Origin of the sequence: Streptomyces sp. MI02-7b, assembly GCF_033793585.1 — a bacterium.
Taxonomy (GTDB): Bacteria; Actinomycetota; Actinomycetes; order Streptomycetales; family Streptomycetaceae; genus Actinacidiphila.
This window is the reverse complement of record NZ_JARAWX010000022.1, coordinates 1-112,016: the sequence shown is the minus strand read 5'-3', so window position 1 is coordinate 112,016 and position 112,016 is coordinate 1. Positions and strand designations below refer to the sequence as shown.

Genomic DNA, 112,016 nt, shown 5'->3' with positions numbered 1-112,016 from the left:
ACGAGAAAGCCGGACGCTCTCCGGTCGACCGGGGCTGCGGCGCCGCACCGAGAAGGACGGCAGCGCCGTGGACTTCTGCCTCTACCTCGCCGCGACTCTGGTCACGCCCCGCATGCGCATCCGCCGATCGACCAGCCGCTACCGCTGGAACGGCCGACCCACGACCCGACGCCTCAAGTGATCCATTTGCCGGTCGGTCTTAGGCGGTCGAAGTAGGGCGCTGGCGGGCGGTTCCGCGATGGGTGAAGGATGGCCGGCATCCGTCACCTTTCCTATACGATCCGAATGGACGTCACCATGCAGCAGCGGTGCGACCGATGTCAACAGGTTCGCAAAGACGCAAGAAAGATCCTCACGTCACGATGGACGACGAAGCGATGGTCGCGAGGAGCCGTGGGGCCATGACGGGCGGAACGCCGCCGGGAAAGTCGTGGCCGGCTTGCCGACGAGGTGTACGTCACGCTGCTCGGACAGCTGATGTCGCTACGGATCGAACCTGGCTCCCGCGTCACGATCGACGTCCTGGCGCGGGAGCCGGGGGTCTCGCAGACGCCGATCCGAGACGCTCTGAACCGGATGGAGGCCGAGGGCCTGGTCGTGCGCGTGCCTCATGCCGGCTATCACATTCCCCCCAAATCACCCGCCAGCGATTCGAGGACATGCTTGAGCTCCGCCTGCTCCTCGAGCCGGCAGCGGCGCGCAGATCCGCCGAACGCGCATCCTTGCAGCAGGTGGCCGGTCTGCGACCCCATGGCCGAGCACGAAGAAGTTGTGGCCGCGATCGCCGCGCGTGACCCCGACGCCGCCGCCTACGCCATGCGTCGGCACATCCTGCTGTCCGGCGAGCGGTTCCGGCGATTGCTCGACGCGGCCAAGGGCTCGGACGGAATGGTGTAAAGGCTTGACGGGCGGACTGGGCCGAGGAATGCTCACACAATCGGATCGGATCGGATCTGCCTCATCCGCCTCAGATACGAGGAGAAGCAGGTGCCCAGAGCGCTGCTCCTGACCGGCGACGCCGCCGAGGAGCTCGACACCATGTATCCCTACTATCGCGTGCAGGAGGGCGGCTGGGACGTTGACGTCTCGTCACGGACGATGCGCGACGTTCAGCTGGTCATCCACGAGTTCGACCCCAACTCCGACGCCTACGTGGAGAAGAACGGCCGCAAGCTCCCGGTCGACGTGCCCTGGGCCGAGGTCGACGTCGAACGCTATGACGCCCTCATCATCCCTGGGGGGCGTGCCCCCGAGTGGATCCGGGTCGACGCCGACGTCAGGCGCATCACCGAGCACTTCTTCGCGCGCAACCTCCCGATCGCGCTGGTGTGCCACGGCGCGCAGGTGCCGGCCGTGTACGGGCTGCTGAAGGGCCGGAAGACAGCGTGCTTCCCCCCCATCACCGGCGACATGGAGAACGCGGGCGCCACGGTCATCGACGCTCCCGACGTCGTGGACGGCAACCTCGTCTCCTGCCGGGGATGGCCCGACATGCCGCAATTCGGCAGGGCGATGATGGAACTCTTCTCCAAATCCATCAACTCCGCACCGGCATGACCACACCTGGCCTGCCCCAGTGACGGCACTTCGGACCATCACAGTCGACGGCTCGCCCGTCCACGTCATGGAGAGCGGCACCGGGCCCGCGGTGCTGATGCTGCACGGCTCCGGACCCGGTACGACCGGATCGGGCGCCTGGGCAACGACGGCACAGGCGCTGGGCACGTCCTGGCGCCTGGTGGCTCCTGACCAGGCGGGGTTCGGCCGTACACCAATCCCGGCGGGCACCAGGGGTGGGCTCCGGCTGTGGACGGAGCAGGCCGCGGGCCTGATGGATGCTCTCGGGATCGAGCACTACGCCGTGGTGGGCCACTCCATGGGCGGTGCCGTGGCACTGGCGTTGGCGGCCGCGCGTCCCCAGCAGGTCACCCGTGTCGTGGCGGTCTCGACGATGGGCGCCCCCGGGGCGCCGCTGTCCGCCGAGCTCGATGCGGTCTGGGCCGCCCCCGCCGGCCCGCTCGGGGCACGAGACATGTTGAGTCGCCTCGTCCTCGACCAAGCGCTCGTGACCGAGTCGGCCGTCGCTGCCCGTGCAGCTGCGATGCGAGTGGGGGCGGCCGCGTTCGCGTCGTTGTTTCCTCCGCCTAGGGCACGTTGGGCCGACGAGCTCACCCTCTCGGCGCAAACGCTGGCAGGAATCCGCGCGCCCGTGCTGCTCGTCCACGGCGCCGAGGACCGAGTCACCCCGCTCGGAACGGCAGCCCTGCCCCTGCTCGAACACCTGGCCGATGTCCGTCTGCACGTGCTCGGCCGATGCGGGCACGTGCCGGCGCTCGAGCACCCGCACGACTTCAGGCGACTCCTGTCCTGCTTCCTCGGCCGGGAACGGGACTGTAAAACTAACGGCGGATCCGATGATCAAGGCGCCAGATGACCGAGACCGCCGTTGAGTCCGTCAAGCAGACCACCGAACCGGATGCGCTGGGAAGGCAATGGATCCGGCGCAGCGGCGGGCGGGCTGTCCCGACTGGACTCAGTGAGTGCCGGGGCGGCTTCCTCGAGGGCGGTGGCTTCCGGGGAGCGGGACACGGGTGTGGTACAGGCGGTGAGTTGCGCTCACCACCCGGACGGCAGATGCGTCGGGATCGGTGAGTCTTCGCGGCCGCAACTGACCCTCAACGCTCAGGGGCGTCACGTCACCGCCCAGCGCCCACAACGCCTGCTCCGAACCGGGCGGGCGATACACCAGATCCACCCCGGTGCGCCTCACCGCGCGAGCCAAGGCTCCAGCCCGCCGCGCAGGGCCCGGCGGGTCACCGGCCACCAGTCGGTCGACGCAGCCTGGTCGTCAAAACGAGGCATCCGACTTGTCTCAGGCGCTCATCCGGCAGCAGAAACGAGACCGGGAGCTGGTGTGCCGGCGTGGCCCGCTCCGTTCACGAACGAAGCGGCCCCCAGCCGAAAAATGGGGCCGCTGCTGGTCTATTTTCACCGGCAGACGCGCCGACAACTCGGAACCACGAGCGCGGGGGCCCGCCGGGGTGGCAGAGTTCCTTGGACGGACCGTCGAGGGCAGGGGCACGGACGACATGCGCGGGTACGACCAGACCCTGGCGACCCGGCTCGCGCGGCGCGCGGTGGAGGCCGTCGCGCCGGAGGAGCTGCCGCAGTTCGCCATGACGGCGGAGGCCTTCCACCGCGCTCCCCCGTCGTCGTGGTTTGTCGCCCCGGGCCGCGATGAGCCGCTGGGACTCGGGCTGGAGACGGTTGCGACGCTGCTCAGCGCCACGGCGCTCACGGCATCGGTCCACGTGCTTGACCACCTGGCCCAGCAGGCCTCCGAGCGGGCCGCGGAGTCCGTGGGGCGGCGGGTGTGGTTCAGGTTGGGACGGCGGCGGGCTGCGGCCACGCGACCCACAGTGACGGCCGAGCCGCCGTCCGCCGCGCAGTTGACCGAAGTGCGACGGATCGCCAGGCAGACGGCCCTGCGGCTGCAGGTGCCGCAGGAGCAAGCCCGGGCGATCGCCGACGCCATCGTGGCGGAGCTGGCCACCATCCCCGCCGGGCCGGCCGGGCCGCCCGGGAGCCCGGAGGGATCCACGCCGTGACCGCGGGGGTCCCCGCCGGCCGGGCAGGGCGGGAGCGCGACCCGTTCGGCCTCCCCTCGGGCACCACCGCGCGTTTCGTGCTGCTGATCACGGCTGTGACGACGGCGTCGGCGACCCTGGTCAACAGCGTGTCATCGACGGTCCTCACCTCGGTCGAGCCGCGGCAGATGCTGGCCTACTACCAATGCGCGACCCGCGCGACACAGGACGCGGCCCGCGCGCGCAGCGCGCATCCGGGCAGTGGCGCCTCGGCCTTCGTCTTCGACTGCCACGATCCGCGGGCGGGCACGGCGTGGGCGGTCACCGCCACAGCGACCGCTCTCCTGCTGCTGAGCGTCGGATGTGTCTACGTCTGCCTGCCGGCGTGGCGGAGCCGCCGGCGCGGCTACCGGGAGCTGACCGGTGTGCCGGAGCTGTCGGCGTATCTGGAGGAGCTCACGAGGACGACAGGGCTGTACCCCCGGGTCACGTTTCTGGCCGAACCCCTCGAACCCAGCATCGACGCCCTCGCGTTCGGACGCGCGAGGCGGCGGCAAGTGGTGCTGAGCGGCGGGCTGATGGCGCTGTTCGCGCGAGACCGGGACGCGTTCCGGTCGGTGGTGCTGCACGAACTCGCCCACATCCGCAACCGGGACCTCGACGTGGCCTTCCTCACCCTCATCGTGTGGCGGATGAGCGGACCGCCCCTGTTGTCCTTCGCCGTTCTCGCCGTGCCGGGCAGCCTAGCCGTCCTCGCCGTACCGGGCAGCCTAGTCGCCGGTCCAGAGCTAGCTGCTGCCAACCTCACCCACGCCGTCCGCATCGGCCTGCTGGCGGTACTGGCCGCCTTCCTCAAGAACTCGGTGCTGCGCAGCCGGGAGTTGCACGCGGACGCGCGGGTGCGGAGCTGGGAGGGATCCGCGGACTCACTGCTGCGGTTGTTCCGCAGCTACGGCCTGCCGTCCGCGCCGCGTTCCAGTTGGCGCTCCGCGCTGCTGCGGGTCCATCCGACGGCGGCGCAGCGCGAGGGGGCGCTGAGGGATGAACGTCTTTTGGACCGGGCTGGCTTCTGGGACTTCTGCGCGGTGGGGGCCACGGCGGCGTTCCTCTACGACTTCTTGGAGCTGGGGCCCATTGGGGGCGGCAGCCAGACCGGTACGGGCACCGAGGCGCTGGCCACCGCGCTGGCGTCCGCGCTCCTGGTCGGGGCGACGGGCACCGCGCTGTGGCGGGGGTCGGCCGGGGCCGCCGGAACGGTCGATCCGGCGCGGATCAGGAACGCGGGCCTCGGCCTCGCGCTGGGTGCGGGAGTCTTACACCTGCTGTCGCCGACCGGGGCCTCCAGCGCGGCCATGCTCGGCGGAAGGGGGGTGACGCTGATCATCCCGTACGCGGCGCTGGTGGGTCTGTCCGGGCTGGCCACAGCGGGGTGGCTGGCGGCGGTGGCCCGTTCCTGGACCGCTTTGCCGGACCGCTGGCGCCGTCCACGGCTGATGGCCGCCGCGGTACTGGGTGCGTCGGCCGCGGGCCTGGCCCCCGCGTTCGACTATCTGATGCAGCTGCCGCCCCTGACGCTGTATGCGGCGTCATTCCTGTTCCCGGACACCCCCGGGGCGCTGGTCTTCGTCTCGGACTTCGTCACCTTGTCCGTCGGCGTCGCAGCGTCCGCCCTGACGCCCCTGACGGTGGCAGCGGTGCTGATCCCGATCGCCGGACAGTACGTCGCGGGGCGTGCGGCACGGGGGCGACCGGCCACCGGCTTCGGACCTCTGCAGCCGACGGCCGGCCCCCTGGTCCGGCTGGGCGTTCCCGTCGGCCTTGCCGCGGCCGGTATGGGCGTCCTCATGGCGCTGCTCGGGGTCTTCTCCTTCTGGGGCATGATCCTGGTGATCTGCGCCGCCCAGATCGCGGCGGCTCTGTGGGCGACCCGGGACTACGCCCCGTTGCCTGTCGTCCGGGGTCTGCTCGCGGCCTACGGGTCGGGGGCGCTGGCGCTGCTCGGCTGGTTCCTGCTGATGAAGATGTTCGGGAGCTGTGCGCTCGGGGCCGGCACTTGCGCGGCCCTGCCCAGCCCGGAGGACATCTTTCTTGGGCTCACGCTGCCGTCGCCGGGGGCGTTGGCAGCGTGCGCGGTCCACGCGGGGCTGCGCACGCTGGGGCCGCGTCCAGCTGGCCAGTCACCGCGGGGCGGGGGCCGGCGAGGGCCGGGCAGGGCCGCGATGACGCGGAAGGCCACGGCCTTCCCGGGCTGGTGACCCAGCGGGCCCAGTGCGACGCGTAGGAGTGGGTGTGCCGGGCGCGGCAAGGACGAGCGAGCTCTGCTCTTCTCCCCTGAGCGGCGCCCTCCTGCTTCACGATCTTCCTGAACTCCACGGTGGCAGCTGTGGCCGCCTGCTGCGGCGGGCGCCGACCCGCGACCCCGAGCCCGGCGCCCCACCTCGCAGGTGACGACGCGGCGGTGTAGCCGCCCAGGCCGTCGGTGCTGGATGTGGGGATCTCGCCGGTACGCCCGTCGGCGATCGACCACGGGTCTTGGTCTTCCTGCCCCACCCCTCCACGATCCGGTGTGCGGGCGCCTCGCCCTTGGTGAGCAGCTCAAGACGGGTCGTCTCGTCGGCGAGCCGGAGCAGCGTGCGGACGAAGTTGCGGACCGTGTCAGCGAGTTGTGCCTGGTTGCTCATCGTCTCTTCCTTGGACTGTGCGCCCGTTTGCGAGGGCACCCCCGGCGGGAGTCCTCCGGCAACAACAATTGATGACCGGTGCATCCGGGAGGGTGTTCAGTCCTGGTTGAGGCTGTTGCGGGCGGTTCGTGCGGAGCCATTACTCGATTCCACTATGGCCCGCGGCTCACAATCCACTTCCGAGGCAAAGGTTTATCCAATTCCGGAGTGACATGGTTTCCTCACATTCCGCCACGTGGCTGAAAAATGCCCAATTCCACTTAACGCCAAAGCCTTTCAAGGCACACGGGGCGTGTGTACTGTGCCGTCCGGCAACAACGGCAGTCTCCATTCCTCGACCAGGAGGTCAGATGAAGAGCACGGTTGCGCGTATCTGGCGTTCGGCCCGCATTGCCGCGGCCTTGGCGGTGGTCGCCGGCGCGGCGCCCATCGTGATGAGTACAGCAGCTCACGCCGCCACCTACGACGGTCAGACAGCCAGCAGCACCAGTTGCTGGAACGACCGGCGAATCGTCGCATCCACCTATCTCTATGCGGGCTCATACAATTCCGGCGCCATCATCGACCTGTACTACAGCCCGTCATGCCGTACTACCTGGGCCCGTATCGAGCACGGCACAATCGCGGCCCCCGGCGACAATGTCGGCGGTATCGCCCAGATCATCCGGAACAGCGATGGCCGCACCTACACGTGCCACGTGACCAGCAGCAGCGGCACGTGCTACACGGCGATGGTCAATGACGCGAACGTGACCTCGTACGCATACGGCATCGAGGACGGTGGCGCCTTCTATGCTACCGGGCGGACGTCGAACTACTGAAAGACCGGGTGCGGTCGCGATCAGGAAGTGATATCGGTCCTGCTCGCAGGCAACTGCCGTACGCCGTACCCGTCCATCTGAGCGGCCCTTGAGGACCGCACTTAGCCGTCGACCCACCCTGCCGCCCATGTGCGCGGCGGGGGCGGCGGTACGTGCCCAGCAAGGGGCCCGACTGCGCCGCGGTCGGGCCCCTTGTATGCGTCGGCTCTCTTCGCCGCCCTGCCGTTCACCGTGTCGGCCGGACGCCGGATCATGCCAGGACGAGTCCGAGCAGGCGGTGCGACTTCCGTGGGCGCGGGCCGCCGCCCGGACTTTCGGCAGGGGCGCCGCCGGTACAAGCCACCCTGGAATCGCGGGCAAAGACCGAATCCGCACCCCGAGGCGGTCGTACCGCTCCAGCAGCATCGCCGGCTCGGTCTTCGGCGTCGCCCCCGCCGCCGAAGTACCGGAAGACGGACGTCATGGACCGCCGTTCTGGACGCCGTCGGGCTTGGACCGGCCAACGACGCCACCGCGGTGACCGCCGTCCAACTGCGCGACGTCGCCACGCGGCTCCGGCAGCCCGGCCGACGCAAGCCTGGCGACCCGGACATGCTCATCGTCGTGGACTCCGGCCACGACGTCACCCACCTCGCCCACGTCCTGTCGGACCTGCCCATCGAGCTGGTCGGCCGATTGCGCTCGGACCGTGTCATGCTCCGCGACGCCGGCCCGCGCCGCTCTGGCCCACGCGGGGGCCAGCCAGCCCCCGAACACGGTGGTGTCCTCACCTTCGCCACGCCGAGACCTGGCACACACGCGCCCAGCCCACGGACACCGTCAGCACCCGCCTATGGCACCGCAGAAACTCTGACCCGGGACCGGATGCACCCCCGCCTGCAGGCCCGCGGCCCTGTCCCGACCACTGCGGTGAACTCCGGCTGATTCACGGCACGTTGATCCGCGTCAAGGTGGGAGACGATACGGGTGATCGTCTTGGGAGTCGCGCCAGCACGTCGCCTTGAGCACCTTCGCCGGCCTGCGCCTGCGTGATGCCCCAGGCGCCTTCCGCCAGAGCAGGGGCGCCTGCCGGTGCTTCCGCGTAGAGACCCTCCATCTGCCCGCGCAGCACCGCAACCTCGTGCTCCAGCAGCCCGACCGCCTCCTGCAGACTGCTGCGCCAGTGCTCGGTCCTCCAGCCGGCGTTCTTCCAGCAGGGCCTGCTGGGGTTGGCCGGCGCGGGAGGCTGTGTACTCACTCTCGCTGTGGATCATCAACTCCATCGACTGGATTTCATGGACGGCGACCGGTGCATGGCCACCGTCGCTTGGACTGCCACTGCGGCGGCAGCGGGATCGCGTCCGGCATCAGCGCAGGCACCGAGCCGGCGCCCGTGGCGGGCAGCACATCGCGCACAGCAGCCCGCTCATCTTCTGTGCGCACCGCACGGACAGCCAGGACTTCCAGGCCGCGCTTCCCTGGACTGATGCAGACGTCGTACGAACACCCGGTCCTCCACGACGTTGCGCCGAACACCATGACTGGCGGCACCGACGACTTCGAGGTCGCGGGTCGCCCTGTGGGCGGTCCCGGTCGCCGCGGGAAGCGAGACGGAGATCGCCGGGACGCTTACGGCCGGCAGGACAGAGCCCGGTGGAGCGCTTGACATGAGATTGGTGTAGATACAACATTGAAGAGGTGAGTACCTCGGTCGACGAAATTGTGCAGGACTGCCTGGCGGTGCGCATCCGGTTGATAGGCCGGATGGTCACCAGTCTCTACGACGGCGCCCTCGAGCGTCACGGGGTGACGATTGCCCAGGTCAACCTGCTGGCCGCCCTCGGGAAGGTGGGCCCGTGCCCGCCGGCCAGGCTCGGCGAAGTGCTCCAGCTGGAGAGGTCCACGGTCAGCCGGAATCTGCGCCTGTTGGTGAACCAGGGCTGGATCGAGCCCTCGGCGTCCGACGCGAAGGGCATGCGCGAAGTCGCGCTGACGGATGCAGGCCGGACCAAGATCGAGTCCGTGATGCCCGAGTGGCGGCAGGCCCAGCAACACGCTGCCCAGCTTCTGGGGGCGGGCGCGACGACGGTTCGAGAGATCGCGAGCGAGATGGGCTACCCGCCGGACGTATAGCGGTCACAGGGGTAGTGCGAGGGCTGCCCCGCGTGTCGATGTTGCATATACAACGAGAGAGGACTGTCATGGGTGTCTCATTTGCGAGCAGGGTTGTGCTGATCACGGGTGCTTCTCGGGGGATCGGCAGAGCCGTTGCGCTGGCGTTCGCCCGGGAAAGGGCGCTGCTGGTCCTTGCGGCCCGCTCGGCGGAGCGGCTTGCCCAGGTCGAGGGCGAAGTTCGCGCTCTGGGGGCAGAAGCACTGTCGGTACCGACGGACGTGACCTCCCCCGACGAGGTAAGGGCCCTGGTGAACGCCGCGGTGAGCCGGTTCGGACGGATCGACGTGCTGGTGAACAACGCCGGGATCGGCAAGGTGGGCTGCGTCGAGTCGGAGACGTTCGAAGACAACGTCCGACAAACGATGCGGGCGAGCCTCTTCGGGATGATCAACGTAACGCAGCGCGTGCTTCCGGTGCTTCGGCGGCAGGGTTCAGGGGCGATCGTGAACATGTCGTCCGTCATGGGACGCAAGGCGTTCGCCCGATTCGGCTCGTACGCAATCGTGATGCACGGCGTTTCTGCCTTCTCGGACAACCTCCGCCAGGAGGTGGCCGACGGCGGCATCCGCGTATCGGTGATCTATCCGGCGCTCACCGCAACCGACCTGCTGCGGGAGGCGAACGAAGCGGAGATGCCGCCCCCGTTCCGGCACATGACGCCGCTGTCGGCGGACGCTGTGGCGCGCGCGGTGGTGGCCGCAGTGGCGAAAGGGAAGCGACGTGTCGTGCTGCCGCGCATGGCGAACATGCTGCTGCTCGGCGAGGCGCTGTCGCCTCGCATCGGCGACCTGATCGCAACCGCTCTGACGAAGCAGCGAATCGCCAGGCTCTTCAGGATGAGCAACGGGAAGACGTACCACGAAACGATCGCGGGATACCCCGGCTGACGAGGCGCCGCCAGTACACAGCACGTACGTCGTAAGGCCGCTGCTGCACACCGCCAGAAATACTCATCAAAAATCCAACGACGTACTACTGACGCAAGACACTAGTGCATCGACCAGGGCGGCCCCATCCGGGATCGGTGCGGATGGGGATGGAGATGGGGCCGCCACTTCCAGGATGCATCCAGGGAAGGCATTGGCCATCGCGGCATACCAGGGCACACGCACGGCGCGTGCCCCTTCAGCAGACGCGGCGCCCCGGGGAACGAGCCCCGCGCTGTCACTCACTTCTGTTCTTTTGTGCGGCCCTGTTCCCAGGAACACGCCCCGGTGACCGGGACGGGCCTGCGTGCGCATATCTCCTGGACAGCCCGTGCTGGCGGGTCGGCCTGCGTACGAGGCGCCTGCGGCTTCTCCGAGTGCTGGGGGTTCCACCTTCGTCGAAAGGCTTTGCACGTGGCCGCTTGACCGGAAGGAAGTGGTGGGCCGCCTTGGGCGGCTCACCGTGCCCGCTGGTGTGACTATGGTTTGATGCCGACTCCGACCCAGAGGCTGACTTCGGCGTCCGTGAACTGTCGGGGGGCAACGTTGTTGGCGGCGGGCCGCCAGCGGTGACCGACCGTGATTCCGGGATCGAGGAGGTCGAGCCCGTCGAAGAAGCGGGCGACGTCTTTCTGGGTGCGGAACTGCACGGGGGTGCCGGCGTTGGTGTAGATGGCGGTGACCTTCTCCCAGGTAGGCGGGTCGAAGTCGGGCGTGCAGTGGCTCAGAGCCAAAGCGCTGCCTGAGGGCAAGGCCTCCAGCAGGCGCGCCACGATTCCGTAGGGGTCCTGGGCGTCGGTGACGAAGTGCATGAGGGCATTCATGGACAGCGCCACCGGTCGGCCCAGATCCAGCACGGCCGCCAGTTCGGGGGCGTCCAGGAGGTCCTCGGGACGGTTGATGTCCGCCTCTATGTACGTGGTGCGACCCTGCGGCGTGCTGCGCATCAAACGCTCGGCGTACTTCAGGACGAGGGGGTCGTTGTCGGCGTACACCACCCTGGCCTCGGGAACGGCGGCCTGAGCGACCTGGTGCAGGTTCGGTTCGGTGGGGATGCCGGTGCCGATGTCGAGCCATTGGCGGATGCCGTGCTCCACCGCGAGGACCTGGGTCGCCCTGTGCATGAAAGCGCGGTTCTCCCGTGCGCAGGTGAAGATGCCCGGGTACACGGTGGCCACGGTCTCGGCCGCCTGCTTGTCGACTTCGAAGTGGTCCTTCCCGCCCAGGTAGTAGTCGTACATGCGGGCGGAGTGCGGCCTGCTGGTGTCCAGGTCCCGCGCAGCGTGGGAGTTGCTCATCCTGTCCCCTTGTCGTGGTGAGCGTGGTGGTTCAGCCGACCGTCAGGTGGTCGGCGAGGCCGTTCTTGACCCCCGCGATGAACGCGGTGATCTCTTCGGGTGTGTAGATCAATGCCGGACCGGTGGGGTCGGTCGACTGCCGCACCGCCACTCGGCCGTCATCGAGTCGCTTGGTCTCCACGCACTGGCCGCCGTTGGGGCCGCTCCACGGGCACTCCCAGCCCTTCTCGCCGAGGTCCGTTGCGGGCATGCCGTTGTAGACGCGATCGTCTGTGATGGTCATGAATACTCCTTGCGCATACGGTTCAACAGGGCCCTGCTGTTCTCGGAGGAGGTCAGCAGGGACATCCGGTTGTGCGCCTCGAGGTGGGCCGCGACGTCGGAGCGCTGATCGAGATACATGGAGGCGGAGAGGATCTCGCTGTAGACGATGTCCGGCAGCTCCGGCTCCTCGAAGCGGAAGTATGTGAAGGGCGCACATGCCCCGACGTGGGCGCCGGCGGCGAACGGAACGATGTCGAGGCTGACATGCGCCAGCGCCGAGGCCTCCAGCAGCCGGTCGATCTGATCCCGCATCACATCGGGGCCGCCGACGACCCGATGCAGGACGGCTTCCTCCATCACCACCCACAGCGTGGGAGCGTCGGATCGGTCCAGCAGGCTCTGACGCCGCAGACGCAGGTCGACACGGCGGGCCAGGTCTTCCTCGGTGCCGTTGGGAAACCCCGCCCGCAAGATGGCCCGCGCGTAGGCCTGTGTCTGCAACAGCCCGGTGACATAGTGCGGCTCGTAGGTGCGCAGTGTCCGCGCGCCTGTCTCCAGACTCACGTAAGCGGTGAACCACGACGGCAGCACATCGCGATAGGCGTGCCACCATCCCGGCTCGTTCGCACGCTCGGCCATCGCGATGAATTCAGCGATCTCGTCCTGCCCCGCCCCGTAGGTCTCGAGCAGCTTCTCGACGTAAAGAATCCTCAGGCCGACCTCGGCCTTCTCCAGCCGACGGATGGTCAGCGGCTTTACGCGCAGGGCCTGTGCGGCATCATCCAGGGAGACCCCCGCGCCACGCCGCAAATCCTGTAGGCGCTTGCCCAGGATCATGCGGAGAACGGTGGGTGCACTGGTGGCTGCGCCCGAACGCGCATCGCTCACGGACTACCTCCTGAAGGTCAGTCATCGACCCCATTCTGACAGCGACTTGGGTAGCACGCCAGACCGATACGGCCGATCTGAAATTATCAGGTGTTCGGTTGCAGCGTGAACGGGCCTGCGGGCATAGTTACTCCTGAGCGACACAGGCGAACGCGAACGTGGGGAGCAACACGCGTGCGTGCTAGCCGACTTGGCGTGCCTTGGCGACGGGGGGCGCGGGCCTGCCGAGACACTCTCATCGTGCACGTTTCCCATGGAAGGCGACCGCCGTGGCCCCCCACACGACTCCCTCACCCCGGTCCTTAGCGGCGTCCTTCCCGCACCTGGCCCACTGGTTGGAGCTGCCGGCGGAGCGCGCGAGCGTGAAGGTCGCCCGTCACGCGATGGGCGAGCGGCTGACCTTGTGGGGTGTGCCGAGCGAGACGCGCGCGGATGCCGTGCTGATCCTCTCCGAGCTGGCCACCAACGCCGTCGTTCACACGCTCAGCACCCGGATCCTGTGCGGCATCACCCTTGCCGCGGGCCGGCGCCTGCGTATCGAGGCGCACGACCACGACCGTGGACACCTCAGCCCGCCCGCGTGCACCCCGGGCCCCGAGGACGAGAACGGCCGGGGGCTCATGCTCGTACGGCAGATCTCGGAGAAGTGGGGCGTCACCCGGTCCGTGCGCACCGGAGGCAACGCAGTGTGGGCGACACTTCTCACTTCTCCTTGAGGCGATCCACTCCGCTTCGCCCGGCGCCGGTCGGCGACACCTCCGGCACCCCGACCGCATCCGCGACCGGCCATCAGCTCCCCCGAACAAGGGCCGCCGGCTGCACCGCCCGCCAGGCCACCAGCGCGCGAGCGAAGGGGCCGCCATCGCCGTAGGTGTCGGTGTCGGTATCGGTCGTTTACGAGCCGGTCTTCGTCCCAATGCCGTGGGCGAGAAGACTCTGAGCGGTGTCCGCGATGGTGTCCTCGATGGGCCGCGCTCGCCACCCGAGAAGCTTCTCCGCCTTGGCGCTTGTGGCGTCGAGGTCCCGGCCGAGCTGATGCCTGAGCAGTCGCAGTTCCGGGTTCACCATGCCCAGTGCGCGCGCAACCCAGACGGGCAGTTCACGGGTCGGGGCTTTCGCGGCCCGCTCACCGAGGCGGTCATGCAGAATGCGTGCGATGTCGATGACGCGCAGGCTGTGTCCGGCGATCGCCAGGAAGCGTTCGCCGGCGGCTGCCGGATCGGTCATCGCGCGAAGGTGCAGATCCACGACGTCACGCACGTCGACGAAGCCCATCCCGAAGGGAGGGCACGCAGGAACTTGTCCCTCGAGCATTCTGCGGACCAGCCGCAGGGACGGCGGGTCGTCCAGTCCGAGCAGGGGCCCAAGAACCCCGACGGGATGAACCGCTGCCAGTTCCAGGCCACCGCCTTCGTCCTGGATGAACTGCCATGCGGCGCGTTCGGCGAGTGTCTTCGACCGCTGGTAGGGCGGGATGTCGCTGTCGACGTTGGTCCAGTCCTCCTCCGTGAACGGGGTCGAGCGCGGGGGGTGCCCGATCCCGATGGCGCCGAAGGCACTGGTCAGGACGACTCGGCGCACGCCTGCGTCGCGGGCGGCGCGCAGCACCCTCAGAACGCCCTCGCGCGCCGGGACCACCAGGCCGTCGTCGTTGACCGGGGTGTGGCGCAGGGTCGGCGAGGCGACGTGGAGGACGAACTCGCAGCCGGTGACGGCAGCGTCCCAGCCGTCGGACTGTTCGAGATCGGCGCGTACGACCATGAGACGGTCGTCGCCAGACAGTGTGGCCGTGTGCAGCAAGGAGCGCAGCGCCGGTTCACGCCGCAGGTCGCGGACCGTGGTGCGGACGGCGTGCCCGGCATCCAGCAGGGCCCGGATGCACCAGCTTCCGATGTACCCGGTTCCTCCGGTGACCAGTACTTGTGCCATGTGCCTCTCCTCAACTCTCGATTCGTGCGGCAAAAAGGGGTGTCGGCGGGCGCGGCGCCGGTGTCGAAGAAGTTGATTCCCATCTCCACCACGTGCCGGATCAGCGGTCGCGCGTCCCGCTCACCCATCGGCCGGACGGAGGCCCGACGTCGGGCTCGTCGTAGGCCATCGCACCGATCGCGATCGGTGCTACGTCCACGCAAGTCGGGCCGAGCTTGCTGTCCTGCATGACGCCCCCCTAAAGTAAGTGGAGAGCTTCTCCGGATACTGTAATGGAGAGGTTCTCCACTTAGCAAGTGAGGTCTCATGGTCCGTGCAGACGCCCGCGAGAACCGGGCTCGCATCCTCGCGGCCGCCCGCGAGGCACTCGCCGAGGACGGTCGCGCCTCGATGAACCAGGTCGCTCAGCGCGCCGGGGTCGGCGCCGGCACTCTGTACCGCAACTTCCCCACACGCGAGGCACTGGTCCTGGCCGTCTATCAGGACGAGGTGAGGCGTATCGCCGGCACCGTCCCCGACCTGCTGGCCCGGATGCCGCCACTTGAAGCGCTCCGTCACTGGACGACCGACCTCGTCGAGGCCATGCGCACAAAGCACGGCCTCGGCGACATCCTCAGCCCGGATGCGCAACAGGCGATCAGCGAGCAGAGCTACGGGCCGGTCATCGCCGCGCTCACAGAACTCCTCGACGCCGGTAAAAGAGATGGCAGTATCCGCCCGGATGCCGACCCAGGAGACTTCCTCCATCTCACCGGAGCGTTGCGGCGCGCCGCGACCAGCCCTCAGGACCGGGCACCCCACATGCTCGCTCTGATCCTCGATGGACTCCGCCCGCACCGATGAGCGGCGCGCACGCGACAGGGCCGCGCCACGGGCAATGGTGAAAAGCCGGCCACTCAACCTGTTGAAGTGCCCAGCTGGCTGCGGCGGTGGACTCCTGCGTCCAGACATCCCTATGGGGTGGCAGGGACGCGTGACTCACGCCCCGCATTCCACGCGCCCTCGCCACGGACGGCGATGTCGCGAAAAGGCTGCCGGTCGGCATGGGCCACGACCAGCACCCCGGCAGATGAGAACTCGGCATGCTCCGCCCCGGCAGGCAAAGCCCTCTCTGCTGGCCGCCGCGCTCTGGGTCCGTCGCCCGTTCGTAGACTGGTCGGCGCCCCACCAGCGACGCCCAGGAGGTCCCCCATGCGTCCTGATCGTTTCGAGACGTTCGCCATCGACACGGTCCGCCAGGCCGGACACCCGCTCGTCAGCAAGGTCCTCACGCTCAAGGAGGCCGGGGAGGGCAGGCAACCGTACGGCCTCGAGGTCCAGTTCACGACGGGGACAGCGCTGCGGTGGCAGATCATCGCGGAGTCCGCGCCGGGCGACAAGTACGACCAGCCGGAGGTGCCGGTCGAAGGCGAGGCGCCGATGGCGCCGCTCGGCGAGGTCGACCTGGCGGCGAAGCCGGACCGGGTATCAGGGGAGGCGTGGCTTGCACACCTGCTCTCGGCGGCCGGCTCGAAGGAGCTGGCGTCGATCGAGGAGTGGTCGAAGCGGGAGGAGACCAAGGCGGGGCACCACGGGATGACGCTGCGGTTCCACTCCGGGGCGAAGGTGTACGTCCGGGCGGTCTGACAGGACAAGGCCCCCGCCGCGTGCCGGTGCGGCAGGGGCCAACCCATGGCGATGAGGGCGGCGGGTTCCGTTATACCGCCCCCTGCACCTGCCCAGTGTGACCTGGTGATGAGGATGGTCGAAAACGGCCAGGGATGCTGCTCGCCTCAGTTCGTCTGGCGTTCAACGAAGTGGGGATTAATGGGGAGCGACCAGCATCAGCGCCAGGGCCCGGCAACCGAAGGTTGCCGGGCCCTGGCGGTCTGTAGGGGCTAATGCCGTATCTGGACGGGATCACCGGGGTGGGAGCTGGGCGTGAGAAGATCGCGGCCGTGACCATCCAGCTTCATGACCTCGACGGCGAACACTCGCTGACGTTGGACGTCGGTGGCCTGCCTGCCGACGCGGCACGAGCCGAACGGGTACTTCTGGGAAGGTCTCGTGCAGTTTGCCTGTCCGGACATTGCTAAGCGCCTCGACTTCGACAGCGAGGCCGGCATGTTCTGTGCGGTCGGGACTCCGAGTGATCTCGCGCAACTCAAGACGGCCCTTCAGTCCGTCATCACAAGCTCCGACGCGGTCCGCGACATCATCGCCCGGGCGGAGACCTCGGGCTTCGAGTTCGACGATTAGCCAACCGGGCAGGGCCCCGACCTCCTCGACACCGTCTGTCCCCAGCTCGACGTGTGAGCCGGGGACAGACGTAGGGCCTGCTCAGGGAGTCCTCCGCAGAGGGACGACGTCGGTGCGGTGATGGGGCATGGTCGGCCGGGCGGCCTCCGGGGTGGCCAGTAGCGCGACGATGGTGATCGGTTGTTGGCAGTGCGGGCAGTTCCGGGTCGCGGTCGGCTCCAGGGGGTCGCGGACCGGCGCCTGCTGCCGCGTGCTTGTCCGGGCGGGTGGCGGCGGTGGGGGCAGCTCGATCCGGGCTGGCAGCGCGGGCGGCGCCGACTGGGCGAGGCGTCGGTCCCGTTCCTCGTTGAGGGCCTGGTCACGGACGCGTTCGGCTTCCTGGCGGCAGGCCATCGAGCAGTAGACGGTTCGGACGGTCTTTGGTGCTTGGAAGGGGTTGTCGCAAACCGGGCAGAGGCGAGCCTCCTTCTGTTCCTCGCTGCGACGGAACTCGACCAGGCACTCGGCCGAGCAGAACTTCCTCTTCCGGCTCAGGTCGGTGTTGAACTCCTTGTCGCACTGCGGGCAGACCCGTTGCTTGGGCAGGTGCGCGCAACCCTTCTCGCGGCAGACCGGTGAACAGTATTTGCGGCGGCTGGCCGCCGAGTCGACTGTGAAGCTGGCGCCGCACTCGGGGCAGGTCCGGTCCAACTCGCCTGCGGGGCTGATGGGTTCAAAAGACACGGGCGTTCACTCCCTGGCGAAGCGTCTCGGCGCGGGACTGGTGGTGGCGGAGCCGGTAGGACGGGCCGTCGATGCCGACGACGGTGGCCCGGTGCAGGAGCCGGTCCAGCATCGCCGCCGCGACCGTCGCGTCCCCGAATGCCGAGGCCCAATCAGCAATGCCGACGTTGGTACTCAAGATCGTCGAGGACTTCAGATACCTCTGGTTGATCACCTGGAACAGCGCCGAGGCGCCGTCCTCGGGCAACGGGAGGTAGCCCAGCTCGTCCACGATCAAAAGCCTGGGACCTGCGAAGAAGTTCATGCACGACTTCCAGCGGCCCTCCAGTGCCGCCTTGTGGCAGCGGGCCGCGAGCTCCGCCGCGGTGGTGAAGTAGACCCGGTGGCCGGCGTCGACCGCAGCCCGGCCGAGTGCGACCGACAGCATCGTCTTGCCGACGCCGGGCGGGCCGACGAACAACGCGTTCGACGCGTCGTCCAGGAACCGCAGGGTGGCCAGGTCGCGGATCAGCTTCTCGTCGACGCCGGGCTGGGCGGAGAAGTCGAAGTCCGCCAGCGTCCAGGGCTCAGGCAGGCAGGCGAACCGCTCCCTCGCGGCCAGCGTGCGGGCCTCGGTGGCCTCGACCTCGATCTCCAGCAGCCGCTCCAGCGCGGCCGTCATGGACAAGTTCTCGCCGCGGGCCTGGTCCAGCACCCGCGGCGCCGACGGCGCGCATGCAGGTGGTGCAGTAGTCCTCGGGGGTAACGCCTGGTGTGTGCAGCGCCTTTTCGCTCAAGGCCTGTCCGCACAGAGTGTTGCCGTTGCAGTCGACGGCATGCCACAACTGCCGGGTCCCTATCTCGGTTGCTACGTGTTCGGGGCTCATGTGGTACATCGGCCACCTCCCGCTCGAACGCGGATGCGGTTCAGGGCCATGAGACCAAAACGGTGGCGGGGCGGCGACTCCTATCGGCCGAACGGGTGTACGCCGGGAGCCGCTCGTGTCGGTGGCCAAAGGACGGTGCACGTCACGGCAACGGCCACGCCGCGGCAACAGGATGCGCTCAGCGGAAGTCCACGGGCGTAGGCGTCGGTCCCGAAGGAGGGTTCAGGATCCGGTACTGCCGGTTAGAAGTTGCGGCCCTGGAAGGTCCGTACGCCCTATACCTGGAGCCGGAGTCCGGCAGCACGTGGACGCGGCTTCCTCCCAATGATCCGTAGCTCTACAGAGGTCGGCCATCAGCGGTCAGACAGGCTGCGGGGAAGCCCATGGGGGCCGGGCCGTCCCCACGATGTCGTCGCCGTTACCGGACGGTCCATCCGCGCAGCGTCACGGCGATCTCCTTGACGGTGACCAGGCCGGCTTCCGCGTCGCGGACGAGAGCCGCGGCGTCTTTGGGCGGGTAGTCCAGGCGGTGGCCCTGCAAGGCCAGAAACCCGACGGTACTGACCCATGCGAACTGCAGGTTCGAGTGCTCCAGGCAGGGGATCCGCGCGAGTTCATGCATGAGCGCGGCCGCTTTGAGGTGGTCCGAGCCGTAGCAGTCTTGGTCCATGGCGCTGGAGTGGACACGGGCGACCGCGGCGTAGAGCACGCCCAGTTCGTGCACCTGTGGGTCGCCGTCGATCTGCTCGGCGGCGTGCAGCAGGAACGGCACGTCGATGCTGTGGATCACGCGGCGTTCCCGTGGCCCGCCTCGGCACGGTCCAGCTCGGCCAGGCGGCGCTCTGCGGCCAGCGCGGCCGCGTGCCGGTCGGTGTCGGGTTGGTCGTCGCCGAGCTCGGCGAAGGCCTCGCGGGTGTACTCCGAGGCTTGCCGGGCAGCGTCCAGGAAGATCTTCTCGACTGCCGTGGCGCGCTCGTAGGCGGCCGAAAGCACATACTCCTGCATGCTCACCCCGGCGGCCTTCGCGGCCCCGGCGATGGCGTCGTACTGCTCCGGGGTGGGGAACCTGAGGCTCATGGCCTTCTTCTCGGCCTTCTCGGATGCGCTCATGGTGGCAACGGTAGCACTGGTGTCATTCCCGTAGGGAGGGGATTCGGCGGGCCGGACAGCACGCGAGGCTGCGGCTCCCGGACACAGTGCAGGACCACCGGGGCGGGCTCGGGGTCGACCGGAGCGGGCGGCGCCGGGCTCGACAGCCGCAGTAACCGGCTCGGGACCCTCGCCGGTGCCGTCCTCGCCGCGGATCTGCGGGACCGCCTCGATCTCCGGACATGGCGGCCCCTCCTCGCAGGCGTGGGCATGATCGCCGCGAAGGTGCCGCATCTGCTGGGTGCGCCGTGACTCCTCGTCGAGATAGCCGACGCGGCCGATGTCGTGCTGGGGGCCACCGTGGTGTTCCTTGTCCTGAGGTCAGTGCGCCGCCGGAGGCGCCCACTTCGCCCACTTGGCACGATGGTCGGCACCGATGCCGCCGCCAAGAACAGGGCCGAGGCGGGCCAGGCAAGCGACGCGCCCACCTTCCCCACACCCGAGCAGATGTTCGCACCCGTCCACCGCCACCACATCGCTGGGACAAGCACGCCACGAAGCAGCCCGTGCAGCGGCGCCACCGATCGGCCCGTAGAGGCTCGGTGCGCACCCCACGACACCCCGGCGGTTGAGCGAGATGGCTGACGTCTCAACTCTGCGGGCGCAGGCCCGCTGGCTACGCAACCTGCCGCATCGGACATGCCCTACGCCGGGGTTGAGTGGGCGACGATGCTGATCGTCGCTGCGGCAAAGTGACCGTCGCCGCATGCTCCGGCCCTCCCGGTGGGCTGAGCTGCACCACGCTCCGCGCAGTCCGCAGTCGCGTGATCGAGCGGTCTGAGTTCCTCGAGTGCCTGCCCTCGGGCTTCCGGGAAGGAGGCGACGTCAGGCGTTCGCCTCTCGGTATCGGGCCTGCGTCAGGGCGGCCGTGCTTCCAGGGTCTGCCGTGGGTTGTCAGTGGACGGTCGTAGGCTGTGTTCTCCGTTACCGGCAACGAACTGGGAGCTGTCATGAGCGCATGGGCCGAGGGCATCGCCGCCAGCACCATCTTTGTCGAAGACCTGTCCGCCTCGAAGAAGTTCTATCTGAATGTCTTCGAGGCCCCGATCCTCTTCGAGGACGAGCACTCCGTCGCTTTTAAGTTCGGCGGGACGATCATCAACTTGTTGCGGACGACGCACGTTCCGGAACTCATCGATCCGGCGACTGCGGCCCCGCGAGAGGCGGGTGTGCGCTTGCTCTTCACCGTCGAGGTGGACGACGTTGACGCGAAGTGCGCGGAGCTCGCCGCGGCAGGCGTTGAGCTCGTCAACGGGCCGATGGACAGGCGCTGGGGTCCGCGTACCGCCAGCTTCCGAGACCTGGACGGCTACATGTGGGAGATCGCCCAGGGCCAGTGACCCGCTGACGAGGCACCGCTGGCTGCCCAGGCTTGCCGCCCTGCTACTTCTGCAGTCATGGCCGGCCTGCCCCAGGCGGCCGCCACCTCGAGGCACCGCTCGCCGTATCGATCCGAAGGCACGCGTTCGAGTCGCCGCTTCCACCAGCAGGAGCCAGCGTGCTGCGGCTGACGGACATTCCGAGGACTCTGGCGATGCTGACCCCGGCCGGGCCCATGAGGGCCAAACCGACTACAGCGAGGGCGGATCGCGGCCGTGGCGTCCGCTGGGACTGCCTGCCCGGCGTCTCGGCCGGGCAGTTACTCGACGAGGGTGCAACGTACGCAGTCCGAGTTCCCGCAGGCGAAGCGACGAATCCCCAGCTGAAACAACGCTTCGGCCACCATCCGGAGCGTGTCGACACGCGCCATCTCGTTCACGTTTACGCACAGCACCTCGACGTCCGCGATCGACGGGAACACCAACTCCTCCAGCCATTGCCGGCATCCCTGGAAGCCGCCTGCCAGGAACTACGCCGACCGCAAAATCCCTGCAAGACCCGCCCTCTACACGGTCCAGGACATTGGGCAGCTCATCGTCAAAATGCGAAGTGAGTGAGAAAAGAGTAGTTTTTCGTTGGCGCCAACACAGTGGATACACAGTGCGATGCGACAGTTACTGCTCGCAAGATCCGTCCGGTGTGCTGGACAGGGCCTGCGAGCGGTGCGGGAGGGGCCTTGATGAGCAGGATGGAAATGCTCAGGTTCCGGCGAGATCCATTGGGGTTCATCGAAGACTTCTGTCACCGCAGTCCGTCGGGAGTGTTTCGTCTGCCGTGGGGCACCTGGTGTGTGGGCGATCCCGACCTGGCACTCCGGGTGCTCCGCGACCCGGTCTTCAACTCGGAACGGTCCACCTTCTTCGGGGACCTGCTGCCCTCAAGGCCAGCCCAGACCGAGTTCGGCCGCGCCGTACGAAAACTGATGCGGGCGCATTTGCCCGAGTACCGGGACAACGTGGCCAGGGCCGTGGCCGGACTCCCCGAGGCCAGTCAATGGCCGGGAGCCGGAACGATGCTGGCGTACCAGTGCACTGCGGACATGCTCCTACACCCCCAGGTCTCACCACCGTTGCACCGGTTGTTGGCTCAAGCCGTACGCATCGGCATATTGCTCCGCGCGCCGCGCTTGAGGCAGCGGGCACGGGTCGAGATGCTGCGCCCGAAGCTGAAGCGAGCCCTGGCCGAACAGGTGACACTTCGCCGGGAGGAGGGCATCCGTGCCGACGAGCCGCGCGACATGCTGGACACCGCGATCGGCGCGTGCCCCAACGAGGTCACCAGCCCCGCCGTAGCCGACCTGTACCTGCAGATGTACTCGGCAATCGTTGAGACCGTCGGCCACTCGGTGGCGTGGTCACTGCTGCTGGCCTGCCTCCACAACACACCGGGTTCCCCGTGGCCATGGCCCGCCGACTGGATCGCCCGCGAGGCGGCACGACATCGTCCGGTGGTCTGGATGGTCGGCCGTCCCGTCCCCCACCCCATCGAATTCGGCGGCATCTCCTTCCAGCCCGACGCGGTCCTGTCCGTCAGCCCCTACCTCTTGCACCATGACAAAACCCGCTGGGCCCAGCCCGACATGTTCCGGCCGCAACGCTGGGCCGAACCAGGTGGACACGGCCCCTACCTGCCCTACAGCACCGGCCCTTTCACCTGCGCCGGAGCGGCGGTCGCGCACACCATGATCGTGGACACCGTGAGCGCCCTCACGAGCGACGCACACCTGACCGTCACAGGCGGCAACATGTCCCCGTTCGTGACCAACGCCGCGGTCTGCCGCCCCTTCGCCCTCCACCGGACCCCCAAGCCTTCGACTCACACGCTCGGAAGGAGGTGAACAACCATGATCGCTGCTATCCGGCGCATCATCAGGAACACCCCCGTCTCCAATTGGGACCCGTCCTGGGGGTGACCTAGCGGTCTGATTCCGCCCACCTGAGTGGCCTGCACGTCGAACGCAACCGCATGCAGGCCACTTGCCCTGACGTGCGATCCCGGCTCTGAGCACCGCAAGTCAAGCCAGGTGCCGCTTACGAGTGCGGGCCCGTCGGGCGGGATGGCGGGCCGTCCCGGTTTTCGATCACCAGGCGACCTGCTGTCCGGAGCAATCGTCAGCGCCGCCGGCAGTGGCGTCACGTGTCGCCGTGCGGCGCTGGCTGCTGGTCCAGCTGCTCGGTCGCAGGCGGCCGGTGTGGGTGTTCCCGTTCCTGGTGTCCGTCTCCGCGCTGGGCGCCCTACTGCTCCATGGGTACGTGAACGTGAGCGATCTCGGTCCAGCGCAACGTGCACGAGCCGTTTTGAGGGCTGAAGAGGACCGGCAGCGCTATCGCCCACGCCGTCGGCGCTGTGGCCTCGCTCGTGGGCCTTCTGATCACCGGGCCGCCACGCTCTGCGTCCACTCGGGCCGGTGCTCCGCCGGGCGGCAGGGCCGACCGGCGCGGGCGGCTGATCACCTGCCGCGCCTGTCGCGAGCGGGGGCCCAGCGCCAGCGTCGCCACGTTGGCCATGAGCGGCTTGATGCTCGAACTCCCAAGCGCGCCCAGAACCGAAACCGGAGCGAGCAGCGCAGGAAGATGGCCAGCACACCGCAGTGTCAAGGGACAGTAGGTCAGTGCCGCGGTCCAATCGGGCAGATGGTCCGCCGAATTCCTTGACGGTGCCCCGCAGCACCGTTCGCCAAGACTTCTTGGCCAGATCAGAGGGCTTCTCCGCCTGTGCCCGTGTACCGCCACCGGTCACCGCTTCAGCGTCGCCGCTGACGTGCCGTCTCATCTGAGTCACCGCCATGCTGGGTTGGAACCCAGCGAGTAGGCCGAGGGTTTGCTGTACTGTCTCGACCACCCGCGCGACATGAGACTCGGCCCCACGGCACGTCGCCTCCGATCTTCTGCACCCCGACACCGTCTCACTCAAGCGCCTGTACGCCCATCCTCATCAAGCACTGCACCCGGCGCGCACACCTCGCCAGCATCAGTGTTGGGGGAAAACGCCTTGGACCGCCTCAACGGCGAGCGTTGCAGGGTGGAGAGTCGTCCGCGTACTGGATGTACGCGGACGGCCCCGGCCACCCCGCGTGGCGCCGTACCGCGCCCGGCGCCGTCGTCGCGCCTTGCGTCAGCGCTTTCGGATCACGCCCCTGTGCGGCTCCGGCAGCCCGACGGTCAGGCTGCCGGATCCGTCACAGTCGGCTCTGGTAAACGACCCCGTTGACCCCGCGGTAGGCGATCAGCACGGTGTTGTCGGGTGCCGCGACCCCGCCGAGCGACCCTTCGAACACCGCGCTCACGAACGGCGGACGGGAGAACCAGCCACCCCAGGCGCCGTTTCCGCCGGCGGAGTAGTTACGCTGCCAGAGGGTGTAGTCGGCAGCTCGGGCGAAGAGGTAGACGCTGCCGCCCGCGGCCACCAACGTCGGGCTGCCGCTGACCGTACCGCCGAGCGAGGTCCAATCCGACCAAGAGCCTGACGCCGAACGCACGCGCTCCCAGATCGAATCGTCGGCCGTCCGAACGGCGACGTGGGTGCGGCCCGCCGAGTCGGTAACGGCCGAGGGCCGCCCGTACGTCGCGGCGCCACCGGGCGCGCCTACCGAGCTCCATGCCCCGGCCGGACCGGTCTGCCAGACGAGGCCGTCGGCGCCGCGCGCGAAGACTGTCCAGTCGCCCGGCCCCCGGAAGGCGACGCTGGGGGCATCCGTGATCTGTCCGCCGATGCTCTGCCAGGCCCCCCAAGTCCCGTTGGTGCCGCCACTGAAGGTCCTGAGATACGTGGCGTCGTCCGTGCCTCGTACGAACACGTCGATCCGTCCGCCGGACGAGCCGTACGCAGCCGGCTGGCCAAGGATCGAACCCGAGACGGGGCCGCCCAGGTTCACTGAGGCACCCGTCCACGATCCGTCGCTTCCCGTGCGCTGGATCAGAGCGCCGTTCGCGTCACGGGTGAACGCGGTGAGTGTGGTCCCATTGGCCACGATCGCCGGGCTGGCCGAGGAACCCGTCCCCAGCGGGACACCGGGGGCGGCGTCCGTGCCGGACAGCTTGAAGAAGGCGGTGCCATGGGCGGGGACCGTGACGGTGAACGACCCGGTGTATGTCCCCCGGTCCTGGCGAGCCCGCAGGTCGCGGACGCTTATGCTCCCGGTCAGCCCGGCGTCGGCGAAGGTGACCGTGCGCTGGACGGGAGAGTTCGAGCGGTTGAGCAGCACGACCGCGCGCTTGCCGGCGCCCTGGAGGACCTTGCTGTAGACGTCGCCAGTGGAGTCGGTGGCGACCCGTACACCCTGAACGGCCAGGGGGTCCTGGTCGACCGCGAGGATATCGGGGTTGCGCAGAGTGTCGATCATCGACTGAGGAAGGGTGCGCGGGTCGGAGCCGATCACCAGCGGGGCGCCCATGACCGACCAGAGCACGAGCTGGGAGGTCGACTCCTCCTCGTTCAGCTCGTACGAGCCGTTCGCGGTCTTCCTCATGGGCAGCAGGTAGTCCGGGTCGTTGTAGTGGCCCGGGCCCTGCGCTTCGGGGTGCCAGGCGTTCGCGTCGGCGCTGCGCAGGATGTTGGTCCACACCCCGGCGGAGGGAGTGCCGAGGGCGAGGTCGGTGCCCGTGCGCCAGGAGTCTCCTGTCGTCGGGCCGTAGATGTACGTGTTGTGCGCGTCCTGGGCCGGGGTGTGGGAGAGCGCCCAGTCGTCGGTGAGGGGGTTGCAGATGTTCAGCAGCATCGGTCGCCCCACCTTGGCCAGGGCGTCGCTGAACTCCTTGAACGCGGGGCCCGGGTCGAGCTTCGCGCCGATCCCGCACAGGAAGTCGACCTTGACCGCGTCGAACTTCCAGTCCGCGAACTGTTTCGCGTCCTGCTCGTAGTACCCGCGACTCCCGAGCCCGCAGCTCTTTCCGCCGTCGTAGGTGCCCGCGTCGGTGTAGATCCCCGCCTTGAGCCCGCGTTGGTGAAGGTACGTCACGAGCGACGGCAGCCCGGACGGGAAACGGGTGGCGTTGGGGGTCAGCCGTCCCTGGCTGTCGCGGGGGGTGTCGGCCTGCCAACCGCCGTCCAGCCAGACGATGTTGTAGCCGCTGTCGCTGAGGCCGCTGCTGACCAGGTGGTCGGCGACGGACTTCACCTCGCTCTCCGTCGGAGCGCCCAGGCCGTAGTAGGTATTCCAGCCCATGTACGGCGTCGGGGCAAGGCCGCTGTTGTAGTAGCGCGGCGCGCCTTGGTCGACGGTGCCGGGAGCGGCCGAGTCGGCCGCTTGCGCCCCTGGCGCGGCCATCCCCACGAGCGCGGTGGCTAGCAGGGCCGCCGCGGCCCGTCGGGCACGCACCATACCTGCACGATGCGAAGTCACTGTGTCTCCAGAGAGTTGGGGGAATCGTCGGCGCCCCGCCCCGCCGAAAGGGGCCACCCGGATCGCGGCGGCGGCGCCACGACGACGACTGTGACCCTGCGTTCTCACCATGTCAACGATTATTACTAATTTATGTTCACGGTCCGGTCAGGCGAGTGCGGCGACATGCCGTCCGCCCTCCCTTGGAGAAGCGCCGCCGCGCCCGGCACTCCGGGCTGGATCCGAGCGCGTGGGCCGGAATTCGAGAGGACACGACACCCCGCCGGCTGACGGGCGGGTGGTGTACGTCGAGAGTTTGGACGGCTTCCCCCGGCACAAGCATCCCAACCGTTCCAGCCAGGGCGGCAACCGAGTTGGCCTTCCTGCCGACCTGCGGACCATGGCGGAACCGCGTCGAGTCGGACTTCGCCGCCCTGTGTCACGTCGCCCTCAACGGCACCGACCCCCGAAGCCATGCAGAGCAGATGCCGCGACCAACGCCGCCTACATCCGCCGGCGGAGTGCCGTGCGGAGCCGTAGTCCGACTCCCGGCTCCCGACTCCCCCATCCGCGGCTGGGCCCAGTACCCGGTCCTGGCGGCTCGACGCGGACCCCGCGCTACAGCTCAACGAGCCGTCCGGCAGCAGGCGGATCCGATGCGGATCCGTGCCGCAGAACCACGTTCGCCAGGAGGAACGGCAGGTCGCGTGACAGGTTCCATGACGGCGAAGGGCGTGTCGGCATCAGGGCACAGACGAAGAGCGCCACCTCGCCGCCTCCGAACGCGTTCCCGTCGAACTCACCGACACCGACTCGTTCGATCTCCCTCAGCCAAAAGGTTCCGGGCCCCGCATAGCAGGGTTGGTGTCCTGGGCCTGGTCAAGCAGCACGAAGTCGACCTTGGGCTCAGGTCCCACCGCGCCCACATCTTCAGATAGTCATCGTGCTTGTGCAGCACCGCCGCAGCATCGAGAGGCTGCAGGTCCGCACCGTCCGGCGCAGGGCTCGTCAGGCGACGCGGGAAAGTCCCTCAGCAAACGCGCCGTCGAGCCCACAGCCTTCACCCTGTGGTAAAGCCGGAAAATGCTTCGTTCGTGAGCTCCTGGAGCTTGGCGAGCGGCACGTCGCGGAGATGCTGCGTGAGCCCCCACCGATGACCGAAGGGATCGAGGAGCTGACCCTCTCTCTCGCCCCAGAAAGCGTCGCTCAACCGGCGAATCACCGTGGCCCCGGCACCGACGACCCGCTGCCAGGTGTCATCGGCATCGTCGACATGCAAGTAGACGGCACCATAGGTGCCGCCGAAGTGCTGCGGCCCGAAGGACCCCATCTCAGGGAATTCGTCGGCAAGCATCAGGGTGAGCGTCCCGATGCGGACCTGGACGTGGATCAGCCGGCCGCCGGGTACCACCAGCCTGGTGAGCTCTGCGGCTCTGAAGGCCTGTTGGTACCAGGCGGATGCCTCGTCCGTGCCGCGAACGGTCAGATGCGGGGTGTGGGAGTTGAACGACATCCGTGCTTCCTCTCTGAGATCTCGGTCCGTCCGGTTCGAGCACGGCATCACACCGCGCCGACGGCCCGACCGATCGACGTCCCTGCTGCGGGAATTGTCAGGCACGAGCCCGACGCACCTCTCAACTGCTCCACGACCGCAGCTTGTCCGGGTTGCGAATCGCCCAGATATGCCGAATGCGGGACTCGTCGATGTCGAACGCGTACACGGTCAGCACCTGATTGCCGTTCATCGCGACGAGGCCCGGTTGGCCATTGACCGTCCGCTCGCGGAGGTCGAGTCGGCCGGCGAGACCCGCCAGGTGTACCAGGAACCCGGCAACCCGGAGGTGGCCTTGGACCAGAGCATTTCAGGCGGCGTGAGGGGTGACGCGGGCTGCCGCAAGGCCCGCAAATGTGTGCTGGCGCACCCGGGGTGCTGCGACGGCCGGCCTCCGGGCAGGGGGCGGGCCGTCGCCGTCGGGGGGCCGGCTGCCCGTTCTCGACGACGTTCGCTGCGCCACGCGAGTCCTCGGTGGCGCGCTCGCGAGAGAAGCCTCGGCCGGAGTGGGGTTCAGGTGAAGCGTGACAACCAGGAGATCGCCGTCATTCGCCTCGTCGTCCGCATGCTGCCCAAGCGCTGCGTGGCGCTGCACCGCTCTGGCCGTACTCGCCACCAGGGCGGTGCGCGCGTACGCCGGCTTTACGGCAACCGCGGGACCCGACCTGCCGCAGCAGCCGCGCACCGCGGCGTAAGCGGTCGCGTGTGGCAAGAATGTCCCCATGCACATTGTGATCGCGGGTGGACACGGAAAGATCGCGCGGCGGCTGACCCGGCTGCTCTCGGCGCGCGGCGACAATGTCACAGGGCTGATCCGAAACCCAGACCACGCCGACGACCTCCGGGCGGACGGCGCGGAACCGGTGGTGTGCGATCTGGAGCGTGCCTCGGTGGACGAGGTGACCAGCCACCTCCGCGGCGCCGACGCGGCACTGTTCGCCGCGGGCGCCGGACCGGGCAGCGGCGCGACTCGCAAGCAGACTGTGGACCGAAACGCGGCCATCCTCCTCGCCGACGCGACTGAGCGCGCCGGGATGCGCCGCTTCCTGGTGATCTCCGCGATGGGCGTGGACAACCCGCCGCCGCCCGGCACCGACCCGGTGTTTGCCGCCTACCTGAAGGCCAAGGGCGAGGCGGACGCCGACATCGCCTCGCGTCCGGGACTGGACTGGACGATTCTGCGCCCGGGGATGCTGACCGACGACCCCGGTAGCGGCCGCGTCACGCTCGCCGAGCACACGGACCGCGGCCAGGTGCCTCGCGATGATGTGGCTGCGGTGCTCGCCGCCCTGCTCCACGAGCCCAGGACCGCGGGGCGCATCCTCGAGCTGCTCAGCGGGGCCACCCCGATCGAGGAGGCGGTGCGTGCCGTGGCCGGCGGCTGACACCGCACTCCGCCCTCGCCCGGGCGCGGGTAACGACTTACATCCAGGCGCCCAGCGCGTAGCCGAGGTCGGCATGCTCACCGCTCCTCCTACCGGAAGGGCTGCATTCAGATCGGCACGCCCGCATCCGTGAACAATTACTCGAGTGCCAGTGCCGGGTGAGCGGACCGGCCGTCGACCGTCGGCCGTCTCCGACTCGCTTTCGGACACGTGGGCGTTCGTCGGAGGGGCCGTCTCCTATCGGGGTCGGCGTCCGAAGAGGGCGAGCAGTCGGTCGGTGGGGTGGCCGGGTCGAGGCGGCGGGAGGGGAGGGGCGAACAGGCCGGTGCGGTCGACGCCTTCGACGACCATTGGGGCGAAGGCGAGCAGCGCCTCGGCCAGCGTCGGCGGCAGGGGTCCGGGGCACCCGGTGGACTGGTTCACGTCCCAGGCGTGCAGGGCCAGTTCGTAGCTCCCCAGAAGAGCTCCCCACCGCACGCGGGCCGTCTCACGGGGCATGGCCGCCACAGCGGTCCGGAGGCGGCGCAGCTCGTCCCGGGCCGGGCCGCAGCCGGGCTCCGGCGGCCGCCCGGGAGGCATGCCTGTCAGGATCTCCCTGGTCGAGGCGGTGGAGTCGGTGATGTGACGCACCAGCGTGGAAAGGTTCCAGCGGGTGCAGGGGGTGGGCGCGTCGGGGTCGGCGAGGGCGGCACGGTGCAGGCTGTCCAGCGCCGCCTCGGACGCCTGGGCGAGCAGGTCCAGCGGGTGCGGCGGGCGGGGTAGGCGCGGCGGGATCATCCGGTCGTACCCGACAGCGTGCGCGGGACGCCGAAGCGGGGGAACAGATCGGGGTGCAGGAAGACCACGACTCGGGAGATCAGGCCGCCCTGGATCTCCAGCACCTCGATGGCGTGCGCCCGGAAGTCGCCGTCGGAGCCCTGCACGTAGGTGGCCACAGCCGGACAGCCGTTGGCCCACAGGGGCAGGGCGCGCCGGGGCTGTCGGAAGACCCGGCGCGTCCAGTGCTCGCGGACGGCGTCACGGCCCCGGAACCAGGTGGCGATGGGCGGCATCTCGTACGTCACGCCATCCCGGAGCAGCTCGGCCAGACGCCGGATGTCGGCGGCCTCGAAAGCGTCCAGGTAGCGGCGCAGCACCTTCTCGTCCAGTTCGGGGTCCGCGGAGACGTCGTCCTCGGCAGGCGGGTCGTCGGCCAGCGCGGCCCGGGCACGTTGCAGCAGGCTGCGGCCGGCGTTGACAGTGATGCCGAGGAACTCGGCGGCTTCGGCGGTCCGGAGTCCGACCACGTCCACGAGGAGCAGCACGGCCCGCTGCCGGGCCGGCAGCCGCTGGAAGGCGGCCACCAGAGCCAGCCGGGTGCTGGCCCGCAGCATCGTGACCTCCGAGGGGTCCTGCGCCTGCCCTGCCCGCTCGGAGGTCGGCAGCGGGGTGAGCCAGGAGACCTCGTCGGCGCGTACGAGGTCCACTCCCCCGTTGTCGGTGGCGGTGCCGAGGCCGGAGGGCAGGACCCTGCGGTGCGTGCTGGCGAGCGCGGACAGGCAGGCGTTGGTGGCGATGCGGTACAGCCACGTGCGCAGGGAGGAGCGGCCGTCGAAGCGGTCGTATCCGCGCCAGCCGCGTAGCAGCGTCTCCTGGACCAGGTCCTCGGCGTCGTGTACCGAGCCGAGCATCCGGTAGCAGTGGGCGAGCAGTTCCTGCCGGTAGGAGGCGGCGAGCGCGTTGAAGTCGTCAGCGGGCACCGAGTTCCTCCCCCACGGATCCGCCGACCGCGCCGCCCGGTGAGGTGACCGGGGTCTCCGCCCGGTGCCGTGCCGGGACGGCCAGCCCGCATGCCGAGCCGGTGAAGGCCAGGGCGGCGGCGACGATGACGGCCGCGGAGAAGCCGTCGGCGAAGGCGTCCGGGGACTGTTCGCCGCCGGCCGCGCCGAAGACGGCTGCCATGACCGCGATGCCGAGGGCCCCGCCGAGTTGGCGCACGGTGTTGAAGGTGCCCGCTGCCTTGCCCATCATGGCGGGGGGTACGGCGGCCGTGACGGCCGTCTGCTGGGCCGGCATGGCCATCGACGTGCCGACGCCGGACAGGACGAGTGCGGCCACCGAGCCGGTGTAGCCCTGGTGCTGATGGGCGTTGACGCCGATCCACAGCAGTCCGACGCCCTGGAGGAGCAGCCCGGCGGAGATCAGGACGCGCGGGCCGATCCGGTCCTGCAACCGGCCGGCGACCGGGGCGACGAAGAACAGCGTCGCCGTCCAGGGCAGGAACCTCAGCCCCGCCTCCAGTGGCGAGTACCCGAGGGCGACCTGCAGATACTGGGCCAGGAAGAAAACGGTGCCGAACAGCGAGGCGGTCAGCATGAGGGTCGACAGATTCCCCGCGGTGAAGGCCGGACGACGCAGCAGGCGGGTCGGCAGCATGGGGTGGACGGCCCTCGCCTGCCGGACGGCGAAGGCTGCCAGTACCACGGCCCCGGCGGCCAGGGCGGCCAGCACCTCCGCGCTCCCCCAGCCCGCGGACCCGGACCGCACCAGCGCCCACACCAGGGCGAACATCGAGGCCGCCGCGAGCACGATGCCCGGGAGGTCGGGAGCGGCGGGCCGTCCGGTGTGCTCCGTGAGCACGGAGCGGGCGATGGGCACGACGACCGCGATGACCGGGACGTTGATCCAGAAGATCCACTGCCAGGCGATCCCCTGGGCCACCGCCCCTCCGACCAGCGGACCGCCGACGACGGCGAGCCCCATGACGGCCGCGTAGACGCCCATGACGGCGCCGCGCTGCCGGGCCGGGGTGGCTTCGGTGAGCAGCGCCAGCGCGGCGGGCGACAGAAGGGCCGCCGCGGCGCCCTGCACCGCCCGGGCGGTGACGAGGACACCGGTGGTGGGGGCGAGGGCGCAGGCCGCCGAGGCGACGGCGAACAGCACCAGGCCCGTCAGATAGGCGCGCTTGCGCCCGATCCGGTCGCCCAACTCGGCCGCGGGGATGAGCAGCGCGGCGAAACCGAGACCGAACGCGTTGACGGTCCATTCCAGATCGTCCATTGAGGCGCCCAGGTCACGCCTGATGGTGTTCAGAGCGGTGGCGACGACCAACTGGTCGAGGGCGACGATGAGTCCGGCCACCGCGGTCAGCCCCAGTACCCAGCGCAGTGCGGGCGGCCTGCCGGTGGCAGCGGGTGCGGTCATGAGGTGTCCTTCCGGTCGTGTTGTCACTGGTACTGACTCGACGACCGTGCCGAATGCATCGCTGGGCCAAATGCGTCCTGCAACCGCGTACGGGCGTCCCGGGACCGCGTGGGGCGGTTGGGGGCTTTCGACACCGAGGCACCGATGCATTCCGGCTCCGACGGAAGTCCAACAGATATGAACCCGATCGATGACAGCCCCCGGCGGCGGCTCCTGCAGACAGCCCTCGTGTCCCTCAACGGAGTCATCGCAGAGCCGCTGAGCTGGGCCGGACCGTACTTCGGGCCCGGCAGCGCCGCGCGCTCCCTGGAGGTCCTGCGGCAATGCGAGGCGATGCTGATGGGACGGCGTACCTACGAGGTCTTCTCCCGTCAGTGGCCGGCCGCGTCCGGCCCCTATGCCCAGCACATCAACACGATGAAGAAGTACGTCTTCTCCTCCACCCTCGATGAGGCGGAATGGACCAACACGACCGTGGTCGCCGCGGATCCCGCGAAAGCCGTGGCCGAACTCAAGCGCACCCCCGGGCGGGATCTGATCGTCTACGGGCATGGACGGTTCGGGCAGACCCTCTGCGACGCCGGCCTCGTCGACGAGCTGAGCCTGACCGTCGTACCCGTCTTCGCGGAGGGCACCACGTTCTACCGGCCCGAATCCCCTGCCCAGGCCTGGGAGCTGGTGAGCGCCGGCCCGGGGCGGGATCCACAGCTCGTATCCCTGACCTACCGCCCGGTGCGCCCGGAGTGAGACGGGCCGCGCCCGCGGGTCAGGCGACGGTGTTTTCGGTCCCGGTGCCCGCAAGGCGGAGCTGGTGGTCACGGGCGAGGAGGAGGTAGCTGCTCGCGGTCCACGTGTAGGCCCGGTCGCGCAGTCCCGTGCCCGTCAGGGCGTCGAAGTTCTCAGCGAACCCGTGGGTCTCACACAGGGCGCGGAAGCGGGCGCTGATGTCGTCCGCCAGCCGGAGGTGACCGGCGCGGCGCAGGCCGTCCTCGATGAGAACGGTGGCGGGGGCCCAGATCGGGCCGCGCCAGTAGCCGTCGGCCGAATAGTGCGGGGAGGTGGTCAGCTCGGTGGCGAGGCCGTACGGGGTCAGGTGGGCCTTGATGTGGTCGGCCAGCGCGCTGGTGACCTCGGCGGGCAGGTGTTCGCCCAGCGCGATGGGCATCAGGTCGAGGAGACTGGCGCTGCTCCAGGTCTGCCCGGTACCGGCCGAGCGCGCGATGAACCTCTCTCCGGTCCAGAGCTGGTCGAGCAGCGCCGCCTGGATTTCCTCGGCTACCCCGACCCATCGGCTCGCCTCGTCCGGTCTGTTCAACTCTCTTGCCAATGATCCGAGTTCGCGGAGTTGAAGGACGAGAAAGGCGGCGAGGTCCGCGGTGACGACCACACGCCCGGGGTCGAAGGTAGTGGCGTTGTCCCACCCGCTGTCGTTGCCGTGCTGGTAGTAGGGCAGTTCGGCGCCGGGCGCACGCCGCACGGTGAGCCAGAAGCCGGTCCAGCGCTCCAGGCGCTCGTACGCCTCGGTCAGTTCGGCCCGGCCCAGGGGGGTTGGCAGACTGCGCCGCAGGTGGCCGAAGGCCCAGCCGTGGATGGGCGGCTTGACGAAGTTGTAGAGGACTTCGGAGTGGGTGACCGAGTCCGGGAGGGCGCCGCTCTCATCCTGGTGGTCGAAGGGCAGGTGGAACTGGTCCCAGGCCAGCTCTGGCGCACCCGGCGCGAGGGCGAGGGCGTTGAAGCAGTGGTCCCAGCTCCAGACCTTGTCCATCCAGTGCTTGGACATCAGCACGCCCGGCCTGGTGACCAGGCCCTTCGCCGCCACGGTCGCCGACCAGACGACGTAGGCTGCGAGTTCGGCGGCAGGGGTGGCTTCCGAACGCCAGGGCGCCACCGCGTCCGCGAAGGCCGCGAACGCCCCCCTCGCGGCCGACGCGATGTCGTCGAACGATGCCGCGGATGCGTAGGGTGGGCGAGCGGTGTCGAGTTCCTCGACCGCGACCTCCCAGCCGCCGTCCGCCTCCGCTGTCACGGTGACACCGCGATCGCTACTGCCCAGGGCCTGGTCTCCGGGCGCGTCCGCGAGGGTGCCGGACAGCACGGTGACCCGGTAGCGGCGGCCGGTCTCGTACGAGGTGAACACGTGCGCGTTCGCGGCCGGGTCGTGGAAGAAGTACGTTCCGCTGAACGGTGTGAGGGTCCGTACGGCGGCGAGGACACCGAAGTCCAGGCCGCTTCCCCGAAGGCGTACGGCGTCCGGGGCCTCATAGGCGAGCTCGACGCGCCCGCTCTCGCCCACCCAGCTGAGCAGGCCCGGTATCGCCTCGACGCGGGTCTCGGCCCGCCCGCCTCCCACCGGGTCCAGGGGGACCAGGCGCAGGACACCGTGCATGCCGTTCTGGTGCGAGACGAGGTGGAGGTCCTCGGCGTACGTCTTCTCCGCGATCACGGGCGAGATGTCGAACCAGGACCCGTACGCGCTGAACGGGATGTCGTGGACGGAGAATGCCGGGCCGGACAGTGCGGCGGTCATGTGGTGTGACTCGTTTCTCGGTCAGGGGGTTCCGGCCGGCCGGCGCGGGAGGGCGCCGGTCGGCGTGGCAGGTCGGGGGACTCAGTCCTTGACGGCGCCGGTGGTCACACCGGCCGCCACATAGCGCTGGGCGAGGACGAGAATGACCGCGGCGGGCAATGACGCCACGACGGCGGTGGCCATGATGGCGTTCCACTCCTGGTTGTTGTTGCCGATGTAGTGGTAGATGCCGAGGGTGATCGGCTCTTGGGCGCCGCCGTTGACCAGGGTGTTGGCGAAGACGAAGTCGGACCAGGACCACAGGAAGGCGAACAGCGAGACCGTGACGACGGCGTTGCGGCTCATCGGCAGGATGATCGACCAGAAGGTCCGCAGGGCCCTCGCTCCGTCCATCTGCGCGGCCTGGAGCAGCTCGCCTGGTATGCCCGACATGAAGGCGGTGAAGATCAGCACCGCGAAGGGGACGGCCAGAGTGGAGTCGGCGACGATCAGCCCGGGCACGGACTGGAGCAGGCCGAGCTGGAGGTAGACGGCGTAGAAGCCCATCGCCATGATGATCCCGGGGATCATCTGGGCGGCCAGCAGGACGAAGCTCAGCAGGCCGCCGCCGCGTGGGCGCAGCTTGGCCAGGGCGTAGCCGGCGGGCGCGGCCAGGGCCACGGTCAGCACGACGGTACCGAGGGCGACCACGAGGCTGGTGCCGAGGTAGGGCAACTGCTCGTTGAGGACGGTGCGGTAGCCGGCCAGGGTGCCGTGGGTGGGGAACAGGTCCGGCGGGCTCTTGCGCATGTCCTGGTCGCGGGTGAGGGACACGTTGATCATCCAGTAGACCGGGAAGAGCATGATCCCGGTCAGCAGCAGGCCGACGGCCGTCTTCCAGCCTGTCTTCGTGACAGCGTCCGCTTTCATGACAGCGCCTGCTTTCGCTGGACGCGGACGTAGATCAGGCCGAACACCAGAGCGGCGACCACGAGCAGGTTGCCGACGGCCGCACCCGGGCCGAAGGCCGGCAGGAGATTGCCGAAACCGAGCTGGTAGGACCAGGTGGCGAAGGTGGTCGACGAGTCCGCTGGGCCGCCCTTGGTCATGATCCAGATGATGTCGAAGACCTTGAGGGTGTAGACGAGGCCCAGCAGCAGCGTGATGGCGGAGACCGGCCGCAGCAGCGGGAAGGTGATGCGCCAGAAGCGCTGCCAGGCGTTCGCGCCGTCGAGGGCGGCGGCCTCGTGCAGTGATCCGGGGATGGATTGCAGACCGCTGTAGAGCACCACGAGATTGAAGGGGACGCCGATCCAGATGTTCGCGATGATCACCGAGGTGAGTGACCAGGACGGCGAGGTCAGCCAGTTCACCGGCCCGATGCCGACGGCGTGCAGAACGGCGTTGACCACGCCCGAGTCGCTGTTGAGCATCCACGACCAGGTGGAGGAGGAGACGATCAGCGGCAGCAGCCAGGGGACCAGGAACAGGGCCCGGAGCGTGGCCGAGAGCCGGAAGTTCTGGTTGAAGAAGACCGCGAGGGCGAGCCCGATGGCGTACTGGAAGACCAGGCATACGGCGGTGAAGACCGCGGTGTGCAGCAGGGCCGGCGCGAAGACCGGGTCGTCGAAGACCTTACGGTAGTTCGCCAGGCCCGTGAACGGCGCGTCGCCCTGGACGAAGGAGCGGACGGTGTAGTCGCGCAGACTCAGGTCGAGGTTGCGGAAGAGCGGATAGGCGTAGAAGAGGGCGAGATAGAGGGTGACCGGGGCGAGGAAGCCCCAGGCTGCCCATTGCGGGGAGGCCGGACGGCGCCGTTCTCGCGCGGTCCGGGTCGAGGCGGCGACCGCCTCGACCCGGTCGAGCGCGGACCGGCGGTCCGAGAGCTGCTTCGTGTCGTTCATCTGCGGACCGCGAATCCCTGGTTACTTGACGGCCGACTGCGCCTCGGACAGCGCAGCCTTGGGCGACTTGGAGCCGCTGAGAGCGGCCTGGACGGCCTTCCACATCTGCTCGGAGATCTTCGGGTACTTGGTGCCCAGGTTGTCGCTGGTACGGCCCCTGGCCGCCCGGACCGCGTCGGCCCACGGCTTCAGGTCGGCGTTTGCGGCCACCTGCTTGTCCTGGACTTCGCTGGTGGGGGCCACGTAGGACAGCGTGGTGTCGGTTTTGTAGAGGGAATCTCCACTGGTCAGGCAAGTGACCAGCTTCTGGGATGTGCCGTAGCGGGCAGAGTCGTTCTGGACCGGGATGGTCACGAACTCGCCACCGGTGGGGGCCGCGGCGTTGCCGCCCTCGGCAGCGGGGATGGGAATCACTCCGTAGTCGAAGCCGGCCTTCTTGGCGTTGGCGAGCTGCCAGGTACCGTTCTCGCCGAAGGCGTAGTCACCGCTGGCGAACTCCTGCCAGCTGGTGGTCTGGGTGTTGTTGAGCACCGAGTTCGGAGCGTAGCCGTTGTCGAGCCAGCCCTTCCACAGGGACAGTGCGGTGACGCCCTGCGCGGAGTCGAGTGCGGTGAGCTTCGCGCCCGAGCCCCAGAACCACGGCAGGAACTGGAAGCTGCCCTCCTCGGTGCCGATCGCCGAGAAGGTGATGCCCTTCTTGCCCGCCTTCTTGACCTTCGCCAGCGCCGCCGTCAGCGACTCCCAGTCCTTGACCGAGGAGGCGTCCACGCCGGCCTTCCTCAGCACCTCTTTGTTGTAGTAGAGGGCCAGGGTGTTGGCGCCGATCGGTGTGCCGTAGGTCTTGCCGCCGGACTGGCCGGCCGCGAGCAGGTTGGCATCGGTCTTGGAGGTGTCCAGCTTGTTGTCGTCGGTCGTGGTGAGCACACCCGCCTCGGCGAGGGTCGACACCACCGGATTGTCGACGATGAGGATGTCCGGGGAGTTGTCCTGCTGGGCCGCCAGCAGGGTCTTGTTGGCCAGGTCGCTGGTGTCGAAGGCCGTCCGCTTGATCTTGACGCCTGCCTTGGTACCGCACTGGTCCAGCAGCTTCGCCCAGTCCGAGTCTTTGGCGAACTGCGGGTACGGGTCCCAGACCGTGTAGGTGCCGCCGGCGGCGTCCTTCGATCCGGAGCTGCCCGAGCCGGAGGAGCAGGCGGTGGCGCTGACGTGCACGGCCAGGATGGTCAGGGCCACGGCGGTCAGACGGCGTTGTCTGGAGGTGCTGTGCATGGCAGGTCCTTTGCTTGTGAGCACGGGTGTGCCGTGACAGGGGTGACGGGGGAAGGCCGGAGCACGCTGAAGGCGTCTGTGAAGGATGCGGGTGCTCGGTGCGCTGGAACGAGCTGCCCGTGAGTCGTGGTGGGCGGTGTGCCCGTGGGTCGTCGTCGGGAGTGTGGTGGAGTCGGGAGGCCGGGGCTTTCGGACTCAGGAGGTGCCAAGGACGGGACCGGTGCTGGCCCGCAGGGAGATCGGTGGTGCGAGCAGGTGGCTCCGGGCCGGGGCGCCGGGGTCGTCCAGCCGCTCGACGAGGAGGTCGACGGCGAGACGGCCCATCTCCTCCGCCGGTACGTTGGCGGCGGTGAGCTGCGGAGTCACCGTCTCCGCCCACCGGCCGGCGACGACCCCGGTGACGGAGAAATCGCGCGGAACATGACGGCCCGCCTGGGCGAGCCCCCGGTAGAGGCCGCCGAGCGCGGCCTCGTTCAGCGTGACCAGCCCCGTGGTGGCCGGGTCGTCCCGCAGGATCCGCTCCAGGCACGCTTGCCCCGAGGCGGCGTCGTCCCCGCAGTTGTACGTCCGCACGGTCAGCCCGCGTTCGGCGGCGGCCTTGGTGAAGCCGTCCAGACCACGGTGCGCGGACTCGTATCCGGCCCTCATCAGTTGCTCGGGACGGTTGACGAAGGCGACCCTGCGGTGGCCGAGGTCCGCCAAGTGGTGGACGCACGCCTCCACCAGCACGGTGTGGTCCAGGCCCACCCACCAGCCGCCCTCCGGGTTGGCGGTGCGGCCGATGGAGACGGAGGGGAAGCCCAGCTCGGCCAGGTGGTCGACCCGGTCGTCCGCGAGCCTGATCTCCATGAGGATGGTGCCGTCGACGCGCCGCTCCCCCAGCAGCCGCTGGAAGGAACGGTCGCTGTCCACGCCGCTGGGAGACAGCAGCACGTCGTAGTCGTGGGCCGCGGCAGCCTCGACCACGCTGCCGATGAAGTCCAGCTGCATGCCGGTGTAGTGGTTGCCGGCCGGCGGGAAGACCAGGCCGATCGTGCTGGTCCGGCCGTTCGCCAGAGCGCGGGCACTGGCGTTCGGGCGGTAGCCCAACTCGTCGATGACCTGCTGGATCTTCCGGCGGGTGTCGTCCGAGACCGGGCGCTTGCCACTCAGCGCGTAGGACACGGTGCTCCGCGAGACACCGGCCCGCCGGGCGATCTCACCGATGTTCACGAAGAACTCCTTCTTCGAACCGGTCCGAGAGACCAGCCCGGTCGTCGAACCGGTTCGCGTGAAGTGAAGTTAGGAACAAGCCGGACGGCTGTCAACACCCGGAACGACACCTCGAGAAAAAGTACGACAACCCCAACGCTCCACGGGCTTCGCTGACATCGCTGGCGTCAGAGGCATTGCTGCGAGATTCCCTGGGTGCTAGCTTCCTGCGAACCGGTTCGATGAAGTGATCTTTCCGGCGGCGGGAGCGGGGCCCAGGAGGCGAGACGCCGACCACGTATGCAGCTGGGGGGTGTGAAGATGCGGGTGGCCCGCCGACGTCGCCGGCGGGCCGAGCTCGGCGTGCAGCATCTCGCGTCCGCGCGGTTCCGCCAGGACCCGGCCGGCCGTCTCGCGAGCGGTCACGAACCGCTGCCACTGGCCTCAGCGTCCCGCAGGTCTGCCCAGTCGGCGGCCGGCTGTCCGGTGCCCCCGGCGACGGCCCTTGCAAGGGGCGGCGTGGACGGTGTCGCTCGTCGTCTCGCCGGCGGGTCTCACCGCGTCCGCTGCCGTCCGCGACAGCTGGCATGACCGTGTGTCAGCGGCCCCCGGCCGCAGCACGCCGAGTGCCTCGGGAGTCCCGGATGGTCCGGTTCGGCGCGGCATATGACCTGGGCGCGCTGTTCGGGCAGTCAGGCGGGGAGACGCAGTGTCAAGGGCTGATGGCTGCCGCGTCCCACACGATGAGTGTGCCGCCGCGGTCGAAGGTCATGAGGTGTTTGCGGTCGAGTGACATGCGGCAGTCGAGAACGATGTCCGTGTGGGCCTCAAGGGTGTTCAGGAGCTCACCAGTGCGGGTCGACCGGATCTCCACGTGGTCGGACACAGGCACGGCCAGCCAGTCCTCGGTGGTGGTGAAAAACGTACCCGTCTGCTTCAGCGTGAAGCGCTCACGATTACCGGGCAGTTCCAGAACTCGGAGGCTGTACACGTCACCGAGAGCGATCCATGAGCCGTCCCCGGCCAGACCGAGCCGGTGGATCTCGTGCGGCTGGTCGGGCAACTCCGCGAGCATCCGGCCGGAACGCGGGTCCCAGAACAGGATCTGACGGCTGCGGCCACGGGAGGCCAGAGTCGATCCGTCGGCGGTGAGCGCCAGCCGCGACAAATCCTTTGACAGGGGCTTCGTTCCCCGGCGCTCGTTGGTGAGCGGGTAGACGAAGCTGCCGGTGAAGGTGTTGTAGGCAACCCACTCGCCGTCCGAACCGTACACGGACTCACCCACGGTACCGACCTTGAAGGGAAGCCTCTCCTCGCCGCTGACCGCGTCCCAGGCCCGTGCCTTCTCACCCACCGTGCTGGTCATGATGAAACTGCCGTCCGGGGAGACGGCGCAGTAGTGGACCCCTGTCGGACTGGGTACGGATCACCCGTCGCAGGGCCTGGGCTTCCAGGTCGTACACATGGATGTTCCCCTGGGGCCCGACCGCCACCAGCCACGTGCCGTCCGGTGCCAGAGCGAAGTCGGCTGTGGACGGCGGAAGTTGCAGCACACCACGGACCGACGACAGCGGCTGGGTGCCGTGCTGCCCGGCGCCGGCTGGCTCCTCCTGTTCGGCGTGGTGGTCCGCACCCGCGCGCGGGAGCGGCGCAGGGCTCAGGGCTTGTCGCAGCTCGGCCAGCTTCCCCGGATCCAGTCGGGAGCCGTCCTCCTCCCCGCTCATGACCTCATTGATCACTGAAGCGGTGGCCCGGGACTCCGGGGAGTCGACCAGGGCCAGATCGGCCAGAAGGCTCCGCACGCCGTACCGCCGGATCTTCGCGATCTGCCAATCCGGGGACCTCACGAGTCCGGTGGCCTGAGCCGGGTCGCAGTACCGCATGTGCCACACCAGATGCCGCCACCAGTACCCGGCGCCGGCGGGCAGAGCCCACCACGGGTCACCGGGTTTCAGCAGCACGAAGGCGTTGTGTACGAGCTGTCCGTGCCAGTCGGCCTCTTCGCTCTCCGACCAGCGCGACCTCAAGCGCCCGTGGAGCCCCTCCGGGACGGTCAGCCATCGCATGCCGTCGCCGGCCTCGGTGATGTCCACGAGACCCACGCGATGGAAGTCGTCAAGCAGGCCCAGGGTGTGGTGGATGTATAGACCGGGACCGCCCCGCGGGTTGCCAGCCCGCCATCGCCGGTCCGCCTCCGCCATGACGTCGCCCTCTGCCCCGGGTTGACGACTCGAGCATCCCGCCTCCGAAGCTCCCCTACGGTGGCGGACACCTGTCGTCCATGCCGACGGGGGCTGCTGCCCCGTAGGGAGTGGCAGCGTGGCCGACGAGACACCTCTGGTACGCAGCCTGCGGGCTGCCGTTACCGCAGCACCGGACGACCTGCCGCTGCGCCTCCACCTTGCCCGACTGCTGCTCGACGCAGGGCAGAGCAACGAAGCCGTCACCGAGGCGCCGCCGTGCTGCAAAGGGATCCCGCCCACCCGGAGGCCCGTGCGTTGATGAGCCGGGCTGTCACCGGCGGGGCCGCGGCCACCCCGTCCGGGCAGCCGCCCGGCCGAACCGGTTCAGGCTTCGACTGGCGTGCCGCCGAGCAGGAACTGTCCGGTCTTGTCCCCCCGCGATTCGTCGGCGAGGAGGCGGGGCACGGGGCGGTCACCTCTGCCTGGGAAGTGGAGGCAACCGGCTTGCGTCTGACCGACGTCGGCGGGATGGCCGAGGTCAAACAGCGTCCGGAGGCGGCGTTCCTCGCGCCGATGCGTAACCCTGAGCTGCGCCGGCTGTACGGGAAGAGCCTGCGTGGCGGTCTGCTGCTCTACGGTCCTCCCGGCTGCGGGAAAACCTTCCTGGCCCGCGCGGTGGCCGGAGAACTCGGCGCCCGCTTCATGCCGGTCACCCTCGATGACGTGTTGGACATGCGGATGGGCCAGTGTCTTTCCATCGGCAACATTGCGGCGCTTCGCCGGTCCCGCACAGTCCATGACCTCGAAGGACCCGGACGGATCGGTCTGATCTCGGTCGTGTCTGTGCCGAAAACGGGTGGACGCGCTGTGCCCGCATGCGGCCGAGGCCCTTGCCCCCGGCCGCATACGCTTCGTCCCCGCGGGGCGAGTGAACGCCCCGATGTCGGATCAGAGCGAGGTGAGCACCCTGATGCGGTCGGCGATGGCGCGGCGAGCGACATCGGAGGTGAAGGCAATGGAGTCGAACTCGTGGGGAGCGCCGGGGTGGAGGTGGAATTCGACCGGTACTCCGGCGCGGCTGAGCTTCGTCGCGTAGGCCATGTCCTCGTCGCGGAAGACGTCGATCTGACCGACTTCGATGTAGGCAGGTGGCAGGCCGGTCGCGTCTTCCAGCCGGGCCGGAGCCGCCGTGGGCGGGACGTCGACGCCGCCGGCGGCGTCGCCGAGCAGTGCCGGCCACGCGGTGAGGCTGTCCTCGTACGACCACAGCGCGTACGGCGCGATGTGCGGATCGGGCGTGACGGTACGGTCGTCGAGCATCGGCATGATGAGGATCTGGCGGGCGATCCCCGGGCCGCCGCGTTCACGTGCCAGGATCGTCAGTGCCGCGGCCATGCCGCCTCCGGCGCTGTCGCCCATGACCGCCACCCGGTCCGGGTCGACCCCCAGTTCGGCGGCGTGATCGTGCAGCCAGCGCAGCGAGGCGTAGGCGTCTTCGAGCGGTGTCGGGAAGGGGTGCTCGGGCGCACGGCGGTACTCGACCGACAGCATCGGCACGCCACTGGCGGACACGTAGCGCGAGACGGGCCCATCGAAGAGGTCGATGTGGCCGAATATGTAGCCGCCGCCGTGGAAGAACAGCACGGCAGGTCCGGGTTCGGCGCCGTCCTTGACGTACCAGCGCAGCCTGATCTGCGCACCGTCGTCCGCCGTCGCGTGGTAGTCGGTCGTCCTGACGTCGTCCGGGATCGGCTGCGCCGTTCCTGCCGCACCGATGATCGGCTCCCACATGGCACGGCGGCCCACGACGTCGCCGACCCCCGGCGGCGTGACCCCCTCCTCGGCCATAGGGGCCAGCGCTTCGGCGATCTCGGGATCGAGGTCGAGTGACATGGTTGTTTCCTCCGATGGTGCGAATGGATCTGGTGAGGGAGAGGTGTCAGGCGGCGGGCGGAACGACGATGGACTTGCCTGACAGCGCCCCGGTAGCGGCTCGGGCGTGGAGTGCCGGCAGCTCGCGCAGCTGCACATGCTGGGCCACGTCGACGCGCAGTTCGCCGCTGTCGATCAAAGCGACCAGATGCGCCAGCTGTTCGGCGTCGCTGCGTACGTAGACGTCGATGCCGTTGACCCCGCGTTTCTCGTCGCTGGGTGCGGGCATCCACACCGTGGTGTTCACGACGACACCACCCGGACGGACCAGTTCGGCCAACGCGGCGAGCTTCGCCGGTTCGACGGGCGCGAGGTTGAGCACGACGTCGACGGGTTCGGTCACCGCCGCGCTCAGTCTGGTGGTGGTGTGGTCGACGATCTCGTCGGCACCTGCAGCCTTGACGCGTTCGCTGCTGCGCGGTCCGGCCGTGGCGATCACCTGTGCGCCGGCGCTCTTGGCGAGTTGCACGGCGTAGCCGCCCACGGCCCCGCCGGCACCGTTGATCAGCACTCGCTGACCGGACGTCAGCTTGGCGTGGTCGAACAGGGCCTGCCACGCGGTGAGGCCCACCAGCGGAAGCGCGGCAGCATCAGGAAGCGGGATGCTGCGAGGGGCCGGTGCCAGGATCTCCGCCGGAGCCACCACGTACTGCGCGGCCGCGCCGTCCTCCGTCATCGGCAGGAAGCCGACCACCTGGTCACCGGCCCTCACGCCGTTCACACCCGCGCCCAGCGATTCGACCGTGCCGGCCACGTCGATTCCGGGAGTGTGGGGCAGCGTCACCGGGATGGGACCCTGCATGAGGCCGGCCCGGATGTTCCCGTCGACGGGGTTGAACGACGTCGCGGCGACCCGGATGAGGACTCGCCCCGCCCCGGGTACGGGCTGTTCGACATCCTCGTAGCGGAGGACATCGGGGTCACCGTGTTCGTGGAAACGCACTGCCTTCATGAGACATCCCTGCTTTTCGGTTGATTCCAGGTGTTGGGTCGAAGCACCCGTGACTCGTCTGCTGAGGCTTCGGAGCAACGGCTTTGCTGGAGCGTGCCGGTCGGAGTAACGGCCGGAGCGCCCACGGCGGAAAGGAGTTGGAGCTTCTCGTAGGTCGGTGAGCCCGGAGGGGCGGAGAGGATCAGCAGTTCCTGGGTCTGTTCCGGATCGACCAGACGCCGGCAGTACAGTCGCAACTCGCCCAGCTCCGGATGCCGGTAGCGTCTGATCCCGTCGCGGTGGGCGACGTTCACCTCGCGCCACCGGAGCCAGACGTCGGCGAATTCGGGGCAGTCCTCCAGCAGGGCCGCCACGATCTCGCCCGCCCTGCCGGCGGGGTCCGCCGTGTGGGCAGCGCGGAGCTGCCCGGTCAGGATCCTGCTGAGCAGTTCATGGTCCTCGGCGGGGTGGACGGCACGCTGCGCCGGATCGGTGAACCACCGGTAGACCAGGTAGCGCGGCAGTCCACTGAAGCGGGAGCAGTCACCCAACAGGGCGATTGCCGGCCGGGTCTGCAGCAGCGTCTCGCCGAAGCGCGACATCACCAAGGCGGGTGTGTCCGATAGCCGTTCGACGATGCGCATCATGGCGGGACTGACGTGGTTCTCCCGCAGGGCCCAGCGCGGTGCGGAGTGCCCTCCCAGGTCGAAGAGCTGGTCCCGCTCGCTCTGAGTGAGCCGCAACCCGCGGGCGAGCGCGGCCAGCACCTCTTCGGACGGTGCCGGGCCCTGCTGTTGCTCGATCCTGCTGTAGTGGTCGACCGAGATACCGGCCAGTGCGGCCACCTCCTCGCGCAGCAGTCCACCGGTGCGGCGTCGGGGACCACAAGGCAGCCCGACGTCCTCCGGCCGCAGCTTCTCCCTTCGTGCCCGGAGAAGCTCTGCCAGTAGCGCCACGTCCACGTCGGCCTCCCTTTGTTCGACCTGTCAAGCGTGGCGAGGACCGGCGACCGGATGAAGGTCGCACTTATCCACGGACAAGTCGTCCGTGGATGAGGCGCGTCGGCAGGAGCATCAGGACCGGCAGGGAGCAGGCCGGACCCGCTTGCCGGTCCCGCACATGCCCGGGCCGTCGCACGGCACTGCCGAACCATCCCGGAGACTCTGACGACAGCCGTGTCCGCGCCGCTGCGACGAGCACGCCGGATCCCGCCCGCCGCCTGCCCAGGCTGGTGCATCACGGGCCGCAGTAGACCCGCTCGGACCTGCTCCACCGACGGTGCCTTCCCCAACGGGGCGGTTATCCTTGACAGGAAGTCACCGGCCCGCGACTACCGCCGACTGAGCCTGTCGACGCCGTCCGAATGATGCTGACGAACCACTCCGCCTTCGGGCTCGGTTCGGGGCACGGAGAGGGAATGGGGGGAAGGGTGGACCGCGTACTGCTGGCCGATTTCCTGCGGGCACGTCGTGAGGCGCTGCAGCCGGAGGACGTCGGGCTTCCCCGTGGGGCCCGGCGCCGGACCGGTGGACTGCGGCGCGAGGAGGTCGCGGCGCTGGCCGGCATGTCAGCCGACTACTACAGCCGAATCGAGCAGCGTCGCGGACCGATGCCGTCTGAGCAGATGCTCGCTGCCCTCGTTACAGCGTTGAACCTCGACCCCAGCGAGAAGGAACATCTGTTCGCTCTGGGCGGATACGCGGCCACGCGTCATGTCGTGCTCCCCGACGCCGTGAGCCCAACCATGAGACTCGTCGTCGAGCGGCTCGCCGACACCCCGGCAATGGTGTTCTCCCAATTCGGCGAGACGCTGCTGCAGTCTCCTCCGGCGCTCGTTCTGTTCGGCGATCACAGCCACTTCAGCGGTATGTCGCGCTACCTGGTATACCGCTGGTTCACGGATCCCGCGCAGCGCGCCCTCTATCCGCGCGAGGATCACGAACTGCGGGGCAGGGTCTTCACCGCGGAGATACGGGCGGCCTACACGACGAATCCGCGGGGCAGGGCCGGCGAGATCGTTGCGGCGTTGCGCGACGCCAGCCCAGAGTTTGGTGAGGTCTGGCGGCGGCACGAGGTGGGCGTCATCCACCATCACGACCTGAAGCGTTACCTGCATGCCGAACTCGGGGAGTTGGAGATGTACGCGCAACGGCTCCTGGACCCCGACACGGCCCAGGAGTTGCTCATCTTCTCCTCCATCCCCGGATCGACGAGCCACGGAAAGCTCCAGCGCCTGACCACCCCCGCAGCCGTGACAGCCGCCCGCCACCTCCAGTGAGCACCGGCGCTCACCCCCGTGCCGCCACTGCTGTGCTCCACGTCCCGTCGCCGTCGCACCCGTCCACCCACGGACAAGTTGTCCGTGGTTAAGGGGACCCTTCATCCGGTTCCTGGCCGACGACATGCTGGTGCTGTCAACAACGGACGAGCCGCGAACGGCCGGGACCGTCACAGGACGTTCCGGGGCGCGCCGTTGGGCGAATCCTCCGAAAGCGTACGCCCGCGGTCACCACGCGGTGCCACCGTCCGGCTCCGAGTACCGCACGCCGACATCGCCCGGCGCCGGCCCTGACCGAACCGCCCGTTCCCGACGCGCTCGCATCGGGAACGGCACTCCGTACGGCCTCGACGTCCCGTGCCGTCCCGTCCGTCGCCAGCCCGACCAACCACTGAGGAGACATCACGATGATCCCCGACGACGACCCTTCACGTCCGCTGACCGTGGCAAACCCCGACGCCCCAGGCACGCGGTACATCTCGCTGGTGGGCAACACGTACGCCATGCTGATCACCGGCGAACAGACCGACGGCCGGTACTGCCTGATCGACATGCGCGTACCCGACGGCGGCGGGCCGCCGCCGCACCGGCACGACTTCGAGGAGATGTTCACGATCCTCGAAGGCGAGATCGAGTTCACCTTCCGCGGTGAGAAGCACACCGTGGGAGCCGGGTCCACGATCAACATCCCGGCCAACGCCCCACACAACTTCCGCAACACCTCGGGCGCGCCCGCCCGCATGCTGTGCATGTGCACCCCCGCCGGCCAGGACGAGTACTTCATGCGCATCGGCGACATCGTCGCGGGCCAGGACGCGCCGCCACCAGTGCTGACGCAAGACGAGCTCACGGAACGCCGCCGCCGAGCGGCCGAGCTGGCCCCGGCCTACCGCAGCGAGTTCCTGTAGCCGGCGCCGGCATGCGGCACCGCTCCGTCATCGTCCGGCGCGAGCGACGCCTCCGTGGCCGATCCGCTCGGCAGGGTCCCCGCCTACGGGGACCGCCGACTGCCGGTACCGGGCGGCGGCCATCGCCGCCACGGCGTTGGCCGCCACCACCGATGACAGCACCCCGCGACCTACAGGCGGCGGCATCGCGCTGGCCGCTCTCCTGCTGTGGCTCGCCAGCTACCTGCGCGTCAACGTGCCCATCGACAAGAGACTCCGCGCGGCGGCGGCCAGCCGCACCGTTCCGGCAGACACCAGGCAGCTCCAACAACGCCGGGACAGCGTCATCTGGTCCCGCGCCCTGCTCCAGACCACAGCGTTGAACGGTCTCCTCGCACTCCTCAGCTCCTGAAGAACCCGCTGACCGCGTCTCCGCGCCTGCCCGGCGTTCGGTGACCGCTACTGGGCCCTCATCACCGGGCAGGCGGCTGCTCGCTACGGCCCGAAGGACATCACCCCTCGCGCCTGATCGGCGTGCGCAGCGCTTCGGCCATGCGTCCGAGGTGGCCGGAGAGCGGGCCGAGGGTGAAGAGGCCGCCGCCGACGACGAGTTCGCCGGCGGCGGGGAGGAGGCGGTCGTGGGCGCGCTGGAGGCCGGCGCGGTCGCCGAGGCGGAGGGCGACGTGGGACTCCAGAACGCAGCACACCTCGTACAGCAGGTCGGGCGGCGGTTCGGGGAGGGCGTGGAGGGCCTCGCGGGCGGCCGCGGGGCGGCCGTCCGCGAGCAGGGCGAAGGGCTCGGTCCAGGGGCGGAACGGGCCCCAGTCGAGGCCGGGGTCGATGGCGACCGGGGCGGTGGACAGCGGCTCCTCGGGGGTCAGCCGCAGGGACAGGAGCGCGAGCGGGAGCAGGCCGCGTTCGAGGCCTGGCATGCCCGCGCCGTGCAGGCGCGCGGCGGCGGCACGGTACGCGGTCGCGGCCTGGCCGGGGCGACCGTGGGCGGCGAGTCGCATCGCCCGGTACCACTGGGTGAAGACGCCGGCCAACGGCAGTTCGTGGCGTTCGGCGAGCGCGTCCGTGGCTGCGGCGTGCCGGTCGGCCGCCGCGAAGTCGGCGAGGGCCGAGCGGGCCTGGAGGCGGATGAGGTGGCCGAGTACTTCGTACGTCACCAGGCCGTGCCGGGCGGCGAGTTCGACGAGTTCGGCGCCGATCGCGTCACGCCGCGGTGCCAGGCCGGCGCGGGTGCAGGACTGCATGAAACCGGCGTTGAGCGCGAACGCCAGGAGCGCGGGATCGTCCAGGCGCCGGGCGATTCCCTCCGCCTCCCGGGCGGCTTCCGGGCCGCGCGGGGAGCGGACACCCCGCGTCTCCAGGGCAATCGTGGCCAGCAGGCGGCAGCGCGCCGCGTCCTGGGAGCCACCGGGCGGTGGCAACGCCGCGAGTGCCCGCTCAGCCGCGGCAACGATGCGCCGGGCGAGTTCGGGGTCGTCGCTGCGGGTCCAGATCGCGGGGACGTCGTACGCGCCGATGACGCGGGCGGTCAGTTCCGGGTCGCCGAACTCCTCGGCCGCCGTGACGGCCTCCAGACGGTGTCGCTGCGCCTCCTCCAGGCCGCCGCCCCCGGTGACCGCGAGGTTCCTGATCAGGCCCACGGTCGCCTCCAGCCGGGCTCGGGCGCCGGTGGCGACGGTGCGGTCGTAGGCGGCCGCCGCCCGCGTCCACAGCCGGGCCGCCGTGGCGGCCGGCTCGGCGGGCAGGTCGAGGCCGGGCGCGTGGGCGAGGATGTCGGCCTCCAGGCGCCGCAGCGCCGGACCGGGGTCGACGCCCAGACGGTCGGTGAGAACGGACCTGGCTTCGCGCAGGGCCGCCAGTGCGTCGCCCTGCCGGCCCTGCCGGTACAGGGCGAGTGCCAGCAGCCGGCGTGCCTCCTCGCGCAGCGGGTGGCCGGACAGCAGCACCTCCAGCCCGGGCACGGCCTCCGCGGCCCGGCCGAGGGCCAGCAGCGCGCCGGCCCGCCGCTCCTCCGCCTGCAGCCGCAGTTCGCCGAGACGGGCGCGCTCCGCCCGGGCCCAGTGCTCGTCGGCGAACTCGGCGTAGGCGGGTCCCCGCCACAGCCCGAGGGCGTCCTCCAGCCGGGGCAGCGCGCGCTCCGCGGGCAGACCGGCCGCCACGGCGACGGCCGCCTCGAAACGCCAGGCGTCCACGGCGTCGGACTCCGGGCGCAGCGCGTACCCCGGACCTTCCGTGACCAGCAGGCGGGAGGGAGCACGCCGCGGGCGGTCCGGCTCCAGGGCATGTCGCAGCGCACCGACGAAGGTCTGGACGGCTCCCACGGCACCGGGTGGCGGGTCCGCCCACAGGTCCTCGACGAGACGGGCGACCGGGACGACACGCCGGCGGGCGACGATCAGGCGTGCCAGCACGGCCCGGTGCCGCGGCCCCTTCAGGGCGAGGGGGCCGTCGCCGCTCTCCGCGACCACAGGTCCCAGCACGCCGAACGCGACCCGTTCCATCGCCACCTCTCCGCACGTCCTCCCGCCACGGTACGCGCCGGACGGGAGGCGCCCAGGGCCCGACCTCTGCTGACCGGAGCCGGCCCGCGCTGACCAGGTGCTGATCCGCGCCCGGCAGGCTCGTGGTCGTCACCACGCCCACCAGCCCGAAGGAACCTCCCATGGCACCGGTCATCCCCGGCTTCGACTACCGGACCGTCCCCGCCGCCGACGATGTCGCGCTCAACGTCGCCGTCGGCGGGTCGGGCACGCCGGTCGTGCTGCTGCACGGCTTCCCGCAGACCCACCTGATGTGGCGGCATGTGGCCGTCGACCTCGCCGCCGATCACACGGTCATCTGCCCGGACCTGCGCGGCTACGGCGCCAGCGGCAAGCCCGCGGAGAACGCGGCGGGCACGGCGTACTCCAAGCGCACGATGGCCGCCGACGTCGTCGCCGTCGCCCGCGCGCTGGGGCACGAGCGCTTCGCCCTGGCAGGACACGACCGCGGGGCGCTCGTCGCCTTCCGCACGGGCCTGGACCACCCGGCGGCCGTCACCCACCTCGCCTCGCTGGACGTGCTGCCCACCCTCGACATGTGGGACGTGATGCGCGGCACCAGTGCGGCCGTCGGTTTCCATCTCTACCTCATGGCCCAGCCGCCCGGACTGCCCGAGCAGATGATCGGGGCCGCTCCGGACGCGTTCTTCGGGCACTTCCTCGACCAGTGGGCCCGTGACCCGCAAGCGATCCCCGAGGACGTCCGCGCCGCCTACCTCACCGCTTCGCGCGCCGCCGTCCCCTCCATCGTCGCGGACTACCGCGCCTCGGCCGGGATCGACGTCACGCACGACCGGGCCGACCGCGAGGCGGGCCGCCGGCTGGAGATGCCGGTGACCGTGCTCCAGCAGGATTGGGGCGCGGTCCTGGGCTTCGACGCCGCCGCCCTGTGGGGTGCCTGGGCAGCGGATCTTTGTCATCTGGCCGTCGACTGCGGCCACTTCATGGCCGAGGAGGCCCCGGGGGAGGTGGTGAAAGCGCTCCGCGAGCTGCTGGCCCGCGACCACGCGTGACAGCACCACACGTGACAGCATCACGCGCCCCCGGCCAGCTCGATCCGGGTCCTCGGGCAGGGCCAGGGCGTCCTCAACGGTCCACGGCCCTCGCATGATCAGCGGCGTCAACGCTCAAAGCCCCGTTCCCCGTGGCAACCCGTTCGGCACCGCCTGACGGGCGGCCAATGATCGAGGCCCGGGTCATCCGGACCATGCCGGACGACCCGGGCCTTGCCATGCGTCGGGGGCTGGTGCGTCGCGGACGGTTTCGAACCGCGGGCGTCTGCTCCGTACGTTCGGGCCAAGCCTCGTCAAGCCTGGCGGGAGTCGCCTTCGCAGGGGAGTCTGACGGAGAAAACCGCCTCCGACCGCTCGCACATCGCCGACGGCGAGGTGAGCGGGTCCGCAGCCAGGTCAGATGTCGAGGATCTGCTCGCTGATCACCTCGAGGAAATCAAACCGCTCGGCGGTACTCGAACCCGGCTGCGGCCTGAAGACCACCATGCGGTGGCCCGTGGCGGCACTCACCACGATGTCGCACTGCACGTCCAGCGGCCCGGCGTGCGGATGCACCAGCCGCTTCCGCGTGGAACTCAGCGGCTTGACGGCCATCTCGTTCCAGTAGCGCGTGAACTCCTCGCTGGCGTGCAGCAGATCATCGATCAGCCGGTCCGCGACCGCGTCACTGCCGCGCCGTGCGGCGGCAACCCGCAGATCCGCGGCGTAGCCCCGACCGATGGCCTCGTGCTCCTCGGCGACGTTGAGCGCGCGCGACGCCGGATCGGTGAACCAGCGCCACGTCACGTTGCCGGCCCGGGTGTCCCCCAGCGCCCAAGTGCCGAACAGGGCCTGGCTGAGCCGGTTCTGGGCGACCAGCGTGGACAGGTCGTCCATGACCTGCGCGGGCACCGTCGTCAAGGCGTCGAGGAGGAACATCATCGCCGGGTCGACGTACCTGCCTGCTCCCCCGGCAAGCGGCGGGGCGTAGCCGGCGAGCCGGTAGAGGTGGTCGCGCTCGTCCACGGACAGACGCAACGCTCCCGCCAGACTCGCCAGTATCTCCTGCGAGGGGTGGGCGTTGCGGGACTGCTCCAGCCGCTCGTAGTAGTCGACGGAGATGGTCGCCAGCAGGGCCACCTCGGACCGCCGCAGCCCGGGGGTGCGGCGGCGTCCGCCGGCGATCAACCCGACGTCGGACGGTCGCAGTGCCTCGCGGCGGGCCCGCAGGAAACCACCGAGGTCGTTGTGGTGCATGGCATCGCTCATTCCTGGATGGCCTTCATTCCCTCCGCGTAGTACCGCTCACCCGTCACCTCGTCGGCGGCGATCACCTCGTCGAGGTTGCTCAGCGTGCCGGCGTCGAGGGTGAGCTCCGCGGCGACGACGTTCTCCTCCAGGTAGGCGCGACGCTTGGTGCCGGGGATGGCGGTGACGCCCTGGGACAGTACCCACGCCAAGGCCAGCTGCCCCGGTGTGATGTCCAGCTTCTCGGCGATGACGCGCACCCTGTCGGCGAGGGCGAGATTGTGGGCGAAGTTCTCGTCGCTGAAGCGAGGGGCGGTGCGCCGCCAGTCGCTCTGCGGCAGGTCGTCCAGCGTGCGCAGCCGCCCGGTGAGGAAGCCGCGGCCCAGCGGGGCGTAGGCCACGAAGCCGATGCCCAGTTCGCGTGCGGTGTCGAGCACGCCGTTGCTCTGCACCGTCCGGGTGAACAATGAGTACTCGGTCTGCACGGCCGACAGTGGCGCCACCGCGTGGGCGGCGCGGATCGTGTCGGCGGACGCCTCGCTGATGCCGAGGTAGCGCACCTTGCCTTGGGTGACGAGCTCTCCCAGCGCCCCGAAGGTCTCGGCCACGGGCACGTCCGGATCCACGCGGTGCTGGTAGTACAGGTCGATACGGTCCGTGCGCAGCCGGCGCAGTGAGCCCTCCACCGCTCGCCGCAGGTACTCCGGTCGGCCGTTCGGGCCACCGACGACTTTCCCGGAATCGTCCAGTGTCAGCCCGCCGAACTTCGTCGCCAGCAGCACTCGGTCCCGGTGGGGCGCCACCGTGCGCCCGAGCAGTTCCTCACCGGTGAAGGGGCCGTACATGTCGGCGGTGTCGAAGAGGGTCACCCCGAGCTCGATCGCCCGGTGGATCGTCTCCACCGACCCGGCGTCGTCCCGGGTGCCGTACATGGCGGTCATCCCCATGGTGCCCAGGCCTTCGACCGACGTCGCCAGTCCCTGGCTGCCGACCGGGTGCGTCCTGATGCTCATACGTGTCTCCCTCCGGGTGGCCGCCGCTGCTCGGCGAGCACCCGGCCAGCCTCCACCCGCACGGACTGGCTTCCAGCGTCCGGTTCAGACCCGTCTTCCGAGGACGACACTACGTCCGGTCCCGTGAATGACCTGCCGCGCGCTGGCTGACCTGCTCTCTTCGCGGTATGCCTCTGCCATGTGCGGCCTTCTGACGTGCCCGGTGGTCATCGCCATGACACGACGGCGCGGTCCAGGGGGTGCCTACCATCCGCCGAACGGGTGACCTTGGCATGGAAGTTCCCCGTGATCTCGGACACGTGATCGTTGTGCCGCAAGGGTGACACGCCCTTCGCCTCGGCAGCTGACTCGCATGGGACCGATGAGACGACGCCGGCCGTGCGTCACCCACCCGCCGGCCGGCGCTTCAGACGAGATGCGTCTCCTGACAAGGGGGCCGTCCTGGAGCGTCCACGGCCGCGTCGAGCAACCGACGGGCGCCCTCACGGACGGTGTCCCCCATCAGGGAGCCGTTTGGGATGGTGCCGCCCTCGTTGACCACGCTCAGCACGGGGGTGCCGTCCTCGTGCTCCAGGCTTCTTCTCTTGATGCTGCTCTCTTCTTCCTTTCCGGGACCTGGTGGTAGGCGCACCACTACCACTTCTTGCGCTTGCGCCACATCAAGTTCAGAGGCTTCCGTTGCGGGGAACGGCCACTGCGTCCTCCCCCGAACGTTTTCTCACAGCTCCCATTTCAGGGCGATGCCTCTTGACCTGCCACAACGGGGTTCAGGATCAGATGCTTTCTCTCTGGCGACCGCAGACCTCGGTGGCGCCGCATCCGGTTCGCCGGTGTCCGCGTCACTTCGCGCTGCGGAGCTTCACCCCCGGCGGGTCTGTCGCCTGTGCACGATCCCCCTTATGCGGTCAGGCGGTCAGCTGTCGGAGCATCTCGGCCGAGTCGTGCAGGTTCGTCATCTGTACGAACCTGCCGTCACGGACCTTGTAGATGGCGTACTCGACGATCTTGAACGAGGCGCCGGAGGCCGGCACGCCGAGCCATTCCTTCACCGGCGTGCCGGTGTTGATGGCACGGACGGCGATACCGTCCCGATCGAGCAGCAATTCGTCGATCTCCCAGCGGATGTCCGGGACAGCGTCGGCAATCCCCTTCAGGACCGTGACGACGTCGTCGCGGGTGCCGGGCCGGCCGCCGAGCATGACCTCGTCGTCGATGAACTCGTCCATGCGGTCGAACTCGTGGGCGTTGAGCGCGTCGGCGTAGCGCATGTACCAGTCCCGCAGATTGTGCTCGGCCATGACGTTCCTCTTTTCAGTCGTGCTGCAGCGATCTGAACTGCGAAAACTTCCGCACCGTTCGGTGCATAAATCGAGAGTAGCACTTGTGCACCGATCGGTGCACAAGCGGTAGGATGAGGGCATGCACACATCGCAGATCGGCCGCCCGCGGACGTTCGACGCCGAGGCGGCGCTTGACAGGGCGATGATGGTCTTCTGGGCGCAGGGCTACGAAGGCGCCAGCCTCGCCGACCTGACCGAGGCCATGGGCATCTCCCGCAAGAGCCTGTACGCGGCCTACGGCAACAAGGAAGACCTGTTCCGCAAGGCGCTGCAGCGCTACGAGGAAGGCCCCGGTGGCTACGTCACCGAAGCGCTGGAGGCACCCACCGCCCGCGAGGCCGCCGCGGCTTTCCTCGCCGGCGCAGCCCGCGCCACCACCATGCCCGCTCTGCCCGCTGGCTGCCTCGGCGTCCAGGGCGCACTGGCCACCGGCGAGACCGGACGAGTTGCCCACGACACCCTGGCCGAATGGCGCGCGCACGGCCAGGCATTGCTCCGGGAACGGTTCCAGCTCGCCGTCCAGGAGGGGGATCTGCCTGCCGAAGCTGACCCGGAACGGATTGCGCGCTACGTCATGACGATCGCGAACGGCCTGGCCGTGCAAGCTGCGGGCGGGGCGTCGTGCGAGAACCTGCAAGAGGTGGCCGACGCGGCTATGCGTAATTGGCCACCAGCCTGACTGGCGACGCGGTCTGCGACCGTCGGAACCGTTTTCGAGCCCAGCCCGTATGGATCTCCGCTTCGGGTGGCTGGGGCCTCCCCCTGAGTGGTGGACACCCCGATACCGGATCTGCTCGATCCGGAGGAAGCGAGAACACCGCCGATGGCGATGAAGGACCTCGGACGAGTTCAAGGCCGATGCCATGGCCCTGCACGAGTCCACGCCCAAGGCGACCTACAAACGCCTCGGTGACGCGGGTGCCGCAGGCGACCAGCGTCAGCAGGCGAACCTGCGGATAGCCGGTCCCGCCATGGTTGCCCACCTGCTTGGTGAACGTGCTCAGGACGGCCGGGGTGTCAGGAACCGTCAGGATGGTGCCGTCCACTGCGACCACCAGCAGCCCGCGCCAGCTGGCCCCGGGGCCGTGCGCGGTTGGGGGCCGGTCCGCGCAGCGGGTCGGACAGCGACAGCCACCGCAGTGGCTTGGCTCCGACCCGGCGGCGCGCCTGGGCAAGCGCGCTCGCCGAGGGCATGGCCACGGGTAGACCGGCCAGTGCCCCGGTGTGCTTGCGCCACACACCGGGGTATCCCACCTCCGGGAACAGGCACGCGGCCAAGATCAGGTAGATCACGACCCGGGACGGCAGATCCCGCAGCCGCGTCTGCACCGCCCTGCTCGCCCCCAGCGCCTCGTCGACCGTCTCGAAGGGTACGAGCTGAATGAGCTCACCGAGATGCCCTGGTGCGAAGAGGCCTTCGGCCACCTGGACGGCACGGGTGATGGCAGACTGTCCGGACAGCGGAGCCTCCGGTCTTTGTGAACGGCTTGTCTTGGCCGACTGCCAGTTCTACCGGGGCTCCGCTCCTCACATCCGGCCAAACCACCATCACGCGCCCTGGACAACACCACGAGACCCGTCAACTTCACGGCCTTGGGGATGGCTGCCGGCCGCCCGATATTGCCGAGCGCTGTGCACTGAGCCCCTGACCTGGGTTTTCGCCCAGGTCAGGGGCTCACGCGCGTCATCCGGAACCGTTCAGGTGAATCCGTTCACGGCGGTGTCCAGGTCAGGTCGAGGGGCCCTGCATGGCATCGATGAGCCGGTGGCGGGCCAGGGCGTAGGAGAAGTCCGGGACGGTGTGGGTGCCGTCACGCAGGTCGCGGGCCAAGTGCGAGTAGAGCGCGGCCACGTTCCGGGAGGGACCCGCGAGCTCCTCGGGGATGTCGGCGCGGTATTCGGCGGGTACCTCGATCGGGGAGACGGCGGCGTCGTCACCGAAGCCCCCCTGCAAGGTGAGGTCGGCGATCTGCATGTTCCCCCAGCCCGCGGTCAGGACGAGGTCGCCGTCGGTGCCGTTGATCTCCCAGCGGAAGTTGTCACCGCGCGAGGTGCCGCCGCGGTAGAAGACCGACGCGGCCGCCCCGCCCTCCAGCGTGCCGATCAGGGAGATTTGGTCGGCCGCGGTCACCGGCAGGACGCTGCCGTCGTCGGTCACGGTGACCTCCTGGCGCCCCACGACGAGGTTGGACGAGTGGTGGGTGAATTCCCCGAGGGTCGCGCTGAGCGCGTCAATGGCGTGCAGGGCGGCGGCGGTCAGCGGAGTGGCGCCCTGGGTCCTGTCGTACCAGTACGCGTGCGCCCGGGTGGTCTGCGGTCCCCAGACCATGCCCGAGCCGACCATGGTGGTGCCGATGACCCTGCCGATCCTGCCCTCGGCGATCAGCTGGCGGGCGTAGCGAAGCTCGGGGTGGTAGCGGCCCTGGAGGCCGATGACGGTGCGCACGTCGGCGGTCTCGGCGCGGCGGACCAGGTCGGCGGCCTCGGTCCCGTCCAGTGCGAGCGGCCACTCGCTGTAGACGGTCTTGCCCGCGTCGATCGCGGCCGAGACCAGCTCCCGGTGGTGGGGCACCTTGACCGCCACGACCACGACGTCCACACCCGGGTGGGCGATCAGCTCCGCGTGGTTGTCGAAGGCCGCTCCCACGCCGAAAGCGGCCGCGGCGGCGTCGGCGGATTCCTGGCGCGAGGTGCTGATCGCGCGCAGTTCGAAGTCCGGCAGCGCCTTGAGCGCCGGGACGTGGCTGATCGAGGCCCAGCCGTGCCGGCTCGCGCCGATGATGCCGATACCGATGGTGCTCATGTGTCTGCTCCTGCGAGTGTCCCGGTGACGGGGGGTGCGTGTGTCCGGCGTGTGCGTGTCCGGGCGGGCGAATGCCCTGGGTAAGGGGGCGGCCGGAGACCGGATTGCTGCTGTCTCCCTGGCCGCGTTCCCCAGTGAACGCTATCTGGAATGAGAAGTCAAAATAGGTCTACGTTAGTGCCGGGTTGGCGACATACCTACTGTTCGGGGGCACATGCGGCTCCCAGCGTTAACTGACTGACCATTCTCGATTCGGATAGCTGGTCGGCATGGCCAGGATCCGGAGAGTTCGACACCGAAGTGGCGGTGGAGGCGGCATTGGACGCCTTCCACGCAAAGGGCTACGAGGGCACGTCCGTGCAGGACCTGGTGGTGGCCACCAGGGTCGGGCGCGGATCGCTGTACGCCGCCTTCGACAGCAAGGAGGGGCTGTATCTCGCCGCCATGGACCGCTACCGGGAGAAGCACGCCCTGCCCCTGATCGACATCCTGCGTGCCGGGGCACCCGCCCGGGAGCTGATCCGTGAGGAGCCGCTCGGCACCGTCGACACGATCGCGCAGGACGGCAGCCGCAGGGCTTGCCTGATCGTGGGCGCGGCGATGGAGCGCATCTCCCATGACCCCAAGGTCGCCACCCATGTGCGTGCCGCGACTACCTCGTTGGAGGACGCGCTGTACGAGGTCATCGTGGAGGCCCGGTCGAAGGGCGAACTGCCCGCCGGCCGCAGCCCTCGCGACCTCGCGCGGTATCTCATCGTGACGATCCACGGGCTGCGGGTGCGGGGGCCATCAACCCCGACCGGGCCTCGCTCGCCGCGGTCGCGGAGGTCGCCCTCGACGCTCTCGGCTGAAATTGCCCGTACCGGACAAGTGAGGCACCCCGCGGCTCGGCCGCGGGGTGCCTCACTTGTCCGGTGTCTAGGAGTGGGCGGGGCGCAGGTCCAGCGCGGCGAGGTCGTCGTCGTCGGCCGCCCCTGCTTTCTGAGCGGGGGGCTTGCCCACGTTGACCGCGAAGAAGGCGATGAGCGCGGCTGCGGCGAGGAAGCCCGCCGCCCACCAGTAGGCCACCGCGTAACCGTGCACCAGCGCCGCCTTGTCCACGGGTCCGGCGCTGTGGCGGGAGGCCAGGTAGTCGGCCGTCGCCCGGGCGGCGATGGTGTTGAGCAGCGCGGTGCCGATGGAGCCGCCGATCTGCTGGGCGGCTCCGGTCATGGCGGAGGCGACGCCGGCGTCGCGGGCCTCGACGCCATGGGCGCCCAGGCCGAAGGCAGGCATGAACGCGGTGCCGATGCCGACGCCGACCACCATCTCACCGGCCGCGATGAAGGCGAAGGACGAATCGGCGTCGAGCAGCGAGAGCATCAGCACACCGATGCCGGAAACCGCGAATCCGGCGCTCATCAGCACGCCGGGGCGCACGCGGTGGAAGAGGCGGGCGCCGATCTGGGTGGAGCCGATCGCCTGCAGGACCGCCATGGGGATGAAGGCCAGCCCGCTCATCACGGGCGAGTATCCCTTGACCAACTGGAAGTAGTAGCTCAGGAAGAGGAACATGCCGAACATGGCGATCACGGACAGGCCCAGGGACAGGTAGGCCCCGGCCCGGTTCCGCTCGGTCAGGACGCGCAGCGGCAGCAGCGGCGACTTCGCCTTCGACTCGAGCAGGACGAAGGACGCCAGCAGCACCACGGACAGGACGAACATGCCGATGGTCATGGTCGAGCCCCAGCCGTCGTCCTCCGCCTTGGCGAAGCCGAACACCAGGGCGACGGTGCCGCCGGTGGCCAGAACGGCTCCGGGCAGGTCCAGACGCCCACGGCGGGTCTGCCGGCTGTCGGCCCCCACCAGTTTCAGGACGCCGACGATACCGATCGCGGCGATCGGCAGGTTGATGTAGAAGCCCCAGCGCCAGTTGACGTACTGCGTCAGGACGCCGCCGAACAGCAGGCCGGCGCCGCCGCCGGCCGTGGCGATGGCTCCGTAGACGCCGAACGCCTTCGCCCGCTCCTTCGCGTCGGTGAATCCCAGTGAGATCAGCGCGAGTGCGGCGGGGGCGAGCAGCGCGCCGAACACGCCCTGGAGCGCGCGTGCCGCCAGCAGCGTGGGGAGGTTGGGCGACAGGCCGCCCACGGCCGAGGCCACCGCGAATCCGACAAGGCCGGTGACGAAGATCTTCTTGTGGCCCCGCAGGTCCGCCAGCCGTCCGCCGAGAACGAGCAGGCCGCCGAAGGCGAGGCCGTAGGCGGTGATGACCCACTGCCGGCCGCCGTCAGAGAAGCCCAGGTCGTGCTGTGCGGACGGCAGGGCGATGTTCATGATCGCCCCGTCCAGGAAGACCATCAGCTGGGCGATGCCGATGAAGATCAGCGCCTTCCAGCGCCGGGGGTCCGGTTGAAGGGTGGTCGTGGACATGTGCGTGCTCCTGAGGAAGGGCGAGAGGAAAGGGGGAGGCCGACCCCGACGGGTCAGGACCTCTCGGCCTGCGGCCGGTCGCTCGTTGCCCGACGAGGCGGGAACGTCCGAGATTATGGAATGAGCGTATCAGAACATCGAGGCGCAGTCCGGCGTCCCGAACCTGCACCAAGGTCCGCTTCCGTGCCTAAGGATCGGCCGCCCCCATGGCATGCGGACGCCGTCCAGCCGCGGCATGCGTGGCGGTCGATTGATGATCACCTCCTTTAACTTGACTCAACGTTCCACTATTCGTAGCGTCGGTTCTGCCCGGCACGGTGTGGTGACGAACCTGCCGACATGGCCCCTCTGTCTCGTAGGGACGGGGTCCGCCGGGACCACTGCATCGCATTGGCCTCGGGGGCCGCCGAACGGGCGCTACCCGAACGCCGGCACCCGAACGCGGCACTTGAATGCCGCACCAGAAAGGGACACCAATGACCTCCGACCGCAGCAAGACTGCCTCCGACCGCCGGTTCTCCAAGCGGGCGGCCATGGTGACGGCCGCCGCCCTCCTCCTGGCCGGAGGAGTGGCCACCGGTACCGCGACGGCCAACGCGCACCACTCGCACGACGACAAGGCCGGCAGCGCTTCCACCGCCGCGACCGTCCGCAACCTCGCGGACATCCAGGACATCGAGAAGCTGAAGGCCCGTTACTTCCAGGACATCGACACCAAGCAGTGGGCAGATCTCCAGGCGCTGTTCACGCCCGACGCGCACATCAACACCGGCCAGGAATTCAACAGCCCGGCGGAACTGGTCAAGGCCACCAAGACCCTGATCGCCGACGCCCCCACCGCACACCAGGGCCTTCTTCCGAACATCACGGTCAAGGGGGACACGGCAACCGGCACCTGGGTCATGGAGGACTACGTCAGCCTGAAGGCAGGCGGCGGTTTCCACGGCTACGGCCAGTACCACGACACCTACAAGCGCATCGACGGACGTTGGTACATCACCGGATCGGTGCTGAAGCGGTACCGCATGGAGACCCTCCCCGACACGGGCCCCTACCGGGCCCCGCAGAAGACCAACTGACCCGGTGCGAACCTCCGGGGCGCCGCCGCACCCCAGGAAGGAGAACCATGAAAGCCGTCGGAGTGTCCCGCTTCGGAGGACCGGAAGCCCTGGAGGTCTTCGAGATTCCCGAGCCGCACGCCGGTCCCGGCCAGGTCCGCATCCGGGTCCACGCCGCGACCGTCAACCCGGGGGACCGCTACCTGCGCAACGGAGCGATCGCCCACCTGGCGCCGGGGCCGCCTTGCATACCCGGCATGGAGACGGCCGGCGTACTGGACGAGATCGGCCCCGAGTCGGTGACCGGCCCGCGCGTCGGTGACCGGGTGACGGCCATGACCATGCCGCTCATGGAACACGCCGGCGGCTACGCCGAATACGTGGTCCTCCCCGCCAGTTGGGTCGTCCGTGCACCGGCCGGCGTTACATACACCCAGGCCGCGACCCTCCCCATGAACGGCCTCACCGCCAGGCAGGCCCTCGACCTGCTCGCCCTGACCCCGGGACAGACCCTCGCCGTCATCGGCGCGGCCGGCGTCATCGGTGGATACGCCGTCCAGCTTGCCAAGGCCGACGGCCTCACCGTCATCGCCGACGCCTCACCCGCCGACCGGGAGTCGTGCACGCGCTCGGCGCCGACACCGTGCTACCCCGCGGCGCTGCCGTCACCGACCACATCCTGCGGGCGGCCCCCGGCGGCGTGCACGGCCTCCTGGACGCAGCCGTCCTCGGCTCGGCCACCCTCACGCCCGCGGTCCGGCCCGGCGGAGGGATCGCCGTACTGCTCGGCGAAGGCGCCGAAGCCATGCCGCCCGGCGAACTCGGCCGCCGCTGCGTCCGCCTGCACCAGGTCAACGTCCCCGACTCTCTCGGCGACCACGTCCGACTCGACCGCCTGCGCGCCCAGGCGGAGGACGGCGTCCTCACCTTGCGGGTCGCCGGGGCCCTTCCTCCGGAACAGGCTTTTGACGCCCACCGCCTCCTCGAAGCGGGGGGCGTTCGCGGCCGCCTCGTCCTGCAGTTCCGGGAGGAGGACGCGGACGGGTAATCGTGCCGGAAGGCCGGCCAGTCAGCCGCTCCCCCACCGGTGCGCAGCCGTGCCCCGCCATCCCACCCAGCGCGGATCGTCGACCACCAGGTTCGGATCCGGGCAGTCCGACCGCAGGATCAACAGCAGGCCGCGGCCGGAGAACGCCGCGCCCACGTAGTCGTCCTCGCTGCTGCAGGCACGGTGCGTCGTCACCAGTCGGCCGCCTCGAGGCGACAGGCCGTGCACCACGAATTGTGCATCCTCCGTCGCCTCAGCCCGCACCAATAGCAGCCGCGCCGCGCACCCGCCCCCGGCGGACGCACCCAGCCGTACCGGGCCGTGAGGGGCGCCCGTTGGAGTGGCCGTCCGACTGCCCGGCGCGCGTCACCGAACCCACTGCCAGGTGGTGGGCTCCAGTTGGTCATGCGCTCCACCGCTCAACGGCACCAGCCGGTGCGCATCGCCGGGTCCTCAGGGCGTCACGCCCGCAGCGGACTTCGGCGTCTGGTGCTCACCGTTCCCCCGAGACGCAGGCGGTGAGCACCGGGCCCGGGGCGTCCTTCGGCAAGTTGTCGCAGCCCGGCCGGCTCGTGGCGCGCGAGCTCGCGGACCCGGCGTCGCAGCCCCTCGTAGCCCCGCCGCGGCAGAGCGAGCTTCCCCTCGCCGCCGACGGCCCGCTTGTCGACCGAGAGTTTCGGGCGGTCGGCCTCAGGCTTCGGCTGGAACCCGGGCCCGCAGCGGCCGGGTCAGGCCAGGGTGAGTTCGTGCCTGATGAGCTGAGCCAGCACGGAGGGCCGGGAAAGGAAGGGTGAATGCGAACTCTCCAGCCGCAGGGTCTTATTGGCGCGCTCGGAGAAGAGTTCCTGGGCGAAGGGCGGGACGGCCTTGTCTGCTTCGCAGATGATGTAAGTGCTGGGAATCGTCTGCCAGGCAACCGCGGTGAGCTTTTGGGTGATGGCGGCGTAGGACTGGAAACCCAAAGCTACTGCCGCCTTCTCGGCAACGCCCCCGTCCACGTCACCGTAGAGCACGTCGACCGGGCCGGAGACGGTCAGAAAGTCGCCGACCCCCTCCTGCCGGTGGAACTCCCACCAGGGCGCGGGGCTGCCGCCCACGCTCGACAGCAGGGAATCTCCGGCGTCGAGCTGGAACGCGGCGAGGTAGACAATGCTCTTGACGTTGGGCGTCTCGACAAGGGCCTGGGTGGTAGGGATGCCGCCGTAGGAGTGCGCGACGACGACCACAGGCCCATCGATCGCCTCGACCGCACTCTTGACGGCAGCTGCGTCGGAGTACATATCGCCCAGTGTCTTGGGATCATCACCGGACGAAGTGAGAGCCACCGTGTGGACATCGATGCCGGACAGGTCATCGATGAGGAGTTGCAGATGCTCGGGCTTGTGCCACGCTCCGGGCACCAGCAGTAGCGACGGCAGGGTCATTCGAACCTCGCTGAGCAGGCGATGCGTTGGCCATGATGTGCGGGCCCGCCATGTAGGCCCTCAGGCCGCGGGATACTTCCAGGGCTCCGCTCTTGCTCGCCCTTCCTCGCCCTTCGGCTGCCGTGACGCAAGGGTGCTCGAGCGGGTGGGTGCCCGCCTCGGCCGGCCAGGGCGGCGACCCGAATTTTAGATTATTTGTGCCATCTTACACGCGGGGCGACGCCCGTGTTCTCTGGAACGTGGACGGTCTCTTATGCTCACTCGCCGGTGTGGCGGAATGGCTGTAGGGGTGCCGGCCGGCCGGTCGTCGCCCCTATCCACGCCGGCCACAAGCCCTCATGACCCTCGCCGCGGACCCAGGCCCGGCCCTGCCCGAGCCGACCAGCACCGAGCGGGAGTTGCCGGACGGCCGCCCTTGGACAACGGGGGCGAATCTGCTGCGCGAAGCCGCAACGCTGCCAGCGACGCCCATCGTGTCCGGCTACCCGCCCGGGCCACCCGCGGCTCCGGCCAAGTGCCGGGCCCGCATGGTGGCCGGCCTGATCACGCAACGCGCCACCGCAGCCGCCTTCCAGCAGCCCTGCCCCCCCCCCGCACTCCCCCCGATCCCCGAAGGACACCTCATACGGCCGGCGACCGCCTCACACACCACCTGCCCCGCCGCGCAACGCGCCCACCGGGCGCCAGGGCGTCCCCATCCCGCAGGGCTCGCCCACCAGGGAGGACGGGAGGGGAATCCCGGGATCGGTGCTTGTCGGGCTTCGCGGGTGCCGGGGCCGCGCAGTTCGACACGTAAGGACCTTTTACGAACTTTTGAATATATGCCCCATATGGGATCATTGCTTTATGCCGTGGAGTCTTCCGAAGCGCGATCCGACGAGCCAGCCGGATCGCCGCGGGAATCGCGTCTCCGACAGGGGGACCATTTCCCACGCGGACGAGGAACTGCTCCGCACGCTGTACGCCGAGCATGCCGGGCCGCTGTTCCACTTCGTCCTGCGACTGACCTCGGGAGACCGGCAATGGGCCGAGGACGTGGTGCAAGAGACACTGCTGCGGGCCTGGCAGCATCCCGCGGCGTTCGACCCCGAACGCGGTCCGGCCCGGGCGTGGCTGTGCACGGTCGCGCGGCATCTGGTCGTCGACGCCCGCCGGGCCCGCCGGGCCAGGCCGACCGAGGTGGACGGCGAGGTGCTGGAACAGGTCGCGGAGCGGACGGCCGGGGAAGACGAGATCGAGCAGGCGCTGCAGAGCTGGGCGGTGGCCGACGCCATCAGGACCCTGTCCCCGGAGCACCGGGCCGTGCTGCTGGAGACGTACTACAGGGGCCGGACGATGGTCGAGGCGGCGGGGGTGCTCGGCCTTCCGGTGGGCACCGTGAAGTCGCGGACGTACTACGCCTTGAAGGCGCTGCGGCTGGCGCTGCAGGAACGGGGTATCGAGCCGTGACAGCGGCATGGAGGAGGTGCGGACCATGACCATGAACGGCGGCTGCGACGTCGTCCGGTTCTCCCTGGGCGGGTACGTGCTGGGAACGCTGTCTCCGGCGGAGACGGAGCAGGTACGCGCCCACCTCGCGGAATGCGAGGAGTGCCGCGCCGAGCACGCCGAGCTGGCGGGACTGCCCGCGCTGCTCGCGACGGTCAGCGTGGCAGAAGCCGAGGCCGCGGCCGCGCCCGCAGCGAGCGAGGACCTGACCGATCGGCTCGTACAGCGGGCCGCCGCGAGCGCACCGCCGCAGCCCGCACGCGCTGCCGTACCGGGCACCTCGCGCAGAACCGAACCGGGCCGGCTCGACCGCTTGCTCCAGCAGGCCGCGTGCCGGCGCCGTACCGTCTGGCGGAGGCAGCTGGTCGGGGTCGCCACGGCCGCGACGCTCATCGCGGCGGCAGCCTCGGGCGGCACATGGCTGGCTACCCTCGCCTCCACTGGCAGCCAGGTGGCGCGGCCCGCACCGACGTCACCGGCCCCGGCCCGCACGTTTTCCGGAACAGACCCCACCACAGGCGTGTCCGCCTCGGTGAAGGTCTCGCCCGCCGCCTGGGGCAGTGCCCTGCAGGTCTCGGCCAAGGGAGCGCCCCCCGGGATCACGTGCAGGCTGCAAGCGGTCGGGGTCACGGGCACCACAGCGACCGCCGCCACCTGGCAGGCCGGCAAGTACCCGGGCGGCGCCAGGATTTCCGGGACGGTACCCATGTCCCCGGGAACGATCAGCCACTTCGACATCTACGCCGGCAGCGGCCAGAAGCTTCTCACCATCTCGGCGTGAGGCCTCGCCCCGGCTCGTACCTCGTGGCCGGCGGTGATAGTCGGCCATCAGCTCTCGTTCGGCACCGAGGCCCGCATGGAGGGGATGTGTGCGGCTTCGACGATCATGTGCGACGCGACGGCTGTGTCCGCGTTGGGACCCCCTGGGTGAGAGGGCGCAGCACGTCGGACCGGTGGTGTGGGGTCAGCGCTGCGCGACGTGTCGTGTGAGGGCCGGGGGCGAAGGGCGGCGTGGTCTTCGGCCATGGCGCGCAGGGGCTCGGTCAGCTCCGAAGTCGCTGGTCCCGGCAACTGTCGCCTTCCTGCTCGACGGCGAGTTGGCCATTGCCTGGCCGCACAAACTCCCCTACCGGCTCCTGCACGCCGCCGCCCGCAGCCTGGCCCTGGGCGCCACGACCTGGCGGCCGCCTTCACCCGGCTGCAGACCCTGCCCGGCCCGCCACCCGAGCCGGCACGGGCCGTTGCCGCCCGCCCACGCGTCGAGGCCCCTTGGAGGGCCCGGCCTGTGCGCGCCGGGCCCTCGGCACGTCCCGCGACCGCACACGGCCGGCAGGGCATCACCGATGCCGTCGTCCTGGCTCAGCCGGAGCCGACTGGAAAGCGGTGGCCAGGTCGTGCTCGGTGATCTCGTCGGCGGGGCGGTGGAGTGTCCAGCGGTGGACCCCGCCGTCCATGGGCAGCACCTCGACGACGGTTTCCCACGGCGGGTGGCCGAGCTCACCGCAGCCGAACTGGCGGATCATGACGGCGGTGTCGTCGTCCAGGCCGAGCAGGATGCGCACAGCGTCCCTCAGTTCGCGCAGGTGCGGACTCGGCCAGGCGATTCCTGGGCGTGGTTCCAGGTGCATGGGAGATACCCCCTTGGTTTTGGAAAGGTCGGCAGGTGGCGTGGACGGCGGGCTTCGCCGTGGCGGTTCAGTCCGGTGGTGTGCGGGTGGTGGCCCGGGGCCGGATCGGTGGCGTGAGGAGTGGTCGGGCAGCGCGGTGTTGTGCGGCCAGCGCCATCTGCCAGGCCGCGAGGAGCAGCAGCGTTCCGGTCTCGGCGAGGAGGCTGAGGAGGGCCTGCGGTGCGGGCTGCAGACCGCGCTCGGTGAATCCGAACACGCCCACGGTGCGCGAGGCGGCGAAACCGCCGAGGGCCCCGAGCGCGACGCCTGCCGCGGCGGCCCTCAGCAGCAGGGGTGGCGTCCCCCACAGCAGCAGGGCGGCGAGGGCGAAGGAGGTGCCGGCCTGGAGGAGGAACAGGGGGCCGATGAGGTGGACGAAGCGGTACTCGTCGAGGTAGAGCTCGGCGTGGATGTATCCGCCGGCGGCGAGGGTTGCGGCAGTCGCCCACCGCAGGACGAGGACGGGCAGCCTTCGGGTGTTCATGCCAACCTCTCATCCTTGACGGCCAGTTCGCGATCGCCTTGGTGGTAGCCGACGCTGCGGATGCCCAGGGCGTCTTTGAGCTGCCGGGCGGGGACGACCTGCGGGGTGGGCGCGGGGGCACGGCCCGGCTTGGGCAGGGGGTAGGCGGTGGTGGTGGCGGAGTGGAAGGTGATGTTGCCCTCCGTCTTGGTGAACAGCTGGTGGACGTGCCCGTTGAGACAGGTGACGGAGGAGAAGCGGCGCAGGAGGGCGATGACCTTGAGGGCGTCGTCGGTGCTCCAGCCCCACTGCGGGTACATCGCGAACAGCGGGATGTGGCTGAAGACCACGATGGGGGTGTCCGACGGCAGTCCGGCGACGTCCTTGCGGACGAAGTCGATCTGCTCGTTGCCGAGGTGGCCGAGCTTCTCCAGGCTCAAGGTGTTGACCAGGGCGATGAAGTGCACGCCGTGGGTGTCGAAGCTGTACCAGCCGTCGCCGAGCGTGCCCGTGCCGAAGGTCCGCCGGTAGGTGCGGCCCGCATCGCCGATGGAGTCGTGCTCCCCCGGCACGGTGAAGACACGGTCTGTCTTCATTGCGGCCATCATCTGCTTGACCTGGTCGAACTGCCCGGCCGTGGACAGGTGGGTCAGATCGCCGCTGTGCATGACGAAGTCAGGCCTGAATCCCAGCGAGTTGACCTGGTTGATCGCTTCGGTGAACGAGCCGGCCACGTCGGTGTTCGCAGGACCCTGGAACCCGATATGGCTGTCGGAGACCTGCACGAACCGCAGCGTGCCGCTTCCCGCGGCGGCAGCACCGGACCCGGCACCGGTTCCGGCACCGGCGTGGGTGTCCCGGGCGTCGGCGATGTGGCTGATCACCTCCCCGCCGGCCACGGTCAGTACCACCGCGCCGCCGAACCACCCCGCATGTCGCATGAGTTGGCGTCGGGTCATGCCGTGTTCGGTATCGGGCCGGCCGGCGTCGCGGTCCCGCGCTGCGTCGTGGCTGTCGTAGGAGTCGGTCATCGGGTCACCTCCACGGTGGCGGTCATGAACGGATGGATGGTGCAGAGGTAGGCGTAGGTGCCGGGTTTGGTGAACGTGTAGCGGTAGGTGGCGTGGGTGGCCAGGGCGGCGGACTGCAACGGGCCGCCCGCCTGGGCGCTGGTGACGGTGTGGGCGTCGGTGTCCTGGTTGGTCCAGGTCACCGTCGTCCCCGCCTTCACCTTCAGCGTGGCCGGGGAGAACGCGAAGTTCTTGATGGCCACGGCGTTCCCGGTCACCGGCGCGGCCGGCGCGCCCGCGCCCGAGTGAGTCGTGGGCATGTTCATGCTGGGCATCGGCGAGGCGCCGGGAGCGGTGCCCGCCGCCTTCCCCGGCCCTGCGGCACCGGGCATCCCGGCCGCTTGGTGCTGACCCGGACCGGGTGTGACGCCGCCGGCTCCGGAGGACGAGGGGTGCGACCACGGAGCGCACGAGCTGAGCAGCCCGAGCGCGCCGACGGTGGCGATGGTGGCGACGGCCAGCCCGGCCGCAACGCGTGATCGCCGGTCCGGTGTGCGGAAGTTCAGATGCATGGTGGTGGCTCCTGACTGGTCAGGCGGGGACGGGGGGCTGCGACGGCAGGGGCGCAGGCGACCGCAGGGATGTGGGGTGGATGCCGTGTTCACGGCCTGTCCCGACCGCTGCACGCGCACCGGCGCCGCGCGGAGCCGTCGCCGTGGCGTGCGCCAGGGGGCGGGCCGAGGCCGCGCGGTGGCGCCGACTTCGATGTGCGAGGGCACGGCGCGGGCGTGGCCGGCGCCAGGAACGCACGCGTCGCGTGGCGTGTCCCGGTCGCTTGCGATCCGTCCTTTGACACGGGGGGAATCGATTGAGGAACTGCGTGAAAGCCGGCTTCTGCCCAACTCCACGGACGGCGAGGGCCATACGGTTCGACGCATATGCACTTTTATGCGGCTTTTCGGTACCGCCGCAGATCGGTCGGCCTGCCCGGCGCCGGGGTCGCGGTGATCGCGTGGGGCCAGCCGCCGGCGCACCTCCCGTGGCAGTCACCGAGTGCTTCCCGCCCCTCTCCGTGCGTTACAGAAAGGAGCCGTACAGATGTGCGCTGATCGGCTCATGTCCCGGAGTTCCTGAAACATGGCCTGCAGACCGATCCGGATCGCTCCCCGCGCCGTGTCTTGGGTAGAGGGACTCTTCGACCGAGGGCGAGGAACTGCTGCGCACCGTGCACGCGGAGCACGCAGGGCCCCTGTCTCACTACCTGCTGCGAGCGACCTCAGGAGACCGGCAATGGGCGGAGAACGTGGTGCAGAAGACGCCGCCGCGGGCGTGGCGGCATCCCGCCGCATTCGATCCCGCACGCGGCCCGGCCCTGGCACGGCTGCGCCCGGTCGCCCGGCATCCGGTCATCGACGCCCACCGGGCGAGGACACAAGCGAGCAGGCACCGCAGAGCCGGGTGGCTGCCGACGCCGTGCGGACGCTGCCCCCGGACCACCGCGCGGCACTGCCGGAGACCGGCTGCCGGGGCCGGAGCGTGGTGGAGGCCGCACGGGCGCCGGGCATCGCGCCGGGCACCGTGAAGCCACGGACCCACCACGCCCCGCACGCCCCGCGGCCGGCGCCCCGGGAGCGGGGGACCGAGCCATGACCGCGGTGCGCAGGAGGTGGCGACCATGAGTGCGGAGCACCACGCCCTCCGACTGGCGCTGGGGGGATACGTCCTGGGCACACTGCCCCCGGCAGAAACGGAACAGGTACGCGCCCACCTCACGGAATGCGACGAGTGCCGGGCCGAACACATCCGGCTGTCGGGACTGCCCTCGCTGCTGGCCACGGTGGCCGCGGCCGAAGCCGCCGGCCGCGCCGCGCCGGCGACGGCGGACGGGGAGCCGGCCGACCGGCTGGTGGCACGGACAGCCAAAAGCACGCAGGGCCCCTCGCCCGCACGGCCTGCGCTTCCGGAAACACCGGAAACGCCGGCACCACAGGCGGGTGTCCTGGACAGGCTGCTGGGGCAGGCCGCAGCCCGGCGCCGCAGGACCTGGCGTCTGCAACTGGCCGGCGCCGCCGCCTCCCTGACGTTCGTCGCGGCAGCGGCCGGCGGCACATGGCTGGCGGCCACCGGATCCCTGAGCAGTCAGGCGACGCCGCCCGGGCCGACCGCGCCGGCCGCCTGGCGCACGTTCTCCGGAAGCGATCCCGCCACCGGCGTCTCGGCGACGGTGCAGGTCTACCCCTCCGCCTGGGGCAGTGTCCTCAAGGTCTCCGCCAAGGGCGCGCCCGCCGGAATCACCTGCCGGCTGCAGGCGGTGGGGCCGGGCGGCGCCAGGACGGACAGCGCCACCTGGCGGGCAGGCCAGTACCCTCCCGGCACCACGATCCCAGGGGCGGTTGCCATGTCCCCGGGAGCCATCGAGCACTTCGAGATGCTCGCAGGCAACGGCCGAAAGCTGCTCACCATCCGATCGTGAGGCATTGACGACAGCCATCACGCCGTGGTGCCGCCCCGCCCGCACCACCTGTCACCGGAGGCCGGCCGTGTCGGCACCGGGGCAGTTCAACGGCCTCGGTCGCCGGGCCGCGGCCCGCTCCCGTCACGCGGCTTCGACAGCGGTGCACCGGGCCGGCCACCCCGCACCGGGACCTCCCGGGAGCCGGGGCACCCTCACCGTCGGCTCCCGCGAACCGGCCCGGCCCCGGGCCGGCTTGCTGCGTGAGTGCCCCGCCGATCACGCGAGGGGACCGAACCACCGCCGTCCCGCCCGCCCGGGTACGGCATCGATCAAGCCCTGACACCGGCGCGTGGGTCCGGCCAGGCCGCCGTACCGACGGACCCACAAGAAATCAAGCAAAAGGTACGAATAGGTCGAACCGATGGGCATGCGCCGTCCGTGGAACTGAATGAGCGCGCCCCACTCAAGGACCGGCCCCACCGACCGCCCCGACGTCGCCGGCGGCCTCCCCCCGTTCCGAGCTCCGCACCTCCACAGAAGAGCCACAAGACCATGTTCGTGACCGATTCACCCCGCCCGATTTCGCTGCCCGACCAACCCTGCACCCACCAGGCGTTGCTCACCCTGCCCGCGCGGGAGGCGCACGTCTCCGCCGCTCGTCACTTCGCGGCCGATCTGCTCGAGACCTGGAGCGTGCCCACAAGCGAGCGGGACTCCGCCGTTCTCATCGTCGACGAACTCGCCACCAACGCCGCCCAGTACGGCCGCGAGCGCATGACCCTGGTGCTCGTCCTCGACCACGGCACTCTTCACATCGTGGTCACCGACTCCGGCACGACCGTGGAGCGCCCTCGTCGCGACATCGCCCCCGACGAACACGGCCGCGGCACCGGCATCGTCCAGGACCTCGCCCAGTCGACCGAGGTCCACCAGACGGGCAGCGGCCGCGAGGTCCGCGCCTGCCTGAGGTGTTCGGCATGACCGGCCCGGGCGTTCCGCGCGAGCCGCGGCGCCGGGCCACCCGACGACCCCGCGCACTGGCCTTTGCGACCCGGGGGCCCCGCCCCGTCGACGGCCGCCCCGGCCCGGCCAAGGTTGCCCCGCGGTCCGCGGCGCATCCACCGGCCCTCGATCACCGCGGCCCCGACCACGACAGGGCGCCCTCCCGACGCCGCGGCGCTGGCGTATCGGAGCAGTGGTGAGCGTGGACCTCACCCCGAACGGCCTCGGTGCCCCGCCTGAGCGCGAGGCGTACGCGAATGCGCCCGATCTGCGCCGCGAGATGCACCAAGTACTCGCCCTCGAGGCCGAACGCGACGGCCGCCAGGCACGGCCCCTCACCGGCCCCCCGGTCGACCCGACGGCCGCCGAACGGGCCCGCCTGCTGCGCCGGGCCGCCCTCATGGACCGGATGGCCATGGACGACCCCCGCCCCGGCCCCCTGGCGGCAGCCGCGGAAACCGCCGAACAACTCCTCCTGCACGACCGCCGCCATCCCGACCTCGTGGCCGGCCCGCACCACCCCGACACGACCACGCCCGCCCCCGGCCGCCGCTGCTACGTCCGCCAGGAGTACGCCGCCTGGACGGCCGCCGGGCGCCCGGGAACCTGAATTCGACACCGGCCTACCCGACAGGAAGAAGGACACATGACCCGCAGCGACTTCGACACCCGGCACGCCCCCGCAGCAGCCGGCCGACTCGCCAGCCGGCGACAGGAACGGTCACCCCAGTCAAAGCCGCTGAACGCACCGCGGCCGAACCCGAGGACGCACCGGCTGTTCCAGGCGCCCGAACGCGGTTGCCCCCAGGGGCAGCAGCCGGGACTGGGTGACGGTGCGCCGTCAGCCGGTCGCCGGGAACGGCGACATCGTCGCCGCGACGATCGCGGGCGAGGCCACGGTCAAGCACGGAAAACCGAGGCAGGGATGAAGGCCGACGCGTTCGAAAGGGTGGTGTGACGATGTTCCGCAATGCGCTGGAGCCCTGGCACCTGCTGATCCTGGTCGCGGTGCTGGTCTTGATCTTCGGCTCGAAGAAACTCCCCGACACGGCCCGGGCGCTGGGCAGGTCCATGCGGATCCTCAAGAGCGAGACCAGGGCCATGAACGACGACAGCGCCCCGAACGAGCCACGCCCCGAGCCTGAGCCCGCGCCAGGACCGGGACCGGGACCGGGGACGATCCCGGACGCTCCCGAAGACACCGCCACCGCCCGCACCGCGCCTGCGGACAGCACGACCGGCCGCCGGGACTGAGCCCGGTCGTGCCCGCCCTCGGCCCATCCCCGCGACAAGACGCTGCCCGAAGCCTTGCCGGCCGGCTCACCTCTCGCGCTGCCCGGCCGCCCGCATCGCTGTCCGCGGTCCAGGCAGGACAGATCAGACCGCGGTAAGTGGTGCCGACCTGCACCGACTATCCCCTGAACGCGCTAGGCCCAACCGGCGCCATGCCGAGCTGAACCGACGCAGGGCCGGCAGTCTCCGGTCCGCCGCACGAAATGAGGACATGGCGTGCCCCCATCGGCCCGCACCAAGGAAAGGGATCCCGAGCGGCGGATGCCGCTCGCGGAGCACCTTCGTGAGATCCGCAACCGGCTCACCAAGGCCGTCCTTGCCATCCTGGTCGTCACGATCGCCGCGGCCTTCTCCTACAAGGGCATCATCAACTTCTCCACCAGGCCGGTGCTGGCCTCGGTCGGCTGCCCGACGTCCTTCGCCGATCTGGCCGAGCGGACCGCCAACACCACCTGCGCGCGGATCACGATCAACGGTCTGCTCGCGCCCTTCACCCTGGCGCTGAAGGTGTCCCTCATGGCCGGCGTCGTGCTGGCCTCGCCGGTATGGCTGTACCAGCTGTGGGCGTTCGTTGCCCCCGGCCTGCACAGGCACGAGCGCAGATACGCCTACGGGTTCGTCGGCGCGGGGGTCCCGCTGTTCTTCGGCGGCGCCTTCATCGCGTACAAGGTGCTGCCCACGACCGCGAAGGTACTGATCGGCCTCACCCCGCACGGGGTGGACAACCTGCTGCCGCTGGACGATCTGCTCGACCTCGTCACCCGCATGGTGGTCGTCTTCGGCCTCTCCTTCGAGATGCCGCTGCTGCTGGTGATGCTGAACCTCACCGGAGTGGTGTCCGGCCGGCGGATCATCGGCTGGTGGCGCGGCATGATCATGGGGATCACGGTCTTTTCGGCCGTGGCGACGCCGAGCACGGACCCGCTGACCATGCTGGCGCTGGCCGCACCGATCTGGGTGCTCTACTTCGCCGCCGTTGTCTTCTCGCTTCTCAACGACCGGCGCAAGGCCCGAAGACGGGCAGCGGAACCCGGCGACCACGAGACCTGCGACCTCGACCTCGACATCGCACCGCAGGACATCGGCGAGGCGGAATCAGTGCCCGCCGGCCAGGCGTTGCCTGCGCAGCCGGACGCAGGCGACGACCGCTTCGACGGTGGGACGAGGTGACCTGAGGGGCCTTCAGCAGGGTCGGGACCTGGCGCGATGGCCTGTGAGGGCGGGCGCTGTCCATCGGATGCGGGTGCATCCGGGCCAGGACAGGTCGAGGCCGGGTGAGAGGGCGTGCCGGTGCTGAGGTCAGGCCGCGGCGGACCCTCCGGTGCTGACGTGCTTCAGCCCGCGACCCGCGGCGGACACACCCTTTCGGAAGGCTGGTCGTGGAGGTGTGCTGGCGGCGGCGATAGTGGAAGGACTCACAGGCGGCCCGCACGCTGTCCGCGTCGGGGCCGGTCCCGTCACCCAGGCGGCCCCATGTGCCGTACTGGCGTTGGCTGGTGAGCCAGTCCGGCAGAGCGGCACGAACTGGGTGTGGGGCAGCAGGAGGTTTCCTGCCGCCCCACACACCAACGCAGCGCCGGCGTCCTGCTTGCTCAGTTGGCGGTGAAGGCGGGGTAGTCGGTGTAGCCCTCGGAGTGACCGGCGTAGTAGGTGGACCGGTCGCCGTCGGCCAGCGGGTGGCCCTGCGCGAAGCGCTCGACCAGGTCGGGGTTGGCGATGAAGGGTTCGGCGAAGGAAACCGCGTTGACGGTCCCGTGGTCGAGGATCTGGTTGCCGAGGGCCTGCGTGAAGCCGAGGTTGGCGACGATGTTGCCCTGGTAGTGGGCGCGGTAGCGGGAGAAGAGGGCGATCCGCTCCTCGATCGTGCCGGGGGTGCCCAGGAGGTGCAGGTAGGCCAGGTTGCTGTCGTTGAGCTTCTTGAGCAGCTGGTCGTAGTCGGCGAGTGTCTCCTCGTCCGCGGTGAACGTGCCTCCGTTGTTCCAGCCCGGGGACATCTTCACGCTGACGCGGTCGCTGCCCCACACGTCACTGACGGCGTCGAGGATGTCGAGGAGGAACCGGGCCCGCTTCTCGCTGCTGCCTCCGTAGGCGTCGGTGCGCTGGTTGAGACGCGGGTTGAGGAACTGCGGGATCAAGTGGGACTGCTGGGCGTGGATCTCCACGCCGTCGAAGCCGGCGCGGCGGGCGTTCTCGGCCGCGTAGCGGTAGTCGGCGATGGTGGCGGCGATCTCGGCGGCGGTGTAGGCGCGCGGGGTGACGGTGTCCTTCGGGCCGGAGGGGGTGAAGGACTTCTCGCCGGGGTTGACGGCCGAGGGTCCGGCGGGCAGGCGGCCGCCGAGGTGGTCGGGGTGGGAGGCCGCGCCGAGGTGGCCGAACTGGGAGACGATCCGCCCGCCGGCCTCATGGACGGCTTCGGTGACCTTCGCCCAGCCGGCGGTCTGCGCATCGGTGTAGATGCCGGGCGCGTGGATGAAACCGATCGCGTCGGCGTTGACCCAGGTTCCCTCGGTGACGATCAGGCCGGCGCCGGCGCGCTGCGCGTAGTAGGTCGCGTGGAGGTCGGTGGGGGCCAGCTCGGCGTTCTGAGCGCGGGCGCGGGTCATGGGGGCCATGACGACGCTGTTGGCGAGGTCCAGTGCGCCGAGGCGGACGGGCTGCAGCAGGGGCTGGGTGGTGGTCATGAGCAACTTCCTTGTACTGAAGGGGGGATGAGGAGGGGAGTGAGGAACGGGCGAGGGCCCGGCTCAGTCCTGTTGGAGGGCGTGGAGTCCGGACAGCGGGCCGCCGAGCTGCATGAGGCGTCCGCCCTCGCGCAGGGAGCCGAGGTCGACGGGGGCGAAGCCGAAGGCGGCGGTCAGGTCCGTGACGGTGGTCTTGGCGTCGGCGTCGTCACCGGCGAGGAACAGCACCTGGCGTCCGGCCTGGTGCCGCGGGTCGGCGGCGATGTACTGGCCGTAGAGGGTGTTGAACGCCTTGACGACGCGGGCTCCGGGCAGCAGTGAGGCGACGTGTTCGCTGCCGGTCAGCTCGCCCAGGTCGGCGATCTTCACGGGCGGCGGCGGGGAGGCGAACTGGTTGGTGGCGTCGATGACGATGCGCCCGTCGAAGGGCGGCAGGCCGGCCACCGCGTCCGGGATCTGGGGCCAGCCGACCGCGAGCACGACGAGTTCCGCCGCAGCAGCCTCCTGAGGGGTGCCGGCGTGGGCGAGCGGTCCGAGGTCGTCGGCGAGGCCGGCCAGGGAGGCGCGGCCGCGGCTGTTGCTCAGCACGACCTGGTGGCCGTGGGCCACGGCGTGGCGGGCGATGGCCTGGGCGACGGTTCCGGCGCCGAGGGTTCCGATCTTCATGAGGTGCCCTTCGTGGGGTTCAGGGTGCGGGGCTGGTGAGCAGGACGGTTCCGCTCCTGCCGGGGCGGCGGACGTGGTCGATGGCCTTCGCGAAGTCGGCGAGGTCGTAGCCGGCGGCGACCTCGAAGAGTTCCGGGGCGGTCGCGGCCAGACGGGCGGCGAAGGCGACGTCCTCACCCCGTTCCTCGGGCGTGCGGGCGGCCATCCACTGGAGGACGGACGTGCCCCGCACGGTCAGGGCCCGCGGGGTCAGCGCGAGCGACTCCAGCGGCGTGCTGCCGGAACCGAGCTGTCCGTAGGTGATCAGCGTGCCGCCGTCGGCGAGCAGCCCGGCCAGCTCACCGGTCAGGGATCCGCCCACCGCGTCCAGTACGACCTGGGCACCCCGGCCGCCGGTCGCGTCCCGGACCTGAGTGCGCCAGTTGGCGTCGGCCGTCGAGATGGCCGGCAGTGCGGGGAAGCGCTGCCGCATGGTCTGCGCCCCCGCGGCGCTGCGGACCAGGTTGACCAGCTCGATGCCGTGCTTGAGTGCCGCGGCGCTGACCAGCTTTCCCACCGACGAACCGGCGGCGGTCTGCACCACCGGACCGGCCTGGCCGTGCTGGGCGTCCTGGACCGCCCGCAGCAAGGAGAGCAGGGTCAGCGGGTTGGCCAGCATCAAAGCGGCGGTCTCGTCGCTGAGGTCCTCGGGCACCGGCACCACAAGATCGGCCGGCGCCGTGACGAGTTCGCTCCACGCGCCCGGCACCGGGAAGAACGCCACCCGCCGGCCGGGTCGCAGGTCCCGCACGCCCTCGCCGACGGTCTCGATGACGCCCATTCCCTCAACGCCGGGAATCCGTGGCGTGGCGAACCGCTGCCGCGGCCCGCCCGCAAGGCCCGCCACTGCCGCCAGGTCGCCGGGGTGGATCGGCCGGGACAGCACCCGCACCCGCACCTGCCCGGCCGCGGGCGCAGCAGGGACCGGCTGTTCGCTCAGGCGTAGTACCTGCCCGGCCTCTCCGTGCTGGTCGTAGGTGATGGCGCGCATGGCGCTCCCCTTCCGGAATTATTAATGATGGGGGTCATTGAAAACCTCCTGCTACGATGAGAGGCATCATTAAAAATGTCAAGTCGAGAGCGACGCGAGAGGACGGCCATGCCGCGGATCACCAAGGAGGACAAGGCCCGCAACCGGCAGAACATCCTCGACGCGGCCAGCCGCATGTTCCGCTCGCAGGGCATCGACGCGGTCGGCATCGCCGAGTTGATGAAGGAAGCCGGACTCACCCACGGCGGCTTCTACAACCACTTCGCCTCCAAGAACGACCTGGCCGTGGAGGTGTGCGGCGCCTCCTACGCCGCCTCGCTCGAGGGCCTGGCCCAAACGATCGAGGACGGCCCGGGCCAGGACGGCTCCCCGCTGGAGCGGGTCGTGGCCGAGTACCTGTCCACCACGCACCGTGACGCCCCCGACGGCGGCTGCCCCTCCGCCTCTCTGGCCACCGACGCCGGACGGCACAGCGAAGCCGTGCAGAGCGCGTACGCCGAAGGCGTCGAGGGCTACCTCACCGGCTTCGCCGCCGAGTTCCTGCGCGAAGCCCAGGACAAGGGCCACGAGCTCGACCCGGCCGAGGCCCGCCACAGGGCCGTCCGCCTGCTCAGCGAAATGGTCGGCGCGCTGATGCTCGCCCGCGCCGTACGACACGTCGAACCCGAGCTCTCCGACGAGATCCTGCGGACCGGCCGCAGCCACGCCCTCGACTGATGCGACTCGGGGCCGGTAAGCCCCCGGGCCGCCACCGCGGCCCGCTTACCGGGCCGCACCCCGCTTCCCGTCAGCCCAGCGCCGGCGGCCCCCGGGCCGGCTCCCGCTACGGCCAAGAGCGTGCGCACCCGCACAGGAAGACCCACCTGTGCGCCAGCCCGGCACCGGCCCGACAGTGGAGCGGCCGTCGGATCCAGATGAACCTGGTACGGCGGGGCCAGACCACGTGCTGACCAACAGCGAGGCCTCCTCCACCTCGCCGGTGTCACGTAAATGCTGCGCTGACCCGCGACACGTGAAGACGCTCGCTACCATCCCCTGATGAAGATCACAGCCGGGAGCCTGGTGGTGGGCCTGGTATTCGGGGCGGCAACTTCGCTCGCGGACATCCTTTCCTCGCCGTTCACGACGTTAGGGATGCCGCTCCACGGCACCATCTGGGCAAAATCCGCCAAAGTGCTCAGCCTGCTGATGGACTCGGGCTGGTGCTGGGCAGCGCTCGCGGTCGCAATGGGCTGGCTCGCTGCAACACCGCTGCGCGGCGCGGTGGCCGGACCCCTGGCACTGATCGGGGCCACTATGACCTACTTCGTGACGGACGCGGTCGTCGGTGACGAGAACATGACGTCGATCGTCTACTGGCTGGTGGCCGGCGTTCTCTTCGGGCCGGCCCTGGGCGCGACGGGCGCAGCCATAAGAAAACCAGGGCTGATCGGCATGCTCGCGGCGCTCGCCGTTCCCATGGGCGCCGCTGCTCAAATGATCGTCATGCCACCTCGACCACACTTCACCGTGACCCCGTCCGTCATCGTCTCCGAGGTCATCGTCTGGACGGCCGCGATCCTGGGCACCGGCTGGGCCCTCTACCGCTTCTGGGCTGCGCGGCGCACGGCCCCGGTGGGGTAGCACTCGCCATCGGCGTGCGTCGGACCCCCGCCGACAAGAACGACCGCTCAGCAGTTCCACGCCCGCGAGGGAAGCCCCCTGGCGGGCGGGCAGGAAGCACCTTGAGCGGCTCACCGAGCCCGACGAGCCGGTCGTAGAGGTTCGACTCGGTCAGTTCCCGGACAACACCGCCGCCGGATCGGGAAGTCGGCCGAGGCACGGCGCGCCGGACCCGACGCACTCGGCATGCGCCGGCAGCCGCCACAGCAGGGGGAAAGGCCAGGCCGTCCCGCACATGGGTCCCGGCCCCCTGTGCGGCGGCTTGATGCCGAGGTTCTCCTGCCGCGGTCCCCCAATAGGATCAGCGAGATCGACCGACGCGCAGGCGGATTCGTGGGGGAGGTCACTGGTGGTGCTTCAGGTACGTGGCGTCGTGTTGCCCGAACGGGAGGAACGATCCTTCTGGATCGACGGCGACCAGCTGAGGGCCGGGGCTGCCCCCGATGCCGACCTCGTCGTTGACGGCGGCTGGCTGCTGCCGGGCCTGGTCGATGCACATACCCATCCCGGTACCGAACACCTCGAGGCCCCGTTCAGCGATGCGACGCTTCGACGGCACCTGACCGATCACCGCGACGCCGGAGTGCTGCTGGTACGCACGCCCGGGTCCGCGGCCCGCATCCCCGACTGGGTGGGCGAAGACCCGGACATGCCCCGCGTCCGCTCGGCCGGACGCTGGCTGGCCACCCCGGGCCGTTTCTTTCCCGGCTTCGGAAGAGACGTGAGCGAGGCCGACCTGGTCCACGCAGCCGTGGAGGAGGCCACCGCGTCCTCGGGTTGGTGCAAGGTCATCGCGGACTGGAGGCACGACGAGCCCGCGCTGCCGCTGGACGTCCTCGCTGCTGTCGTCCAGGCCGTGCACGCGATCGGCGGCCGGGTGGCCGCACACTGCCAGACCAGCGAGGGCAGTCGCAACGCCGTCCTGGCCGGAGTCGACACCCTGGAGCACGGCATGCACCTGGACCCGAGCCTGATCGATCGGATGGTGGACCACGGCACCGCGTTCGTCCCCACGCTCAGCGTCCTCGGCTCCGGAGCCGACCGACGGCGGGCCGCCGAACCGAGCGCCCGCCGGGACTGGTGGCTGGCCGGATGGGACACCATGCTGCCCAATGTGAGGGCCGCACACGAGGCCGGTGTCACCATCCTGGCCGGCACCGACAGCTTCCCGTGCGGCACCGTCACCTCGGAAATCGCATGGCTGGTCCGTGCGGGCATGTCGCCCGAGGCGGCGCTGGGCGCGGCCTCGTGGTCGGCCCGCGCCTACCTCGGCCTGCCCGGCCTGGTCGACGGAGCCCCCGCCGATCTCGTCGCCTACGACACCGACCCCACACTCGACGCCTCCGCTCTGGCCCACCCCAGCCGCATCATTCTCCGAGGCCGGGTCATGGCCTGAACGCCGGACGTCGGTCCACAACTCTTGACCATGACTCCACTCCAGCGGTTCGCAAACGGCATCGAAGCCCAGTGCAGACGGGTCCACCGGGCCTCCTCGCCGGCGTGCGAGTCCTCGGGGAGGGCGTCGACATCACCGGCGAGCGGGGAGTCGAAGCCATCTGCTTCGCCGACACCCGCGGCTCCTGGTCGAGATCGTCCAGAACATCGGCAGAGCCCACGCCCCAACCCCGGCGGCACGAACCGAGGTTGCCCGCATCATCGTGCCCGTTCCTCGAACCGGGAGAGGGCCCGGACAACGTGATCGCCTCCGACTCGTACCGCCCCTGGTCGCCGTCCTGCAAGGCCGGCCTGCGCTCACACGGCGAACACCTCGTCGAACAACTCGCCAACGTGCCCTGAAGCGGACCGCGCACCATCCACGTCCACTGATGGCGCTCTTTGACGGGGAGCCCCGGGCCTCGTCCCTGTATGCCGCCGTGAACGGCCTGCTGACACCAGGCAGCCAACCCGCCCGGCTATTGCCACGAGGCGGCACACGGTGAACAGCCCGCTCGCACCTGCCCGTCGATCAGACGGCGGCAGGGGCGCCGAGCATCGCGGAAGCCTGCTGGAGCGGGCTGAGGGCACGCGTGGGTGCGGCCGTCCGGGGAAGGCCGCGGCAGGTGAAGCCGAGCTGGGTCATGGCCCGGAGGACTTCGCCGGCGCTGAAATCGCGGCGGTCTTGGCGTGTGATGACCTGGCCGACCTGTTTGACGGGGTAGCTGCGGCGGCCGATGATCACGGACTCGCCGGTGACCGGCTCGGGCTTGACGCCCGTCATGGATTGCAGGACGCCGCTTTTGGTGAGGTCGAACGGGAAGCGGGCGATGACACAGCGCATGATGCCTCACAGGGAGAAGGAGGGGATGGTTCTGCGGTGAGGCGGTTCAGCGGGCAAGGGCGAGGACGCCGAGAGCGCTACCTTGTTCGTCGACGACAGGCAGGGCATCGACCCGGCGGTAGCGCATGGCGTGCTCGGCTTCGGCCATCGTGGTCACAGGCGAGGTGAACGGCCCGCGGTCGCCGAGGATGTCGCGCAGCTGGACCCGGTCGGTGTAGACGGAGCTGTCATGGACGGCGGTGAGCTGGGCCTGGGTGACCAGGCCGGTGCACAGGCCGTCGTTGTCGCAGATGAGCAGGTGCCCGACGCGGGCACTGGCCATGACGGACAGGGCCACTTCGACGGTCATGTCGTCACAGACCTGCGGACCGGCGGTGTCCATGGCGTCGGCCACCGTCTTGTGCACGGGGGTGGCACTCGCCGAGCGGGGTTGCATCTGAACCAGCGTCAAAAGGTGCCTCCTGCAGAGATAGGCCGGCTTCCTGAGCATGTGGTGTTCAGGCCGCCGCGTCGAAGGCGGACTGCCGCACGCTCACGCGCCGGGCACCCGAAGCGGGACCGCGTCGACTGCGGGAGGCCGCGCTGCGCTTGCGTCGCTCGGGCGCCGGCGCGGTGATGGTGACGGGGATGCCGGAGGGGGTCTGGGCGCCGGTGATCCGGTTGAGGGCTTCATCGCCGGAGCGGACCTGGGTGGTCTGGGGCACGATGCCGGCGGCGGTCATGAGGCGGGTCATGTCGCGGCGCTGGTTGGGGGTGACCAGGGTGACGACGCTGCCGGACTCGCCCGCGCGGGCCGTGCGGCCGCCGCGGTGCAGGTAGTCCTTGTGGTCGGTCGGCGGATCCACGTTGACGACGAGGTCGAGGTTGTCGACGTGGATGCCGCGTGCCGCGACGTTCGTGGCGACCAGCACGGTGACGTGCCCGGTCTTGAACTGGGCGAGGGTGCGGGTGCGCTGCGGCTGGGACTTCCCGCCGTGCAGGGCGGCCGCCCGTACACCGTTGTTGAGGAGGTCCTGGGTGAGCCGGTCCACGGCGTACTTGGTGTCCAGGAACATGATCACGCGGCCCTCGCGCGCCGCGATCTGCGTCGTCGTCCGGTGCTTGTCGGTGCCGTGCACGTGCAGGACGTGGTGTTCCATCGTGGTGACCGCGCCCGCGGACGGGTCGACGGAGTGGACGACGGGGTCGGTGAGGTAGCGGCGGACCAGGAGATCGACGTTGCGGTCCAAGGTCGCGGAGAACAGCATGCGCTGGCCCTCGGGGCGTACCTGGTCCAGGAGTGCGGTGACCTGCGGCATGAAGCCCATGTCGGCCATCTGGTCGGCCTCGTCGAGGACGGTGATCGCGACCTGGTTCAGCCGGCAGTCGCCGCGGTCGATGAGGTCCTTGAGGCGTCCGGGGGTGGCCACGACGACTTCGGTGCCACCCCGCAGCGCAGCCGCCTGCTTGCCGATCGACATCCCACCGACGACGGTGGCCAGGCGCAGCTTCACCGAGCGGGCGTAGGGGGTGAGTGCATCGGTCACCTGCTGGGCCAGTTCCCGGGTGGGGACCAGGATCAGGGCAAGCGGCTGGCGGGGTTCGGCACGCCGGCCGGCGGTGCGGGCCAGTAGGGCCAGGCCGAAGGCCAGCGTCTTACCGGAGCCGGTGCGCCCGCGGCCCAGGACGTCGCGGCCCGCGAGGGTGTTCGGCAGGGTCGCGCCCTGAATCGGGAACGGCACCGAAACGCCCTGCGCGGTGAGCGCGGCCAGCAACTCCCTGGGCATGTCGAGGTCGGCGAACGCCTCGACGGCAGGCAGCGCGGGAGTGATCGTTTTCGGCAGGGCGAACTCTCCCGAAACCGCGCCGGGCCGGCGGCCGTAACCACCCGAGCGGCTCGGACCACCGGAACGGCTCGGGGCGGACGAAGCGAAGCGGCGGCCACGAACCGAACCGGCGGCGGAGCCGGAAGGGGGGCCGTCGGTGCGGAGGCGGGTGCGGGAGGAGCGGTCGTTCGTACGTGTGGGGTTCATTCAGAACCTTCCTTGATACGGCACGTATCAAGGAATTCCTGCAGCGGAAGAACAGCGCGAGGAATCACAAGAACGGGCCGAATGGGATGCGAAAGCGAATCTTGCCTGCTAAATCCGGAGCGGGGTGCAGGTGATGAAATCGGTGGCGTCGACGTGGACGTGAATCGTGGACGTCGACGGGTGCAGCTCCGAAGAGGCGCGCGCCGGCGGGCGGGGGTTGTCCCGCAGGTGACACCGCTGCGGGATTCCCGCAACTGGTGCCGCACGTTCGGGCACCAGCTGCCAAGTGGGCGCCAGTGTCAGGCGGGAACGATGTTCTCGGCCGTCGGTCCCTTTTGGCTCTGCGCGATGTCGAAGGTGACCTTCTGGCCTTCGAGCAGCTCACCAAGGCCCGTGGCGATGTTCGAGAAGTGGGCGAACACGTCAGCGCCGCCACCGTCCTGCTCGATGAAGCCGAAACCCTTGGCCGTGTTGAACCACTTCACAGTGCCAGTCGCCATGTCACATCTCCTTTGGGGCAGTACACCAGCATCCGCCCTGTACGGACACCGGGTCGCCGCAATGACGCCCCGCCCGGAAAATGACCGGATATATAAAAACGCTTCCAGTGGCTGAAAATACTCACGGAGGCGCTTGAAGTTTTGGGAACCGCGACTGCAACTGAGGTCGACAGTAGCATGCCGTGTCGGCCCGCGTACGTTGCATGACTTCACTCTGTTCATTGCGGGAAAAACTCTTCCGGCGCCGCGCGCCAAATCCTCGCCTCGCGGTCATAGATTCTGGCCTGCCGGGAGCGCAGAGTTGAGGAAAATGGTTGCCGTTCGCCTCGAAGGGTCTTTGCCTGCCGTGCCCCCGATCAACCCCCGACCCCGGGTGGCTGAGCACGGCAGGAGGGGTTGGGGCTCGGCCTCGCCGAGGCAGTCATGCGACTGCCAGGACGATGGCCGTGTAGTGCGCGGTGAAGGCGGCGATGGTGAGGGCGTGGAAGACCTCGTGGAAGCCGAACCAGGCCGGTGAGGGGTCGGGGCGCTTGAGTCCGTACACGACGGCGCCCGCGGTGTAGAGCAGACCACCGGCAATGACGAGCACGACCACCGCGGTGCCGCCGGTGCGCGCGAAGTCGGACAGGTAGAAGACGGCCACCCAGCCCAGGACGAGGTAGCACGGGGTGTACAGCCACCGGGGAGCCCCGATCCACAGCACGCGGAAGGCGATGCCGGCCAGGGCGCCTGCCCACACCGCGGTCAGCAGCACCAGCTGCTGGCCCGCGGGCAGCAGCAGGACCGCCAGTGGGCTGTACGTGCCGGCGATGATCAGGAAGATGTTCGCGTGGTCCAGCCGCCGCAGGACCGCCTCGCCGCGCGGACCCCAGTTCCCGCGGTGGTAGACCGCGCTGGTACCGAACAGCAGGCAGGCCGACAGCGCGTACACCGAGCAGGCCGCCACTGCCGCGGCCGAGCGCGAAACAGCGATCAGGACGATGCCGCCGACCAGAGCGAGGGGGAACACGCCGGCGTGGAGCCAGCCACGCATCCTCGGCTTCAGCGCAGCCGCGGCGCGCTCCATCCCGCCTTCCGGGCCGGCGGCTCTCTGCCCGGCAGTCAGCCGGCCGGGGGCGCCGACAGGCGCATCAACTGCGCGAGTACGCAGGGAGTCGGGCGTGGTGCCGGGGCGAGGCTGGGACTCCCGCCCGCGTGCCGGCGGCTGGGTCTCTTCGGCGATCATGTGCTCGTCTTCTGAGTGGGCGGAGGAATGCGCGGCCCGGCACGTCGCCCCGGACTGCGGGGTCAGGTGTCGGCCGCGTGCCGGGATGCGGCGCGGCGGTATTCGGCGTTGATGCGCTGGGCTTCTTCGAGCTGGTCTTCGAGGATGATGATGCGGCAGGCGGCCTCGATGGGGGTCCCGTGGTCGACGAGTTCCCGGGCGCGGGCGGCGATGCGCAACTGGTAGCGGGAGTAGCGGCGATGTCCGCCCTCGGAGCGGAGCGGGGTGATCAGGCGGGCTTCGCCGATGGCACGGAGGAAGCCCTGGGTGGTGCCGAGCATCTCGGCAGCCCGTCCCATGGTGAATGCGGGGTAGTCGTCGTCGTCGAGACGGCCGAACGAGTCGTCTGCTGTCATTGCACCTCTCTGTGAAACCGCGCTGAGGGGCCCTGGTGCCGTGCTGGCACCAGGGCCCCGAAGGAACTGCTACACCATCTGCCGGCCCTGGAAGTACGCCGGCCTACTGTTTCCGCCCACCCGACCGACATGCTGCCGGGGGTGCGGGGATCGCGGATGCGTGACCGGAGACCACCTCACTGTCGATGTCCTGCGGTACCCGGGCTCACGACCTCCGCCCGGGCGATCCTGATGGCGCTCTGCTCCTCCATTCTTCCCTCTGGGATCAATCACTTACCTACTGCGGGTACTGCTCTCCTGCGTACTGCTGGTGATGCGAACTGCTCCGTGGCCTGCGTAGCGCCACTGTCCGGCAGCCGGCCCCTTCGCCCGTCCTGCGTCTGCTCCGGCTTGGAACCCCACTGCCGAACCTCCCGGTGCGCGCGTCCGCAGCCGACGCCTTCACCGAAGTACTGCTCACGGTGGCCCCTGATCACTGCGGGCCACCCGGTCCGGTCGTCAGTCCCGTCGCCGTCCTGCAACCGCTCTGGCTCCGGAACTCCACCACCGCACCGACCTGCGCACTTCAACTGGCTGTACTGCGGTACTACTGCCCGGCAGGTCGTCTCTGCCAGGCCCTGCATCTCTCTGGCTACGAGAGAAACCATAACCATGTCACCGCCGAATGTCTACTTCGGCCAACATAGATTTTTGGATGCTGGACGGTGAGGTAATCGACCTCGGCAGCGACGTGGACAGGCAGGCGGGCGCACTGACAACCACCTCCCACGAACGCCTGACCCCCGAAGGGGCCGGCGAACCGCCCGGTGAGCAGCAGGTGTGGGGTGGGCGTCCCTTCCAAGACCTGAACAGCAGTCGCGGCGGACTCGTGCGGACCCCGACCAGTGAACGGTCGTTTTCGGTCCTAGGCGCGGCCCAGGACTTCCTCGCGGGCCACCACCCGTGCTCTTCGCGGTCGTTGAGGGGGTATTGGAGGACACCGCAGCCCTTCCCCCACTCCGCACCGCCGGCCACGCTCGTCAGCCCGGCGGATACCAGGCCAGCGCGGACCCGCCGATCTACCGCGCCGTCCTGCGCCAATGGATCGAGGAAGGCAAGGAAGTACCACGCCCCTTCGCAGCCATCCCAGCCGCTCGAGCCCCCCGCGACACGGCGCCCCCGGGCCAATGGATCCGCCTCGGCCGCTGACGGCAGTTCACCGATCACTTTCCGTGGCACCGGATGGAACAGCACCCACGGCGCCTACGTAGGTCAAAACGCATATACCGACGCCATCCACGATGAGCCCAGCCCACGCGTCGCCTGCTCAGCGGGCCCTCCCCGGCCTGCCGGCCTGAGGGGCGACCGCAAGGTGAACTTGATCCGTTGACGAACATCTGTGGCGGCCAACGCAAGTCGGGCCCCAGCCGGCGCCACCGGCACCCCGGCGGCGACCCCGTCGTCAGACCACCCACCCTGCCCGACCCGGCCCCGTTCCAGGGCGCGGGACCCGGCTCCGGGGGCGGCCCCCGTTTCATCGCACGGGCATCGCGTCCGGCTCCTCCGCCCAGCCGGGCGCAGCGCGCCCACCCTATGGATTAGCCCAACAGGCACCGTCACTGAGTGGCATGTACCGTAACTGTGCGTGTCCGTCAGAGTGCTATGCACCTGGCATGTGCCAAGGGCTCGTGACCGTCCTTCACCCAGGAAAGGAACACCAGTGAACACTCGATTTGGCGTGCGCCGAGGCAAGGCGCTCGCGGCCATAGCACTGGCCGCGATAGCGGCGTCGATGGTCCCGGGAGCGATAACTGCCGTCGCGGACGAGAAGAGCCTCCTGTCGGACCACTGGGGGGTGATCACCCGTAACACGATCGGCTCCCCCGTCGCCGAACTGAGGAACGGGCCGTTCGGCTCCTTCGGCGTAACGGGATCCGCCGCCCGGCCGCCCTACGGCACAGGCAGCCTGGGCATCGAGGTCGCGAACAACGCCACCACGCTGGCTCCCCCCAGCGAGAAGGTCGACTTCGGCAACGAGGTCGACTTCTACGGCAACCCGGTCCTGGGCCTGAACAAGGTCGGCTTCCACGTCTTCCAGACCGGCGAGAACGTCAACTACGGCGGCCCGACCAACATGCCGAACATCAGGATCGAGATCGATCCGAACATGACCGCCGGCGACAACTACTCCACCCTGGTGTGGACCCCGCCCGCAGTCACGACGGTGGACCGCTGGAGCCCGTACATCGACGCCACCACGAGCGGCACCTGGTTCCTGTCCGGCAACGAGACCTCCTGCACCCAGGCCACCCCGTGCACGTTCACCCAGCTGAAGGCCTCCTTCACCGGCGGCGTCGGCCAGCCGACCATCCTCAGCGTCGCGGTCGGAAAGGGCCGCGACAACATGTGGATCGGCGCCGTCGACGGCCTGCGCATCAACCGCACCATCTACGACTTCGAAGCCGACGGCGTCAAAACCCGCCTGCAGCCCTTCTGACACACCGGCACGCCGAGCATCGAAGGATGCGTGACATCGGCCGCAGGCGGTCGTCGAACCCAGCGAACGCGAAGTGCACGGCCAGGCCCCCGGAACTTTCTCCCCGTGGTTCCGGGGGCCTCGTGCCGTCCGGAAGCCCCCGGGCCGCCCTCGCGGCCGCTCATCAGGCCCGCACCCCGGCTTCCCGCCGGGCCGCGCCAGCCGGCTCTCGCCGGACACCCGGGGGGGGTCCCTGCGTGGCACTGCGGCCGAGGCGAGAATGACGCGGTGTTGATCGTGGATGCCGTCCTGGAAACTCCGGACACCGTTGGCTTCTCCTTCTGGCCGGTGGCCGACCTGCCTCCGTACCAGTTCATGGCCCTGTCGGGCAGGATGTCCCCGCTCGAAGTCGGCAGCGCGCTGGCCGTGCTGGCCGACTACAACTCGCGGACGAGCGACGAAGATCGCCCCTTGACGGACGCCGGCGAGGCGATTCGCCGCCTGCTGGAGACAGACAAGGTGATCGCGCCGGGAGGGCTGCGCGTCCACGACACCCGGACCGACGTCACCGTCCGGCCGGGATGTTGCTGCGGCCTGGAGGACTGGCGCGAGTGGCTCGGCGTCGCAGACGGACAGACCCTGTGGCTCGGGCACGACCCCTCACCACGGCTTGAGCATGCCGCCGGGGTCGTACGGCTGTGGCCGGACGGAGCAGGTGCCCGGCAAGCTCCTTCCGGGCCGCCCATCGAGATCCTGACAGGTGACCTGCCGGGGATCCTGCACACCGTGCAGGAGGGCCTGCGGGGCTTTCTCTGCCTCACCGAGCAGTGGGCCACTCGCCATGTTCCGGCTCTCGCCCCGGCCCTGGCAGCCAGACTCGACGACGATCTGGCCATCAGCGCACCACTGCGACACGCGACGTGAAGAACGGGCGGCGGGTGTCGACGAGTTCGGGCGCCGGGGTCAGTCCCGCCGGCCCCAGTCCAAGTGGTCGGCCAGGCCGGCGGCGGTGAAGGCGGCTGCCAGTTCGTCGCGGCCTTCGGTGAAGTGGGCCCAGCTGTCGTAGTGGACGGGGACCACGCGGCGGGCGGCGAGGAGTCCGGCGGCCTCGGCGGCCTGGGCGCTGTTCAGGACGATCAGCTGGTTGTCGAAGAGTTCGGGGAAGCGGGGGGCGCCGGCGAACAGCAGGGCGGTGTCGACGGGGGCGAAGCGCTCGGCGATCTCCTTGACCGCGTCGAGGGACGCGTTGTCGCCGCTGACGTAGACGGTCGGCAGGTCCTGTGCGGCCAGGACGAAGCCGACGACCTGGCCGGTGATCGGCTCCACCTTCTCGCGCGAGCCTGGGCCGTGGACGGCGGGGACGCCGGTCACGGTGACCGTGCCGCCGTCGGGGCGGTTCAGCTCGACACCTTCCCAGTCGGCCAGGCCCTTGGCCCGCTCCCCCAGGCGCTGTGCGCCACCGGGGGTGGTGAGGGTGAGCGGGACGTCGGCGAGCAGGGCGCGGCCCGAGGTGTCGAGGTTGTCGGGGTGTTCGTCGTGCGAGAGCAGGACCACGTCGATGGCGCCGAGGTCGGTGGGGGCCGCGCCGGAGGCGGCGGTCTTGGTCAGGGACCGGCCGTCGCCGCGGGGGTAGTCGCCCGGGGAGTCGAAGGTGGGGTCGGTGAGGAAGCGCAGGCCGCCGTACTCGAAGAGGGCGGTCGGGCCGCCGAGGACGCGGACGGGAAACGGGTGGGTCGCCGCGGGAAGGGAAGAGGACATGGAGCACCTCACGGATGAGCAGTGTTTAACCGTGATACGACCGTAGCCGCCTCTCACGGATGCAAGCAAGCCGTACCATGAGGAACGTGGAGGAGCCCTTGATCGCACAACCCGGCCTGCCGCCCGCGCACGGCGAGGCGGAGCATCTGGCTCTCGCCCTGGCCAACAGCGCGATCGCGCTGGCGGGCGGGCACACGGTCGATCTGCTGGGTTCTCCCGCGCAGGCGAACCACTGGCTGGCGGAACGCGGTCTGGCACCGCTCGACGCCGGCATGCGGGAGATGTGCGCGACGCAACTGCGCGCACTGCGCGAACAGATCAGGTCGCTGTTCGCCTCCCGAGCCGAAGGCCTGCCCGCCCTCCCCGCCGCGATCGGGGCCGTCAACGACGCCATGACCCGCCTGCCCACCGCGGCGTTGCTGCAGTGGGACGAGGTGACCGGTCCCTACCGCGCCACCCCCCACCCCACCACCGCGATCGTGGACCACGCCCTGGCCGTCCTCGCCGCCGACGCCGCCGACCTGCTCACCGGCCCCGACGCGGACCGCCTCACCGCCTGCGGCTCCGCCCCCTGCAACCGCTTCCTGCTCCGCCACGGCCGCCGCCACTGGTGTTCCACCCGCTGCGGCGACCGCGCCCGCGCCGCCCGCGCCTACGCCCGCCGCACCGCCTCCCCCTGACGCCCCGCCCCCCGGCAACCATCAGACCCGGGGGGCCGACGACGCCGGGCAAGGCCCGGCCGGAGGTGACGCCGAAGGCGCCGAAAGCGGCGACGGCCGGTTCGGAGCCTTTGCCGGCGACTGCTGCTCGTCGGCCATTTCCGGCAGGCCCAGGTCGTTCATTCTCATGGCGCGGGCCTCGGCCCAGGCGCCGTCGACCGGCGCGCCGCGTCGGGCGCGCCGTTCCGAGGGGCTTGTTGCCTTCCGCCGGGCCAGGCGCAGGGCGTCCTGCCGGGTGATTCCGCCGTCGATCAGGTAGTAGTGCCTGGTCAGGTTCCCCGCAGTGGAACGAAAACGCAGTCCGACAAGCCAGTGGACGTCCGTCTGCCGGTGGCCCGGCGGCCTGTCGGCGGCGGGTGCTCCCGCGGGGACGGGTGCGGTGGGCCCGCGCCCCGGTGCGCCCGGGCGGTCGCAGAGGTGGAGCGCCCGGTTCGTCGGGGCAGGCCGGTTCGTCGGGGCAGGCAGTACGTGCATGGTGCGCGCCTTTCTCGTTCGGCGGTCGGCGAGGCCCGAAAAGTCCCGGGCTCCGCCCGAAAGCGGCCGCCAGGTACGGGGCACCGGCAGTGCCGGGCTGTTTCTCGCAAGGCTGTGAGCCGTTCGTGTTCGCCGGTGGGGTGCCACGGCCGAGGCCGGGTTGCACCGGACGCCGGCCGGCATGCTCAGCCGCGGTAGGTCTCCAGCAGCCGCAGCCAGACTTCGCCGAGGGTGGGGAAGGCGGGGACGGCGTGCCAGAGCCGGTCGAGGGGTACCTCGCCGGCGACCGCGATGGTGGCCGAGTGCACCAGTTCCCCGACGCCGGGGCCGGCGAAGGTGACGCCCACCACGGTGCCGCGGTCGGTGTCGACAAGCATGCGGGCCCGGCCGCGGTACTCCTCGCCGTACTGGTGGGCACCGGCGACGCGGGCGAGGTCGTAGTCGACGACCTCGACGCTGCGCCCGCTCCGCTCGGCCTCGCGGCTGGTCAGGCCGACGGAGGCGACCTCGGGGGTGGTGAAGACGACCTGCGGGACGGCCGCGTGGTCGGCGGTGGCGACATGCGCGCCCCAAGGGGCGTCGTCGACCGGCTCGCCCTTGGCGCGGGCGCCGATGACGGCGCCGGCGATCCGGGCCTGGTACTTGCCCTGATGCGTCATCAGGGCGCGGCGGTTGACGTCGCCGACGGCGTAGAGCCAGCCGCCGTCCACGCCGGTGACCCGGAAGGTGTCGTCCACGGTCAGCCAGTCGCCGGGGGTGAGACCGACGGTCTCCAGGCCGATATCCCGGGTCCGGGGGGCCCGGCCGGTCGCCAGCAGGACCTCGTCCGCGGCCAGTTGCCCGCCGTCGCGGAGCGTGATCCGCACCTCGCCGTCCTCCCGGGCCAGGGAGGTGACGGTGGTGTTGAAACGGATGTCGACGCCGGATTCGCGCAGCCCGTCGGTGACCAGCTCGCCGGCGAACGGCTCCATCCGCTCCAGGAGTCCGTCGGCGAGGACGAGCATGGTGACCTGGGAGCCGAGGGCCTGCCAGGCGGTGGCCATCTCGACGGCGACCACACCGCCTCCGACGACGGCGAGGCGGCCGGGCACCTTGTCGGCGCTGGTGGCCTCGCGGCTGGTCCACGGCCGGACGGTGTCGAGTCCGGGGATCGGGGGCAGGGCGGCGCGGGTGCCGGTGGAGACAGCGACCGCGTGCCGGGCGGTCAGGGCGACCGTGTCGCCCTCAGGGGTCTGCACCGCGACCTGCTTGGGGCCGGTGAGGCGGCCGTGGCCGCGCACGAGGTCGACGCGGACCGAGGTCAGCCAGTCGACCTGGTCCTCGTCCTTCCAGTACGAGGACATCTTGTCGCGGTGCGCGAGGACCGCCTCGACGTCCAGCGGGCCGGCCACCGCCGGGTCGAGTCCGGGTACGCGGCTCGCGTCGGCACGTGCCACCACGGGCCGCAGCAGCGCCTTGCTCGGGTCGCAGGCCCAGAACGAGCACTCGCCGCCGAGGAGTTCGCGTTCCACGATCACGGCGCTGAGCCCTGCGGCGCGGGCGCGTTCGGCCACGTTCTCGCCGACCGGCCCCCCGCCGATGACGATCACGTCGTAGGTGCGGCTGGTCTCGTTCCTCACTGCGGTGTTCCTCACTGTTCGGGTTCTCCTTGGCTTCGGTGACTCGGGCGGGCCTGCCGGACGGCGCCGTGGCGCCCGCGCAGGCCGGCGCCGTCCTCCGGGCCGTGTCCGTTGCGATGCAAGCCCCTGGACGGTGGTTTGCGGACCGGTCAGCGGCCGGGGAGGCGCTGCGAGACCTCCTGGAGCACCCAGCCGTTGCCGTCCGGGTCGCTGAAGGTGAGGAAGGAGCCGTAGGAGGCGCGCTCGGGGTGCAGGCCGGCCAGCCGCTCCTGGCCGAGGCCGCTGTGGGTGACGTCCCCGCCCGCGTGGCCGTGGAAGAGGCCGCCTGCGTCGTGGAAGATCTCGCCGACCTCGATGCCGCGGCCGACGAGCTCCGCGCGGGCCTCCTCGATGTCGGAGACGATGAGATACAGGCCTTGGACCGAGCCGGGTGCGACGGACGTCAGCCCCTCGCCGAAAATGATCGAGCATTCCGAGCCGGACGGCGTGAAATGCACGATCCGCGCGCCCTCGTCGGCCGTGTAGTCGACGTCCAGACGGAATCCGGCCTTCTCGTAGAAGGCCTTGGCCCGGTCGGTGTCGGACACGGGCAGCACGATCATTTCGAGCTTCAGGTTCATGGGGGGAAGTCCTTGTTCCTTGATGTCGGCTTGCAATTCCAGAGAACCAGCCGAAAAGGCGCCGCGGAGGGGTCCGGCAGGCCCGCCTCGGCCCGGGCCTGCCGGTCCGGGTACTGGCAGGCCCCCCCAGCCCCATCACCGGGCAGTGCGCGGTGGGCGGCTTCGGGACAAGGCAGTTCGACCTCGCCGGCACGGACACCGGCGAGGACACGTGCCCGGCACGGGCGCCTGCCCCCGGAACACGTACTTCCCCGACGGCCACTTTTGCGACCACCCCCGGCGAACGCATTTACCGAAAACGACCGCCCGTCGTTTTCCGCCGCCCGTCGGGCAAAAAAGTCGCGCGCCCCATTTCCCTTTTCCCGGGCGCCACCGCTGGCCTGTTTCCCGGTGACGGGGCGCTTGTGCGGCACGTATCATTCCCTTGCACGTATTGCCGGGGCAGCGCGACGAGGGCTAGCCTCACCATATGGCCAGGACATCGTCCGCTTCGGGTGACAACAAGGAGCTGAGCGATTTTCTGCGGTCGCGTCGCGCCCAGGTGACTCCCGAGCAGGCCGGGGTCACACCGGGGGCGGGCCGCCGTGTTCCGGGACTGCGCCGCGAGGAGGTCGCCCTGTCGGCCGGATTGAGCGCGGACTACTACATCCGCCTGGAACGCGGACGGGTGGCCAATGCCTCCGACGCGGTGCTGGAGGGCGTGGCCCGCGCCTTGCGGCTGGACGACGTCGAGCGTGCGCACCTGTTCGACCTGGCCAGGCCGCAGTCCGTGGCCAAAGTGAGCCGGTCCGCCCATCCGCGGCGAGTGCGCCCGGGTGCGTACGCACTGCTCGAGGCTCTGCGGGACAGCCCCGCGATGATCCTGAACGGCCGCATGGACGTCCTCGCCCTCAATGCGATGGCGCGCGCGGTATTCGTCGATTTCGAGGCCGTGCCCGTCCGCGAGCGCAATTTGGCGCGATTTGTGCTTCTCGACCCTGTGGCGCGTGAACTGTTTGTCGACTGGGACATGGCTGCCCGCATGGTGGTCACGGGTTTGCGCCTGTATGCGGGCCGGAATCCGGGCGATGCGCAACTGACCGAGCTGATCGATCAGCTATCGGCGGCGGACGCAGATTTTCGCCGATGGTGGGCCGCGCACGACGTGGAGGAATTCTCCCACGGCACCAGACGCTACCGGCACCCCTTGCTCGGCGAAGTCACCCTGAACTACGAGACCCTTGTCCTTCCAGGCGACCCGGGCCAGTGGTTGTTCGTGAGCACAGCCCGACCCGGCTCACGGTCTTCCGCGGCCCTGCGCGCCCTCGCCGACCGGATCGGCGACCCGGGTGCCTAGTCGACGGCACGCTGGGGCCGCGCCCCGCACGGGATGCCGGGGGTCTTCGTGCTCACCGGCGCGAAGGCCGACACGGGGACCCCGCCGGACATGCCGGCCGTCGAACCCGCGCTGACCGGTCACCGCCCGGTCCGGACACCGATCGGCGACCGGCACTGCCGCGGACGGGGGTTCGGACGGCGACCGGCGCAGGCGACGAGTGCGCTCCGGCCGCGGCCGGCCCGCAAGGGCGGACCCGAACAGACCGGCACGGCATTGTGCAGGCCGCTGCGGCAGCCGATCGGTCGAGTCGGTCGACGACACCCTCAGGGGCCTGCAGACCTCGCGGCGCGGCCGTCCGCATCCCGCCGCGACTCCCCGCCCCGACCGCCGCCACCTGGCACATCCGCGTGCGGGCCGGTCAGGCGGCTCGCTCCTGGGCGACGGTCAGCACGATCTTTCCCTGGATGTGCCCTCGGGCGGCGCGTTCGTGCGCGGCCCGGGCATCCGCGAGCGCGAACGTGCTGTCGATCGCGACGCGGACCGTGCCCGCCTCGAGCAGGCGTGCCAGTTCGGCAAGCTGCGCGCCGTTCGAGCGGACCTGGGTGCCCGTGACGGTGACGCCCAGCTCGGCGGTCTCCTCGTCGTCGAATGCACCGAAGAACACGGGGAACTGGGAGCCGCCGCGCCTGAGCGTGCGCAGGAAGCGCTTGCTGTGGGGGCCGCCGACGGCGTCGAGAACGAGGTCGACGTCGTGCACGAGTTCCTCGGGACGGCTCGTGGTGTAGTCGATGAACTCGTCGGCGCCCAGTTCGCGCAGGAACAGTTCGTGCGCGCCCGACGCCACCGCGATGACCCGTGCGCCCTTCCATTTCGCCAGCTGCAGAGCGAAGTGCCCCACGCCGCCCGCGGCGCCGTTGACCAGGACCGTCGTGCCGGCGTCCAGTGGCACCGGGCGGTGCTGCGCCGCCTGGAAGGGCGAGGGGTGGTCGTGGCCGAGCTCGATCAGGAACTGCCACGCGGTGAGCCCGGCCATGGGAGTACCGGCGGCGTGCACGTGATCGATGCCGGCCGGCTTGAGCGCGAGGTCCGACGCGGGCGCGGCCACGTACTCGGCATAGGTGCTGCCGTCGAAGCTGGGGAAGCGCAGGAGGCCGAAGACCTCGTCCCCGACGCGGAAGCCGTCGACATCCGCGGCGACGGCCTCGACGACGCCCGACAGGTCCGTCCCCGGAATCACGGGCAGGCCGAACTTCGGCCTCACCTCCGGGGGCAGGTTGGACATCCCGTCGCGCAGGTACCAGTCGGGGGGATTGACGCCGACCGCGTGCACGCGAACGAGCACCTCACCCGGCCCCGGCTCGGGCATCGGCACCTCGTCGTAGCGCAGAACTTCAGGACCGCCGTGCTCATGGAGCCGGACCGCCCTCATCGTGTGTGTCGGCATCGTCTCTCCTGCCCGCACCGCGGGATAGGCTTATTCGGATCAGCGCTCCACATAAACGGACCACTGATCCGAATATATGGACCACTGATCCGGATAGTCAAGGGGGCCAGATGCGGGCCGACGCCAGGAAGAACCGCGACCACCTGCTCGCGGTCGCGGGCACCGCCATCACCGAGCAGGGCGTCGAGGTGTCACTGCGCGACATCGCACGCAGGGCCGATGTCGGACTCGCGACGTTGCTGCGTCACTTCCCGACGCGCGAGGCGCTGCTCGACGCCCTGCTCCGCACGAGCTTCGACGAGTTGACCGCCAAGGCGGGCGCCCTGGAAACGGCCGGCTCGCCCGACGACGCTCTCGTGTCGTGGCTGCGCGACTGCGTCGCGTGGACCACCGAGTACCGGGGCGCGGTCGTGCTGATGGCAGCCGCCATCGAGGACACCGGGTCCGCACTCCACACCTCGTGCGTCACGCTGCGTGCGGCCGGGGCGCGGCTGCTCACCCGCGCCCAGGCCGCGGGCACGGCGCGGACCGACATGGACGGCGCGGACTTGTTCGCGCTGGTGGCGGCACTCGCCTGGATCGGCGATCAGCACTCGCTCGCGTCACGCGCCGACCACCTCTTCGACATCGTCGCAAGCGCCATCCTGACCGGCGCGACGAGCAGCGGTACCGCAGGGGAACGCCGCCCTCGCACCCGCGGCTGAGACCGTCGCGTGCGCGAACCGGCACTCGGCCCCGGGCTCGACCGGACCGGATCGACGCGGAGTTCGCCCAGGCGGTCGAAGTCACCGGCACCGAAGCGCGCGCTCCCCCGAAGCCGGCCGCGCCGCCGGGCCGCCGCCTGACAGCACGGCCGCCGACAACGGTCACCGTCACCGGCCCCGTCGGGCAGGCTGCCGCATGCGGATCGTCGCGCCGCGCACTCGGATTCACCCCCGACCGGCCACGCCCGCCCGGACACGCCGCCCAACGCCACTGCGCCCGAACTGCCCGACCACCGCGAACCGCACCGGTTCCCGGGCGAGATGCGCCCCCCCGGGGGGGTGGCCGGCGTGAGAACGACATGACTGTTCGTCACTCACGCCAACACCGCGTGGGCATCATCTGTCAGTACCACGCGCCGGGTCGCTGAACCTGCGCCACGGACCCTCGGACGATGACGTTCAGTTCCACCGGCACTCCCCCGCAGGCCATCAGCCGGCCACCGGCAGCAAGAAGGGCCCCGGGCCGGCGCGGCCCCCCTTCCGCCGAAGCGTTCGCACGTCACCCGGCGCAGACCGCCGACGCCACGAAAGTGCTGGGCTGGTCCGATCCGGGGACGATCACCGTCCAACCGTTGCCGATCAGGTCCGAGGACCGCACGGGGACAGACGGCCCCGTCAGGAACGTGAAGCCGCCCCCGGTCACCGTGGTGCCCGGTGGGCACTGGACGGTCGCCACGGAGTCGCCCTCGGTGTTCGTCGGCACCGGCTGACTGGTGACCCTTGTCGTGCGGACAGGTCCGGGCGGACCCGACGGCCCGGGAGGACCCGCGGGGCCCGGCGCACCCGACGGCCCGGGAGGTCCCGCGGGGCCCGCCGGACCGGGCGGACCGGGTGGCCCGGGCCGGCCCGGACGGTTCGGACGGTTCGGGCAGTAGCCGGGCAACGCCGGGACGGAGAAGCACGGGTGGGCCGTGCTCTGCGCGCCACCACGAGCCGCAGCGGGGACCGCGGGAGCCTCCTCGGCACGACCCGTCGACGCCACGGCGACCACGGTGCCGGACGCCAGGGCCGCCATCACTGCCGCCATGCACGCGCCCGCCCTGCGCGACCGCACCCTCCTCCTCGTCGTCGAGAGCGCGGCTGTGCGGATCCCCATGCATCCTCCAAGAGCAGGCGTTCGGGTGGGTGGGCGCTGCACCGCGGACACACCGGCAGCGACCCACAGCAAGATTCATGCCGGGAGATCACTGCTGCACCCGCACCGGCCGACCGGGTGAGGTTTCCCTGCGCGGCCACCGGCACCTGCACAGCCACCCTTCACCGGCCGCACTGGTCCGGTGTTCTCGGATGGCGACCCGCCCCGACGGCACCCGGCTCGCCACCACCGGCAATGACGAGACGGTGCTGCGACCGGCCCCCGGCCGCGCCGGCGCGTCGCCGGCATGGGGCGCGCGAAGGCGGCATCGCGCACATCGTGACCACCCGCCACCTCCCCCGCGCCGCCGTCGACGAGCTCGCGGTCGCACTCGGCCCGAAGCATGCTCCATCCCATGGGGCCCGGCCCCAGACCCGAACCCCCGTTTGCTATGTGCCGATACCAGCGCATAGCTATAGTGCCGGTATGGGAAAGCAGACCAATATCCGGCTGGACGAAGCCGTCAAAGCAGCCGCCGAGGAACGGGCCAAGCGCCGCGGCCTGAGCCTGCAGGGATATGTGGCCGACCTGATCGAGGCCGATGTGAACCAGTCACGCGCCGCCTTCATGGCCGGCGCCGCGGCGTTCCTGGCCGCGTACGCGGAACAGTTCGAGGCGGAGGTCGGCGAGGACCGGTACCCGGGCCTTCCGGACAAGCCGGCGAAGTCACGGGACGCCGCGTGAACCTCCGCATCGATCTCGCCTGGATCCTGGCAGTCGCACAGCAGATTCCGGGAGATCCCCAGGTCGTCGACTACGGCGTCGCGGTCGCGGCGGAAGCACGTCACCGGGCGGAAATCCTTGACCGCGAGGTCTACCCCGAGCCTCATCACAAGGCAGCGGCGCTGCTGTGCGAGCTGGCGAGAAACCCGAGCCTGGAGCTGAGGAACCTGCTCTTCGCGGCCACCGTCACCGCGGCCTACCTGTCGGCGTGCGGCCTGCCGGTGAGCCCTGGCCTGGACACCGTTCTCCCGCTGGCCCGCGCCGCCCGCGACGGGCTCCCGGTGCGGGAGATCGCCGCTCAGATCACGACCTGGACAAGCTGATCCTCTCGTCGGCTCCCTGATCCGGAACGGAATGAGGCGGTAGCGGCTCCACCGGCCGGCGGGCGGTACCCGGGGGCGGCGGAACCCGGGGGACGGTTCGGGTTCCCGGGGCGTCGTGGGGGTCGGGCCCGTCAGCGGGTGGGGTGGGGTGCTCGACCGGAGCGAACAGGATCAGCAGGCAGACCGCCCCGAGACGGATGGCGGACCGTCCGGTGGTCCACGACGTGCCTGCGGGTGCGGATCACGGTGGGCGTGAGGACACCGGCCCGAAAGATCGTGGTCAGGCCAGGGGTGAGGTCAGTTGTGCCGTGCGGTCCAGCCATGCCGCGGCGGCGGCGCCGCGCTGGGCGACGACGTCGTCGGGTTCGCCATTGAGCAGGGCGAAGGGGATCTGCTCAAGGCCGAAGGTGAGATACCAGGTCCACGCACGGTGCAGGGTGCGCCTGTCGACGGCGGCCGCGACCTTGTCCCAGCCGTGCCAGGCCAGACAGGCGGCGTCGACGGCGGGGTCGAAGGGCTGGGCCAGATCCCAGTCCAGCACACCGAGCAGGCGACCGTCTTCGCTCCAGCGCATGTTGCCGCCGGCCAGGTCGCCGTGGACGAGCGACGGCGTGACGGCGGGCAGGTCCAATGCGGCATGGACACGGCGACGCGCTTCGGACCGCCACCCGCGCGGCAGCCGGGGCAGCACGTCCTGCTCCATGATCTCGGCCCACCGCTCACCTCCCGCGTACTCGTGCGGCACCCCCAGCAGACCGTCCAGGTCACGGCAGTCCACCTGCCGCAGCGCGTCCAGCAGCCGGGCGAGCTCCTTCGGCTCTCCGCCCTCGCCCCGCCGGCAAGGCCTGCCCTCCAGCCACGACAGCGCGACGGCGGTGTGCCCCTGCGCCCGGACCACCTCGGACAAGGGGACCGGCACCGCGAACGGCAAGTCCGCCTCCGCCAGACGGCGCAGAAGTTCGGTACGCCGGGGCAGCGCGGCGACCGCGGTGGAGTTCTTGGCGATGCGCACGACGGCGACGCCGGCAAGCAGCACCACGTGGTGAGAGCCGCCACTCGCGAAAGCCGCACCGCGAAGATCTTCTCCGGGCAGCACGGCCGCGGCGACAGCGAGCAGTTCCTCGGGCACCCGGCCAAGCACCGTGACTCCTCCCCCGGCTGACGCCGGGGCCTTCTCGCTGCGCCGGGTTGGCGTCGCGACGGAGCAGCCCGGCCCACGGCAGTGTACCGGGACAGCCTTGTCGATCAGCCTGCCGGCCACCGCCGCTCAGCACCCGGGCTCTACGGGCGGGCGCTGTCACACCGCGGCGGCTTGCCCGGTCTTGGTTATGGCAGATCCACGGCGTGCCGTGGACGGTGCCGGAACCGGGGGCTTCCGGCGTGTGGAACGAGTGGTGGAACGTGACGTGGAAGCAAAGCGGCAACCAGGTCTTCCGGATTACCGGGGTCGCGGCCGGGCTCTCGGACGACGTCCGGGCCAGACAGCGGCGCTACATCATCTCGATGTCGGTCCGGACGGTGTCGTTCGTCCTCGCCGTCGTGCTGTGGCAGGTCTCCACGCCCCTGGCCTGGATCACGCTGGTCCTGGGGCTCGTACTGCCCTATGTCGAGGTCGTCGTCGCCAACGCCGGGCGGGAGAACGCCCGCGGAGTGCCCACCACCCACCTCGCACCACCGGAACCGCCCACCCTCGGCCCCGGCAGGGCACCGCTGCCGTCGCAGCGGAATCCGGAACAGGACGCAGGCTCGCCCTCCGGCCGCAGCTGAGCCCGACGCAGACGCCCGGGCTCAAGGCCGCCCGTGCACGCCGTACCGCACGGGACAGCGCACAGGATGATGCAGGGGGTACCAGGTGCATCGGCGCAAGGTGGTGTGCACGACGCAGACCGCGCTCGTGGAAGCCGGAGCCCGTCTCGGTGCCGTCGCCCGCGAGGTCAGCGCCACCGGTGAACCGGTCGCCATCACCGACCACGGCCAGACCGTCGCGATACTCGTCGGCTTGCACGGTTCTGGCCCAGGGCGAGGGGCAGCGTCGGGACCTGATCGCCTTCCTGAACCGCGACCTGCTCATCGCCCCGTGGCCAGTGCTGCGGACCCTGATCGACCGTCCCCTGCGCGACGCCCTGGGAGAACGGCTGCCCGCAGCTGCCCACCGGCAAGGCCGCAGCTGCCGCGTGAACCTCTTCGCGCTGCATCGTCGCCTCCTGGGCGACGTCCTCGACGTCCAAAAGCCGTACCCCTGGCGATCAACGGCAGGGCACCCGCTCACCGATGGCTGGGGGAGAACGGGTCGTCAGGCCGGGCACCAAAGCCCCTGGTGGTTCGAGTTGCCGTCCTGGTGAGCGGCTGAGCGACCCCGGCGGTCGTTGCCGTACCACCGTCGGCACTCCTCACGGGCGGCCCACGAACACAAGCCTCAGCCTCGTACCCGATTGGCACCATCACTGCCGCAGCCGCGTCGTCTCGGCAACCGCCCCGGTCTTTGCCGAAGGCCGTGACTGCTCGACGTCTCGCGCGCACCGTGTGCACGATGTGTCAGATGCGGCCTGGTCGGGGCCGCCGTGCCTGGACGGAGGGCTCGTGCGTGTCTTTTTCGTCTTCCTCCGGATGGTGCACGGCACCCTCCGGGGCCTGGAAGAGGCCTGTCGTCGCAGGGCGCGGCAGGCGCGGCGCCGTCGGGTGGGGCATCACCGGTTCCGGCGCGGAGAACAGGGGCACCACGGGAGTCTTGGACGGGCCTGACGGCGCCGGTTGGCGCCGAGCCACGGGAGTGTTGTTCATTGCTGCCCAGTATGCGCCCTTGGCGACTCGTGCTCCGCGCAAGCGGCGCGATCCTGGGGTGGCGCTGGGGGAACCCGACGGACTGCCGAGGCCACTGGCGCGGGTCGCTGGTGGGGCGGCGCTGACCGCGCCGTCGGAGGCGTTCGGGGGTGGGCCGGGCGGTAGGCGACGGCGAGGACTACCGACAGGTCGAGGTCGACGTGATCCACGGGCAGGGCCGCGATGTGCTCGACGGCGCCGGGGCGGACACGGTCGGCCTCGACCAGGGCGCAGCCGGGAGGCGGGCCCGGCCGGCGCCCCACGACCCGGCCCTCGACCCCACCCAAAAAACCACGCCGTCCGCCACTGCCGTCCCAGCCGCGGCGCCGGCGCATCCCGGCTCCTGCGTGAGCAGGGATGCCCCGAGCAGGAGCCGGTTTCTCCTGGCCGGCCGGGGACCGGGTCACCAGCGTCCCGGTGTCCGGGGCCTGCAGGTGTGCGCGTCAGTGGCCGGCGCTCTGACCGCCGTCGACGTACAGGATCTCGCCGGTGACGAACGAGGCGTTCTCCAGGTAGAGCACCGCGTCGACGATGTCGCTGATTTCGCCCATGCGGCCCACCGGGTGCAGGCCCGCGTAGGTCTCGTGGTACTCCACGGCGTGCATGGGGGTCTTGATGATGCCCGGGGCGACGGCGTTGGAGCGGATGCCGCGGGTGGCGTACTCGATGGCCAGGGACTTGGTGGCGGACTGCAGGCCGCCCTTGGTCAGCGAGGCGAGCACCGAGGGCACGTTGGAGTTGGCAGCCTCGACCAGGCTGGTGGTGATGTTCACGATGTGACCGCCGCCCTGGGCGAGCATGTGCGGGACGGCGAGCTGGGTGATGCGGAAGAAGCCGGCCACGTTGACGCCGATCGCCGCGGCGAAGTCGTCCTGCGTGTAGTCGTGGAAGGGCTTGGCGATGAAGATGCCGGCGTTGTTGATCAGGGTGTCGATCCGGCCGAAGCGCTCCACGCCCGCGGCGATGACACGCTCGGCGGTGGCCGGGTCGGAGATGTCGCCCTGGACGGTGAGGACTCCCTCGTCGTGCGATGCAGGGATGGTGCGCGAGGTCGCAACGACCGCGTAGCCGAGCTTGCGGTAGCCCTCGACCATCCCGGCGCCCAGACCCTGAGACGCGCCGGTGATGACAGCAACCTTCTGATCCTGAGTGCCCATGGTGACCTTCTTCCGAAGAAACGTCTTACCCGACCAACAACTAGCCGGTCGGTCGACTACCAAGGTAGACGACCGGTCGATTAACGTCAAAGTCCTGGAACGGGAGGACCCCACCCGATCGCGACCCCGGGCCGGGGGGTAGGGGATGCCGGAAACCGGTGCAGCACGCCCGCTCGGCGACTTCTCACGCCGGTCCGGCCGGCCCGGCGGTGCGTGGCCACGGGCACAGCGCAAGCCGGTGACGTCTGCGAGGAGCCCGTGACCTGCGACGGTGAGCGGACCCTTGCTCCTCACCGGTGATCAGTGGCCACTCACCGACCCCAGATGATGCTGCTGGATTGTGACTTTGACCCCTGATTTCGGTGCGTGAATCGGTGAGTGCCACCGGGCTCCCAGCGCCCATCAGCCCGGAAGCCGACATCAACACACCTCGGCATCCGTCCGCCACCCCCGCCGTTCCTGCCGCCTTCGCTGAAGCAGGCACGCCTGAGCAGGACGTGTCCGTCCCGCACCGGCAGCGGCCACACCGCCGGAGACAGCAGTCACGGCCAGACACCGGACTCGCCCGCACTCCACGGCCCACATTCCCAGGCCACGGGCACAGCCCGGCCGGTGACGCCCGCTCAGCCGGTCATGCCACAGCTTCGGCCCGCCCCGGACAGCCTGCAACCGTCCGATGCAATCCGGCACGGGAATGCCGACTGCCTCCTCGGTCGGGGCGCCCAATACATCGTGATCGTCAAGGACAACCAGAAGAACTCGCCCGCGACCACGGGAAGACCGATGTCGTGCACCATGTCCGAGACACCACCTTCGCCGAGGACGCCTCCCAGAGGCGGACCGGCAACGCGCGTCGCACGATGGCCGTCTGGCGCAGCATCGCCATCGGAGCCCGCCCACGCGGACAGCGTGAAGTACATCGAGGCCGGCCTCCGCCGGCGGCTGGATATGGGCGACGTCCGATCCGACCGCTGGAGGTGCGGTGGCCGAGCGTGTCCGCGTGCGCAGACTGACCGACCAGGAAGGGCAGAAGCTGCAGCAGATCGTGCGCCGGGGCAGCACCAGCTCGGTGCGCTATCGGCGCGCGATGATGCTGCCGGCCTCGGCCGGTGGGAACCGCGTGCCGGTGATCGCCCAGCTGGTGCAGGCCGACGAGGACACCGTGCGCGATGTGATCCACCGCTTCAACGAGATCGGCCTGGCCTGCCTGGACCCCAAGTGGGCGGGAGGCCGTCCCCGCCGACTCAGCTCTGACCACGAGGAGTCGTCATCCAGACGGCCACCACCCGCCCCACCAAGCTCGGCCAGCCCTTCACCCGCTGGTCACTGCGCAAGCTCGCCGCTTACCTGCGCAAGGTCCACGGCAGGGTGATCCGCATCGGCCGCGAGAGCTTACGCGGCCTGCTCGCCCGCCGCGGTGTCACCTTCCAGCGCACCACGACCTGGAAGGAATCCCCCGACCCCGAGCGCGACACCAAGCTCGACCGCATCGAGCACGTCCTTGACCGCTTCCCCCGACCGCGTCTTCGCCTTCGACGAGTTCGGCCCACTGGGAATCCGGCCCACCGGCGGCAGCTGCTGGGCCGAACAGACCCGGCCCGACCGGGTGCCGGCGACCTACCACCGCACCCACGCCGTGCGGTACTTCCAGGGCTGCTACTCGGTCGGCGACGAGACCCTACGGGGCGTCAACCGGCGCAAGAAGGGCGCCGGGAACACGCTGGCCGCGCTGAAGTCGATCCGCGCCGCCCGTCCCGACGGTGCTCCGGTCTACGTGATCCTGGACAACCTGTCCGCCCACAAGGGCGCCGACATCCGTCGCTGGGCGAAGAAGCACAAGGTCGAGTTGTGCTTCACCCCGGCGTACGCCTCGTGGGCCAACCCCATCGAAGCCCACTTCGGACCGCTGCGGCAGTTCGCCGTCGCCAACTCGAACTACCCCAACCACACCGTGCAGACCCAGGCGTTGCACGCCTACCTGCGGTGGCGCAACGCCAACGCCCGCCACCGCGACATCCTGGCCGCCGAACGCAGGGAACGCGCCCGCATCCGCAGCGAGAAAGGTATCCGCTGGGGCGGTCGGCCCCTCGCCACGGCGGTGTGACCGCCGGCGATATGTGGCCAGGGGCGGTCGCAGGACCCCTGGTGACCAGCCTGTACCCACGGGTGGTTGGCTATCTTGCCGCTGGTCGGTACGGTAGCGATTCGTCGCATGCCGGGCCGAGGCACGCTTCGTGGGGCGCAGCGGTCGGCTACTCGCCGGTGGCGCCATCGATGGCCTCGCGGAGGAGATCCGCATGGCCGACGTGGCGGGCGTACTCCTCGATCACGTGTTCAAGGACGAACCGCACATCGGTGTCACCGAACTCCTGATTCGGCACGATGCGCGCGAGGTCGACGGTCACCTTCGCGAACACCTGCCGCGACTCCTCGCACGCCTTCAGGTAGTCCTCGTGGACGTCCCTGGCCGGCGTAGCGTCCGACTCGTCGTACCACTCGCCACCGTCAGCGGTGACGTAGGTCTGATAAGGGAAGAAGCGAGGCGTCGTGCCCGCCAACGTCCGCTGGAACCAGGCACGCTCAACCCCCTGCAGATGGCGCATGAGCCCCAGCAGGGTCAACGCCGACGACCGCACAGGACGCAGCCGCAGTTGTGCATCCGAGAGGCCCTCGCACTTCCACAAGAAGGTCGCTCGGTGGTAGTCGAGATTCGAGGCGATCACCTCCAGCCACGGGCCCGATACTGCGCGCTCAGGCCGGACGATCTTCTGGACCACAATGTCGCTCACGCTGGCTCCTCCTTACGGGTCATCAGGCTTGGTCGAGTCCGTACGTGCCCACGATCCGAGGACTGGGCGGCGTCTTTACTGGCGCCTCGCGAGCACGTCCGCCCAAGAAGACCTCTGTTCGTATCGGAACTCATCGCTCGATGCCGCGACGGGAGTGGCCATCCACGCCTGCGAGTGGCCAGGTATCGCTGCAAGTCAGGGCGGCCTCAACGACCCGGCGAACCTATGCGGTCAGAGCACTACGCCGGAGCCCTGACCGTACAGAGCGCAGCCTTATGCGTGATCGGTGGAGAGGGCGACGTGACGCCAGGCGTCCATCTCCTTGCGGAAGGTGTCCAGTTTGGCGTCGAAGGCGTGCAGGGTGTCTGCGCCGAGCGGAAGGCGCAGGGGCGGTTCGGGGGTGGCGGCGATCTCGACGATGGCGTGGGCGGCCTTGGCCGGGTCGCCGGGCTGGGCGTGGTTCAGGCTCGCGGCGGCCGCGCGCATCGCACCGACGGTGGGCGCGTAGTCGTCGATCGCGTCGGGTCCGGTGTGCAGGCTGGCGGGATCGAGGAAGTCGGTGCGGAAGAAACCCGGTTCCACGAGTGTCACGTGGATGCCCAAGGGTGCCAGTTCGGTGTGGAGGGTCTCGGTGAAGCCTTCGACGGCGAACTTGGTGGAGGCGTAGATGCCCCAGCCCGGCGCGGTGGCGAAGCCCACGATGGAGCTGATGTTGATCACGTGGCCGGCGCGCTGGCGCCGCAGTACCGGCAGTACGGCGCGCTGTACGGCCAGCGGGCCGAACACGTTGGTCTCGTACACCGCGCGGACCGCGGCGTCCTCGGACTCTTCGACGGCGGCGAGCAGGCCGGTGCCGGCGTTGTTGACCAGGACGTCGATCCGGCCGAACCTGCCGACCGCGTCGTCGACGGCCGCTTGGATGCTTCGCGGGTCGGTCACGTCCAGCGGCGCGGTGAGCAGTGCGTCGCCGGCGTCGGGAAACCGCTCGCGGACGGTTTCGGGGTTCCTGGCGGTCGCGACCACCTGGTGGCCGGCGGCGAGGGCGGCACGGGTGATTTCCCGGCCGAAGCCCCGCGACGATCCTGTGATGAACCAGACGCTCATGGTGTTCTCCGGTATTCAGGCGGTGGGCAGGGTGAAGGCAGCGCGGTTCTGGGCGATGAAACCCTCGACGTCGAGGGGGTCACTGCCGCCGATCGTCCTCACCAGGTCGTTGGTGCCGGCGAAGACGCCGTTGCGGTAGTCGACGGCCACGGCGAGCAGGTGCTGGACGAGGTGGTCCGGCGCGCCGCGCCCGTGCAGGATGGCGGCGAATTCGTCGAGTTCGACGGGGACGTAGGTGACTTGGCACTCCAGCGCCTTCGACATCTTCTCGGCGATCTCGTAGTGGTCGAGCTCCTCGGCTCCGTGCAGCGGGTAGATCTGGCCGGCGTGGGGGGCGGGGTCTTCCAGGATGGCCGCGATCACCTTCGCCTGGTCGCTCTCCGCGATGGGGGCGTGGCGTCCGTCGGCGAACGGCAGGCGCAGTTCGCCGGTGCCGTCGGCCCAGGTGTCGACCAGCCACTGGGCGAAGAAGGTCGGGCGGATGTGGGTGACCGGGACCGGGGCCCGGTCCAGGACGCGTTCGGCGACCCAGTGCTGGCGGGCGGCGTTGCTGGCGGTGTCGCGGCGGGCGGATATCTGCGACATGTTCACGATCGCCTGGACCCCGTTCTCCTCCGCCGCCCGGGCCACGTTCACGGTCGCGTCCATCAGGCCGGGGCGGATCGGATAGGTGAAGTAGAGGGCGTCGATCCCCTTGGCCGACCGGGCCAGAGAGTCCAGGTCCAGGACGTCGCCTTCCACGACGTCCGCCCCGAGGCCGGCGAGCCGCTCGGCGCGTGCGTCGAGGCCGCGGACAAGTGCGCGGACGCGGTGACCGCGCCGGAGCAGGAGTTCGGTGGTGCGGCCGCCGGTCTTGCCGGTGGCCCCGATCACGAGGAGGTTGCGTTCCATGAGGGAGATCTCCGTTTCTTCAGGGGCTGACGGGAACCGCGGCGCCGGTCCTTTCGGGGCCGATGCCGCAGATGACGGGGGCGCTTCCGCCCCCGTCAGGAGGCCGTGATCGCTTGCGCTCCGGCCCCCCAGTGGCTGCGGCCGTGCGGTCAGGGGTGTGCGGCGGGACCGGAGGGCGAGCAGCGCGGCGGCTGCGGCGACCCCGGCGCCGGGCCCGGGCCGGCCCGGGCAGGGCCGAACCCGGCGGCCGCGGGCTGGGGGTGACAGCAACCGGGGCCACACCCACGCACTGCCGACCTGCCGGCTCATGTCGCGCACGGCGCTGCCCGGGGTGGGGCGTTGGGGTGCGAGGGCGGCAGAACCCACCAGACGCCCACGGTACTCACGCGCGGGAACGACCGGCCGATCCCGGCCAGGGCGACGTCCACGGCGAAGGAGTCGAGCTGCGCCGTGCAGGCGGCGGCACCCGGCACCGCCATGACGCTCCGGCGCCGCGGACGGCCCTCCTCCGCGGCTGCCACGGCCGGGCCGGCGGGCCGCGCGGCGGCTGCCTGCGGTGAAGCCTGTGCGGACATGTCGTCCACCCCTTCCCCTAAATGGGCTTGCCAGCCCTTTTTTGGGCCGGACCTCATGGAACACCACACGAAAGAGGCTGTCAAGCCCCTTTTTCGTGGTAGGGTCGGCCCATGACTGCGAGCAGCGAAGCGTCGGCCCGGAAGCTGACCCCCAAGGGACTGGCCACGCGCGAACGCATCATCAAGGCGGCCGCGGATCTGATCTACGAGCACGGCGTGCAGAACACCAACAACGAGCAGATCCGCGCCGCCACCGGGGTCAGCGGTTCCCAGCTGACCCGGCACTTCCCCACCAAGGAGTCCCTGGTGCGTGCGGTGCTCGCCTGGCAGGCCGACACCATCGTCGCCCGCCATCAGGTCCCCGACCTGGGCGGGCTGGACAGCTTCGCCGCGCTGCGCCGCTGGGCCGACTCCTACATCGCCTCGCAGGACATGGTGCGCGGCGGGTGCACGTTCGGCTCCCTGGCCGCCGAAGTCGTCAAGGCCACCCCCTCCCACCGCGACGCGGTGGCCGACGGCTTCGAGCGATGGCAGGAGCTGTTCCGCAACGGTCTGAGCGCGATGCGCGAGCGCGGCGAGCTGCGGCCGGAGGCCGACCCGGTCGCTCTCGCCCACCTGCTCACGGCCGCATTCCAGGGCGGAGCCCTACTGGACCAGGCAGCCGACGACGTCACGCCGCTGCGCGACGCACTCCACGGAGCCCTGGCCTACATCGAGTCGTTCGCCGTGCAGGGGTGAGCGGCCCGGCAGCGGTCCGCCACCCGGCGGCAACCGGTGGGATCGCACGCTGCCCCCGGGGGCCGGGGCTCCGGCGTACGCGGCGGGCGTTTGTTTCCCGGTCGGCCGAGCCCGGCGAGCGGGGCAACCGGGCGGTCCGCGCGGCGGGCGTCCGTGCCGCAGCCCGGCGGCGAGGCTGTTCGCACCGGCCGGCCGCAGCGCCCCGATGACAAGGTCGCACCACGCGGCCATCGCGCGGTGCCGGTCCGGTGTCGCGAACGCGGCGGCACACCTGCGTGGACGTCGACGATTGCGGCGCGGACGCCTCCCGTCACGGCCGGGTATCCTCCTCGACCCGGCCGCCCCAGGAATCGCCCCCCTCTCCTGCCAGGCCCCCCGGGCGGCAGAGCCGCTGCTCGGTCGCCGGCGGGCGGGTGCGTACCGGGGCCCGGTGAACGGGCAGACCATCGGAAGGGAATGACGGCGTGGGCCACGAAGTACCCGCGGACCTGCTGGAGATCGTCGACGCACTCCTGCCGGGCACCCGGCTGGACCGGGCCCGGCTGGCAGCCGACGGCAACATCCACCACGTCGTGCTGCTGCCCGGCATCGCGGCCGTGCGGATCAGCCGGCGACCGTCCGGGGCGCAGGCACTGCCGCGGCGCACGGAACTGCTGCGGGCCATCGGGGCCGCCGGCCTGCCGTTCGCCGTGCCGCAGCCGCTCACAGCGGTCACCGACTTCGACGGGCGCGCCGCCGTCGCCGTGTCCTGGATCGACGGCACGGCATGGCCCGAGGGCGAAGGCGACCCGCGGCAGATCGGCGAACTCCTGCGCGCCCTGCGCGAAGTACCGCTGACGGCCGGGCTGCGCCGCGCCCTGGCCGCCGGCCAGGAGCCGGCCCCGGTACGGGGCTGGGCCGCCGTCCTGGCCGAGGACGTCATCCCCCGCCTGCCCGCACGCTGGCGCGACGAAGGCCGCCGGCGCCTGGACCACGCGATGGCCCTGGACCCCGTCCCGGACGCGCTCGTGCACGGCGACCTCGGCGGCTCCAACGTCCACTGGGGCCCCGACGGGAAGCTGATCGGTGTCCTGGACTGGGATGCGGCCCTGGCCTTCGACCCCGCCGTCGACGCGGCCTGCATGGCCTGGCACGGCTGGGACACCCTCCGCCGCGCCGTCGACCCCGACACCTACCGGCGCGCCCGCATCTGGGACCAGACCTTCGGCATCGGGCACCTCATCGCGGTCCTGCCCGGCACATCCCTGGCGAACGTGGACAGCTACGTCGACCACATCGTGCCCTGGCTCGAACACCACCCCCAGTGAACGGACGTGGACGGCCCCGACCCGCCCGGCCCCCTGTGCGGCGCCGCGCTCGAGGGCGTTCTTGGGGACCGGCCGGCTGGAGGGCGGTGTCGGCCGCCAGCCACTGCCGGCCTCGCCCGCTTCCCGGCCGACCCACGCCCACACCTACCGCGCTGCGCAGCGCGGTCGCCCTCGGTCAGGTCACCAGTGACGCCACCCCATGACGCACCAGCAGTCCCCGGGAACGGCGATGCGCGATCCCCCGCCCCGGGCATCAGCCGCTGCCGGGCCGGCCGCGGGTCCGGGAACAGGCAGGGGCGCCGCCGCACGAAGGCGGCGGCGCCCCTTTCGGGCCGGACGGGTCCGGGCCCGGGTCAGGCGTCGGTGGCCGGCAGCGCGTTCTGGCGGATCACGCCCGCGTACCAGTGGGCGCTCGCCTTCGGGATGCGGCGCTGGGTGGCGTAGTCGACGTAGATGGTGCCGAACCGCTTGGAGTAGCCGTAGGACCACTCGAAGTTGTCCAGCAGGGACCACAGGAAGTAGCCGCGCACGTCCGCGCCGTCGGCGACGGCCTGGCGGACCGCGTCCAGGTGGGCGTGCAGGTAGGCGATGCGCTGCGGGTCGTTGACCACGCCCTCGGGCGAGGCGTAGTCGTCGAAGGCCGCACCGTTCTCGGTGACCATCAGCGGCAGTTCGGGGTGCGAGGCCGCCAGGTCGGTGAGCAGGGTGTGCAGCCCGCTGGGGTCGATGGCCCAGTTCATCGCCGTGAGGTTGTCGTTGGCCAGGTGGAAGGCGATGTGCTCCGAGCCCGTCCACGGCGAGTGGTCGCTCGCGCCGTGGCCGTCGTTCTTGGTGGTGCCGGCGCCGTCGGCGGGCAGCGAGACCACCGTCGGGGAGTAGTAGTTGACGCCCAGGACGTCGATCGGGCGGGAGATCTCCGCCAGGTCGCCGTCGTGCACCAGACGGTCCCAGTCGACCAGGTGCCGGGTGTCCTGGCGCAGGTCCTCGGGGTAGACGCCGTCCAGGATCGGGGAGGTGAAGATCCGGTTGCCGACGGCGTCGATCCGGCGGGCGGCCTCGGCGTCACCGGCACTGTCGGTCAGCGGCCGCACCTGGTGCAGATTGAGCGTGATCGAGGTCTGCGCGGACGCCGGCAGCGCCGCACGCAGCGCACCGATCGCCAGCCCGTGCCCCAGGTTCAGGTGATGCGCCGCGCGCAGCGTGGCGGCCGGGTCGGTACGGCCCGGGGCGTGAACGCCCGAACCGTAGCCCAGGAACGCCGAGCACCACGGCTCGTTCAAAGTCGTCCACACCCCGACCCGGTCACCCAGCGCGCCGGCCATGATGCCCGCGTACTCCGCGAAACGCAGGGCGGTGTCACGGTGCGGCCAGCCCCCGGCGTCCTCCAGCTCCTGCGGCAGGTCCCAGTGGTACAAGGTCGCGACGGGGGTGATGCCCGCCTCCAGCAGCTCGTCGGTCAGCCGCCGGTAGAAGTCCAGACCCCGCTCGACGGCCGGCCCGCGGCCGGTGGGCTGCACCCGCGACCAGGAGACGGAAAAACGATAGGCCTGCAGGCCCAGGTCCTTCATCAAAGCGACGTCGTCACGGTAACGGTGGTAGTGATCGGCGGCGATGTCACCGGTGTCACCGTTGCGGACCTTCCCCGGCGTGTGACTGAAGGTGTCCCAGATCGAAGGGGTCCGGCCGTCCTCGGCAGCGGCGCCCTCGACCTGGTACGCGGCAGTGGCCGCTCCCCAGATGAAACCGGGCGGGAAAGAAGTGGCCGAGGCCGGCCGGGGGCTCGCCTCGGGTCGTACGGCGGTCATCGTGAGAACGCTCCCAAAATATCGGCTGAACGAACCGGACAGCAGGATCCGGCCCAAAGGAAGGACAACAAGCGACAAACAGCCCCGAGGAGTGCACCCCGGACGGCGAGTACAGGCCCGCCGGGCGAAGACCCGCCCCCGAAGGAGACGAGCCCCAGCGGGCGGATGCGGGCCCCGAAGGAGACGGGGCCCCGGGGCGGGCGGGGCGGGTACGGGTGCCGGGCGGGTGCCCGCCGCCCGGAACGGTCCGTCCGGGGCCCGGGGTCATCGGTGGGCCGGCCGCACCGGGCCGGACCGTCCGGCCGGCCGCGCCGCCCGCGGCCGGCGGATGCGGGC

General features: G+C 70.3%; 105 protein-coding genes and 8 pseudogenes (1 of these 113 running past the window's edge). 53 read left to right on the top strand and 60 right to left on the bottom strand.

Annotated elements, in window-relative coordinates:
• The 9 genes and pseudogenes from PV364_RS41370 to PV364_RS30735 all read left to right on the top strand — a co-directional run.
• A pseudogene (locus PV364_RS41370) lies at positions 1-181 on the top strand (hypothetical protein); its annotated part reaches 37 nt to the left of the window's first position; the annotation flags it as partial.
• A 296-nt stretch (positions 182-477) separates the two neighbouring features.
• Positions 478-564, top strand: a pseudogene (locus tag PV364_RS41365) (GntR family transcriptional regulator); the annotation flags it as partial.
• A 186-nt stretch (positions 565-750) separates the two neighbouring features.
• Positions 751-897 carry an FCD domain-containing protein gene (locus tag PV364_RS30765; RefSeq protein WP_319663736.1) on the top strand — a complete coding sequence of 49 codons (147 nt, stop codon included), beginning with the start codon at positions 751-753 and terminating at the stop codon, positions 895-897.
• 90 nt (positions 898-987) lie between these two features.
• Positions 988-1,557, top strand: coding sequence for a DJ-1/PfpI family protein (locus PV364_RS30760; RefSeq protein WP_319663735.1), 570 nt, complete (start codon positions 988-990; stop codon positions 1,555-1,557).
• Between the two features lie 67 nt (positions 1,558-1,624).
• Positions 1,625-2,434, top strand: coding sequence for an alpha/beta hydrolase (locus PV364_RS30755; protein ID WP_319663734.1), 810 nt, complete (start codon positions 1,625-1,627; stop codon positions 2,432-2,434).
• A gap of 607 nt (positions 2,435-3,041) precedes the next feature.
• Positions 3,042-3,608 carry a hypothetical protein gene (locus tag PV364_RS30750; protein ID WP_319663733.1) on the top strand — a complete coding sequence of 189 codons (567 nt, stop codon included), beginning with the start codon at positions 3,042-3,044 and terminating at the stop codon, positions 3,606-3,608.
• Positions 3,605-5,842 carry a M48 family metalloprotease gene (locus tag PV364_RS30745; RefSeq protein WP_319663732.1) on the top strand — a complete coding sequence of 746 codons (2,238 nt, stop codon included), beginning with the start codon at positions 3,605-3,607 and terminating at the stop codon, positions 5,840-5,842. The genes PV364_RS30750 and PV364_RS30745 overlap by 4 nt, the downstream gene beginning before the upstream one ends.
• Positions 5,843-6,618: 776 nt before the next feature.
• Positions 6,619-7,089: a DUF2690 domain-containing protein gene (locus PV364_RS30740; protein WP_319663731.1), complete on the top strand. Its 471-nt coding sequence runs from the start codon at positions 6,619-6,621 to the stop codon at positions 7,087-7,089.
• A gap of 252 nt (positions 7,090-7,341) precedes the next feature.
• The gene (locus tag PV364_RS30735) at positions 7,342-8,013 is read left to right on the top strand and encodes a transposase (RefSeq protein ID WP_319663729.1); all 672 of its coding nucleotides are present in this window, start codon (positions 7,342-7,344) and stop codon (positions 8,011-8,013) included.
• Position 8,014: 1 nt separating this feature from the next.
• Here the strand turns inward: PV364_RS30735 and PV364_RS30730 are convergent, their stop codons facing one another.
• Positions 8,015-8,326 (bottom strand): hypothetical protein, encoded by a 312-nt coding sequence (locus PV364_RS30730; protein ID WP_319663728.1) that lies wholly within the window; start codon positions 8,324-8,326, stop codon positions 8,015-8,017.
• Positions 8,327-8,766: 440 nt separating this feature from the next.
• On the opposite strand from PV364_RS30730, the gene PV364_RS30725 reads away from it, so the two are divergent.
• Positions 8,767-9,201, top strand: coding sequence for a MarR family winged helix-turn-helix transcriptional regulator (locus PV364_RS30725; protein ID WP_319663727.1), 435 nt, complete (start codon positions 8,767-8,769; stop codon positions 9,199-9,201).
• A gap of 68 nt (positions 9,202-9,269) precedes the next feature.
• Complete coding sequence (locus PV364_RS30720; protein WP_319663726.1) at positions 9,270-10,130, top strand: SDR family oxidoreductase; 861 nt, start codon at positions 9,270-9,272, stop codon at positions 10,128-10,130.
• Between the two features lie 518 nt (positions 10,131-10,648).
• On the opposite strand, the gene PV364_RS30715 is transcribed toward PV364_RS30720, so the two are convergent.
• Genes PV364_RS30715 through PV364_RS30705 form a run of 3 tightly spaced genes read right to left on the bottom strand, consistent with a single transcriptional unit; the run spans position 10,649 to position 12,619 of the window.
• Positions 10,649-11,467, bottom strand: coding sequence for an SAM-dependent methyltransferase (locus tag PV364_RS30715; RefSeq protein ID WP_319663725.1), 819 nt, complete (start codon positions 11,465-11,467; stop codon positions 10,649-10,651).
• A gap of 31 nt (positions 11,468-11,498) precedes the next feature.
• Positions 11,499-11,750: a DUF397 domain-containing protein gene (locus tag PV364_RS30710; RefSeq protein WP_319663724.1), complete on the bottom strand. Its 252-nt coding sequence runs from the start codon at positions 11,748-11,750 to the stop codon at positions 11,499-11,501.
• The gene (locus tag PV364_RS30705; protein WP_319663722.1) at positions 11,747-12,619 is read right to left on the bottom strand and encodes a helix-turn-helix transcriptional regulator; all 873 of its coding nucleotides are present in this window, start codon (positions 12,617-12,619) and stop codon (positions 11,747-11,749) included. Before PV364_RS30705 ends, PV364_RS30710 begins: the two co-directional genes overlap by 4 nt.
• A 269-nt stretch (positions 12,620-12,888) precedes the next feature.
• Between PV364_RS30705 and PV364_RS30700 the strand changes: the two genes are divergently transcribed.
• Positions 12,889-13,335, top strand: coding sequence for an ATP-binding protein (locus tag PV364_RS30700; protein ID WP_319663721.1), 447 nt, complete (start codon positions 12,889-12,891; stop codon positions 13,333-13,335).
• A 178-nt stretch (positions 13,336-13,513) separates the two neighbouring features.
• Here PV364_RS30700 and PV364_RS30695 read toward each other — a convergent pair whose 3' ends face one another.
• Positions 13,514-14,548, bottom strand: a complete 1,035-nt coding sequence (locus PV364_RS30695) for an aldehyde reductase (protein WP_319663720.1) — start codon at positions 14,546-14,548, stop codon at positions 13,514-13,516.
• Between the two features lie 306 nt (positions 14,549-14,854).
• Between PV364_RS30695 and PV364_RS30690 the strand changes: the two genes are divergently transcribed.
• The 3 genes from PV364_RS30690 (at position 14,855) to PV364_RS30680 (ending at position 16,786) form a co-directional block, all read left to right on the top strand.
• Positions 14,855-15,391 (top strand): TetR/AcrR family transcriptional regulator, encoded by a 537-nt coding sequence (locus PV364_RS30690; RefSeq protein WP_319663719.1) that lies wholly within the window; start codon positions 14,855-14,857, stop codon positions 15,389-15,391.
• A 348-nt stretch (positions 15,392-15,739) separates the two neighbouring features.
• Positions 15,740-16,174 carry a hypothetical protein gene (locus PV364_RS30685; RefSeq protein ID WP_319663718.1) on the top strand — a complete coding sequence of 145 codons (435 nt, stop codon included), beginning with the start codon at positions 15,740-15,742 and terminating at the stop codon, positions 16,172-16,174.
• 366 nt (positions 16,175-16,540) lie between these two features.
• Positions 16,541-16,786, top strand: coding sequence for an Imm51 family immunity protein (locus PV364_RS30680; protein WP_319663717.1), 246 nt, complete (start codon positions 16,541-16,543; stop codon positions 16,784-16,786).
• A gap of 81 nt (positions 16,787-16,867) precedes the next feature.
• On the opposite strand, the gene PV364_RS30675 is transcribed toward PV364_RS30680, so the two are convergent.
• From PV364_RS30675 to PV364_RS30660, 4 genes are all read right to left on the bottom strand, one after another.
• Positions 16,868-17,509, bottom strand: a complete 642-nt coding sequence (locus PV364_RS30675; protein ID WP_319663716.1) for a hypothetical protein — start codon at positions 17,507-17,509, stop codon at positions 16,868-16,870.
• Positions 17,499-18,203 carry an IS21-like element helper ATPase IstB gene (gene istB, locus PV364_RS30670; RefSeq protein WP_415924623.1) on the bottom strand — a complete coding sequence of 235 codons (705 nt, stop codon included), beginning with the start codon at positions 18,201-18,203 and terminating at the stop codon, positions 17,499-17,501. Before istB ends, PV364_RS30675 begins: the two co-directional genes overlap by 11 nt.
• Positions 18,204-18,793: 590 nt before the next feature.
• Positions 18,794-19,165: a fic family toxin-antitoxin system, toxin component gene (locus PV364_RS30665; protein ID WP_319663714.1), complete on the bottom strand. Its 372-nt coding sequence runs from the start codon at positions 19,163-19,165 to the stop codon at positions 18,794-18,796.
• Complete coding sequence (locus tag PV364_RS30660; protein WP_319663713.1) at positions 19,162-19,485, bottom strand: DUF1778 domain-containing protein; 324 nt, start codon at positions 19,483-19,485, stop codon at positions 19,162-19,164. Before PV364_RS30660 ends, PV364_RS30665 begins: the two co-directional genes overlap by 4 nt.
• A gap of 989 nt (positions 19,486-20,474) precedes the next feature.
• Between PV364_RS30660 and PV364_RS30655 the strand changes: the two genes are divergently transcribed.
• Both PV364_RS30655 and PV364_RS30650 read left to right on the top strand, forming a co-directional pair.
• Complete coding sequence (locus tag PV364_RS30655) at positions 20,475-20,864, top strand: VOC family protein (RefSeq protein WP_319663712.1); 390 nt, start codon at positions 20,475-20,477, stop codon at positions 20,862-20,864.
• 830 nt (positions 20,865-21,694) lie between these two features.
• Positions 21,695-22,741 carry a cytochrome P450 gene (locus tag PV364_RS30650; RefSeq protein WP_319663711.1) on the top strand — a complete coding sequence of 349 codons (1,047 nt, stop codon included), beginning with the start codon at positions 21,695-21,697 and terminating at the stop codon, positions 22,739-22,741.
• 1,341 nt (positions 22,742-24,082) lie between these two features.
• Here the strand turns inward: PV364_RS30650 and PV364_RS30645 are convergent.
• Both PV364_RS30645 and PV364_RS30640 read right to left on the bottom strand, forming a co-directional pair.
• Positions 24,083-26,224, bottom strand: coding sequence for a glycoside hydrolase family 27 protein (locus PV364_RS30645; protein WP_319663710.1), 2,142 nt, complete (start codon positions 26,222-26,224; stop codon positions 24,083-24,085).
• Positions 26,225-27,284: 1,060 nt separating this feature from the next.
• On the bottom strand, positions 27,285-27,737 hold the full coding sequence (locus PV364_RS30640; protein ID WP_319663709.1) for a VOC family protein: 453 nt from the start codon (positions 27,735-27,737) through the stop codon (positions 27,285-27,287).
• A gap of 761 nt (positions 27,738-28,498) precedes the next feature.
• Here PV364_RS30640 and PV364_RS30635 point away from each other — a divergent pair.
• The gene (locus tag PV364_RS30635; RefSeq protein ID WP_319663708.1) at positions 28,499-29,161 is read left to right on the top strand and encodes an SDR family oxidoreductase; all 663 of its coding nucleotides are present in this window, start codon (positions 28,499-28,501) and stop codon (positions 29,159-29,161) included.
• A gap of 237 nt (positions 29,162-29,398) precedes the next feature.
• On the opposite strand, the gene PV364_RS30630 is transcribed toward PV364_RS30635, so the two are convergent.
• Genes PV364_RS30630 through PV364_RS30620 form a run of 3 tightly spaced genes read right to left on the bottom strand, consistent with a single transcriptional unit; the run spans position 29,399 to position 32,344 of the window.
• Positions 29,399-29,938 (bottom strand): hypothetical protein, encoded by a 540-nt coding sequence (locus PV364_RS30630; protein ID WP_319663707.1) that lies wholly within the window; start codon positions 29,936-29,938, stop codon positions 29,399-29,401.
• Positions 29,935-30,900 (bottom strand): RNA polymerase subunit sigma-70, encoded by a 966-nt coding sequence (locus PV364_RS30625; protein WP_319663706.1) that lies wholly within the window; start codon positions 30,898-30,900, stop codon positions 29,935-29,937. The genes PV364_RS30630 and PV364_RS30625 overlap by 4 nt, the downstream gene beginning before the upstream one ends.
• Positions 30,890-32,344, bottom strand: coding sequence for an MFS transporter (locus PV364_RS30620; protein WP_319663705.1), 1,455 nt, complete (start codon positions 32,342-32,344; stop codon positions 30,890-30,892). The genes PV364_RS30625 and PV364_RS30620 overlap by 11 nt, the downstream gene beginning before the upstream one ends.
• Positions 32,345-32,521: 177 nt before the next feature.
• Here PV364_RS30620 and PV364_RS30615 point away from each other — a divergent pair, with 177 nt between their 5' ends.
• A complete protein-coding gene (locus PV364_RS30615; protein WP_319663703.1) occupies positions 32,522-33,091 on the top strand; it encodes a dihydrofolate reductase family protein in 570 nt (189 codons plus the stop codon).
• A gap of 19 nt (positions 33,092-33,110) precedes the next feature.
• Here the strand turns inward: PV364_RS30615 and PV364_RS30610 are convergent, their stop codons facing one another.
• From PV364_RS30610 to PV364_RS30580, 7 genes are all read right to left on the bottom strand, one after another.
• Positions 33,111-34,871 (bottom strand): MGH1-like glycoside hydrolase domain-containing protein, encoded by a 1,761-nt coding sequence (locus PV364_RS30610; protein WP_319663702.1) that lies wholly within the window; start codon positions 34,869-34,871, stop codon positions 33,111-33,113.
• Positions 34,872-34,952: 81 nt separating this feature from the next.
• A complete protein-coding gene (locus PV364_RS30605; RefSeq protein ID WP_319663701.1) occupies positions 34,953-35,780 on the bottom strand; it encodes a carbohydrate ABC transporter permease in 828 nt (275 codons plus the stop codon).
• Complete coding sequence (locus PV364_RS30600) at positions 35,777-36,754, bottom strand: sugar ABC transporter permease (RefSeq protein ID WP_319663700.1); 978 nt, start codon at positions 36,752-36,754, stop codon at positions 35,777-35,779. The genes PV364_RS30605 and PV364_RS30600 overlap by 4 nt, the downstream gene beginning before the upstream one ends.
• A 21-nt stretch (positions 36,755-36,775) precedes the next feature.
• Complete coding sequence (locus PV364_RS30595; protein ID WP_319663699.1) at positions 36,776-38,023, bottom strand: extracellular solute-binding protein; 1,248 nt, start codon at positions 38,021-38,023, stop codon at positions 36,776-36,778.
• 195 nt (positions 38,024-38,218) lie between these two features.
• Positions 38,219-39,235 (bottom strand): LacI family DNA-binding transcriptional regulator, encoded by a 1,017-nt coding sequence (locus tag PV364_RS30590; protein ID WP_319663698.1) that lies wholly within the window; start codon positions 39,233-39,235, stop codon positions 38,219-38,221.
• Positions 39,236-39,926: 691 nt separating this feature from the next.
• Positions 39,927-40,580, bottom strand: coding sequence for a hypothetical protein (locus tag PV364_RS30585; RefSeq protein WP_319663696.1), 654 nt, complete (start codon positions 40,578-40,580; stop codon positions 39,927-39,929).
• Positions 40,561-41,415 carry a hypothetical protein gene (locus PV364_RS30580; RefSeq protein WP_319663695.1) on the bottom strand — a complete coding sequence of 285 codons (855 nt, stop codon included), beginning with the start codon at positions 41,413-41,415 and terminating at the stop codon, positions 40,561-40,563. Before PV364_RS30580 ends, PV364_RS30585 begins: the two co-directional genes overlap by 20 nt.
• A gap of 118 nt (positions 41,416-41,533) precedes the next feature.
• Here PV364_RS30580 and PV364_RS30575 point away from each other — a divergent pair.
• Positions 41,534-42,141: pseudogene (locus PV364_RS30575) on the top strand (tetratricopeptide repeat protein); the annotation flags it as partial.
• A 204-nt stretch (positions 42,142-42,345) separates the two neighbouring features.
• Here the strand turns inward: PV364_RS30575 and PV364_RS30570 are convergent.
• Genes PV364_RS30570 through PV364_RS30560 form a run of 3 tightly spaced genes read right to left on the bottom strand, consistent with a single transcriptional unit; the run spans position 42,346 to position 45,222 of the window.
• Positions 42,346-43,290 carry an alpha/beta hydrolase gene (locus tag PV364_RS30570; protein WP_319663694.1) on the bottom strand — a complete coding sequence of 315 codons (945 nt, stop codon included), beginning with the start codon at positions 43,288-43,290 and terminating at the stop codon, positions 42,346-42,348.
• A gap of 46 nt (positions 43,291-43,336) precedes the next feature.
• Positions 43,337-44,281 carry an NADP-dependent oxidoreductase gene (locus PV364_RS30565; protein WP_319663693.1) on the bottom strand — a complete coding sequence of 315 codons (945 nt, stop codon included), beginning with the start codon at positions 44,279-44,281 and terminating at the stop codon, positions 43,337-43,339.
• The gene (locus PV364_RS30560) at positions 44,278-45,222 is read right to left on the bottom strand and encodes a helix-turn-helix transcriptional regulator (RefSeq protein WP_319663692.1); all 945 of its coding nucleotides are present in this window, start codon (positions 45,220-45,222) and stop codon (positions 44,278-44,280) included. The genes PV364_RS30565 and PV364_RS30560 overlap by 4 nt, the downstream gene beginning before the upstream one ends.
• A 467-nt stretch (positions 45,223-45,689) precedes the next feature.
• On the opposite strand from PV364_RS30560, the gene PV364_RS30555 reads away from it, so the two are divergent.
• The 3 genes from PV364_RS30555 (at position 45,690) to PV364_RS30545 (ending at position 47,837) form a co-directional block, all read left to right on the top strand.
• Entirely contained in the window at positions 45,690-46,538 is an 849-nt protein-coding gene (locus tag PV364_RS30555) for a helix-turn-helix transcriptional regulator (RefSeq protein WP_319663691.1), read from the top strand.
• Positions 46,539-46,945: 407 nt separating this feature from the next.
• Positions 46,946-47,446 (top strand): cupin domain-containing protein, encoded by a 501-nt coding sequence (locus PV364_RS30550; RefSeq protein ID WP_319663690.1) that lies wholly within the window; start codon positions 46,946-46,948, stop codon positions 47,444-47,446.
• Between the two features lie 136 nt (positions 47,447-47,582).
• Positions 47,583-47,837, top strand: a complete 255-nt coding sequence (locus PV364_RS30545; protein ID WP_319663689.1) for a hypothetical protein — start codon at positions 47,583-47,585, stop codon at positions 47,835-47,837.
• Between the two features lie 100 nt (positions 47,838-47,937).
• On the opposite strand, the gene PV364_RS30540 is transcribed toward PV364_RS30545, so the two are convergent.
• A complete protein-coding gene (locus tag PV364_RS30540) occupies positions 47,938-49,938 on the bottom strand; it encodes a BTAD domain-containing putative transcriptional regulator (protein ID WP_319663688.1) in 2,001 nt (666 codons plus the stop codon).
• A 161-nt stretch (positions 49,939-50,099) separates the two neighbouring features.
• Here PV364_RS30540 and PV364_RS30535 point away from each other — a divergent pair, with 161 nt between their 5' ends.
• Positions 50,100-50,990: an alpha/beta hydrolase gene (locus tag PV364_RS30535; protein ID WP_319663687.1), complete on the top strand. Its 891-nt coding sequence runs from the start codon at positions 50,100-50,102 to the stop codon at positions 50,988-50,990.
• A 396-nt stretch (positions 50,991-51,386) separates the two neighbouring features.
• On the opposite strand, the gene PV364_RS30530 is transcribed toward PV364_RS30535, so the two are convergent.
• The 4 genes from PV364_RS30530 to PV364_RS30515 all read right to left on the bottom strand — a co-directional run bounded on the left by PV364_RS30530 (position 51,387) and on the right by PV364_RS30515 (position 54,528).
• Positions 51,387-52,226: a helix-turn-helix transcriptional regulator gene (locus tag PV364_RS30530; protein ID WP_319663686.1), complete on the bottom strand. Its 840-nt coding sequence runs from the start codon at positions 52,224-52,226 to the stop codon at positions 51,387-51,389.
• Positions 52,227-52,234: 8 nt separating this feature from the next.
• Positions 52,235-53,230 carry an aldo/keto reductase gene (locus PV364_RS30525; protein ID WP_319663685.1) on the bottom strand — a complete coding sequence of 332 codons (996 nt, stop codon included), beginning with the start codon at positions 53,228-53,230 and terminating at the stop codon, positions 52,235-52,237.
• A gap of 406 nt (positions 53,231-53,636) precedes the next feature.
• The gene (locus tag PV364_RS30520; RefSeq protein ID WP_319663684.1) at positions 53,637-53,861 is read right to left on the bottom strand and encodes a hypothetical protein; all 225 of its coding nucleotides are present in this window, start codon (positions 53,859-53,861) and stop codon (positions 53,637-53,639) included.
• Between the two features lie 274 nt (positions 53,862-54,135).
• Positions 54,136-54,528: an ester cyclase gene (locus tag PV364_RS30515; protein ID WP_319663683.1), complete on the bottom strand. Its 393-nt coding sequence runs from the start codon at positions 54,526-54,528 to the stop codon at positions 54,136-54,138.
• A 121-nt stretch (positions 54,529-54,649) separates the two neighbouring features.
• Between PV364_RS30515 and PV364_RS30510 the strand changes: the two genes are divergently transcribed.
• The gene (locus PV364_RS30510) at positions 54,650-55,249 is read left to right on the top strand and encodes a TetR/AcrR family transcriptional regulator (RefSeq protein WP_319663682.1); all 600 of its coding nucleotides are present in this window, start codon (positions 54,650-54,652) and stop codon (positions 55,247-55,249) included.
• A 338-nt stretch (positions 55,250-55,587) separates the two neighbouring features.
• On the opposite strand, the gene PV364_RS30505 is transcribed toward PV364_RS30510, so the two are convergent.
• On the bottom strand, positions 55,588-55,995 hold the full coding sequence (locus PV364_RS30505; RefSeq protein WP_319663681.1) for a transposase domain-containing protein: 408 nt from the start codon (positions 55,993-55,995) through the stop codon (positions 55,588-55,590).
• 304 nt (positions 55,996-56,299) lie between these two features.
• On the bottom strand, positions 56,300-57,373 hold the full coding sequence (locus PV364_RS30500; protein ID WP_319663680.1) for a Gfo/Idh/MocA family oxidoreductase: 1,074 nt from the start codon (positions 57,371-57,373) through the stop codon (positions 56,300-56,302).
• A gap of 300 nt (positions 57,374-57,673) precedes the next feature.
• Between PV364_RS30500 and PV364_RS41360 the strand changes: the two are divergent.
• Positions 57,674-58,087, top strand: a pseudogene (locus PV364_RS41360) (TetR/AcrR family transcriptional regulator); the annotation flags it as partial.
• A 204-nt stretch (positions 58,088-58,291) separates the two neighbouring features.
• Here PV364_RS41360 and PV364_RS30485 read toward each other — a convergent pair.
• Entirely contained in the window at positions 58,292-59,785 is a 1,494-nt protein-coding gene (locus tag PV364_RS30485; protein ID WP_319663678.1) for an MFS transporter, read from the bottom strand.
• Between the two features lie 476 nt (positions 59,786-60,261).
• On the opposite strand from PV364_RS30485, the gene PV364_RS30480 reads away from it, so the two are divergent.
• The 3 genes and pseudogenes from PV364_RS30480 to PV364_RS30470 all read left to right on the top strand — a co-directional run bounded on the left by PV364_RS30480 (position 60,262) and on the right by PV364_RS30470 (position 61,891).
• On the top strand, positions 60,262-60,864 hold the full coding sequence (locus PV364_RS30480; protein ID WP_319663677.1) for a nuclear transport factor 2 family protein: 603 nt from the start codon (positions 60,262-60,264) through the stop codon (positions 60,862-60,864).
• Between the two features lie 47 nt (positions 60,865-60,911).
• Positions 60,912-61,199 (top strand): annotated as a pseudogene (locus PV364_RS30475) (alcohol dehydrogenase catalytic domain-containing protein); the annotation flags it as partial.
• Positions 61,200-61,462: 263 nt separating this feature from the next.
• Positions 61,463-61,891: a zinc-binding dehydrogenase gene (locus PV364_RS30470; protein ID WP_319663676.1), complete on the top strand. Its 429-nt coding sequence runs from the start codon at positions 61,463-61,465 to the stop codon at positions 61,889-61,891.
• A 21-nt stretch (positions 61,892-61,912) separates the two neighbouring features.
• Here PV364_RS30470 and PV364_RS30465 read toward each other — a convergent pair whose 3' ends face one another.
• Both PV364_RS30465 and PV364_RS30460 read right to left on the bottom strand, forming a co-directional pair.
• Complete coding sequence (locus PV364_RS30465) at positions 61,913-62,086, bottom strand: hypothetical protein (RefSeq protein WP_319663675.1); 174 nt, start codon at positions 62,084-62,086, stop codon at positions 61,913-61,915.
• Positions 62,087-62,619: 533 nt separating this feature from the next.
• Positions 62,620-63,315, bottom strand: coding sequence for an alpha/beta hydrolase (locus PV364_RS30460; RefSeq protein WP_319663674.1), 696 nt, complete (start codon positions 63,313-63,315; stop codon positions 62,620-62,622).
• Positions 63,316-64,161: 846 nt separating this feature from the next.
• On the opposite strand from PV364_RS30460, the gene PV364_RS30455 reads away from it, so the two are divergent.
• Together PV364_RS30455 and PV364_RS30450 are read left to right on the top strand one after the other, a co-directional pair.
• Positions 64,162-64,764 carry a sigma-70 family RNA polymerase sigma factor gene (locus PV364_RS30455; RefSeq protein WP_319663673.1) on the top strand — a complete coding sequence of 201 codons (603 nt, stop codon included), beginning with the start codon at positions 64,162-64,164 and terminating at the stop codon, positions 64,762-64,764.
• 25 nt (positions 64,765-64,789) lie between these two features.
• A complete protein-coding gene (locus PV364_RS30450) occupies positions 64,790-65,584 on the top strand; it encodes a zf-HC2 domain-containing protein (RefSeq protein WP_319663672.1) in 795 nt (264 codons plus the stop codon).
• A gap of 556 nt (positions 65,585-66,140) precedes the next feature.
• On the opposite strand, the gene PV364_RS30445 is transcribed toward PV364_RS30450, so the two are convergent.
• The 4 genes from PV364_RS30445 to PV364_RS30430 all read right to left on the bottom strand — a co-directional run bounded on the left by PV364_RS30445 (position 66,141) and on the right by PV364_RS30430 (position 68,515).
• Positions 66,141-66,431, bottom strand: coding sequence for a hypothetical protein (locus PV364_RS30445; protein WP_319663671.1), 291 nt, complete (start codon positions 66,429-66,431; stop codon positions 66,141-66,143).
• Positions 66,432-66,498: 67 nt separating this feature from the next.
• Positions 66,499-66,954: a hypothetical protein gene (locus tag PV364_RS30440; protein ID WP_319663670.1), complete on the bottom strand. Its 456-nt coding sequence runs from the start codon at positions 66,952-66,954 to the stop codon at positions 66,499-66,501.
• The gene (locus PV364_RS30435) at positions 66,951-67,964 is read right to left on the bottom strand and encodes a metallophosphoesterase family protein (RefSeq protein ID WP_319663669.1); all 1,014 of its coding nucleotides are present in this window, start codon (positions 67,962-67,964) and stop codon (positions 66,951-66,953) included. Before PV364_RS30435 ends, PV364_RS30440 begins: the two co-directional genes overlap by 4 nt.
• Positions 67,961-68,515, bottom strand: a complete 555-nt coding sequence (locus tag PV364_RS30430; protein WP_319663668.1) for a cupredoxin family copper-binding protein — start codon at positions 68,513-68,515, stop codon at positions 67,961-67,963. Before PV364_RS30430 ends, PV364_RS30435 begins: the two co-directional genes overlap by 4 nt.
• A gap of 653 nt (positions 68,516-69,168) precedes the next feature.
• On the opposite strand from PV364_RS30430, the gene PV364_RS41355 reads away from it, so the two are divergent.
• From PV364_RS41355 to tatC, 7 genes and pseudogenes are all read left to right on the top strand, one after another.
• Positions 69,169-69,525, top strand: a complete 357-nt coding sequence (locus tag PV364_RS41355; RefSeq protein ID WP_401980756.1) for a sigma factor — start codon at positions 69,169-69,171, stop codon at positions 69,523-69,525.
• Positions 69,526-69,618: 93 nt separating this feature from the next.
• The gene (locus tag PV364_RS30425) at positions 69,619-70,416 is read left to right on the top strand and encodes a zf-HC2 domain-containing protein (RefSeq protein WP_319663667.1); all 798 of its coding nucleotides are present in this window, start codon (positions 69,619-69,621) and stop codon (positions 70,414-70,416) included.
• A 534-nt stretch (positions 70,417-70,950) separates the two neighbouring features.
• Positions 70,951-71,379 carry an ATP-binding protein gene (locus PV364_RS30420; protein ID WP_319663666.1) on the top strand — a complete coding sequence of 143 codons (429 nt, stop codon included), beginning with the start codon at positions 70,951-70,953 and terminating at the stop codon, positions 71,377-71,379.
• A 217-nt stretch (positions 71,380-71,596) separates the two neighbouring features.
• Positions 71,597-72,010, top strand: coding sequence for a hypothetical protein (locus PV364_RS30415; RefSeq protein WP_319663665.1), 414 nt, complete (start codon positions 71,597-71,599; stop codon positions 72,008-72,010).
• Between the two features lie 211 nt (positions 72,011-72,221).
• Positions 72,222-72,326, top strand: a pseudogene (locus PV364_RS30410) (LexA family protein); the annotation flags it as partial.
• Positions 72,327-72,360: 34 nt separating this feature from the next.
• Positions 72,361-72,654, top strand: a complete 294-nt coding sequence (gene tatA, locus PV364_RS30405; RefSeq protein ID WP_319663664.1) for a Sec-independent protein translocase subunit TatA — start codon at positions 72,361-72,363, stop codon at positions 72,652-72,654.
• 255 nt (positions 72,655-72,909) lie between these two features.
• Positions 72,910-73,863, top strand: coding sequence for a twin-arginine translocase subunit TatC (gene tatC, locus PV364_RS30400; RefSeq protein WP_319663663.1), 954 nt, complete (start codon positions 72,910-72,912; stop codon positions 73,861-73,863).
• Between the two features lie 422 nt (positions 73,864-74,285).
• Here tatC and PV364_RS30395 read toward each other — a convergent pair whose 3' ends face one another.
• The 3 genes from PV364_RS30395 to PV364_RS30385 all read right to left on the bottom strand — a co-directional run bounded on the left by PV364_RS30395 (position 74,286) and on the right by PV364_RS30385 (position 77,070).
• Positions 74,286-75,374, bottom strand: coding sequence for an alkene reductase (locus PV364_RS30395; RefSeq protein WP_319663662.1), 1,089 nt, complete (start codon positions 75,372-75,374; stop codon positions 74,286-74,288).
• 63 nt (positions 75,375-75,437) lie between these two features.
• Positions 75,438-76,040: an NADPH-dependent F420 reductase gene (locus PV364_RS30390; RefSeq protein WP_319663661.1), complete on the bottom strand. Its 603-nt coding sequence runs from the start codon at positions 76,038-76,040 to the stop codon at positions 75,438-75,440.
• A gap of 19 nt (positions 76,041-76,059) precedes the next feature.
• Positions 76,060-77,070 carry a zinc-binding dehydrogenase gene (locus PV364_RS30385; RefSeq protein WP_319663660.1) on the bottom strand — a complete coding sequence of 337 codons (1,011 nt, stop codon included), beginning with the start codon at positions 77,068-77,070 and terminating at the stop codon, positions 76,060-76,062.
• A 108-nt stretch (positions 77,071-77,178) separates the two neighbouring features.
• Here PV364_RS30385 and PV364_RS30380 point away from each other — a divergent pair, with 108 nt between their 5' ends.
• From PV364_RS30380 to PV364_RS30365, 4 genes and pseudogenes are all read left to right on the top strand, one after another.
• Positions 77,179-77,787, top strand: a complete 609-nt coding sequence (locus tag PV364_RS30380) for a TetR/AcrR family transcriptional regulator (protein WP_319663659.1) — start codon at positions 77,179-77,181, stop codon at positions 77,785-77,787.
• 321 nt (positions 77,788-78,108) lie between these two features.
• Positions 78,109-78,693 carry a DUF6518 family protein gene (locus PV364_RS30375; protein ID WP_319663658.1) on the top strand — a complete coding sequence of 195 codons (585 nt, stop codon included), beginning with the start codon at positions 78,109-78,111 and terminating at the stop codon, positions 78,691-78,693.
• Positions 78,694-79,084: 391 nt separating this feature from the next.
• Positions 79,085-80,128: an amidohydrolase family protein gene (locus tag PV364_RS30370; RefSeq protein WP_319663657.1), complete on the top strand. Its 1,044-nt coding sequence runs from the start codon at positions 79,085-79,087 to the stop codon at positions 80,126-80,128.
• Between the two features lie 39 nt (positions 80,129-80,167).
• Positions 80,168-80,520, top strand: a pseudogene (locus PV364_RS30365) (helicase); the annotation flags it as partial.
• A gap of 178 nt (positions 80,521-80,698) precedes the next feature.
• On the opposite strand, the gene PV364_RS30360 reads toward PV364_RS30365, so the two are convergent.
• From PV364_RS30360 to PV364_RS30335, 6 genes are all read right to left on the bottom strand, one after another.
• Positions 80,699-81,010, bottom strand: coding sequence for an SCO5918 family protein (locus PV364_RS30360; protein WP_319663656.1), 312 nt, complete (start codon positions 81,008-81,010; stop codon positions 80,699-80,701).
• A gap of 46 nt (positions 81,011-81,056) precedes the next feature.
• Entirely contained in the window at positions 81,057-81,461 is a 405-nt protein-coding gene (locus tag PV364_RS30355; RefSeq protein WP_319663655.1) for a CBS domain-containing protein, read from the bottom strand.
• 46 nt (positions 81,462-81,507) lie between these two features.
• Positions 81,508-83,022: a DEAD/DEAH box helicase gene (locus PV364_RS30350; RefSeq protein WP_319663654.1), complete on the bottom strand. Its 1,515-nt coding sequence runs from the start codon at positions 83,020-83,022 to the stop codon at positions 81,508-81,510.
• 299 nt (positions 83,023-83,321) lie between these two features.
• Positions 83,322-83,522 (bottom strand): cold-shock protein, encoded by a 201-nt coding sequence (locus PV364_RS30345; RefSeq protein ID WP_319663652.1) that lies wholly within the window; start codon positions 83,520-83,522, stop codon positions 83,322-83,324.
• Positions 83,523-83,943: 421 nt separating this feature from the next.
• Positions 83,944-84,747, bottom strand: a complete 804-nt coding sequence (gene trhA, locus PV364_RS30340) for a PAQR family membrane homeostasis protein TrhA (protein ID WP_319663651.1) — start codon at positions 84,745-84,747, stop codon at positions 83,944-83,946.
• Positions 84,748-84,809: 62 nt separating this feature from the next.
• The gene (locus PV364_RS30335; protein ID WP_319663650.1) at positions 84,810-85,142 is read right to left on the bottom strand and encodes a MerR family transcriptional regulator; all 333 of its coding nucleotides are present in this window, start codon (positions 85,140-85,142) and stop codon (positions 84,810-84,812) included.
• Positions 85,143-86,841: 1,699 nt separating this feature from the next.
• Between PV364_RS30335 and PV364_RS30330 the strand changes: the two genes are divergently transcribed.
• Both PV364_RS30330 and PV364_RS30325 read left to right on the top strand, forming a co-directional pair.
• Entirely contained in the window at positions 86,842-87,618 is a 777-nt protein-coding gene (locus PV364_RS30330) for a hypothetical protein (protein WP_319663649.1), read from the top strand.
• 267 nt (positions 87,619-87,885) lie between these two features.
• Entirely contained in the window at positions 87,886-88,521 is a 636-nt protein-coding gene (locus PV364_RS30325) for a hypothetical protein (RefSeq protein ID WP_319663648.1), read from the top strand.
• 39 nt (positions 88,522-88,560) lie between these two features.
• On the opposite strand, the gene PV364_RS30320 is transcribed toward PV364_RS30325, so the two are convergent.
• Positions 88,561-89,355, bottom strand: coding sequence for an MBL fold metallo-hydrolase (locus PV364_RS30320; protein WP_319663647.1), 795 nt, complete (start codon positions 89,353-89,355; stop codon positions 88,561-88,563).
• Between the two features lie 77 nt (positions 89,356-89,432).
• Here PV364_RS30320 and PV364_RS30315 point away from each other — a divergent pair, with 77 nt between their 5' ends.
• On the top strand, positions 89,433-90,035 hold the full coding sequence (locus PV364_RS30315) for a CGNR zinc finger domain-containing protein (protein ID WP_319663646.1): 603 nt from the start codon (positions 89,433-89,435) through the stop codon (positions 90,033-90,035).
• A 698-nt stretch (positions 90,036-90,733) separates the two neighbouring features.
• Here the strand turns inward: PV364_RS30315 and PV364_RS30310 are convergent.
• The gene (locus PV364_RS30310) at positions 90,734-92,167 is read right to left on the bottom strand and encodes an NAD(P)/FAD-dependent oxidoreductase (protein ID WP_319663645.1); all 1,434 of its coding nucleotides are present in this window, start codon (positions 92,165-92,167) and stop codon (positions 90,734-90,736) included.
• A 149-nt stretch (positions 92,168-92,316) separates the two neighbouring features.
• Positions 92,317-92,787 (bottom strand): VOC family protein, encoded by a 471-nt coding sequence (locus tag PV364_RS30305; protein WP_319663644.1) that lies wholly within the window; start codon positions 92,785-92,787, stop codon positions 92,317-92,319.
• A 469-nt stretch (positions 92,788-93,256) separates the two neighbouring features.
• Between PV364_RS30305 and PV364_RS30300 the strand changes: the two genes are divergently transcribed.
• On the top strand, positions 93,257-94,123 hold the full coding sequence (locus tag PV364_RS30300) for a helix-turn-helix transcriptional regulator (protein ID WP_319663643.1): 867 nt from the start codon (positions 93,257-93,259) through the stop codon (positions 94,121-94,123).
• A 400-nt stretch (positions 94,124-94,523) separates the two neighbouring features.
• On the opposite strand, the gene PV364_RS30295 is transcribed toward PV364_RS30300, so the two are convergent.
• The gene (locus tag PV364_RS30295; RefSeq protein ID WP_319663641.1) at positions 94,524-95,549 is read right to left on the bottom strand and encodes an NADP-dependent oxidoreductase; all 1,026 of its coding nucleotides are present in this window, start codon (positions 95,547-95,549) and stop codon (positions 94,524-94,526) included.
• Between the two features lie 110 nt (positions 95,550-95,659).
• Here PV364_RS30295 and PV364_RS30290 point away from each other — a divergent pair, with 110 nt between their 5' ends.
• The gene (locus PV364_RS30290; protein ID WP_319663640.1) at positions 95,660-96,253 is read left to right on the top strand and encodes a TetR/AcrR family transcriptional regulator; all 594 of its coding nucleotides are present in this window, start codon (positions 95,660-95,662) and stop codon (positions 96,251-96,253) included.
• 559 nt (positions 96,254-96,812) lie between these two features.
• Here PV364_RS30290 and PV364_RS30285 read toward each other — a convergent pair.
• The gene (locus tag PV364_RS30285) at positions 96,813-97,016 is read right to left on the bottom strand and encodes a hypothetical protein (RefSeq protein ID WP_319663639.1); all 204 of its coding nucleotides are present in this window, start codon (positions 97,014-97,016) and stop codon (positions 96,813-96,815) included.
• Between the two features lie 858 nt (positions 97,017-97,874).
• On the opposite strand from PV364_RS30285, the gene PV364_RS30280 reads away from it, so the two are divergent.
• Both PV364_RS30280 and PV364_RS30275 read left to right on the top strand, forming a co-directional pair.
• A complete protein-coding gene (locus PV364_RS30280) occupies positions 97,875-98,132 on the top strand; it encodes a hypothetical protein (protein ID WP_319663638.1) in 258 nt (85 codons plus the stop codon).
• The gene (locus tag PV364_RS30275; RefSeq protein WP_319663636.1) at positions 98,129-98,494 is read left to right on the top strand and encodes a hypothetical protein; all 366 of its coding nucleotides are present in this window, start codon (positions 98,129-98,131) and stop codon (positions 98,492-98,494) included. Before PV364_RS30280 ends, PV364_RS30275 begins: the two co-directional genes overlap by 4 nt.
• Before the next feature lie 280 nt (positions 98,495-98,774).
• Here the strand turns inward: PV364_RS30275 and PV364_RS30270 are convergent, their stop codons facing one another.
• Entirely contained in the window at positions 98,775-99,533 is a 759-nt protein-coding gene (locus PV364_RS30270; RefSeq protein ID WP_319663635.1) for a phosphotransferase, read from the bottom strand.
• Positions 99,534-99,895: 362 nt separating this feature from the next.
• On the opposite strand from PV364_RS30270, the gene PV364_RS30265 reads away from it, so the two are divergent.
• Positions 99,896-100,261, top strand: coding sequence for a DUF3099 domain-containing protein (locus PV364_RS30265; protein ID WP_319663634.1), 366 nt, complete (start codon positions 99,896-99,898; stop codon positions 100,259-100,261).
• A gap of 194 nt (positions 100,262-100,455) precedes the next feature.
• On the opposite strand, the gene PV364_RS30260 is transcribed toward PV364_RS30265, so the two are convergent.
• Both PV364_RS30260 and PV364_RS30255 read right to left on the bottom strand, forming a co-directional pair.
• Positions 100,456-100,722, bottom strand: coding sequence for a hypothetical protein (locus PV364_RS30260; RefSeq protein WP_319663633.1), 267 nt, complete (start codon positions 100,720-100,722; stop codon positions 100,456-100,458).
• Positions 100,723-101,757: 1,035 nt separating this feature from the next.
• Positions 101,758-102,471 carry an SDR family NAD(P)-dependent oxidoreductase gene (locus tag PV364_RS30255; RefSeq protein WP_319663632.1) on the bottom strand — a complete coding sequence of 238 codons (714 nt, stop codon included), beginning with the start codon at positions 102,469-102,471 and terminating at the stop codon, positions 101,758-101,760.
• Between the two features lie 982 nt (positions 102,472-103,453).
• Between PV364_RS30255 and PV364_RS30250 the strand changes: the two are divergent.
• Positions 103,454-104,575 (top strand): annotated as a pseudogene (locus tag PV364_RS30250) (IS630 family transposase).
• A gap of 148 nt (positions 104,576-104,723) precedes the next feature.
• Here the strand turns inward: PV364_RS30250 and PV364_RS30245 are convergent.
• From PV364_RS30245 to PV364_RS30230, 4 genes are all read right to left on the bottom strand, one after another.
• Positions 104,724-105,260 (bottom strand): DinB family protein, encoded by a 537-nt coding sequence (locus PV364_RS30245; RefSeq protein ID WP_319663631.1) that lies wholly within the window; start codon positions 105,258-105,260, stop codon positions 104,724-104,726.
• A 273-nt stretch (positions 105,261-105,533) separates the two neighbouring features.
• Positions 105,534-106,364: an oxidoreductase gene (locus PV364_RS30240; protein ID WP_319663630.1), complete on the bottom strand. Its 831-nt coding sequence runs from the start codon at positions 106,362-106,364 to the stop codon at positions 105,534-105,536.
• A gap of 15 nt (positions 106,365-106,379) precedes the next feature.
• Complete coding sequence (locus PV364_RS30235; protein WP_319663629.1) at positions 106,380-107,255, bottom strand: NAD(P)H-binding protein; 876 nt, start codon at positions 107,253-107,255, stop codon at positions 106,380-106,382.
• 305 nt (positions 107,256-107,560) lie between these two features.
• On the bottom strand, positions 107,561-107,830 hold the full coding sequence (locus tag PV364_RS30230) for a hypothetical protein (protein ID WP_319663628.1): 270 nt from the start codon (positions 107,828-107,830) through the stop codon (positions 107,561-107,563).
• 111 nt (positions 107,831-107,941) lie between these two features.
• Here PV364_RS30230 and PV364_RS30225 point away from each other — a divergent pair, with 111 nt between their 5' ends.
• Together PV364_RS30225 and PV364_RS30220 are read left to right on the top strand one after the other, a co-directional pair.
• Positions 107,942-108,568 (top strand): TetR/AcrR family transcriptional regulator, encoded by a 627-nt coding sequence (locus tag PV364_RS30225; RefSeq protein ID WP_319663627.1) that lies wholly within the window; start codon positions 107,942-107,944, stop codon positions 108,566-108,568.
• A 464-nt stretch (positions 108,569-109,032) separates the two neighbouring features.
• Positions 109,033-109,875 (top strand): phosphotransferase family protein, encoded by an 843-nt coding sequence (locus tag PV364_RS30220; RefSeq protein ID WP_319663625.1) that lies wholly within the window; start codon positions 109,033-109,035, stop codon positions 109,873-109,875.
• A 353-nt stretch (positions 109,876-110,228) separates the two neighbouring features.
• On the opposite strand, the gene PV364_RS30215 is transcribed toward PV364_RS30220, so the two are convergent.
• Positions 110,229-111,680 (bottom strand): GH1 family beta-glucosidase, encoded by a 1,452-nt coding sequence (locus PV364_RS30215; protein ID WP_319663624.1) that lies wholly within the window; start codon positions 111,678-111,680, stop codon positions 110,229-110,231.
• Between the last annotated feature and the right edge of the window lie 336 nt (positions 111,681-112,016).

Excerpts from the sequence above, each read along its gene's own strand:
- PV364_RS30345 (WP_319663652.1), bottom strand. The coding sequence starts at position 83,522 with ATGGCGACTGGCACTGTGAAGTGGTTCAACACGGCCAAGGGTTTCGGC.
- PV364_RS30715 (WP_319663725.1), bottom strand. The coding sequence starts at position 11,467 with ATGAGCAACTCCCACGCTGCGCGGGACCTGGACACCAGCAGGCCGCAC.
- PV364_RS30710 (WP_319663724.1), bottom strand. The coding sequence starts at position 11,750 with ATGACCATCACAGACGATCGCGTCTACAACGGCATGCCCGCAACGGAC.
- PV364_RS30640 (WP_319663709.1), bottom strand. The coding sequence starts at position 27,737 with ATGTCGTTCAACTCCCACACCCCGCATCTGACCGTTCGCGGCACGGAC.
- PV364_RS30350 (WP_319663654.1), bottom strand. The coding sequence starts at position 83,022 with ATGAACCCCACACGTACGAACGACCGCTCCTCCCGCACCCGCCTCCGC.
- PV364_RS30535 (WP_319663687.1), top strand. The coding sequence starts at position 50,100 with ATGGCACCGGTCATCCCCGGCTTCGACTACCGGACCGTCCCCGCCGCC.
- PV364_RS30510 (WP_319663682.1), top strand. The coding sequence starts at position 54,650 with ATGCACACATCGCAGATCGGCCGCCCGCGGACGTTCGACGCCGAGGCG.
- PV364_RS30445 (WP_319663671.1), bottom strand. The coding sequence starts at position 66,431 with ATGCACCTGGAACCACGCCCAGGAATCGCCTGGCCGAGTCCGCACCTG.
- PV364_RS30290 (WP_319663640.1), top strand. The coding sequence starts at position 95,660 with ATGCGGGCCGACGCCAGGAAGAACCGCGACCACCTGCTCGCGGTCGCG.
- PV364_RS30635 (WP_319663708.1), top strand. The coding sequence starts at position 28,499 with ATGCACATTGTGATCGCGGGTGGACACGGAAAGATCGCGCGGCGGCTG.
- PV364_RS30335 (WP_319663650.1), bottom strand. The coding sequence starts at position 85,142 with ATGACAGCAGACGACTCGTTCGGCCGTCTCGACGACGACGACTACCCC.
- PV364_RS30530 (WP_319663686.1), bottom strand. The coding sequence starts at position 52,226 with ATGCACCACAACGACCTCGGTGGTTTCCTGCGGGCCCGCCGCGAGGCA.
- PV364_RS30360 (WP_319663656.1), bottom strand. The coding sequence starts at position 81,010 with ATGCGCTGTGTCATCGCCCGCTTCCCGTTCGACCTCACCAAAAGCGGC.
- PV364_RS30550 (WP_319663690.1), top strand. The coding sequence starts at position 46,946 with ATGATCCCCGACGACGACCCTTCACGTCCGCTGACCGTGGCAAACCCC.
- PV364_RS30450 (WP_319663672.1), top strand. The coding sequence starts at position 64,790 with ATGACCATGAACGGCGGCTGCGACGTCGTCCGGTTCTCCCTGGGCGGG.
- PV364_RS30605 (WP_319663701.1), bottom strand. The coding sequence starts at position 35,780 with ATGAAAGCGGACGCTGTCACGAAGACAGGCTGGAAGACGGCCGTCGGC.
- PV364_RS30580 (WP_319663695.1), bottom strand. The coding sequence starts at position 41,415 with ATGGCGGAGGCGGACCGGCGATGGCGGGCTGGCAACCCGCGGGGCGGT.
- PV364_RS30610 (WP_319663702.1), bottom strand. The coding sequence starts at position 34,871 with ATGACCGCCGCACTGTCCGGCCCGGCATTCTCCGTCCACGACATCCCG.
- PV364_RS30280 (WP_319663638.1), top strand. The coding sequence starts at position 97,875 with ATGGGAAAGCAGACCAATATCCGGCTGGACGAAGCCGTCAAAGCAGCC.
- PV364_RS30540 (WP_319663688.1), bottom strand. The coding sequence starts at position 49,938 with ATGGAACGGGTCGCGTTCGGCGTGCTGGGACCTGTGGTCGCGGAGAGC.
- PV364_RS30240 (WP_319663630.1), bottom strand. The coding sequence starts at position 106,364 with ATGAGCGTCTGGTTCATCACAGGATCGTCGCGGGGCTTCGGCCGGGAA.
- PV364_RS30255 (WP_319663632.1), bottom strand. The coding sequence starts at position 102,471 with ATGGGCACTCAGGATCAGAAGGTTGCTGTCATCACCGGCGCGTCTCAG.
- PV364_RS30435 (WP_319663669.1), bottom strand. The coding sequence starts at position 67,964 with ATGACCGACTCCTACGACAGCCACGACGCAGCGCGGGACCGCGACGCC.
- PV364_RS30515 (WP_319663683.1), bottom strand. The coding sequence starts at position 54,528 with ATGGCCGAGCACAATCTGCGGGACTGGTACATGCGCTACGCCGACGCG.
- PV364_RS30215 (WP_319663624.1), bottom strand. The coding sequence starts at position 111,680 with ATGACCGCCGTACGACCCGAGGCGAGCCCCCGGCCGGCCTCGGCCACT.
- PV364_RS30390 (WP_319663661.1), bottom strand. The coding sequence starts at position 76,040 with ATGAAGATCGGAACCCTCGGCGCCGGAACCGTCGCCCAGGCCATCGCC.
- PV364_RS30485 (WP_319663678.1), bottom strand. The coding sequence starts at position 59,785 with ATGTCCACGACCACCCTTCAACCGGACCCCCGGCGCTGGAAGGCGCTG.
- PV364_RS30645 (WP_319663710.1), bottom strand. The coding sequence starts at position 26,224 with ATGGTGCGTGCCCGACGGGCCGCGGCGGCCCTGCTAGCCACCGCGCTC.
- PV364_RS30740 (WP_319663731.1), top strand. The coding sequence starts at position 6,619 with ATGAAGAGCACGGTTGCGCGTATCTGGCGTTCGGCCCGCATTGCCGCG.
- PV364_RS30440 (WP_319663670.1), bottom strand. The coding sequence starts at position 66,954 with ATGAACACCCGAAGGCTGCCCGTCCTCGTCCTGCGGTGGGCGACTGCC.
- PV364_RS30480 (WP_319663677.1), top strand. The coding sequence starts at position 60,262 with ATGACCTCCGACCGCAGCAAGACTGCCTCCGACCGCCGGTTCTCCAAG.
- PV364_RS30630 (WP_319663707.1), bottom strand. The coding sequence starts at position 29,938 with ATGATCCCGCCGCGCCTACCCCGCCCGCCGCACCCGCTGGACCTGCTC.
- PV364_RS30655 (WP_319663712.1), top strand. The coding sequence starts at position 20,475 with ATGAGCGCATGGGCCGAGGGCATCGCCGCCAGCACCATCTTTGTCGAA.
- PV364_RS30225 (WP_319663627.1), top strand. The coding sequence starts at position 107,942 with ATGACTGCGAGCAGCGAAGCGTCGGCCCGGAAGCTGACCCCCAAGGGA.
- PV364_RS30420 (WP_319663666.1), top strand. The coding sequence starts at position 70,951 with ATGTTCGTGACCGATTCACCCCGCCCGATTTCGCTGCCCGACCAACCC.
- PV364_RS30300 (WP_319663643.1), top strand. The coding sequence starts at position 93,257 with ATGGCCAGGACATCGTCCGCTTCGGGTGACAACAAGGAGCTGAGCGAT.
- PV364_RS30305 (WP_319663644.1), bottom strand. The coding sequence starts at position 92,787 with ATGAACCTGAAGCTCGAAATGATCGTGCTGCCCGTGTCCGACACCGAC.
- tatA (WP_319663664.1), top strand. The coding sequence starts at position 72,361 with ATGTTCCGCAATGCGCTGGAGCCCTGGCACCTGCTGATCCTGGTCGCG.
- trhA (WP_319663651.1), bottom strand. The coding sequence starts at position 84,747 with ATGATCGCCGAAGAGACCCAGCCGCCGGCACGCGGGCGGGAGTCCCAG.
- PV364_RS30755 (WP_319663734.1), top strand. The coding sequence starts at position 1,625 with ATGGAGAGCGGCACCGGGCCCGCGGTGCTGATGCTGCACGGCTCCGGA.
- PV364_RS30380 (WP_319663659.1), top strand. The coding sequence starts at position 77,179 with ATGCCGCGGATCACCAAGGAGGACAAGGCCCGCAACCGGCAGAACATC.
- PV364_RS30385 (WP_319663660.1), bottom strand. The coding sequence starts at position 77,070 with ATGCGCGCCATCACCTACGACCAGCACGGAGAGGCCGGGCAGGTACTA.
- PV364_RS30695 (WP_319663720.1), bottom strand. The coding sequence starts at position 14,548 with ATGGCACAAGTACTGGTCACCGGAGGAACCGGGTACATCGGAAGCTGG.
- PV364_RS30500 (WP_319663680.1), bottom strand. The coding sequence starts at position 57,373 with ATGAGCACCATCGGTATCGGCATCATCGGCGCGAGCCGGCACGGCTGG.
- PV364_RS30430 (WP_319663668.1), bottom strand. The coding sequence starts at position 68,515 with ATGCATCTGAACTTCCGCACACCGGACCGGCGATCACGCGTTGCGGCC.
- PV364_RS30460 (WP_319663674.1), bottom strand. The coding sequence starts at position 63,315 with ATGACCCTGCCGTCGCTACTGCTGGTGCCCGGAGCGTGGCACAAGCCC.
- PV364_RS30595 (WP_319663699.1), bottom strand. The coding sequence starts at position 38,023 with ATGCACAGCACCTCCAGACAACGCCGTCTGACCGCCGTGGCCCTGACC.
- PV364_RS30660 (WP_319663713.1), bottom strand. The coding sequence starts at position 19,485 with ATGAGCGCATCCGAGAAGGCCGAGAAGAAGGCCATGAGCCTCAGGTTC.
- PV364_RS30765 (WP_319663736.1), top strand. The coding sequence starts at position 751 with ATGGCCGAGCACGAAGAAGTTGTGGCCGCGATCGCCGCGCGTGACCCC.
- PV364_RS30735 (WP_319663729.1), top strand. The coding sequence starts at position 7,342 with ATGCCAGGACGAGTCCGAGCAGGCGGTGCGACTTCCGTGGGCGCGGGC.
- PV364_RS30585 (WP_319663696.1), bottom strand. The coding sequence starts at position 40,580 with ATGACCAGCACGGTGGGTGAGAAGGCACGGGCCTGGGACGCGGTCAGC.
- PV364_RS30720 (WP_319663726.1), top strand. The coding sequence starts at position 9,270 with ATGGGTGTCTCATTTGCGAGCAGGGTTGTGCTGATCACGGGTGCTTCT.
- PV364_RS30425 (WP_319663667.1), top strand. The coding sequence starts at position 69,619 with ATGAGTGCGGAGCACCACGCCCTCCGACTGGCGCTGGGGGGATACGTC.
- PV364_RS30315 (WP_319663646.1), top strand. The coding sequence starts at position 89,433 with ATGAGGAACGTGGAGGAGCCCTTGATCGCACAACCCGGCCTGCCGCCC.
- PV364_RS30235 (WP_319663629.1), bottom strand. The coding sequence starts at position 107,255 with ATGGAACGCAACCTCCTCGTGATCGGGGCCACCGGCAAGACCGGCGGC.
- PV364_RS30230 (WP_319663628.1), bottom strand. The coding sequence starts at position 107,830 with ATGTCCGCACAGGCTTCACCGCAGGCAGCCGCCGCGCGGCCCGCCGGC.
- PV364_RS30570 (WP_319663694.1), bottom strand. The coding sequence starts at position 43,290 with ATGTCACTCGACCTCGATCCCGAGATCGCCGAAGCGCTGGCCCCTATG.
- PV364_RS30565 (WP_319663693.1), bottom strand. The coding sequence starts at position 44,281 with ATGAAGGCAGTGCGTTTCCACGAACACGGTGACCCCGATGTCCTCCGC.
- PV364_RS30620 (WP_319663705.1), bottom strand. The coding sequence starts at position 32,344 with ATGACCGCACCCGCTGCCACCGGCAGGCCGCCCGCACTGCGCTGGGTA.
- PV364_RS30395 (WP_319663662.1), bottom strand. The coding sequence starts at position 75,374 with ATGACCACCACCCAGCCCCTGCTGCAGCCCGTCCGCCTCGGCGCACTG.
- PV364_RS30615 (WP_319663703.1), top strand. The coding sequence starts at position 32,522 with ATGAACCCGATCGATGACAGCCCCCGGCGGCGGCTCCTGCAGACAGCC.
- PV364_RS30455 (WP_319663673.1), top strand. The coding sequence starts at position 64,162 with ATGCCGTGGAGTCTTCCGAAGCGCGATCCGACGAGCCAGCCGGATCGC.
- PV364_RS30320 (WP_319663647.1), bottom strand. The coding sequence starts at position 89,355 with ATGTCCTCTTCCCTTCCCGCGGCGACCCACCCGTTTCCCGTCCGCGTC.
- PV364_RS30690 (WP_319663719.1), top strand. The coding sequence starts at position 14,855 with ATGGTCCGTGCAGACGCCCGCGAGAACCGGGCTCGCATCCTCGCGGCC.
- PV364_RS30685 (WP_319663718.1), top strand. The coding sequence starts at position 15,740 with ATGCGTCCTGATCGTTTCGAGACGTTCGCCATCGACACGGTCCGCCAG.
- PV364_RS30295 (WP_319663641.1), bottom strand. The coding sequence starts at position 95,549 with ATGCCGACACACACGATGAGGGCGGTCCGGCTCCATGAGCACGGCGGT.
- PV364_RS30600 (WP_319663700.1), bottom strand. The coding sequence starts at position 36,754 with ATGAACGACACGAAGCAGCTCTCGGACCGCCGGTCCGCGCTCGACCGG.
- PV364_RS30375 (WP_319663658.1), top strand. The coding sequence starts at position 78,109 with ATGAAGATCACAGCCGGGAGCCTGGTGGTGGGCCTGGTATTCGGGGCG.
- PV364_RS30525 (WP_319663685.1), bottom strand. The coding sequence starts at position 53,230 with ATGAGCATCAGGACGCACCCGGTCGGCAGCCAGGGACTGGCGACGTCG.